The sequence below is a fragment of the Buttiauxella sp. 3AFRM03 genome, assembly GCF_003675305.1.
GTDB classification, from domain to species: Bacteria; Pseudomonadota; Gammaproteobacteria; order Enterobacterales; family Enterobacteriaceae; genus Buttiauxella; species Buttiauxella ferragutiae.
The window spans coordinates 1-112,257 of the sequence record NZ_CP033076.1; the positions used below are offsets into that span (position 1 = coordinate 1).

Here is a 112,257-nt window from a genome sequence, read left to right on the forward strand (position 1 = left end):
TAAATTAGCTCACAGCCTCATCGGTAGCCGGAGTGGAAATAGAATCATCTGGTCGGTATTTATTCTTTTCTATCTTTGATTTCGGCAGTGCAAGCAGGAAATAGAAAACAAGACTGACCATATAAAATAAAATAGTCGAAAAAATGATAAAGTGTAGGTATCTGTGTTGGCGTAAATATAAAAAACATTACGAGTGTTATAAACAATACAAGTATAAGTACCACGCAGAAATACAAAGTTGACCACCAACCACTCAGGCCAATATCATGCAATCGCCTGACAGTGAACGCTGAACTTGCCAAGAATGAATAAATAATGGTAGCAAAAAGAGCAGGAATAACTATATTCCTAACCTGAATTTCGCCATAAAGGTTCAGGGTAACGGTTTGAAAATAAAGTAAAATCAGTTCAAATAGTGTAAAAAAAAAAACGGAAAGCGCGCAAAAAAGAAGTAGGATTTACGATCGGCCACTCCCTTGTAACAAAAGGCTCTTTTGTAGCCGTCAATTCCATTAGTTATAAAAACATCAGACAAATTTCCTGTATATCAAAGTAGTACCAGTTGAGATTGGCTCTCAGTACTGCAAGTTAAATCGCAAACGTTCTACATCCGGCATTTAAAAGCCCGTCCGGAGTGGGCGGGAAGTGCCACAATCATTGCGGCCTGGCGCTTAGCTTCTCTTTCAGTTCATTTATGCAATCACGAGCAGCTTGTTTATAGGCTTCGGCTGCTTCACCGGAATATTTGCGATCAACCACATCTTCGAATTGTTCTATCGGTCCATAGAAACAATCCGCTGAGATATGGAGTATTTTATTTACCCTGACTGCGAAAATTGTCCGGTTGTTATCTCCGCAATGTTTACGGAAAGCTACCCGGAGAAATGTTCAGGATCAAGGTAAAGAGAACCGCAAATGAAATAGTCGGGCAGGGTGATGATTGGGGTACAGCATAGAAAAAGCTCGTCACCAACCACCAGGTTATCTGGCAACGTGGTAATTTGGGTTCCACTCAGGTCGAGTTCACCTCCACTATTAGGCCTTCTGGTAGCATGCTGATTTGGGTATCACACAAGATGAGCTTCCCCCCCCCCATCAGGCGTTCTGGCAGTTCAGTGATTTTTGTTCCACTCAGGTCTAGTCCGCCGCCAACCGCTAGGTTTTCTGGCAGTATGATCCTACCCACGTAATGTAGACACGGCCCTAAGCGAGATTCAGATTTTCAAATTGTTCCGGGCTGAGTCCGCCACAGGCACTGTGGCGACGCCACCGATTGTAATCACACTCGATATAATTAAACACCGTCGTCCGCATCATTTCCCGGCTGATAAAGCGTTCACCGTGGATACATTCGACTTTCAGTGAGTGGAAGAAGCTTTCTGCACAGGCATTATCGTAACAACAACCCTTTGCACTCATGCTACCGCGCAGGTTATGCCGCTTCAGTAGCGCCTGATAATCCGCTGAGCAGTACTGCCCACCACGGTCGGTGTGAACGATGACATTTTCCGGGTGCTTACGTCGCCACAACGCCATCTGTAGCGCATCGCAGGCCAGCTGTGCCGTCATCCGCGATGACATTGACCAGCCGATAACAGCACGTGACCACAGATCGATGACGACAGCCAGATATAGCCAGCCTTCATCAGTACGTAAGTAGGTGATGTCACCCGACCATTTCTGGTTTGGACCGCTGGCGTAAAAATCCTGCTTCAGCAGGTTCCCGACACCGGCAGGTCATGCTCGCGGTAACTGACCGGGCTGAACTTCCGTGACGCTTTCGCCGAAGCCCCTGACGACGCAGGCTGGCTGCCACGGTTTTCACGCTGAAGCGGTAACCCTGAGCATGCAGTTCATCGGTCAGGCGCGGTGCGCCGTAGCGCTGTTTTGCCCGGTGAAAAGCCTCGTGCACGGCGCTGTCACAACTCAGACGGAACTGCTGGCGTGAGTTTAGCCTCGCACGCCGCTGAGCCCACGCATACCAGCCGCTGCGGGCCACCCGGAGGACGCGACACATGGCTTTGATGCTGAACTCAGCCTGATGTTTTTTCAATAAAGACATACTTCATTTCAGGCGCTTCGCGAAGTATGTCGCGGCCTTTTGGAGAATGGCCAGCTCCTCGTCCCGTTCCGCCAGCTGGCGTTTGAGACGAGCATTTTCAGCAGCGAGTTCATTTTCACGCTCAGAGGATGAGAGCTGTTGCTGCTGTTTACTGCGCCAGTTATAAAGTTGCGATTCATACAGGCTGAGTTCACGGGCAGCGGCAGCAACACCGATGCGTTCAGCGAGTTTCAGGGCTTCACTGCGAAATTCAGGGGAATGCTGTTTACGGGGCTTTTTGCTGGTTGATACTGTTTTTGTCATGTGAGTCACCTCTGGTTGAGAGTTTACTCACTTAGTCTCGTGTCCACTATTCGCGGGTAGGATCAATCATCGTGGCCTGGTGTTTAGCTTCTCTATCAGTTCATCTATACAATCACGGCCAGCTTGCTTATAGGCTTCTGCTGCTTCGCCTGAGTATTTGAGGTCAACTGCATCTTCGAATTTCCATAAAGGCCCATAGAAAGAACCTGCTGCGATATAGCATACTGCACCGATAATATAGAATGTTTCACCTATCCAGACAGCGAAAATTGTACGGTTGTTATTTCCGCAATTTTTACGGAAAGTCACGTTGGAGACACGTTCTGGATCAAGGTAAAGGGAGCTGCAAATGAGGTTGTTGGGCAGGGCGGTGATTTGGGTACCTGTTAGATCGAGATATCCATCTACAGATAGTAGTAGATTCTTTGGCAGCGCGGTGACATCCTTGTTATCTGCCAAATCAAGACTACCTTGTATATCAATAGTGTAGTGGTCAACAAAAACTGGCCACGGCTTTAGAGTTTTTCCAGAACAATCGTTCTGATTCATTCGGCGTCAGACCTCCATTATATTGATGAGGTCTGAGCTGGCTGTAATATCCTATGATGTAATTCGTTATCGCTGTGCTGGCTTCGCTAAAATTAGCGTACCCATTATCCGAACCCACTCTGTTTTCAGGCTTCTGAAGAACCGTTCCATTGGACTATTATCCCAGCAATTTCCCCGGCGACTCAGGCTTTGCTTTATCTGATATCTCCACAGTAACTGTCTGAAATTCCTGCTGGTATAGTGACTTCCTTGATCCGAGTGATACAGTAAATTAGCCGGTTTTTCCCCGTGCTTCCCTGGCCATCGACAGGGCTTTACCTGTCAGTGCTGAATCAGGGAAAAATGACATCGCCCAGCCAACCGGTTTACGGGAAAACAAATCGAGTACAACAGCCAGATAAGCCCAGCGTTTTCCCGTCCAGATATAAGTCACATCACCGCACCAGGCCTGATTAGGCTCGGTAACAGCAAACTGGCGATCCAGATAATTAGGGATCTCAATGTGTTCCTTAGACGCCATCTTATAACGATGGCCAGGTTGCTGACAGCTGATAATATTGAGTGCTTTCATCAGCTTTGTTGCCCGCCAGCGGCTCAGCTTTATACCTTTGGTGGTGACCATCGCGGCAATGCTTCGCGCTCCTGCTGAGCCGTTACTTTCGCGATAAACTTCGCGCACAAGGCTCAGTAATGCCACTCTCGTGGCGTCAGGCTTCCTGGGCTGCCGCCAGTATTTATAACTGCTGCGATGAACCCCAAACACGTTGCACACAACGGTAACAGGAAACCGCGCCCTGAGTTTCTCAACTAATGAGAATTGTTCAGGGAGTCTGACATCAAGAGCGCGGTAGCCTTTTTTAATATATCCCTTTCCATTTCAACGCGTTGAAGTCTTTTCTTCAACTCACGTATCTCAATCTGCTCAGGTGTCATGGGTGAAGCTATGGGTGATTTTCCCGCTCGCTCTTCTTTCAGTTGTCGAACCCATTTGTCCATCGTGGATTTGCCGACATTCATCGCAGTGGCAGCGACGGCAACGGTGTAGTGCTGATCGAGTACAAGCTGGGCAGCTTCGAGGCGAAACTCGGGGCTAAAATTGCGTCTGTTACGTCCGGTAATAATGTCACTGTTTTGACTATGAGGTGATGATATCACCTCTATTCAGGTGGCCAAATTCAGTGTGCACTAAATAGCACCATTCTCTGAAACGGAATGCGGAATTGAATTCTCAGTTAAATACTTAATTAAATCGAATGCCATATATATTCCTGTATGAACGCCATATAAATATGAAGGCGGCGAGCAACACTCCGCCGCCCATACATTAGCTCACGGCTTCATCGGTAGCTGGAATGGAAATAGATCAGCTGGTCGGTATTTATTGTTTTCTATTTTTTGACTTCGGTAGTGCAAGTAATAGATGTGAACCAAGCCAGACCACACAAGCGACCACAATATTGACCACATCTATAAACCAATTCGGGTCCGCACTCTTATACCCATAATCCCATTGTGCTTGAATGCGACAAACGTCACACAAAAAATCAGGATTACCCACCAGCGCTCAGTCCTATGTCATGCATCGCCTGACGGACATTGCTAGCTTAACCAGAAGTGACCAGAACTGACAAGCACACCAATAACAAGAGAAAAAGCTACGGTAGTATGAACTCTTTCATTATCAAAGCTTAGTCTATGAGTGCAACCAGATTGAGTAGTACAAGAACAAGCAACTGAAAGAGCAACAAAAAAGAAGTAGGATTTACGATCTGCCACGCCTTTATAGCAAAAAATTTTTTCAAAGCCGTCAATCGCATTTGTTATAAAAAACATCAGACAAATTTTCCTGCATATGAAAGTTGTACCAGTAGAGGTTGATTTTACTAAGCACGTACAAAGACAATGGATTTTATTTCGTCTTAAATTAAATATGGCATTCAGCTATCCGCAGGGGGATGCATGCGAAAAATGGTGCACGTGAGCCGCAGCAGTGATGATCAGAATTGTGTGCCAGGGATGGCAATTGCTCGAAAATCCTTTCCCCAAACCATTTTCAACTTATTGAGTTTAAGGGAAAATTCAGCGTCAAATTGCAATGAATTTTTGCTATTTTAATGTCATTACCTAATGAAAAATAAGGATTACCACTTAGTGAAGAATAGCTGTAAACGATGTAGCAACCAGTCCAGTAGAATCGCTAAAACACAAATCAATACGCGCGGCGATCAACATGCGGATGTCGCTGCTGCCGATACGTTAAGCAATAACAAACCCAAGCGCAGCACCGATAACTGCGGCAATGGCCATGACGCCAATATTCATCACTACGGCAGTACGAATGCCGCGAAAATAACCGGTAATGCCATGGGGATTTCACCCAGCGCAGGCGTTGCAGAATGTCATGCCAATACCTCGACCCGCTTCACGCAAACCCGGCGGAGGCTGTCGAGTGCGGTATGCGTGTTACGGACAATCGGTAACAGGGAATAGAGGAATACCGCGGTGATGGCAGGCAATACGCCAATCCCTTGCCCGATCATCGAAAACAGCGGAATCATCAGACCAAACAGGGCAATGGAGGGAATGGTCAGCACAATGGTGGCGATACCCAGCACCGGCGTGGCAAGCCATTTGTGACGCACGATTAAAATGCCCAGCGGCACACCAATCACAATCGCCAGACCCACGGCCATTAACACCAACCATAAATGTTGCAGCGTCAGACTGCCGAGATAGCTCGCGTTATCAAGCATATAGTGCAACGTTTCCATGGTGCCTCCTTAGAGCAAGCCTTTCTGCTGCAGGAATTCACGAGCCACCTGCTGTGGGGTTTCATGGTCGATGTCCACTTTGGCATTCAGGGTGGAAATCACGTCGTTGTTCAGTAAACCGGAAAGCGTATTGAGTGCTTCTTCAAGGCCGGGGTTGGCGGCGAGTGTTTCTTTACGCACCACAGGCGTAACAGCGTAACTTGGGAAGAAGCCTTTATCGTCTTGCAGCACTTTTAAATCGAAGCCTTTTACTCGCCCGTCGGTGGTGTAAATCAGCCCAGCGTCAACGAAACCATCGCGCACTGCGTTATAGACCAGTCCGGGTCCATTTGGCGTATCTGCGGCCTGTCCAGCGGCATGCGGTAGGCTTGCTGCAATGGTTTCATGCATCGCTACGGCCAGAAAACTCCAGGTCCAGGCCGAGCATCCAGTTGTTATCAGGGTCGGTCTGGCGGATATGTTCAATTTTTGCCACCAGTTCTGACATGGTGTTGATGTTCTCTGCTTCCGCACGTTTGCGCTGCATGGCGAACGCGTAGGTGTTGTTCATATCCGCCGGTTTCAGCCAGACAATCCCAGTTTTGCATCGAGTTTTTTCACCGTGTCGTAGGATTCCTGCGGCGTCATTCGTTTGTTGATGTGATTAAAAATAATCAGCGACGTGCCGGTGTATTCCCAGGTCATATCCACTTGTTTGTTGACCATGGCATTACGCGAAATCACGGTAGCAATGTTGGTCTGTGGCGTGACCTGGAACCCTTTTTTTGCAGATACTGCGTGGTCATAGCTGAAAGGATGTGTTGTTCGGTGAAGCTTTTGGTTGCCAGAACCAGCGGCTCAGCTCGTGCTGCGCCCGCCAGTAATAGTGTGGCGGCTAATGCAGCAAACAACGGTTTAAACGGGATCATAGTTGTCTCCTTTTTATTATTGTTATTCCGCTGTGTGGGGGCTTAACACGCGCCTAAGCCCGCGAGTGCAATATCAAGCAGCAGGGCAACGAGTGCCGTGGCGGTTGCGCCCAAAATCAGCGTTGGGAATCGTTGAGATAAATGCCAGGGAAAATCAGCTCGCCATAACTGCTGGCACCAATTAAAAAAGCCAGCGGCGCCGTGCCGACGTTAATGGCTGTGGCAATGCGGATCCCTGAAAGCATGACCGGCCACGCGTTGGGCAACTCGACCTGGCGCAAACGTTGCCCTTGGTCATGCCAATCCCATTGGCCGCTTCGATAAGCGAAGCCGGGACGCCGCACAAACCTGAATAGGTGTTACGGACAATGGGCAGCAGCGAGGCGAGGAATAGAGCGATAATCGCCGGTTTATCGCCAATCCCGATGAAGACCATCGCCAGTGCCAGCACCGCCAATGGTGGCAAGGTATTCCCGACGTTAAATATCTGCATCGCATACTCAGCCCAACGCCGTGCGCAAGGACGGCTGAGTAGAATACCGCCAAGGATCCCACTAACAGGGCCAGCGCCATCGAGTTAAACACCAAAATTAAGTGTTGTTGCCCGAGATACAATAAGTCGACCTGGCGTGCTTTTATGACGTTGGGGCCGATGCCCAGATGAGTAAACCGAGCACAATTGTCAGTGCTACGACGCCTAAAAAGTGCGTTTTATGAACGATGAATGCTGCATTGCTGTGTGTCTCCCTGGGTGCACGTTATAGCGACGTGATGGGTCGCCTGTTGTTATGCCGTGTGTCGGCAGGGTGTTTTGACCTATAACAATGTGAGGGGAAGGAATCCAGCTAATGAGGGAAATAGCAGATTAATGATTTGCGAGGAAATTAATGCTTTGGCCTGCACCGCCTCGCTTGCGAGGGTGAGATAAGAATTGTCTTAAAATGCATTAGCTAAAGTTACGGCGTAACTTTTGGTTTGTGCGGTGGATAAGCGCAAGTGTCATCCACCGCTTCTAAAATTATTAGAAATACAGCTCTTTAGTGGCAACCGGAATCAGCATCTCTTTGCGCCACTCGGCCAGGGTGATTTGAGTCAATTCACCTAATGCTGGTAGAACGGATGTTCGGCATGAGCAATAAACAGCTCCAGGAAACGCCCACTCCACGGCAAAATGTGCCACGCCAGCAGTTCGTCGACTTTCTGCTGCAAACCTTCTTCAGCAAGCCACGCCGCCAGCATCAGCAATATCCCGATGTGGTCGTCCGGTTCGTTGCTCGCTTGTTCGTTGGCGATGTCGTTCTTGCGCATCCATTTGCGCAATTCAAGCATCGAATCACCAAACAGCACGTTTTCTTTATCGAGATACACAGAACCCCATGGTGAAGCCGGTAGTGCGTAAGGGCCTATAAACAGGCGTTGCCAGGCTTGGCTCAATGATTCTGGCTCATAACTGAAACCCTCTGCCATGCGTTGGGCGAGAGCATCCAACTGTTCATGCTGCACCGGCCATTGTTTCGCCCATTCAGGATCTTCAAGTGTGGCGTAAAGTGCGGCGACTTCCTGGCTGGTGGGAGCTTGATAATACAGCGCACCCAGTACTCTTCCGGTCAGGGCGATGGTCGCCAGTCTTTGTGTCGTTGTAGACATTTTTCTCTTCCTTGTTGCGCGGATTGCTCCGCGCATTTTGTATCAATTAACCTGCTACCGCCATGCCGACTGTCATATGCAGACCGTAAAAAATCCCACGGCCAATACATTCACCGACAACCACCAGTATGAATCCGAGCAGCAAACCGGATGTTTTGGCTGGTGTGCGGCGTATCAATGAGCAAATCCAGCAACCTAAACCCAGCGCTATTAACGCAATGCGCCACACTTGCAGCGAGGCGTAATCAGGCACCAACGCGCTGGCATGCTGCACAGAACTCTGGATTTCCGCCAGTTCGTTGCTTTGCAAAACGATCACCGCAATGGCGATGAATAACGCCAGAACGCTGACTGTTGCCAGTCTACGGCTGCGGTATTCGTAACCGATGCTTCGCAGCAACAGCACTGCCAGCAGTGGGCCAGTCAGTAAGACGGTGAGGAAGAAGCTCAGCGTGGTGTATCCGTTATGCCAGGTTGGCACGGTATCAATCTGGTAAACACGAGTCATCGCCGCGACAAAAAACACGCCCAACAACACGGTTATGACGAGCCAGATTTTGCCAATCGCCGCAGGCATTTTCTTCAGTATTGAAATCAGCCACCAGAAACCGCCAACGGCGAAGAACACCGAACCACTGGCAATTTCATTGCTCAAAGCCGATTCGTCAATACGATTGAGTGAGTTAAACGCCCGTAACGGGGAGCCGAGGTGCATCACCGAGGCAATAAACGCAATGCCCATCAACAGCCAGATAAAGAACATCGGACGTAACATTTTATGCTGCAACTCACTGTTATTACTGGCCTGATTCCAGGCATAACTCATGACAATGACAGCCCCAACCACGCACTGGCCCAGTACGGTAAACAACACCAACGGCCATTCATGCCATCCGCTTCCCATCTCAAACCTCCTTTGGATTCGCCAGGTAGCCGGTTTTATCCCCGCAAGGACGGCTGTTGGCATTGGGTTTAATCACAATATTTGGCTTCGTGAAATGTGCTGACGGCAGCGGAGCAATAGCGGCTTGCTCGCCGTATTTTTTACGTAGTTCGTCGATGGGAGCCAAATCCAGCGCACGCAATGGGCAAGATTCCACACAGATAGGTTTCTTGCCTTCCGCGACTCTGGAGTAACAGCCATCGCATTTGGTCATATGGCCTTTTTCGGCATTATATTGCGGCGCACCGTATGGGCAGGCCATATGGCAGTAGCGGCAGCCAATACAAATATCCTCGTTCACCACCACAAAACCATCTTCGCGTTTGTGCATCGCACCACTTGGACACACCTTAGTGCAGGCGGGATCTTCGCAATGGTTGCAGGCGATGGATAAGCAAACACATTTTGCTGCCAGACCCCATTGTCTTCCTGCCAGTCGCCACCGGCATATTCATAAATGCGGCGGAAGCTGACGTCCGGGGATAAATTTTTGTAGTCCTTACAGGCCAGCTCGCAAGTTTTGCAGCCGGTGCAACGACTGGAATCAATATAAAAACCATATTGGGTTGTCATCAGCTATTCCTTACGCCTTTTGGATTTCGACCAGGTTGGTATGTTGCGGGTTGCCTTTAGCCAACGGTGAAGGTCGATGAGTGGTCAGCGTGTTGATGCATGAACCGTGATCGACACGGTCGCCGCTCATATTGGCTTCGTGCCATGCGCCCTGGCCCATTGCGGTGACGCCCGGCATGATACGTGGCGTGACTTTCGCCGGAATACGCAATTCACCACGGCCATTAAACACCCGCACCATATCGCCACTGGCGATACCACGCGCCTGCGCATCTATCGGGTTAATCCACACTTCCTGACGACACGCGGCCTTCAACACATCAATGTTGCCGTAGCTTGAGTGGGTACGCGCTTTGTAATGGAAGCCGAACAGTTGCAGCGGATAAGTGCTGCGCTCGGCCGCATCCCAGCCGTCGAAGGTGGAGGCATACACCGGCAGTGGGCTGATGGTTTCGTCTTTTTCTAACTCCCAACTGGCGGCAATGTCTGCCAGTTTGCTGGAGTAGATTTCGATTTTACCAGAGGGGGTTTTTAATGGATTGGCATCCGGGTCGTTGCGGAAAGCCTTGTAGGCAACAAAATGGCCGTTCGGGTCTTTACGCTTATAAATTCCCATCTCGCGTAACGCCTCATACGAGGGTAATTGCGGGTCTTTTACCAGCATCTTCGCGTACAAAAATTGCAGCCACTGCTCCTGAGTACGCCCTTCGGTAAATTTCTGGTAGATATCCGGCCCGAGGCGACGAGCCACTTCGCTGGTTATCCAGTAAATTGGCTTACGTTCAAATTTCGGCTCGGTGGCAGGCTGGATGAAAATCAGATAGCCCATATTCCCGGCGTAATCGTTCGGGATAATGTCTTCTTGTTCGACCGTCATTAAGTCTGGCAGCAGGATGTCGGCGTATTTTGCCGACGAGGTCATGAAGTTCTCGATGACCACAATCATTTCGCACTTGCTGTCATCTTGCAGAATGTCGTGAGTTTTGTTGATGTCGGAATGCTGGTTGGTAATGGTGTTACCGGCGTAGTTCCAGATAAACTTAATCGGCACGTCGAGCTTATCTTTACCGCGCACGCCGTCGCGTTTGGCGGTCATTTCCGGGCCGCGAACAATGGCATCGGTCCAGCTAAAGCAGGAAATTTGCGTTTTCACCGGATTGGTCAACACCGGCATACGTTCAATAGTGATGGTGTAAGTCGATTCACGAGCGCCGCTGTTTCCACCGCTAATCCCGACGTTTCCGGTCAAAATCGGCAACATCGCGATAGCGCGTGAAGTCAGTTCACCGTTGGCCTGGCGTTGTGGCCCCCAACCCTGAGCGATATACGCCGGTTTGGTGCTGCCAATTTCACGCGCCAGCTTGATGATTTTGTCTACCGGAATACCGGTAATCACGGACGCCCACTGCGGAGATTTTGCAACGCCATCATCACCCTGACCGAGAATATAAGCTTTGTAATGTCCGTTGGCTGGCGCACCTTCTGGCAGCGTTTTCTCATCATAGCCGACGCAGTATTTGTCGAGGAACGGCTGGTCAACGAGGTTTTCGCTAATCAGTACGTGGGCGATACCGGCAACCAGTGCGGCGTCGGTGCCCGGACGAATCGGCAACCATTCATCTTCGCGCCCGGCGGCGGTATCGGTATAGCGCGGGTCGATAACTATCATGCGCGCATTGGAACGTTCACGCGCCTGCTCCAGATAATACGTAATCCCGCCGCCGCTCATGCGGGTTTCGGCAGGGTTGTTGCCGAACAACACCACCAGTTTGCTGTTTTCAATATCAGAGGTGCTGTTGCCGTCGTTGGTGCCGTAGGTGTAAGGCATCGCGCAGGCAATTTGCGCGGTACTGTAGGTGCCATAGTGGCTAAGAAAACCACCGTAGCTGTTCATCAGTCGGGCAACCAACGAGGCGGATGGGGAAGAGCGGGTGATGTTGCCGCCGACAATCCCCGAGGTGTAGTTAATGTAAACCGCCTCGTTACCGTATTTTTCCACCGTGCCTTTCAGGCTTTTGGTGATGGTATCCAGCGCTTCATCCCAGGAGATACGCTCGAATTTCCCTTCGCCGCGTTTGCCCACGCGTTTCATCGGGTAGTTCAGGCGTTCAGGGTGGTTGATTCGGCGGCGAATCGAGCGGCCACGCAGACAGGCGCGGACTTGATGATTGCCATAAATATCATCGCCGGTGTTATCGGTTTCCACCCAGGTGACTTCATTATCGCGCACGTGTAACCGCAGCGCGCAGCGGCTACCGCAGTTTACCGAGCATGCCCCCCACACGACTTTGTCTTCTGTCTCAGGGTTAACAGCCGCACCCACCGCAGTGGCAGCGGCTCGCAGGCCAAAGGGCAGGGATATTCCACTTACAGCCAGCGCCAGCCCGCTGATGGCGCTGGTTTTCATCAGGGTTCGACGGGAAATCCCATCATGGCAACATTGGTTCGACATAACTCACTCCGTGTTATCTCTGGTTGGGATGTCATGGATGTTTCTAATTTTTTTACGAACGGCGAGGACGCGAAATATTGCTTATCAGGCGAATATTATCGGCGGGGATGAGTTTTACTCATTTAGAGGTAGCAGTTGTTAACACGGGTCAAAGTAAGTGTGGAGTGTTGAATGAAAGCTGATTGAGCGGAGAAAATAAAGCGGGGCGATGCCGCCCCGGCAATCGATTACTGTGGTTCGGCTGGTGTGCCGTCTTGTGTAGCAGTGCTGCTGGCTTGAGAATTGCCACTGCTGGTACGCGTATAGAGAATTTTCTGCGTATCATTAGCACAGTGGCCAACGACTTGTGCGTCAGGTTGGTCGGCCTGGTCGTTCGGAACAATCGTCAAACTGAATCCAGATTCCGCAACACCATTGCCAATGATTTTTTGCTGAATGTCTGCCTTAACTTTGTCACATGACGTCTGCGCAGCCAGCACGGGAACAGTCGCTGCCAACAGGCTCACACCCAGCCAGATTGAACGTTGCATGGTCTCTTCCTTATGTTGAGGATGATGTATACCCGTCATCCTTCAAGCTGCAGGGGTGTTGGCTGCACTCACTTACCCTAATCACTTACTTAAGTAAGCTCTTCGGGATAAGCTCCCTGGCCGCCTGGCTGCAACTCGAATGCTAACGGGTATATAAGAATAGTCGCTGTAGTGTAAAGTGTTGTATTTGCTTATATCATGTATATAACAATTCCAGTCGGAGACCGGACTTACGTGAAGAAAATCATTATCCTCAGTGTGCTGGCAGTGTCTATTGCCGGCTGTGATAATCAGAATATTACGCTGACCTACACGCCAGAAATGGCCAGTTTTTCGAACGAATTTGATTTTGATCCATTGCGCGGGCCGGTTAAAGATTTCACCCAGACATTGATCAACGACAAGGGCGAGGTCATCAAACGCGTGGTTGGGCTGGTGTCGGAAGAAGGCTGTTTTAACGAGCTTGAATTCCATGATCTGGAAAACAACACCGGCGCCACTCTGGTGCTAAATGCCAATTATTATGTTGATGCAATAAGCCATGAAAGACGGGTCAAACTTCAGGGGAAATGCCAATTGGCGGAATTACCCCAGGCGGCACTCACTTATGAAACCGACGATAATGGCTTTGTCGTTGCCGCGCATGGTGAAAAGACATCGATAGTTTATCGTTATGATGCTGATGGCTATCCGTTAGGTAAAATAACTAAATCGCAGGACGACACACTCACCATCACCGCGAAAACCGGCAGTGACATCAAGAAAAAGCTCGATTACACCGCAGAAAGCATACTGAACGGTAAATCTATCGGCTTAGCCAAACAATCCTGTGATTACGACGGCCATTTCAACCCACTGGAGTGCGTGCTGAACATCACCAATGAAAGTGCAAAACCGCCTAAAGTTGAAACCTACACCATCAAAAACAACATCAATTATTATTGATAGCGAACAAAGGACGCCGGATGAAATGGTTGCAACGCCTGAAAATTGATACTTTTTTGCTGATCATGATCGCTGTGGTGATCCTGGCTTCACTATTTCCCTGCGAAGGCGCGGTAAAAACGGCATTTGAATACCTGACCACTGCGGCGATTGCGTTGTTGTTTTTCATGCATGGGGCAAAGCTTTCCCGTGAGGCGATAGTGGCAGGAATGGGGCACTGGAAACTACATCTTGTGGTATTCCTCAGCACCTTTGCTCTTTTCCCGTTATTGGGGCTGGCGATGGGCTTTCTTTCACCAGCCATCCTTAACCAACCCTTGTACATGGGCTTCCTGTACCTTTGCGCGCTGCCCGCAACTGTACAATCGGCTATCGCCTTCACCTCGGTTGCTGGTGGAAACGTTGCCGCCGCGGTGTGTAGTGCTTCGGCATCAAGCATATTGGGGATTTTCCTGTCACCGGTGTTAGTCGGGGCATTAATGAACACCCAGGAAGGCACCACCGACACACTGCACGCGATTGGCAAGATCATCCTGCAATTGATGGTGCCGTTCGTGGTGGGGCATTTGTCGCGCCCGCTGATTGGCCGTTGGGTAGATAAACATAAGAAACTGATTAGCATGACCGACAGATCATCCATTTTGCTGGTGGTGTACGTGGCATTCAGCGAAGCGGTGGTGGAAGGCATTTGGCATCAGGTTAATGGGGTGGCGTTGTTAGCTGTTCTGGGCTGCTCAATTGTGCTGCTGGCAATTGTGCTGGTGATTAACACCTGTGTGGCACGGTTGATGGGGTTCAACACTGCAGATGAAATTACCATTGTGTTCTGCGGCTCCAAGAAAAGCCTGGCAAACGGTGTGCCGATGGCGAACGTGCTGTTCCCGGCCAGTGCCGTGGGCATGATGGTCCTGCCGCTAATGATATTCCATCAGGTGCAATTGATGGTCTGTGCGGTGCTGGCGCAGCGTTATGCACGAAGAACGGCGAAGGAAAAAAGAGCGCTTGAGTCAGTTTCCTGACCCAAGCGTTTGACGAAGGGATTGGCTGATTAAGCGGCGCGAACTTTAGCGATCAGCGCCTGCTTTTCTGCTTCACTCAGGAAGGCAATTTTCAAACCATTCTCTTGCGCGGTGCGGATATGCGCAGCACTCAGACCCGCTTGCGGGGCGGCTACTGTATATTCATGAATAATATCGATACCCTGGACTGCGGGATCATCGGTATTAATGGTCGCCAGCACGCCTTTATCCAGGAAGGTGATTAACGGGTGCTTATCCAGCGAGGCGATAGTGCTGGTCTGGATATTGGACGTCAGGCACGATTCAATCCCGATACCGTGTTCCGCCAGGAAATCCATCAGCGCCGGATCTTCAACGGCTTTGACCCCGTGACCGATACGTTCAGCACCCAGTTCACGAATCGCCTGCCAGATACTTTCCGGGCCAGCCGCTTCACCAGCGTGAACGGTGATATGCCAGCCGGCATCACGCGCACGGTTGAAGTGATTCAGGAATAAGCTACCAGGGAAACCGAGTTCATCACCGGCAAGGTCAAGCGCGGTAATGTGGTCGCGATGAGTCAGCAGTGCATCCAACTCCGCTTCGCAAGCGGCTTCACCAAACGTACGGCTCATGATGCCAATCAAACGGGCTTCAACACCAAAATCGCGGCAGCCCTGACGGACACCTTCAATCACCGCTTCTACTACACCGGCGACTGGCAAATTATGCGTCATCGCCATGTAACCTGGTGAAAAGCGCAGCTCGACATAATGCAGGCCATTGCGCGCGGCATCTTCAATATTTTCCCATGCCACACGGCGGCAGGCATCAAGAGAGGCCAGGACTTTCACGCCCCAGTCGAGTTTTTGCAGGAAGCTGACCAAATCAGGCGCGGTTTCCACAACCTGTACATGCGGGCGAAGTGCTTCAAGAGAATCAGCCGGAAGCGGTAAATTAAACTGGCGGCCTAGATCGAGGATAGTTTGCGCACGAATATTACCATCGAGGTGGCGGTGCAAATCGGTTAACGGCAGGGTGGTATCAATCATGGTCGCACTCTTTTATTGATTAAAGTGCGATAGATTATAAATGCTACGCACTAATGATGTAAAAGCGTCATATTAAACTTATTAAACAATAAGTTAACTGCCAGATATTTTCAGCACATCTACTATATGGGACATTTCTGTGCCATTAGTTGAAAAAATCGAGTCAATTTTCTTCGAGTGTTCTGATAAGTGGTTGGGTGCCAGGTGTGCATACCTGCGCACCATTTCGATTGATTCCCAACCGCCCATTTCCTGCAAGACAGAAACCGGCACTCCGGCCTGAACCAACCAGCTGGCCCACGTGTGTCTCAGGTCGTGAAATCTGAAATCCTCAATACCCGAGTTTTTTAACGCGAGCTTCCATCTCGCACTAAAGCTTCCACTCATCTTGCGTACGGCTGGCATCTTCCTTCCTTGTGGGCTGGTGCATTCTTGCTGATGCACAAACACCCATCTATGATGGTTGCCGATTTGCCGTTTCAGCACGGCGCATGCAGTATCATTCAGCGCAACGCCAATAGCGCGGTTTGATTTGCTTTGCTCCGGGTGAATCCATGCAACCTTTCTTTGCATGTCGATCTGCTGCCATTCCAGGTTAAGAATATTTGAGCGCCGAAGTCCAGTGGAGAGGGCAAATTCAACAACGGACTTTAGTGGCTCGACACACGCATCAATCAGCCTAAGAGCCTCATGAGGCTCAAGCCATCGTATCCTTCTGTTCTTCGGAGTCTGCACCTTTATTACCGGCGCTCTCTCCAGAACCTTCCAGTCTCGCTCGGCAGCCCTTAGCAGTGATTTAATAAATGCCAGGGTTGCCGTCTTCGTCCCTTGCGCCGCTTCCTTTGGCTTCAATGCCGGTATTTCCTTACCTTTTCGCTTTGCAGCATCAACACTCATCTGCCACTTAATCTCGACAGATCGGTTTATCATCCCCTTAACGGCTGAATAAATCTTATCCTCGGTGATTTCGCTCAGGTTCATTCCGGCGAAATACTGCAGCCAGAACTTGATGCGACTCTTGTCAGCGTTGAGGGATTTCTTGTGTGCCTTCTCCTCAATCCATCGGACGCAAGCCGCCTCAAAGGAAATGTCAGCGACCTCACCAAGACGAGACACTCTCCACGCCTCGGCTTTTAATCTGTCGTGGAGTTCGCTTGCCTGACGCTTGTCCGTTGTCCCAAGAGACTGTCTAATACGGCTACCATCCGGCGCTGTGTAACTGGCGTACCAGACTTCGCCCCTGCGGAAGATTGACATGATTTCTTTTCTCCATGTTCATCAGCCGCGCTCACGGCGACAGTTTGGATCGGATTGTTCAGAGCGGCAAGGCATGCCGTCCTGGTGAAAAGGTAAGGGGAGTTCTTTCTGGTTGGGTTCTTTCTGGTATACGCGATGCGGCCAGCTTTGCACCACTGAGAAAGTGCATCCTCATCAATGCCGATGAAAGCCGCAGCTTCTCGCCTTGTCAGGCTGATTCTTTCCATTGGTTTCCTCCAAGCGTAAAAAAACCGCACGCGGCGGCAGGTTATATATGGTCTTTAATCGGTGAAATTACAGTTAATGGCTCACACATAATCCATGCTTGATGCAATGGTTCACATGCGAGCTTATTGGTGAGTGGTTTGGTTGTTATGGTTCATTTGTGACACTTTTCAGCATCACGGCGCGGCAAGCGCTTTCTTCTGCATCCAGCTCGGCAATAATTTCATCGTCCATTTTGCTAAGCGCCTTGCGAACATCCTCCGGCACCGTCACATCCTGGAGTGGCGGGGTTGAGAATAACTTGAATCCGTCAGTAAAATTATTCCAGTCCGCATGCGAATGTAGGCAGACAACTCGCGCATCAGGATGGCTACCAGTGTCGTCATATTCTCCCAAGCAAACCTCACCAATAGGCTCCTTACTCGCCTTCCGGTAAGTAAGCAACTCACGCGCCATAGCTGCGGCATCTCCACATTGAACGTGGTCGGTGTCCGTTATTACAGTCAGCTCTCCATCACTCAGCGTGCTCTGCTCTAATCCCATGCGATTGGTAGTCATTCGGCGCGCTCCCATTCAGTCATTTGATTAAGGCTGCGTTTTGCTGCTCTATTTTGAGAAGCGCTAGGATTTCGTGTGTTTGCCCATGTGGTTACATAGAGTAAACCCTTGCGTATTTGCATTATTTTTCTATTGCTTATTCTTATCTGCCCACCAAACGGGGCGGAAGATACCAGCACGCGGCGAATAGCTCTGTTGCTTGTGCGATTAGCCATGTCACTCACCACCTTCAGCAATGCCGCCAACAGTCATCAGCCAGTTTCGAATTACCTGCCATTCGTCGTTGCGATATGCGCTGTGGACGTAAATAAATGGCTTATTGAGGTTGTGCCCATTCTGCTGCAAATAGTCTTTGCAGCCATCTTCGGTAAAGCAGGCAGTAACAAACTGATCGATAGATTTCATGGCGTATCGATCATAGCCTCTGGTATCTCTTCCACCCTGGTATAGCGCCTCAAGTCTTCCAGCCTTGCACTCGTCAACTTCATGGCACTCAAACACCCAGGCTATGCGGTCACAGTCGTGTTCTTCACTGCCAACAATTTCTTGTTTATCGAACACGACGAACACAGGATGACCGGTGGTGCGGTTGCTTTGGGTTCTCAGGCTTTCACCAATGCGAGCAAATTCATCAGGAACCTCAGCACACTTCCGCTTCATCTCTGCCAGTTCATTAGATAGCTGCATCATGCCGTTGGGTGCGGAGTCGAGTTCTGCTTTGTATGCAGCGAGTTCCAAAGGGTGTTCTTTGTCCCATTGCTGCATGTATTCTTCGATTTCCCAAGCCGCTTCACCGCACTGAGCAAGACCATCTATCACCGCATTGCGCTTTTTTGAATGCTCGCACTGTTGCCATTTCTCCAGTTCCGCTATGCGCTTCTCTGCATCTACGCACTTGTCCCGCCAGCGGTTGCAGGCCATAAATGCCAACTTCCTCTGTGATTCAAGTTCTTCAATTCGTGCAGACTGCTCTTTGCTCTCCTGCTGCGCCTGCTCCAAAGCCGCTATCAGTGCAAGGACGTTTTCAGGTGATGATAATCGGAAAAACACCTCGTCAGCATCACCGTTATCACCAATGAAGCCGTACTCCATGTTTTTGTGGTCAGTGCGCAGAACCAGGGTTTTATCTAGACCAAGGCATTCATATTTAATGCTTCCACTACCATCTATTCTGTCACCAATCCTTCCGGGAGTGGCTTTCTCCGCTGCCGCCTTCATGTCCGCAATCAGTGCTTCTATTCCCTTATCCATTGCTGGCCCCCTTGCAGATGCTTCCACTTTCACATCCATTCCTCAAACTTTCCAATATGTCGTGAACGCTACTCCACGTCTGACCAATGAAGTCATAAAGTGAGTCATCTCCAACAAGCTCAGCCATCTCGATAAGTGTTTTTCGACATGACTCAAGGTTTTTTGCCCACTCCTCGCGCTTCTCCACATCACTGTTAGTTGCTTCGTATGCTGGGTTACTCATTGCCAGTCTCCTTGCGAAGTTGCGAGGCGAATTCACGGACGCTTGTTTCGCTAGCCATGACATTCAATCCTGAAAGGTGGTCAGCAAGCCTATCCACGCCCTGCGCCTGAATGTTTGCAATGGCGGCATCGGTGGCGAAGGTTGTATTAATGGCGTTCGACAGCTCATGAATGGTCTGCTCATCGACAATGTCACCATCTGGTAACTGAGTTTTGTTATAGCGACGATAAACATGACACGCCTCATCAATCAAGGCTTTACCAGTTTTCTTCAGCTCATCGCAATCAACCACTAACGCATCGTTAAGCACCTCCAGCGCATCACGCTCTTTCAGTAGCGCGGCGTAGTCTTCGTAGCTGACGTACGACCCGTCATCTACCTGAGTCATTTCTTCTTCGCCAGCATATGCGCAGCCAGCGTTGTAACGTTTAACTGTCATCTCTCATCCCTCAATGCTGAGCAAATTGCTCGCGTTCGTGTTTATTCGCATATCGCCATGTGAAGCCGCGATGTGACTTAGCGCGACCACTAATGGCTTCGTTAATGCCTGATCGATGAAAGCCAGGCGCGTAATAGGCTGACCGGAAATAAACGGTCTTCCCGGTTTCTTTGTTGGTGCCGATAACCGCCATTGGTTGTCTTGGCATCAGTGCTCCTTCAGGGTGCCATTGGCTATGCCCATCCAGTAAATAAGGTGAGTGCGGGTATAAAGTGGCGCTACTTTTCTGGCGTATTCGCCGAGGATGCGGAGATATATTGCTGACCGTTCATGTGCATTCCTTGCGCCTTCTTTCTGCCATGCTGATTCAATATCTCCCCAGCATTTACGCGCAGTGGCTCGTATTGCATTGCTCTCTGTTGCGTTCATGAGAGCTACTCACATAAGCCATATCCACCACTCAGGATCTTCGTTTTTGTTTCTGCTACAAGTCTGATGAAGTCAGCGCGACGACTGCGCAAAAGGTCAATTTCATCAATCACTTCATCTCGGTTTAACCGGTAGGCGATGAGCTGCCTTTCGGCAGGGAAGTCTGAGCAATAGCTAACAAAGTCCACCCATTCACGCCCTGAACAATCCAGGTGGCCGATAAGCTGCCATTTGTATGATGGGTCATAACTACCGCGATTTAGCGTTGCGAAGTGAGTTGCTGCTATTACAGACTTAATCTCAACAACCCCTTGTGCACCAATCAGGCCATCAGGACTGTCACCGTAGGTTGTATGGTCGAAGAACCCACCGTTATCCACATCGACAAAGTTCATCTCCTCGTAAAGCATCCGTGCTATCGGTTCCTGCTCGTGTCCGCGCTCCATGTGGTCGTTAGAGAAGCCGAACTCAGATTTACATCCCTTAATCTGCTCAAGTGCCAGTTGTAGGGCATAACGCTTTGCTGGGTCGCCAAATGCTTTGCCAGCATTCGCCATAATGACCCCGAAGTTTGAGGCGGTTACTTTCCCCAGGCGAAGCGCGTCCCACTCTTCACCGTTCTGCTCTACGTCGTGCCATATCATGATTGGCACTCCTTGATTAATTGCTGGCGGTGCTCCTCGGTGATATCCATCCTGGACATAACCGCCTCAAGGGTGCCATCACGCAGATATGCTGCCTTGGCGTTGTTCCATGCCTGAGTTTTATCAGGTGTCAGCGATGGCTTGGTGACGCGTGCCGGACTGATGCGCAACCCTTCCACTGACTCACGGCCAAACCTGACGTTCTTATCAACAAATACCGTCACTTTCACGCCCACCCAATCTTCCAGGAATGGCGATCCGGTAATGCCCTTGAGCATTTTGCTGTTGGTAGCATTGAGGATCATCGGCTTAAGCTTCTCGCCTGGTCGAAGCTCTTCCTCTTCGAAATAAGCGGTGTTGAAAACATCCTTTGTCTTCTTGGTGCGGTCAGTTTCGAGAGTAGCGCGGGAGATCGTGAGAACGGTTGGTTCGATGATATCGGCGCTGCTCAGGTAGGGGGAGTCGAACGCTTTGCGATAATGGGTTTTTAGTGGCTGATTTGAGTTGCTCACTGGAGGCTCCTGTTAATTTTCGCCTGATTAGTTGCGATTGTTTCCGCTGCATATCGCAGGAATTCCGCTGCTTTTTCCTGAAAATCGACATCATTCATAAATGCCTGTGAAACAGCCTTTTTGTCAGCGCTCAGGGCAGAGGAGAGCATTGCTTCAAGCTTGCTGAGTGGCAGCTCGTTATCGAACTGATCGGCGAGTTCTGCCTCTTCTTCCTCATCAAGCACCTTGAGCGCCTCAGCGTCTTCACGGCGATACTCTTCACGGTCATAAGCGCGATAAGCGTTCATGCTTCCTCCTTCTGCGGATCCGGTGCTTTGCCACCCAGCATTTCTTTCATTGCAGCCAGAAATTCATCTTCCGGTATCTGCATTGGTATTGGCTGACTCACAACATCACCTCGGGCTGATTTCGATGGTCCAGGACGATTTCAACCAGCAGGTCTTTCACTTGCTTTGCCTCCGATGGGCGATGGATGTGAAGTTTGCCGTTTTTGTTTACTGCCGCTCGCCACGGTTTGCCCTGGTGCATGATCAACATTCCGGGTGTTACGCACTGGCGGATTACTGTTTGTGTGTTGTACATAGCATCTCCAGGTGCTTACGGGCTGCTTTAATGATTTGCTTGAAGCGGCGGGATAGTTCGGATTCTGGCGGGTAATAAGCGGACATGATGCCGCCACCCGCGATGACGTACATCATGGGTTAACTCCTGTTAGGTTTGTGTTCATTCATCAGCGGATAGCGCTCAGGAATAAATACAGGGCGAAAAAAAGCCGCTGTTACGCGGCTGGGATTTCGATGATTTCCTTATCTCCGTTGCACCAACCTTCCTCGTAGTCGGTTTCACCTTTGCTAATGCAAATGGCTAAGTGCTCAACGTCGCTCCAGTTCATGTTGTTTGCTGCCCAATCTTCAATTTCGAAGTCGTCACATTCGAACAGCGGCACTGTGTCGTTGTTAAGGCTGTCTTCAATGGTCTTGCCGTCATTCTTGGCGTAGTAGACGGCGCGATTCATAGCGATAACGTGAACTGGAATAGCCCACTTACTGCCATCAGGCATTTCAATTTGAAGGTGCTTAGCCATGGTTACTCCTCACCGCCAATTTCCTCGTAAATCTCTTGGGCGTTGTCACCATTTTGTTCGCAAAAACTTTCCCACTTGCTCCAGTTTTCAGAAAGGAACTCAGCAACGCGTGATAATTCATATTCCATACTTTTCTCCAGTTAAAAAAATGCCGCCACAATGGACGGCAATCGGGACAATGAGGGTTCAGTATCTGTTCTCAGGGAAAGCTGAAAGCAGATACGGAAGCTGGTTAACGGATATCGATGTCAGGAATAATCACTGATGGTTTGAATGTGACGCGGTAGTGGTTGACACTCGCATTCGTGCCGCTCAGGTCTTCCATGAACCAGGTGACGTTATCAGACAGGCCGAGCATGTGCTTCTTGAAGGTGTTAGGTCCGGTCTTACAGATAACGCCAAGCGTATTTCCAGTGCTGGAATTATCCTTTGAGCAAAGCCCGGTAATTTCCAGCATGAACTCACCAGTTACGCCGTTATAGAAGACAAAGCGGCGCTGAGCTTCAAAGTTATCAGCAGCCTTGCTTACGTTGCGGCTGGCTACATCTGCGTCGTTAACATCACAACCTGCAAGCAATAGCAGGGCTAAAACTGGAATCAGTTTTTTCATGAAGTCTCTTTATTTAATTGGCAATTACAGGAGTGGTAAAAGCCACCTAAGTGGCTATTTCACACGCTTAATCAGTGGCAGGGCCAGGGTAACTACCCCGGCAACCAGCACGCCATCAGCTAACATCGACATAATCTTTCCGGTGAAATCGACTGCTATCACCAGGAACAGAAGGATGCCGATAAGAACCCAGCGTATTTTGTCCATTAGATGTATTGATCCAGTGACAATTGCAGAGCCTGGGCAATCTTCTTCAGCTGCTTCTCTTCTTCTTCGCCGATGCCATCGTTATCAGCGATGTCCAGACAGAGACACAGCACGCTCACGGCGTCTTGGGTACCAGCAACATCAGCCAGTTCAATCAATGCCTGAGCGTTAGCACTGCGCGGCGATGCTTCATAACGAGCGCGGATATTGCTGCTCATCTGCGCCACTTCCCCGGCGAACGGTGCGAAAGCTGGCAGGGCGCTAATAGTCTTTTCCAGAACTGAGATTTCTTTGGCGTCGCAGGTTCCATCTGCATAAGCGATGGCGTAAGCGCCCCACACAGTGGCTTCTACTGCGTCGCGGTTCTCCATCTTCTTCACTTCAACAACGGCTTTGCGGGTCTTTTTCTTTAAAAACCCAAACATGTGAAACTCCTTACTTTGGGTAATAAAAAACCGCCTCGGTGGGCGGCCTGGTTGAATTCGATTTGCTTAACGAGCTGTAATGTTCTCTGACTTACGATGCCCAGCGCTAAAGATCGCCACCTGTGGCAAACAAGCACCGCCTGACTCTTCTTTAGGCTCACGCCAGTTTGGAGCGCGAAGAGCTTGCTCAACTCGCTCAGAAATAGTGTCTACTTTTTCCAGGCTGCAAGATTCAGCCCGGCGCTTTGCCATCAACTCTCCGCGCTTTAAGTAGCGACGAGTAACGCTATTCTTTGCAACTAAAGTGATCATGTTCACCTCCGGTTATTAGCTTTGGTGGTGTGGTGTGCGCATTCCTGCGGCTACACGAATCGAACGTGTCACACGGTCAGCCTTTCGAGCCTGCCGTCACCCATATGCCGTAGTAGTCATTTCTGACTCACCACACCCCAAAGCCAATTACTCTTTGGTCTCCCACAAGGGCGGGAGAAATAAACCATCAATGTTAAAGAGCGAAATTCTTTTTACTTCGTCAGCGTGTTGCTGATGGAACTAAGATTACAAGAAACCTTGTATATCTGTAAACAATAAATCTTGTTTATTTTCATGTGAAATAATTATTTTCTTGTTGTTTAAGGGTTTTTATTTTTGTAAATGCCATCTCAGCGGCTATGTGGTAGGTTGTTATGGTCGAAATTTAATCGATGGAATGTCATGGATCTGGATGAAGAGCGCATAAACATGATGGTTAGTGCTATGGGCAGAGCAGTAATGGAATTGTCGTTAGCTAATCAGCCGGTAACTCAGCGGGCTATCATCGAAAAGCTGGAGCAGAGCCGTAAGGAAACAGGGAACGTAATAGGAAAGGGGGTTAACAGGGATGCGGCAGAGATAGTTCGGAAAGGGAGTGCGGCGATTAAGTAGTGGGCAATAAAAACCCGGCTCGGTGGCCGGGGTTAGATTAATCTTTCTGATTTTGAGAGGGAAGCTCAGGTGAGATGGGAGTATGCTTAAACCATTTACTTAAATAATTCATTAGCTTGGCATTCATGTTCATTTCACTACGAATAATTTCATCATATCTTGCCCGGGCTAATTTACGACTATCTTCCGAGGCATAAGTATCATCAATAGTAATTCTGAGCGTCTTCTTCTCTGGTTTAGCACAAAAAACGGAGAAAATGATTTGCGATACCGACATCGCGCCAACGTCTCTAATCACTCTTATGCAAAAGAGTACGCAAATTGACAGAAATGGAATGCTGCGGTATGCCCAATTTCTCAAATCCCCTTCAGGGAAAATTGCTGGGATGCTGTCGTTAGCGTAACCACAAATAACACTAGCAATTATAAACGGAAGTGTGCTTTTCCCTGCATTCTTTATTGACCCACTATTCATGGCGAGAACATCTCTCTTCTATCTTTTTCGAAGTAGCGAGCGTTGCCTCTAGATAACTGGCCCCATCTTTTATCTTTACCGCAGTGGCAACGCCACTTTTTTCATAACCACTTGAAAAAATTATAGAATCAGGTAATGAATATCTGGAAAGAGCAAATGCATAAGCGATCTTCACGAGCCAGTATACTACCGGTAAAAGAGAGATATAGAGCGGGACGTAGTACATGAATCTACCCCCTATAAACCAGATAATTAAACCTAAACATGCCACCAACATAGCAGCTAGAAGCAGCAATGTATTATAACCCGCAACAGTTGTTGATTTTCGTGATGAATTTATGAACGATACATCAAAAGGGATAAAGATGGAATCACCAAAATGATTTTCAACTGGTGGCGCAACAATCTCTTTATTCACGGAACAAGCTGTCAATTCAATTGAAAATGAGTCCATGCACATTATTGCCATAATTATACACCCTTAATCACAGCTGATACTTTATTTGCTGCGAATGTAACAATGTATCCGCATTCTTTGCATATGATCGGATATGCCCACATACCTCTCCCTGGGCTAAAAGGTATTGGCAGAGTCACAATGGCTAAATGCTCAGGACTATCTTCCCGAGATGGAAGCCCCCACACTGAGGATTGGCATAGTGGGCAAACAAGATCTCCATGCTTTTTTTCATATTTAGTGAAAAATTCAACAAAATCCTCCCTGGTCACCGACATTGACCTGGTGCTGTTTATATCGTCTACATCCTTGTCTTTATCACTTTCTTGATGTGGCATTTTTAACCCTTTGTTATCTTGATACCTTGAAGAAGGCTTTGCGCTTTATTAAACCAGTCGCAATTTAGTCTCAACGGCTACGCCAATGGTCTTACAGTTCCCGTTAACTGGAACCAAAGGCCACGCCGGGTTCAAACCTTTCAAATACATCTGTCCGCCATTCTTTACGGGATATGGCGATTAAGAGACTGATTTTACATTTACTCGAAGATATCCTCAGGCCACTGCTACGGGATGTGTTCCCACTTAATATCCACGACAACTCCGATTATCTTGCAGTTGCCATTGATGATAGTTGGAGGGTGATGTGGATTTAGAGCCTTAAGGTACGTGCGCCCTGCGTCAACCATGTATTGCTTGAATGTTGCCTCATTCTCACTCTCTAGCTTGGCGACAACTAATTTCCCGCTGACAGGCTCTTTTTCAGGATCTACAAGAATTATCATCCCTTCAGGAACTGTAAATCCTACAGGCGATGTCATTGAATCACCTTTCACTCTAAGCCAAAAAGCCCCATCACTTGCGTTAACTGTAGTCTCAGGCCAGACGTCAATATCCTCTTTCCTGTAAGGCTCGATAGCCTCAAGCCAGCCCCCTGCGTTTACCCAGCTTATTAGTGGGTAGTGGCCCTTGCTTTCCCGCGCGCCAATATAGGAAATGTTACTTGAGCCGTCACCATCCTTTAGGTATTCAGGACTGACATTTAAAGCCTTGGCTAACTCCAAAATATTTCGTGGTGACTTAGTTTTCCCTGTTTCAACATTAACGATTGATTGCTGTGTCGTTCCTGATCTAGCCGCTAACTCATCCTGAGATAAGCCAAGCTCTAGCCTTTTCAGTTTTACTCTTTCGCCAATATTCATAAATCACCTCATTAAACACCCTCCAATGTTCACAAGAAAAGCTGTAATTGACAAACAAGGTTTCTTGTCTGTAAAATACAAGATAGTTTGTCAAGGAGGCAATATGGAAACCATTTCAGAACGCCTCAAACAAAAGCGTTCAGAGCTAAATCTGACTCAAGCGGAACTGGCACAAAAAGCCGGAATTAAGCAGCAGTCTATTCAGCAGATTGAATCAGGTGCAACTAAACGACCGCGCTTCCTGTTTGAGATCGCAATCGCCCTAAAGTGTGACCCTTCTTGGTTGCTCTACGGGAAGTTAGGAAACAAAGCAGCATAAGCACCACCGCTCTTTAAAACGCTGAACTCGTCCCCGCCATTGTGGGGAAACCCAAAGTGACATGCTCACCGCTTTGTCACGTAACTACTTATTCAACAAAGGAAGTATCACAAATGGATATTACAACCACCCGCAATAAAGCCCGCGCAATTGAAAGCAAGTTATTGAGCAAGATAGCTATTCGTGGCGCAGGAAACATCGCTGAATCAATCGGCGTTGATAAGTCGCAAATCACCCGCTGGAAAGAGTCGTTACTGCCTCGCATGTCGATGCTGTTGGCTGCTCTGGAATGGGGGGTTGAAGACGATGAGTTGGCGGATCTGGCTAAGAAGGTTGCCCGAATGCTGACAAAAGAAAAAGCCCCGAACTGCGTCAACAGTTTCGAGGCCTAGTGCAATTCAATGCCCATCAAATTACAGGAGTAATTATGCCAGGAATAGCTGGATGTGTAAACAGTGGAGGTAGAAGCCATGGCTGAGCCTGCACTCGATAATGTTTCACCAATCAGGCCCGACTTGAGGGTCGTGGAGCGAAGAGTGGCAGATATCGATGATGGGTATACCCGTATCGCTAACGAGCTGCTGGAAGCTATCGCAAGTGCCGATTTAACAGCCAGGCAGTTGAAGGTCATGCTGGCATACGTCCGAAAAACATATGGCTTCAACAAGAAAACAGATCGCATTGCTGATGAGCAAATAGCTCACATTACCGGACTGTCACGGCAGAACGTAAATAAGGCAAAAAAAGAACTGCTTTCAATGAATTGCCTGTTAATGGACGGAAGCAGAATCGGTGTAAACAAGGAGGTTTCAGCATGGCAATTCAGCAAGTGTCTCCAAGTTAGTAATCTTGTCTCTAAACCAGAGACATTAAGTGTCTCTAACCTAGAGACAAGTGGAGTCTCTAAACCAGAGACACACAAAAGACATACTCTAAAGACAGATAAAGAAACTAATACCCCTATAGTCCCCAAATCGAAAAGCCATGGGTTTGATCCGATGGCTGTAGATATCCCTGAATGGCTAAACAAAGCGGCATGGCAGGAATGGGTTCAGTACCGGAAAGAATCTCGCAAGTCTATCAACTCGCAACTCACCGTAACCAAGGCGTTCAATAAACTTCAGGAATATCTGGCTGAAGGGAATGACCCTGTTTCCGTGATCAACCACAGCATCGCCAATAGCTATCAAGGCCTGTATCCACCGAAAGCCAATACAGGCAAACGGCAAGGCTTCCAGCAACCATCCAAGCCAATGAACTACATACCTGAGGGCTTTTCCTGATGAGCGCATTCGACGTACTGAAACGCCTTCGTGCAGTGATGCCGGAAGGTGTAACGCCAAAGTTTGAATCGGCGGCGGATTTGATGGCCTGGCACCAGGAGCAGGGGCGGCTAACAGCGGCGCGCATTGCTGAGCAGAATCGACTTACCAGACTGCAAAGCGTATTAGGCCGCTCGGGAATTCAGGAGCTTCACCGCACTTGCACATTCCAGAACTACAACGCAGAGCTGGCAGGGCAGCAGCATGCGCTGGCGAAATCCAAGGCGTGGGCTGCAAAGTTCGGCACCGGATTCGGCGGGTTCATCTTCAGCGGTGGCTGTGGTACCGGAAAGAATCACCTGGCGGCGGCAATCGGTAACGCACTGCTTGGCGATGGCAAGTCAGTGCTGGTTGTGACGGTTCCAGACCTGATGATGCGCTTTCGTGAAACGTATCAGACCGGTTCAAAGCTATCCGAGTCCGACCTGATGAACGACCTGTGCAACGTTGACCTGTTGGTACTGGACGACATCGGTGTGCAGCGTGGAAACACCAATGAGAACGTGGTGCTGTTCCAGATTGTCGATCGCCGACTGTCGAACAAGAAACCTGTTGGCATGCTGACGAACCTCGATTCTACAGCACTAACTGAGTTGCTTGGGCCACGCATCATGGATCGCATGACAATGGACGGCGGCATGTGGATTAACTTTGACTGGCCCAGCTATCGACGGAGCGTGAAATCATGACCACCGAAATCAAAGAACTATCCCGCGCATACCAGCTCTGGTTAATCATCAAAGATAACCCCGGCATCAAGATGCCTGATGTAGCCAAAGCAATGGGCAGCCACACGAAGAACATTTCTGATGCCATTACCAAGATGGTGAAAGCCGGGAATATCTGCACCCAGGGTAAGAAGGGGATCAGAACTTACACCGCTAACAAGTCCAGCCCGCCAGTGATGTACGGTCGCGGCTCATACAAGCTCGGCAAGGAGTCGACGAAGCCAGCTATTTTCATGGAGCCAACTCCGGGCAATTCAGTATTCGAAGAGTGCCGCGCCAACTGGCAGGGCTATCAGTTAAATCAGTATTTGCGAGAGGTGAGAGCGTGAGTGAAATTCAATATGCAATGGAAGATTGCGGATTTGGCATCGAAAACGCATATAACCTTCTGGGTTATGAGCTGGATGAGTGCCACGAACCGTGGGAAGTTGATTTTTTAGCCGAGAAGGCAGCAGATGATTACTTTGATAATCATGATGGTTGGGAATCGTCTTGGCCCATGGATGTAGAGATTTTTTCTGGCGGGAAAAGTCTTGGAATTTTCTCTGTAGATATGGAAACCGTGCCGCAATTCAGTGCTAGAAAGAAGTTGGAGGACGAATGACCACATCACCACTGAAGGTTGAAGACAGCCAGGCGCAGTTTGAAGCTTGGTGCAAAACAGTTATGTCTGATGACTCTGATTTCTGCATGGAATGGGGCGACTACATCAATCTCAATGTAAGGCTTCGATGGGAAGCATGGAAGGCCGCCCGCCGCGCAATCGTCGTAGATATCGCCAGTCACACCGAATTCGAAATTGAGCACATGATTTCACCTGAAAAAGACGGGTACTCCACTGGCTGGATTGATGGTCGAAACTATGCCGCAAGTCAAGTCCGCGCCGCTGGCATAACCGTTAAAGGAGATAGCGATGGCTAAGAAACCAAAGTTTTATCTCAGAACTGATACGCAGAAACAAAACGTACTCCAGATTATCCGCGACCTACCCACCGACTTACACCGACCTCTCGTTATCACCATCACCGAAATGACCAGAACGCTCGCTCAAAACGACAAAATGTGGGCAATGCTGACTGACATTTCAAAACAGGTTGAGTGGTACGCCAACTGGCTGACGCCTGAAGAGTGGAAGCACGTCATCACCGCAGCGCTCAAAGGCCAGAAGACAGTGCCAGGCATCAATGGCGGTTTTGTCGTTCTCGGGCTTTCAACCAGCAAAATGACAATCCGGGAAATGGTCGACGTTATCGAGTGTGCCTATGCATTTGGCGCGGAACGGGGCGTTAAGTGGAGTGAAGAGACAAAACTTGCCGAAGAGCTTGAGCAGCGATTTGGTGACAAACGCAGGAGAGCAGCATGAGTGATTTCACCGGCAGTAATACCCCGATCGACATCCGCAATTTATGGCAAACACCACCGGAAATAGCCGCCGCGCTAAACAAAGAATTTCACTTTGTTGGTGATGCAGCCGCCAGCGATACGAGCCACCTTTACCCGCTTTACCTGACCGAAGAGCAGAACGCTCTGGAAACTGAATGGGATATTTATTTCCCGCCTGGTTATATCTGGATTAACCCACCATACAGTGACATCACTCCATGGGTACGCAAAGCCTCGCAGATAGATAGCGACGAGCATGGCGCGGTGATGCTGGTTCCTGCTGATACATCGGTTGGCTGGTTCAATGAGGCTAAGCGCACATGCAGTGAAATCCGGTTTATCACTGGCGGCCGACTTTCGTTTGTCCGTGCTAATACCGGTAAACCAGTGAACGGGAATAACAAAGGTTCAATGCTGCTGATCTGGAATCCGCACATGCGGGGCGTCTGCAATGTCAGCTTTGTAGAGCGTGACCTGCTGATGGAATACGGTGCCGCAGTAGCAGGGAGAGAGGAATGCGCCAGCGAAAGAGCAGCATAGTCGCAGTAATGGATGCGTCCATATTCAAACCCACCAAACGTTCCCGCAACAAACCCAAACCAATCCCAACCGAAAGCCAGGTGCAGACATTTGATTATGTCTACAGCCTCTTGCGCGCTAAATGGGATCGCATGAGAAGGACTAGAGCATGACCGACTATTCAAAAATGAATAACCACGAGCTAGCCGACATTAAAAATGCCATCGAGCGAGAGCAGAAGAAGCGCGAAGAAGGGCCAAAGAAGCTCACTTATCGCGTGACATCCTGCATGACAGACACAAGGCGTTTTATCGACTTGAAATGCGCGTTGCTTTGCCTGAGAGAAACGGTCGATTTAGTAATCAATGAAACTCTCGAAGATGACGGGGAATACGTCAATCAGTGCACTGGCATAGTTGGCGTCGTCTTCCGGGTGGAAGAGGTATCAATGGCGCATTACGAAGCGCAGGCCGAAGCGAAGGATTACGATGACATTTGCTTTGCCGACCGCATTGGTGAGTTGAATGCTAAGTCCTGAATCAATCACCACCTACCAGCGCAACAGCAACGCAGCAGCAGGATATTGCGCAGCGTGTACAAGGCCGTTGAGCGGCGAGACTTATTTTTGCGACGAATGCGCTCATGAGGCGTATGTAGAAACAGACCCACACGGAGTAATGCACGATGGCGAATCTACGCAATGCAGCCCGAGGCCGTGAATGCCAGGTCAGAATTCCTGGAGTGTGTAACGGCAACGCAGAAACCTCAGTCTTAGCCCATATCCGGTTACCGGGCTTATGCGGCACCGGAATCAAACCTCCTGACCTTATCGCCACCGTTGCTTGCTCTGCATGCCACGATGAAATTGATCGCCGTACGCACGTTGTAGACGCCGAATACGCGAAAGAGTGCGCACTGGAAGGAATGGCGAGAACTCAGGTTATCTGGCTGAAAGAGGGATTGGTGAAATCATGAAAAGCTATCAACTGATATTACCCTGGCCGCCAAGCAATAACCGCTACTGGCGACACTCAAGAGGACGGCACTACATCAGCGAATGGGGGAAACGATACCGAAAAGAAGTTATCCAGATTATCCAGGCAGCAAAGTTAGACATCAGCATTACACCCCGCATCAAAGTAACCATCCATGCAGCACCTCCCGATAACCGCAAACGAGATTTGGACAATTTGCCCAAAGCCGTTTTTGACGCTCTCACCAGTGCTGGCTTCTGGCTGGATGACGGTCAGATTGACGACATGCGCATTAAGCGATGTCAGCGGGTTCTTGGCGGGCAATTGGTATTAGTCATCAGAGAAACGACTGGAGAGCTTCCCAGCATCAAAGACATATCGGAGGCAGCATGAGACTTGAAGCGATCGGGAAATGCTTCGCACCAAAATCACCACATATCACTGACGCACCCAGGGCAACGGCTTCTGACGCATTGAGCATTAGTGAAGTGATGGCCGCATTAGGTCTTGCAGGACTTAAAAGCGGCATCGGTCTTGATTTGTATCTGGCGAAGATTGGTATCAGCGCACCAGATAAAGCAGTAGAGGGACTCTATGAAATCGCACAGCGCCTTGCAGGGCAATGTCGGGCAATCTCAGAACTTGATGAAGATATTAAGCAAAGGGTTCTGCAAATACTCGCAACTTTTGCTTATCAGGATTATTCACGCAGCGCGGCTAGTGTTCGTCAATGCGAATGCTGCTCTGGGGAAGGATTCATAGAGGCCGAAGTTTTCACCATGAAAGTAACCCACCCATGGGGAAAGGCTCCTGAGTGGGCGAAAATGTCTCGCGCTGTTTGTGTTGGTGACTGGGAGCACAAAAGAGAAGTGCGCGATGTAGTGCGTGCTGTCTGTAAATCGTGCAAGGGTAGGAAGGTAGTCAGCAACTCATGCCGGTGCCACGGCAAGGGGAAGGTGGTGAACAAGGATAAGACTGAAGCACTCGGTGGCATTCCAGTCTGGGAAGATTGCGACAAGTGCTCCGGTCGTGGTTACCGCCGGCTTAAGTTTTCAACCGTTCTGGAGGCAATCCAAACGGCATGGGACGTGAAGAAAACATTTGCCTATGACCATGTGCAGCCATTCTTTGAGATGCTGGTTAGCGAATGCCACAAAGAAGAGGCTATTGCTGACTTGATGCTGTCAAAAGTCACAAACTGATAATTTATTTCTACTGAAATGGATTTTGGTAGAAATTAACCATTGTATGTCGCGGAAAAAAAGACTAATCTTCATCCTAACACTACAAATCCGTCTGATTGTTACGGTGGATTAAAAAGAGGCCTCGCTGATGCGGGGCTTTTTTGCGTTTCAGGGCCGAAAGCTCATCAGGTATGAGCAATCCCCTCATAAGGGAAAGGTAGGCAGGTTCGAATCCTCCACGGCCCACCAATTAAATCAAGGCCGCCATAGAGCGGCCTTTTCTCATATTTAGCGCCAACCATCCAGCAACCAATATCACTCATAGATAACGTGCCGTGGCATGGATGGCGCTTTTCCCGAACTCACACAGCTCCCGCCAACAACGCGAGGAGAGGAACTATGAAGATGGACGAAAGATACAGTAACGCCTCATACGGGAGTGCTGGTCTTGCGGCTTTCTTTGCCAGCCTGTCCCTACAGGATTGGGCCTTCATAATTGGCGTCGCCTTTAGCATCATCCTCGGCGTCCTCACATACCGGCTCAACAAGCGGGAGCAGATGAAGCGCACGAAGATACTGCAAGACATCCTGAGCAAGACAGACGTTAAAAACCCTTCAGCCACAGCCCAAGTTATCGCTGACCTGAGTCAGAAAGCGCCCCGGGAGATTTGAATGAATTCGTCTCTACGCAATAAGCTGATCGCGACTTCTGGTTCTGGCGCTCTTGCTATAGCCGCAGTGCTGATACCTGACCTTGAGGGTGTGCGATACGAACCTTATTACGATGTCGCTGGCGTGCTCACCGTCTGTTACGGACACACTGGCAAAGACATCATTATCGGCAAGAAGTACACCGAGAAAGAGTGCAAGGCCATTCTCGACAAAGACCTTCAGCCATTCGCCAAATCCGTTGAGCGTTCCGTAAAGGTACCAGCCAGTGAATACCAGAAAGCGGCTCTTATCAGTTTTAGTTTCAACGTTGGTGCATCGGCATTTGAACGCTCTTCCTTGCTGCGTAACCTCAACGCCGGTAATTACCAGGCGGCGTGTGACGGACTCAAGCAGTGGGTATATGCGGGCGGGAAGAAATGGAAAGGCCTGATGAATCGGCGCGACGTTGAATATGAGGTTTGCACCTGGGGCCAAAAATGAAAACCCGATATCAGGTACTCATCATTGCTTTTGTGCTCTCAGCACTCGGCGGCATAGGTTACGCACTCCATCACTACGGCTACCAGTCCGGCGAATTCGACACTAACCGCGAATGGAAACTTGAATGGGCCAAGCGTGATGCTAAAGACCTTCTCGAGCTCGCTGGACGACAAGAACAAGAGCGCACCGAAGAACAGCGACGCCAGAACGAAATTAACCAGGTGACAGCAGATGCACAAACTCAACTCGACAAAGCGCGGCTTGATGCTGCTAACGCTCAGTCTGCTGCTGACAGGTTGCAACTCACCATCGCAAACATCCGGCGTCAGCTCGCAGCAAGTGAAACCAGCAAGCTTTCCGCAATTGCCAACGCAAGCGCGACAAGGGCCAACTCCGGAGTATTGCTTGCCGACGTGCTCAGCAAATCTGTCGAACGAAATCAGCAACTGGCAGCAACTGCTGACGAAAGGCGAATAGCTGGCCTGGCATGCGAACGGTCATACGATGCCGTCGCTAACACAAAGTAATTCGTCACCCCAATTAACAGAGCCTGACTTCGGTCGGGCTTTTTTATACCCGCAGTAAACATCGCGCCTCGCAGCGCAAATCATCCCGAGTCTTTCAGAAAGCTGAGCCTGAGAATTGCCGTATATGGTGGCGACCATCTCGGGGCGGCTTTTCTGTGCGAGCAGGCTCATCTTTCTAAAAGGTAATCGCTATGCAATATCCAACCGTAGTAGTAAACGGCGTACCCGTTCGCGTCGATAACGAAGGTCGTTACTGCCTGAACGATTTACACGCCGCCGCTGTGTTAAATGGCGAGGCCACCGAGTCACAGAAGCCGAGCAAATTTATTCGGAGCGCTTCCGTTCGGCGATTTATTCAGGCGCTAGCAACTAGAGGACAAAAACGTCCCCATGAAAAAAATCAAGTTCTTTTGATTGTAGAGGGCGGTGCTAGCAAGGGGGTTTGGGGTGTCGAGATGGTTGCAGTGCGCTACGCCGCATGGATTAAACCTGAGTTCGAAATTGATGTGTACAACACATTCATTGAGAGTCGGACTAAGTCACTGGACATCCTCAATCAGCTTAATCGCCTCGATCACTTGATTGGTGGTGAAACCAAGGATATCAGTCAGTGCGCCAGTAAAATGGGCAAATGGGGTTCCGGAGGGAGAAAGGTACTGTTGAACGAAACCAGACAGAAACTTATCGACCAGCTTGATCCGGATATGGTTGCACTGATGGAAGGGAAGGTTGCCTAACCGGCTCAAAATTGAGCCTCCTAAAAATCAGTAGCTTAGAGAGCCACTTTCACAACGGCTCTCCCTTCCTAAAACTCGTCTATGTATGAATGAGCCTAAAATCTATCTTCGAACCAGTGTGTTATCCGAGATAAAGGGTGAGAAATCATTTCAATATCAAAAATTAACGCGCCCCACACCAAGGAAATCAGCAAAAGTGCTACAACGGAAATAACCTTAAACAACTTCCTTACCTCCCAGAGAAAAACTAATAGTAAGAAAAATCTCCTGAAGACTATAGAAGAATCATGGTGAAAAGCCTGCAAATTTGATGTGAGGCAACTTTTCGCATAACAAACTGCACGAGCGCTTCACACCTTTTCACGGTTTTATTGTCATCACAAAGGCCACTTGCGAGTGGCTTTTTTAATGGCTTTAACCACGATTAAACACCCGAGGAAATCAAGATGCCAAAACGTGTAATTGCTCAATCTGGCAAGACCGTAGAAGTAGCCACTATGGATGATGTGGATGGTGAAGCATATACATTGCCGCCTGCCGCACCTGCAACCCTTGGTGGCGTAAAGCAGGCTGCAACGGTAGCAAACTGCACTGTGGCCGCTGATGGCACAAGCGCAGGCACTCAGCTGAATGCACTGATAGCATCATTACGTGCTGCTGGTGTCATTGTTTAAAGATAAATATCTCGCTGGGTTAGAAATCCTCCGAGAGTGAAAAGTGGGATGTGCTGAAAATGGCCTTTGTGATCAGTTATTGGCAGGTTGATGTATACACCCAAGACGCAGTTTGTAACGGCGGGGATCCAATTCAAGGATATCAACGAGACCCTGAGCCAGAGTTTAATAATGGCTTTCTCATTCTCAGAGACAAGTCAGGCATTCAACTAAAAGCGCTAAATACCATTGGGGTGGCTGGATTTAACATCACTCCTATTTACGCAGACGAGAAATAACAATGGCAAAGCTCACCGACAAACAAGAGCTGTTTGCCCGTGAGTCAAGACCGCTTCCGGGTGAAGTTTTCATTGCAGAGTTTCATCCGTACAACAGACTGATCCCCGCCGATGGGGTTTACGACTGGGTGCATCAGAACATCATATCCAACACTGGAGCTATCCATAACCCAGATCACGCTCACCTCGATGGAGCAGACATTGCTTTCCTTTGGGCTCAGCACGGTTTCACCAAAAAAGGCCGGACGGTGCTAGGTCAGGCCGAAGAGGTTATGTTTCGCGCCGGTGGTTGGCAGAAGGCAAGAATGGAGCAACAGATGAATGACTGGTTTGGGCATCAACCAGCTTACATCATCACGCTAGCCGCTGACTTCTGCTCTCAATGCACTGATCTGGAATTCTGTGCCCTGATAGAGCATGAGCTTTACCACATAGCTCAAGAGTCCGATGAATTTGGTGCGCCTAAGTTCTACAAAGAAACCGGATTGCCAAAGCTTTGCATGCGCGGTCACGATGTCGAAGAGTTTGTTGGCGTGGTTCGCAGATACGGTGCCAGCGCTGATGTGCAGGAATTAGTCAACGCAGCAAGTAATCCCGCCGAAGTGGCGAAAATCAATATAGCCAGAGCATGTGGCACCTGCCTCATGAAAGTGGCTTAACTTTTATACTCGTTTATACGGATGGTGAAGCATGGCTGCATTAAAGCCAGAAGTGAAAGCCTTCATCGTCCAGCAGCTTGCGTGCTTTGACACTCCCTCTCAAATAGTCGAAGCCGTACAAAATGAATTCTCTATTCAGATAACCCGCCAGCATGTGGCGTCACACGATCCAACAAAAGCTGCTGGCGTGAGTTTGGCTAAGAAGTGGGTAGATCTATTCCACGCAACACGCGCCCGATTCCAGAGTGATATTTCAGGCATCCCCATAGCTAACAAGGCATACCGCCTGAGAGTCCTTGACAGGATGACGGTGAAAGCTGAGGGGATGAGAAACATGGCGCTTGCAGCCTCTCTCATGGAGCAGGCTGCCAAGGAGTGCGGAGATGCTTACACCAATAAGCTGAAGGTGGAAAACACTGGTGCTGATGGTGGGCCTATCAAGTATTCGGACATTACCGAAGAAGAATTAGAAGATCGCCTTAAGGAGTTGGGTCATGGCCGTCACAGATCGCAACTCGCTGAGAAACAGGCAGACTCTTGAGGCATTTAAGCGCCGAGCTATAGCAGAAGCCAGAGAATCCCTGATGGGGTTCACGCTCTACACCAACCCTCTGTACGAAACTGGCTGGTTTAATGAGTTGCTGTCTGCTGAGCTTGACCAGTTCCTGGCTGATGTCGAAGCCGGAAAGATGCCCCGACTGATGATATTCGCGCCACCACGCTCTGGTAAGAGTGAAAAGGCGTCCAGAAGATTCCCTGCTTATGTGTTGGGGAAGCATCCCGACTGGAATGTGATCGCCTGTTCGTACTCATCAGACCTGGCTAACCGCATGTCACGCGACACTCAGCGTATCGTTGGGTCGAAGAAATATGCAGATGTATTCCCTGGCACGTCACTACCCTCCGGAAGGAGTGGCGCAGGTGGAGCAATTCGCACCGCAGAACTATGGGAAGTGGTAAACGCCAGTGGTGAAATACATGGTGGGGCTTATCGTGCAGCAGGCGTAAATGGCGGCATCACCGGTCAGGGTATGAATATCGGTATTATTGATGACCCGGCCAAAGATTACAAAACCGCATCATCCCCAACGTATCAGGAAGCAGTTATTGACTGGTATGACACAACCTTCTTTACCCGTGCAGACCCAAAAGTTAACGGGATCATCATCATCCTTACCCGTTGGCACCAGAATGACCTTGCCGGTCAATTGCTGAAAAAAGCCGAGGAAGGCGGTGAGGAGTGGCGCGTGGTTAGCTTCCCGATGGAAGCGGAGAAAGAAGAAATTCATGAGCTGAACGGCAAGAAGTACATTCTGCGTAAGCCTGGTGAAATCCTCTTCCCCGAGCGCATGCCGCAAGAGTTCGTCGATAAAGCCAAGCAGCGTGGGTCACTGGTGTGGAACGCCCTGTACCAGCAGCGGCCAACAGCCAAAGGCGGCGGCCTGATTAAGTCGGACTGGTTTGGTGACTATCGCGAACTGCCTGTCATGAAGTGGCGAGCTGTGTACGGCGATACGGCGCAGAAAACCAAAGAGGTGAACGACTTCTCCGTGTTCGAACATTGGGGGCTCGGCGTTGACGGCTACATGTACCTTATCGACATGATCCGCGGCAAGTGGGAATCAGATGAGCTGAAGCGCAGAGCTATAGCATTCTGGAGCTCCTGCAAGCAGCTAAAGAACGGCCCTCTTCGTCACATGGCGATAGAAGACAAGGCATCCGGCACTGGCCTGATACAGAGCATCAGGAAAGACGCTCTATGCCCCGTAAAGGCCATTCAGCGCGACAAGGATAAGTACACCCGCCTGATGGATACGCAAGGATTCATTGAGTCCGGTTACATCAAGTTACCTGCTGACAAGCCATTCATTAATGATTTCCTCGTTGAGATGGAGGCCATTAACCCTGAATTTAATACACATGATGATCAGCTCGACCCGATGATGGACGCCATCACCGAGATGAAAGCTAAAGCTGGCATCCTGTTCCACATCCCTGACGAGATGCTTCAATGACAAGACGTAAAGCCGCGCAGGCACCTCGCCGGGAAGTGGCAAAGATAACGCAGATGCATATCGACAAGGCGTCTGCGGTAAATGACGAGAAACCGCGAGCTGAATTTAAACGGTATGAGCCATTGCCTGGTGTTATTCCTGAGGCAGGGCGAGAGTCAGCTTTAGCGATGGATGCAACTCCTTACGATGTGCTTAACAGCATGTCTATCGGTGATGAGTATTCAGGATTTCGCGGATACCCTCAGTTGGCAGCGATGTCGCAACAGGTTGAGTACGCAAACACTCACGCCATGATGGCTGATGAGATGACGCGCAACTGGATTGAAATTAAAAGCCGGAAGGAAGGTGATCCGGATGTCGATGCGATGGATGCTGCGCTGGCCAAGTTCGACATCAAGCGACTTATTCATGAAGCAGTGAAGCAGGACTCTCAATACGGCGTGGCCCACATCTTCATTGATGTAGGAGCCAGTGACGAGGAGAACGAAAAGCCGCTATTCATTGACCCGCGAAAGATTGAAAAAGACAGCCTGAAAGGGTTCAGATGTGTCGACCCGAACTGGGTTTACCCGGCAATGTACAATACCAACAAGCCATTGCGTGCTGACTTCTATAAACCACAAGCATGGTTTGTTATGGGCAATACAGTCCATGAGTCGCGCTTTATCGACATCGTCAGCCGCCCGGTACCAGACATCCTCAAGCCGTCGTATAACTTTGGTGGATTGTCCATGACCCAGTTGATGGAGGATTATGTTATTGACTGGCGCGAAGCCAAGAAAAACGTAATCAAGATCCTCAGAACGCTTCGTATGCGAGCGTTAAAAACGGATATGGATGCGCGACTTCAGGAGCCAGGTCAGTTCGATAAACGCATTAAGCTTTTCACGCAATATCAGGATAACTTCGGGATTTGGGCTCTGGATTCTGAAGAAGATCTGCTTCATCAACAGACCTCTCTCAGCGAGCTTTCCAATCTGCTCTCAAACTACCAGGAACAGCTCTGCATCCCGTCGCGCACGACTAACCTGAAGATGTTTGGTAACGCGCCAGCAGGGCTTAACGCCAGCGGTGACGCAGAGATAGAAACATGGCACGAAACGATATCCGGCTCTCAGGAACTGGACTACCGTCGGGCTATTGAGAACATTTTCAAAATCATCCAGCTGTCAGAATTTGGTGAGCTAAAGCCTGATATTTATTTCGAGTTCCGTCCGCTTGATGAACTGAGCGAGAAAGAGAAGGCCGAGATAAACGAAATTAAAGTTCGCACCGTAACTACTGCATCTGACTCTCAACTGGTCAGCTCAGAAGAGGGGCGCGATGCCCTGAAGTCTATTGAAGGCGCTGGCTTCGAAAATTTGGCAGGTGACTATGAGTCAGAAGAAGGCGAAGAGTAAGACGCTCAGACCAGTCAACTATAACGCCGGTAACATGATCTGGTATCAACATCAGATGATGGAGTTGGTCCGCCAGATGCAGGTTGATGTGAAGTCCAGCGTGCTGCCCATCATTGAAGATAATCCAATGGCAATGGATGCTAACCCGGTAAAACTGGTCAGGCATGCGCTTCAGAGGCTTGCTGAGAAATGGATCACTCGCTTTGTGGAAGAGTCTTTACCAATAGCTGCGAAGTTCACGGCAAAAACTACAGCGGCAGCAGACAGGTCACTTCTCGCGTCAGCGCGTAAAGACTCAATGACCATCAACATGCAATGGACCCCTGCGATGCTGGAAAAGCAGGAGGCAATCATTTCCGAGAATGTCGCACTAATACGCTCTATCCCCACCCAATACTTCACTGAAGTTGAATCAATGGTGTTTCGGTCAATGGCGAAAGGCGGTGATCGCAAAGCTCTATCTGATGAGATTGAGGCCAGTTTCGGGAAGAGATTCGGCATCACCCGTCGACGAGCTGAGTTCATTGCGAAAGACCAGACACGGAAAGCAACCAGTGCGTTATCTGCGGCAAGGCAGCAGGCAGCAGGGATCCGAGAAGGTGAGTGGGTACACAGTGGTGGAGGTAATCAGCCGCGGCACAGCCATGTGAAGGCTGGTAAAGAGAGAAAGCGCTTCGATCTTTCCAAAGGTTGCCTGATTGATGGCGAGTACATCATGCCCGGGCAACTACCTCATTGCGGGTGCACGTGGAAGCCTGTGTTACCATTCTGACTTCGTGAAAAGGGGGGAAGATGATTATTGAGCTAGAAAATCATGAGGTTGCCACGTTAAGAGTTGCACTCGCACACTTTAGTGGTTATCTGGAAGAGGAAGGCCTTGGAGATGATGAACACGGTAAAGAGATGGTTAGGCTTTATCAAATAAACACAAACTCCATACTAAAGAAAATAACTAACAACTAGGTCACTTCGGTGGCCTTTTTTATTACCTGAAGAAAGGTAAAAACATGAAAGATGTGAAGTTTGCCTTTGATAAGGCGAGCGTGCGCACCTATGACGCAGACGGGAAGCTTCACGTTGAGCTTACACCCATCAGTAAAGCCAACATCTGTGTCTACTACGGGAAAGAGATCCCTTGCTGGGAAGAGCTAGGCCTCATTCCGGATAAAGCATATCGACTCCTGCGTGACCCTGAAGAGTTGCGCAAGGCGGCAAGCTCATTCAATAACCAACCGCTGCTTAATACTCACATCGCTGTATCGGTTCTTGCCCCTCCGAAAGAGGCAATTATTGGCTCTACTGGTGAAAGTGCAGAGTTCGACGGCACCTACCTGAAAAACTCACTCGTCATCTGGGATGTGAATTCCATTATCGGTGTCGAGAACAAGCAGCAGCGTGAAATCTCATCTTCATACCGTTACCGGCTCGATATGACGCCTGGCGAGTACGAGGGCGAACCATACGATGGCGTTATGCGTGACATCGTTTGTAACCACGTGGCAATCGTGCCAAGTGGCCGGGCTGGCCCGGATGTATTTGTTTATGACTCATTACCTACAGGACTCAAGCTGATGTCAAAAATCCAAAAACTGATGGCGCTGTTTAAGCCTCACCTGGCTAACGATGCCGACCCTGAAGAGATGGAAAAAAAGGTCGGGGAAATCATCAAAGATGAAGACGATGACGGCAAGAAAAATAAAGTAGCCGAAGACGAACTCACCGAGGAAGAGAAGAAAAAACTCGCCGAGGATGAGGAGCAGGCCGAGAAAGATAAGTTGGCGAAGGATGAGGACGATAAGAACGAAAAAGAGAAGATGGCAAATGACAGTAAATTAGCCATGGACTCAGCTATTAAAGGCGTAGAACAGCGTTTTGCCGCACTTCGCCAGGCTGAGCGTGATGTTCGGCCGGTGGTTGGCGAGTTGGCTTGCGATACTGCTGAAGAGGTCTACCGCACCGCTCTCAAACAGATGGGATGTGCAGATCATGCATCGCTACCATCTGCCGCACTTCAGTCCGTTTTTAAAGCCTATTCCCGTCCGGCAATGGCTAACGACTCCACCTCCATCAACCACAGCTCACGCGAAGCCGTGAAAGCCTACTTCGAGGGGAAATAATATGTCTTTTCAAAAGAGCGTAAGCCTTTATTCAGGTGTGGGTCAGGCAGGCCAACCAGCATCGAATAGCCCAATCATCGCAGCAGCAGGTGGTCCCGGCGCATACCAGGCAGGGACGAGTGGTCTGATCATGGCTCGCTTTGCCTGGCGCAACTCGACCAATCCACTGAAATTGGACAATACCGGTACAGGCAATCCGGTCGGCTACGTGATGAACAATGCCAATGCAACGATTGGTTATCTCCAGAGCAACAGCATGACCATTCCTGCCGGGCGCGAAGCTTCTCCGGTTGTTGGCGGTGACTTCTGGGCTATCTCAACCACAGTGGCAACCGTTGGTCAGAAAGTGTTTGCGGTTCTGGCAACTGGATTGCTGGCAACCGGTGCTGCGGGCGCAACTATCTCCGGTGCCGTTGAAACCGACTGGTCTGTCGCAAGCCCAGCAGCTATCGGTGATTTACTGATTATCTCTACATGGAGCAAAGCATAATGCCTCAACTGACTCAGGCTGATTTCGCGGCCTTTAAAGCGGAAGCTGAATCGCGCGGCATTTCCCTGCCACCAACTGTAACCCGTTTTGCAATGGATGCTGACGCTCAACCTGGCATGGCTCCTAACGGTGGCATCCCTGCAATTGTATCCACCTTCATCGATCCTGAAATTGTGCGCACCATCTTCGCCAAACAGAAAGCAGTCGACATTCTGGGCGAGAAGAAAAAGGGTTCATGGGCTTTGGACACCATGATGATCCAGCGTATCGAGCAATCTGGTGATGTCGCTGGATATGACGATTACAGCGAGCAAGGTGGTAACCAGGTTACATCCCATTGGGAGAACCGTCAGGTATATCGCTATCAGACGATGGTCACCTATGGTGAGCTGGAGCAAGAGCGTTATGGTCTTGCGATGCTGCCATATGTTGCAGAAAAACAACGAGCGGCGGCGTGGACTCTCAACCAGGCACAGAATAAGTTCTACTTCTATGGTGTAGACGGGCTGCTTAATTTCGGCATCCTCAATGACCCAGACCTGCCAGCGCCAATCACCCCGATTACCGTAGATGGTGCAACGCTGTGGTCAGCAAAGCAGGTCGTCGATATTTACAACGATATTCTGGCGTTGTATCAGGATCTAATTACCCGCACTAACGGTGCAATTGGTGATGGTATCGATATGGCCTCTCCACTGGTTCTGGGTATGAGCCCTAACGCATCTGTCTGGTTCAAGCGTGCTAACGAAGTGTTCGGCAACACAGTCGAAAAGATGGTTAAAGACACTTTCCCGAATCTGCGAATCGAAATCGCTCCACAGTACGACACGGATGCAGGTGAACTGGTGCAGATGTTTGCTGAAAATGCCCAAGGTCAGGATGTGGGTTACTGCGCATATAGCGAGAAGCTTCGTGCGCATCCGGTTGTTACCATGACCTCAAGCTGGAAGCAAAAGCACTCCGGCACTACTTACGGCGCGGTGATTACCCAGCCTGGTCTCTTTGCGCAAATGCTGGGAGTGTAAGTGATGGCTAAATCCTCAACATACGTAATCGGCTGCAAACTTCCGAATGGTCTGTCATTCCGTCACGGTGATCAGAAGATCATCCTGGCGGGTGCCAACTCCTCTCTGCTGGTTAATGGGTTTGGTATGACCCGCGATGTGTCTGCTGAGGCGTGGGAGGCATTCGAGAAGAACCACAAAGACTCAAAGTTCATCAAAAATGGCATTGTGTTCGCCGTATCTGATGAAAAGTCTCTGCAAGATGCAACTCTTGAGCGGTCAAAACAGAAGACTGGTCTTGAGCAGGCAAGCAAAGAAACTGCCGGTGTGACGGAAGACAAAGAGGAATAAACCATGGCGATCGTGGTGCTTGATATAGCAAAGTTCCGCGCCATGTTCCCCGAATTTTCCAACGTATCAAATGAGCTTCTTCCATTCCTGTTTAACCAGGCCACCGATTACCTGAACAACTCCGATTTTTCACTGGTTGATGACGTCATTAAGCGTGAGCGATTGCTCTACTTGCTAATGGCTCATTTGGCATACGTGCGATATGGGGATGTCAATGGTAACGGTGGCTCGGGAATGGTTGGTCGCATATCTTCAGCCTCAGAAGGTAGCGTATCGGTTTCATCTGATATCGGGCCGGTGGAGTTTCGTTACGCCTGGTATACACAGAGTCCATATGGCATGGACTACTGGCAGGCTACGAAAGTCTATCGCATGGCTAACTACTATCCGGGGTGTTGACTATGGCTGACCTGATTATGGACTTCCTGAATAACGTTGCATCCGAGCTTGATTCCAAGCAGGTAAAAGTTGGGTTCATTGATGGGGCAACTTACCCTGATGGAACTTCTGTGGCGCAGGTGGCGGCATGGAATGAATACGGGCAGCCAGAAAATAACCAGCCCCCAAGACCATTTTTCCGCAATGCTGTCTCTGAACACGAGAGCGAGTGGTCTGATGCTGTGGCTAAAGGGATGCGAGCTGGAGTCCCAGTCGAGCATGTTCTTGAGTTTGTAGGGGCGACAATAGCCAATGACGTTTATAAGTCGATAAAAGCGATTGATACCCCAACACTTAGCGCAGCCACTATTGCAGCCAGAAGATCTCGCGGCAATAAGTCGATAAAACCATTGCAGGACACAAGGCTAATGATCGGCGACGTCAAGTATGAGGTGAGCGACATTGAATCTTCACAAGATAGCCAATAGCGCCATTCGCCGCGTTAACCCAAATATCTCTTCAGTTCTGAAGAAATACGCCGGTGAAGTCATTGGGCCTGGCCGAAATCCGCAACCCTCATACCTTCCCGATCAGGATGTCATCATCCAGTTGCAGCCCCTCAGCAAGGGGGAAATGCAGCATGTGGATGGGCTGAACGTTCAGGGGCTGGTCAAGTCGATTTATGTGAATGGTAACTACTTCAGTGTCCAGCGAGAAAAGGAACAGGGCGGCGATATCTTCCAGATCAATGGCGAGACGTGGCTTGTAGTTGAGCCTATCGAGCTGTGGCCGGACTGGTGCCGCCTGCTGGTTAATCTACAGGTAAGCACATGAACGACTTTACGATTGATAGCATCATTGATGTGCTGGCTGATTACATCGAACCAATTGGCGGGACTTGCCGGCAGGCGCAGGCCAACAGGGTGCCGATGCCAAAAGGACAGTTCTGCATCCTGACCCCCTTGCGATTCACCCGGTTATCCACGACGAGAGACATTAAGCAAGATACCGGCTCTCCGGCTACCAGTGCGATGGGCTACACCGAGGTTCGCCAGGCTGATATTCAGGTAGATATCTATGGTCAGGGGGCAGGGGATCGGGCTATAGCGCTTGAGACTGTTTTCACCTCCGGCCATGCCTACGACAAAATAAAAGCCATCGATTCAAGACTGGCTCCGCTTAACTCAACTGCTGCGATTCAGGCTCCGATGATAGATGCGGAAAGCCAGTGGCAGGAACGCTACACACTAACACTTTCTTTGCAGGCACATATTACCGTGTCGTTCCCGCAGGATTATTTCGACGACGCCGAAATTACCACTGAACAGGTAGATAAACGCCCATGAGCACAATCCCTTTATCCGTTGATTTTAATATCACGCCCAATGTCGTGACGCCTGCCGGTGATGCGGTGGACGCCAATGGCCTGATGCTGACCGACAATGAGCTAGTGCCGGTCGGCGCTGTTGTTAGTTATTTTTCCGCTGCTGATATCTCTGCATTGATGGGCAGTGATTCCAAGGAGTTCCTCGCCGGGCAGCAGTATTTTAACGGCTATGAAAACTCTTCCGTAATCCCTGGTGAATTGCTGATGTCGCGCATCGTGACTGAAGATGTTGCCGGGTATTTGCTGTCAGGAAATCTTAAAGGTGTGCCACTTGCCACGCTGAAAGCAATCCCGGCAGGAACCATCACACTAACCGTTGATGGCACATCAGTAACCAGTACCTCAATTGACCTGTCCACAGCGACGAGCTTCACGGACATTGCAAGCAAGCTTGAGGTCGGGATCGGCATCACTAAGGTTGAAGTAGAGTGGCTGTCGGTTGCTAATCGATTCATTATCCGCTCAATGACTACCGGTGATGACAGTGCGGTTTCATATGCTAACGCTGGTGCACTGGCTACCGGGTTGTTACTGACTGCGACCAGCGCGGCAACTGTTTCACTGGGCTCTGATGCTGTAACGCCGACTGAGACGATGAATAACATCATCAACACTAATCAGAACTGGATCTTATTCCAGGCGCTGATTGAGTTGACTGACACCGAGAGGACAGAGCTTTGCGCGTGGGCGAACGGCAGCAAGAACCGTTATGGTTACGTGGTTCACGACCCATCTGCAGCGCCTACCGTAGCGAACAACCCAGCATGCTTCGTGCAGTCAGTGGTTGTGGCTAATGGATATGAGAGTGTTTTCCCTGTGTACGGCTCTTATCTGTACGCGACGACGGCGCTGGCCTACGCGGCATCCATCAATTTTGCCCAAACAAATGGACGGATCTCGTTTAAATTCCGCGCCTTCCCGGGGCTGTCACCGAATGTGAGCGATCTGTCTACTGCCCAGGCGTTGAAATCCAATGGCTACAACTTCTACGGCTCGTACAGCCTGAATAAAACCATGAAGCAATACACATCGGATGGTGCCATTACCGGCAAGTTCGTGTGGCTCGACACCTTTATTGACCAGGTGTGGATCAACGCCAATCTGGTAAGCGCATATGCGGAACTGTTCACCAATAACCAGTCTTACCCGTTCAATCAAAATGGCTATGGTGCAGTTCAGGCGGCGACTATCGATGTTGCAAGCCAGGCGCTGACATTTGGTGCCATCCAGAAAGGAGTGGTGCTGGACAATGCGCAAATCCGCATCGTGAATAACACCGTTGGAAAGGACATTTCCGCAACGCTCTACTCGGAAGGCTGGTATCTATTCATCCCTACCCAGACCGGGGCCGCGCGACTTGAACGACAGTTGCAGGGCGCGATTTTTTACTGGGTTGACGGGGGGCTGATTCAGAGTATTGATATGAGTTCAACGGCTATTCTGTAATAAAAGGGCGGTTAAACCGCCCTGCCGTGATTTGGGTGGTATCCATATAAAATTTCTGCTTCGTGACGCGCCTTGGCTGCATCCTCAAGGGAATCAAAAAGGCCTAGTCTTTTTCGTTTTCCATCGATATTAATGCGGGCAGCCCACTTTCCTGCTTGCTTGTGAAAGCCAACACCGGGAATTCCGCTGCTGCTGTCTTTTCTAAGCTTGGAGTTTCTTTGGTTTTCACTTTTTGTCACTAGTCGCAAATTTTCAATGCGGTTGTCATCTCTTACGCCATTTATATGGTCGATTTCCATTTTATTTGGGATATCTCCATTAAACATAACCCATATGATTCTGTGGACGAAATACAAGCGTCCATAGGCCATGGTCTGAAGGTGTCCGCTGGTGTCTTTAGTTCCTGCAATATCACCAGGATTGACTCGTTGCCTTTTTACTTTCTGTATAAGATTACCATCACGGTAATCAAACATGCTGTTAAAAAACTCCATTGAATCATTCATATAGGCCTCTTTAATTAATTTGAAGAGAGCTGAATTATACCATAAAGAAGGAAGGGCTCATGCCTATCGACATAACTTCGGCTAACAGTAAGTTGCGCATCGTCGTGCCTTCTTACTACCCTGGCGGTTTTGATGTAGACGATTACTCAGCAGACAACATGTTTGAAACGGCTGCGCTGCAAAACAAAGAAGACATGATGTCTGCTGACGGGAAATACCACGCAGGCTTCATCTTCAACCCGACAGAGTTCACCATCAACCTGATGGCGACATCCAATGCCGGCAGTCTCCTTGATGACTGGCTGGCCGCTGAGCGAACGGCAATCTCTGCCTTTGCATGCAACGCCGTGTTGACCGTCCCAGCGCTGGGGGCGAAGTGGAACTTTGTGAATGGGGTTTTATATACGTGGACGCCTGCACCTCCGGGCCGACGAGTTTTACAGCCTCGCCCGGCAGTATTCCACTTTGAAACCGTTACACGGAGCGCTATCTGATGTCACGCAAAGAGATTCCATTCATCATCGAGGAAGACAATCGGGATAAGGGGAAGGAGTTCATCATCACCGAGATGTCGGCATGGGACGCTGACGAGCTGGCTCAGGACATTTTCCGGGCAATGGGTGAATCAAACTTTTCTGAAATCCCGGCCGATGTTATTGCGATGGGATGCGCAGGTCTTGCGACGGTTGGGTTGAGCGTGCTCTCTGCGTCATCCCCTGACGTAGCCCGGACTCTTCGCGATCGCCTTATGTCCACTGTGCAAATTGCCATAACGCATGAAGGGCAAAGGCAAGTCCGCAAAGTGAATGGCGGTATCGACTTTGAAGAGGTTTCAACCATTCGCCTCGTGATGGACAAAGTCTTTAAGGCCAACTTCGATTTTTTAACAATCGCCGAAGGGTAAAGTACCCGTTTCTTGAAGAGGAAACCCTTCCGGCGAAATTAGTTTCTCCCGTCAATATTTCCCAAACTATCAACGCCATCATCTGCGCTGGAAAAGCAACGTATATCGAATTGCAGGAGAAACTGTCCGTAAAGGATATGTACAACCTGCTGGAGATTATCTCTATTGAGAACTTTAACCAGCGTGTGTGGCATAAGCATCAGGAGCAGCGATGATCATCCAGGAACTGGCGTATAAGGTAACCATCAAGGCCGATGAGTTCCTGAATGGTAAAAAGAAAGTAGCGGATGGTGCCAGGGAGCTCGGTGATACAGTCACCAAAGAATGGGAGGCGATTGGCGACACAGCAAAGACCACAGGTGGGGAAATCGTCAAAACTGGCGATGAAATCCAGCGGTCGAATAAAAAAACAGGGCAGTCATTATCTGACGCTGGCTTTGACGCTAAGAAGTTCGGCACTGCGGCGGTATCGTCATTCCGTGGCGTTACTGCGGCGGCTGCCGGATTCCTTGGGGTTGGTGCTGGGTTATACGGTGTTAAGCAGTTATTCACCTCTACGGCAAACGAGATAGTCAGAGCCAGCCAGCAGGCTAAGTTCTTTGGCTCCGACGTAAACAAGATGTTCGGGGTGCAGCGCGGGTTTAAACAGGCCGGGCTGAATGGGGATGCGTTTATCTCTGCATCAGGCAATGCCCGCATGGCCCTGGCTAACATTGCAGACCCAACAGTGTTCGGTGGTCTTACCGGTGCAGCTCAAAACCTTATGGTGCTAGGCGCTCGCACCAGCCTGAACATTAATAACCTTGGTGACCCCAACAAGGCGCTTGGAGAGTTCACCAGCTACGGGAAGAAACACTCACAAGAGAACCTAATGCAGGTGATGTCTGCCGCCGGATTCGACCCCACTGATGCAGCCAAAATTAAATCTGGTGAGCTGAAGTCGCTTGTCGATTCCGAAACGAAGAAGTCGAACATCACCGCCGCACAAGTGAAGAAGCAGGAAGATCTGGTGGCAACGCTTGGCCAGCTTGATTCCCAATTCACACGACTGAAAACTGATTTAGCGACTGCCTTTGCACCTGATGTTGTTAACGGAATGAAAGCGTTTGGCTCATGGATTGAGAATAATCACGGCAACATTATCGCATTCTTTGATGCCGCTGGTAGTACCGCCAAGAGATTTACGGAGGCGGTAGGCGGCGCTGAAAATGCTCTCAAGCTTCTGGCAGCAGCCTATGTAGGTAGCAAGGTTACTGGTGGTGCGGTGCCTCCTTGGCTGGCTGGGCTTATCGCGTATGGCACCTACCTTCATAATGATCAGGAAAATATCAAAGACAGCGCCGAATCATCGCTGAGCTATACAAAGCGCAACATTGGCGACGCAATGCGTTCTATTGGTATTGATACCGAATATGGCCGCCCAGAAGGAACGGTATTGGGTGATAACATCCAATGGGACATTCCCGGCTCTACTGACACACTCCTCGATGCCATCAGGAAGGTAGAATCTAGTGATGGAAAAAATCTTTATAGTCCGAAGGGGGCTGTTGGCGAGTATCAAATTATGGCTGATACAGGCAGAGAGCTTGGATTGCGTATTGACTCGCAGGTAGACGAACGGCTTGACCCTGAAAAATCCAGAGCAGCATCCTCAAGTTATATCAGCAAGATGCTGAAGAAATACGATGGAAATCTTAATGATTCCCTCATGGCCTACAACTGGGGGCCTGGTAATGTTGATCAGTGGATAAAACAGGGAAGAGGTGATGGCTTTACTGACAAGGATGGAAACTGGAGGTCATTGCCAAAAGAGACCAGGGAGTACACCGGGAAGATTCGCAGTGCACTGGGCGGTGGTGGTGATGGATCTAGTGGTGCGCCTGATAATGTCGCTTACTACACAAAACAGCGTAGCTTGACCGAAAGCAGGCCATATCAACTGTCTTCAAGTGGTGGCAGCCCCAAGGTAACAAACAGCACCCACATCGGTACTGTTAACGTTACTAGCAACCCGCAAACTGTAGACGCTCTGACAAAGAGTGTAAATCAACAAGCACAAAGAAGTTCAACGAATGCCGCAGTTTCTAGCTCTGTCAGTGGGTGACATTTTTGTTTTTTGTTCCATTCAAAGCACGGAAATATTTTGTGGAGATCGATTGTGATGAACTTACTGGGGTATACAGCTCATCAGCGATGCTGCCCGAGAGTTTCTGCCTAAGCACCAACCAATACATATCGAGTTCATCCTCATTTTTAGCCTCTCTTGCGGCAGGTAAGCCTCCCAAACACAAGGAGTCAACAAACTGACGCAATTGAGTTTCGGTAATTCCTCTTGCTTCACCCCAGGCACCAAGATCATTTATTGTCGCATTAGACAACTCAGTGCATGACTCTACGGCCTCGCTGTGCGCACGGGTACTCTCTTTGCTATCAGCAGCATGTGCTTGAGATATGATTGCAATGCCCATCAGAGACAACGAAAGGAAAGAGAGCGCCGCCTTAGTTTTCATATTGATATCCTTATTTGGTTTCCCTGATTCTAACCATTAACCGCTGCAAATTCATGCAACATCGCTTACTGAGGTTGGCTTTTTGTTCACGTAAGTTCACGCAAGTTCACGCAAGTTCACGGAGGCTCACTCCGGTTCACCTTGCTCAAATATGAGTAATAGTATTAAACTGCTATTAACAACATCATGTTGTACCTAACCAAGAATCACAATCTTTGGTTTTGTGTCATAGGTGCTCCTGCATCACTAGGAGAACGTTATGCATACTATTCAAGTAGATAAAAATAAAATGCCATTTTTCGATACCTTCAAAACAGCTACGGTAGTTGGCTTGCTTATGCAGCAAGTATCGTCCGTGCCTTGTCATGAAGGAAATCAGATCCCTAGCAACCCGTATAGCTATCATCTGAGCAATGAGACAACTAGCCAGATACGGGGGCTTATGATGGGTGAGTCTGTGGGATTCATCAAAGAACTGACTGCGACCCTAAATCAGGCGTACTCCGTGTTGCTGAGCTCTAATGAATCAAACCAGGAATCTTTCATCAAGAAACTGGACCCAGTTCAAACCGACCTTATCGAGCTTCAGCTTCGTGGTCTTGAAGGGGCTATTAAGAACGTTTATACGAAGTGCTCTGGCGAACAAAGCGAATTGGTCAAACCGGCTTTGATTGCAACGGCTCAAGCCAGGGCGGCTGCCGCTAAGTTAAATTATCTGATTAGTCAGATGATCACTCATGTCGATACTTTTGAAAGTAACATCGACATGGAAGGCCTCAGGGCTCTTGCAAAACACGGAACGAACGTCTTCGCATCCGGTAAATTTCACTGAGGTAAAAATTGCACATCACTGTGGATTATAATCGCGATAGTTATGATTACTATCTATCTCCAGTCTTCGTGCAGTTTCCTTCGCTGGAAAAGACGCTTCTGGAAGATTTTAAGTTGTATAAGGCGACAGGTAAGCTACCCGACTACTTTGGTCGAGATACTGCTTATGACAGACCTGATGACATACAAGACTCAGGGTTGTGGCATATTCACCTGTCTTTGGGGAATGACAAATTCGAGGTTAATCCCAAGTCCGGAACTGCAACTGACCAGAAGACAATGCAGTGGAACCGAACATCTGATACTGCTCTTGTGTACGCAAAGGGGTTGCTTGATGAAAACAGCTATTCGTTGATTGCTGTCTTTACGCCACCTGCGCATGCCAAGGCGAATAACGACGACAGAATGAGAATACTGGCCGGTTACGCCCGAAGTTTTTCATCATCAATCTAAACCCGCTTCGGCGGGTTTTTGCTTTCTGGCCCACTACGGTGGGCTTTTTTAACCTAATGCGGAATCTTGAAGTCGTTCTGCTGATGGAAGTTGCACTTCATACGAAATCGCAGGTATTAGCATGGGAGTGTTCCCTTCTTCATCTTCATAGCTAGTGAGGTTTTCAGGAGGGTATCTGTTATCTATTGGCTGAAGAATTGTCCCTGAATACCCAGCAAATAGCTGTCTGAACATCGTTTTTCCGTCGAGCGTTAACACTAGAACAAAATCCTGATCCTCAGCATCCATGCAAGGATCGAAGAAAACTAAGCATTTTCTAGGGAATCCATAGCCAAATTGATCTGATGAAGCCATTGCAGGGTCATCAATAACCAAGGCGAAACCAAGGTTACTTAGCGGTAATGAGGTTGTATGAAGTTTTTCGATGAGATTCTTTTTCTCGCCGGTGTCGTAAAGCCATGCACTTACATTTTCAGAAGAGATAATTGGTATTTGTCTGGCAGGGGCAGAAGATGGGCTTCTTCGTATGTCCGGCTCTTGGCCATCACCAGCAGCTAGCCACTCTTCACTAACATTCAATGCCTCAGCTAATTTGATGAGAACCTTCATTCTTGGTTTTGATTCGCCAATTTCATACGCGGCAACCATCCTTTGAACGACCCCGATTTTTGATGCTAATTCTGATTGCGTCAAGCCTAAACGCGCACGGCAAGATGCAACTCTATGTGGGAAGTTATCGTCAAACTGCATGTGAACATCCGTAAAACTCTAAAAAACTCTCAAAGCATATTGCAAATGAATCATGATGCAGTATTATGCAGTTGAGGTTTAATTAATAGGTGCTTATATGATGAATAAAGAAGTTAAAACTATCAACCCAATTCAATTGCGACTCCCTGCTGAGGATAAGTCTTGGATTTCCAATTCTGCTGAGAAAACACTTCGCACCATACACAGTGAAATTTTGTATCGCCTGAAACTGCTACGCGAACTAGAGGAGAAGGGCGTTGTTACCATTCAGTAAATACGACGAAGCCCCAACTGCGAGAACAGTTGAGGCCTCTAATTTGCCGGTTAACCTTTGCGAGAAAACCAACATGAATAGTGTACAGAACAACGCATTAACTTTCCACAATGTAACGTTTAACCCAATAGTGGCTGATCAGCAGGTTTGGCTGACTTCTGCCGAGTTAGCGAAGGCATTGAAATACTCCAGCACCAAGTCAATTAGCACACTCTTTTCTCGTAATGCTGACGAGTTTACACCGGCAATGACTCAGGTCATCGAAATGATGACCTCAGGGAATTACCGGAAAAAAGTCCGAGTGTTTAGCATTCGCGGTGCTCACTTAGTGGCGATGTTTTCAACAACTCCTGTTGCAAAAGAATTTCGGCGCTGGGCATTGGATGTGATGGATAAAGAGGTGGGTACCTCTCCCATCAAGCGTCGCGCTAACTTCAACTTTCCGATTGAAACGGCTGACCCACATGATCGCAAGTTTGGTAATGCATGGATGACACCTCGCGTGATTCTCGACGAAAAGAATCGCGCTCCAGAACTGGAGTTACTTGCTCAGCTGGAGAAGGAAGGATACGACGTCACTGGCGCGAGAATCCGCATCCACGCTATGTACGGTATAACCAAGCAGCTTGTTGAAATGCAAAAGGAGTTATCACTGGCGAAGAGGTTAATGAGCAGCCTGAATGACGTGATCACCAATCAGACTCATGAGCGTGGAGCGAACATTAGCTTCACAGGAAATAATAAGGGCATTGCTTACGGAGGGTTACCAAAACGAAAACTCAACTGAATTTTGCAAAGATGCAAAAAGAAAAACCGCCAGTGGACGCTGGCGGCTTACGTTAACTGATGACTGGAGATTCGAATGCAACAATCAACATCAACTGTTGTAAATGTAGCAAATGCAATGCCGATTGTCGATCCTGATACTTTCCCAGTAATTGAATGGAAAGGTGTTCGCGTCGTTACTACCGAGTCGCTGGCAAAAGGTTATGGTTGTGAAGAAAAAAGTATTCGCATGAATCTTTCAAGAAACCTTGAACGCTTTGAAGATGGAAAACATTACTTTTTGATCACAGGCGAAGAGCTAAAGAACTTTAAGAACAGAGTAACTATCAGTGGCTCTGTTGGTAAAAACGCACGTTCACTTACGCTATGGACAGAGAAGGGCGCGGCCCGAATGTCGAAGATTGTCGATACTGACGAGGCTTGGGGATTCTTCGAACGCCTGGAAGATTCATATTTTCACCCACGCGCATCTTCTCTTCCTCAAACCTATGAGCAGGCTCTAGAAGATTTGCTGACTAAGGTGAAAGAGAATCGCTTGATCGCAGAGCAGCGTGATCATGCGGTACGCACGAAAGCGTGGATTGGTGAAAAGCGCGAAGCTACTGCGATGGCGACAGCCTCTGCTGAGAAGCGAAAGGCTAATGCTTTGGCTGAAAAATTGGGTGAGTGCAGTAAGTTCGCAACCATCAAAGCGGTTGAGCGTGAGACTGGAATTAAGCATAGCCCTTACCCAATGCGCAGATGGTGCAAAGAGCATGGTTTTGCTGGTAAGGATGTTCCAGATGAAAACTACGGAACTGTGAAGGCTTGGCCTGCTGAGGCATGGAAAGCCGTGAATAATGTGGTATTGCGCAAGCTGTTTTAATTAGATCAATCGTGAGTGCATCCAGATTTGGATATACCCCCGAGACATTATACAACCCGCTTCGGCGGGTTTTTCATGGGTGAAACATGAGCATTATCGACCTCAACACGGCAGACATATTCAACGCCATTGGTGGCGGCTCTCCGCTATCAATCATTAACAGCGTACTCAGTCCATCCTATGTAATCCGCTATAACGGTACAGGCTATGTTGCACTGGAGTTTAGTGGAATGGCGTCTATCCAGCCGAGTGGCCGGGCGCAAATAACCAATGCTCCAATTGAGAATGGGCAGTATCAGTCAATAAACAAAGTGAAAGATCCATCCCGAGTGCGATGCTCAATCATTATCAGTGGGCTCACTGGATTTTCTGGCAACCTACCAAATATTTTTGACCTTACACTTACCAGTCAGTCTGAGGCATTACGAACTATTCAAGTAATGCTAAAGACAACCGGATTGTATGACATTGAGACCCCAAAAGAGACGCTTGTTAGCTATGACCTTGTAGATCACGCCTATGAAGTAAATCATCAAAAGGGTGTCACATTGCTGGTTGTTTACCTGGAATTTCAAGAGGTCATGCAGCAAGTTGATGTGATTCTTTCCGGGGCGCAATCAGAAAATAAACCAACGAACGATCAGGTAAGTCAGGGGGTAACCGGTACAGGAGCTACCTTGCAAAATGGCGGAGCATCGCCATCCACCATAGACGATCTTGGAAAATCATGTGCATCACTCAAAACAGCAGTGAGCGATGTTTCTGGAACGACACCAGGCGCTATCACCACTGGTTTTCAAAGCGCCATGGATACTGTTAAAAAGCCCGTTCTTGAAGTTACCGATAGCGTGACACAAAAATCTGCGGAACGTGTTCAAGAAATTAACGAGAACATCACCGGCCCAAGGAAGACATAGAAAATGTTAACTATCTCAATTGAGCCGAAAAAATCTCAGTCCATATCTGTGAGTCTTGCTGGTCAGCAGTGCGTAATACGCATGATTCAGCGTGAAAGTTTTATTTATATGGACTTGACGGTAAATGGTAACCCAATCATGCAGGGTGTCCCATGCCTCTATGGGAATAAAATGGTTGGTTATTCATATCTTGGGGTTAAAGGTGATCTTGTTTTCATTGATAGCGACGGCCAGCAAGACCCGCATTGGGATGGTCTTGGTAAACGTCATATTTTATATTACATAGAGGATAGTGAACTTGTATAAACAACATACACTCAGATTTGTATTCACAAATGAAACATCATCGTTTGATAAATCTGGAAATAATAAAATCTCCATTAGTAATATCAAATCCACCGTGTCACTAGGTTCTGTAGTCGGGAGAACTGGATCTACAGCAGATATTTGCCTTTATGGCCTTAGCCTCGAACGTATGGCTGATTTATCTGGTCGTGCTGATGGAGTGATTACAGGGGGGCAAAAACTAAGTGTTGAAATATTTGCAGATGAATCATTAGTTTTTTCTGGTGGAATGACTTCATCTTTTGCCAATATGAACGCTGCGCCTGAAAGCAGTCTGATGATATCAGCAACCGCCAATGCAGAATTGCAAAATATGCCAGTGAGTCCTTTTACGGCTCGAGGGGCTCAAAAACTCACTGACGTTATCAACTCCATCTGTTCCTCTGCTGGATATAAAGCTGTATTTAAAGGCATGGAAGGAATGACGACATCAGGAAGCCCTCACTTTGAAGGCAGCGTATTCGACCAGTTACACCAAGTGTGTTCAGGATATAGCCTTGCGATGTCTGTAACACCACCAAATAAGGTGGAGTTCTGGCCTTCATCAAAACAGCGTGATGATGTAATACCTTTTATATCCAAGGATTATGGTCTTATTGGTTATCCAGTGTTTTCTCAAGGAGGGTTAATGTTCCAGACGCAATATTCATCACTCCTGATTATTGGTCGATATATTGACATAAAAACAGAAATGCCATGGGCGAGCGGAAGATACAAATTATCAACAGTAAGTCATGAATTATCATCATGGATGCCAGATGGTTTATGGCATTCCATATGCACCGCCAGCAGAACCAGTGATGAAAGAGCAGAGGCTCAGAAAACAAATGGATGATAATTTATTTACCCCAACGAGTGCCCAGGTAAGTGAATCCGAGTCTCTGGAATATATTTTTGAAATGCTGATGTCTGGGCGCTTCTTTATTGAAATAGCAAAGGTTCAGGCGGTTAGAGGAGAAGCGCCAAACTTAGTGGTTGATGCTATTCCTCTGCTCTCAAGAACAGACCGCACCGGCGCGATGATTGCCAATTCGACACTGTACGATCTGCCTGTGTTCAGGCTGCAACGAGGTAACAGCGCAATAGTCATGAACCCTGTGGTTGGTGATATTGGGCTTATTGGTGTGTGCGATCGTGATACGTCTTTAATTCGAGCCAATCTGAAAGAGTCGGTGCCTGGCAGTAAAAGAAAGAACAGTAAATCAGATGCTATTTATTTTGGCGGCATACTCAATCAAATCCCGACTCAGTTCATCGAATTTGCAGACGGCGCGATAAACATCACCAGCCCCAACCCGGTAAACATCACCTGCACCAAGGCCAACGTTACCGCTCCTGACGGCGTGGAGATGACGACACCATTATTGAAAGTAAGCGGGAGCATTCAGGCTGGCGGGAACATCACGGACAATAGCGGGACGCAATCTGCTTCGCTTAAAACTCTTCGCGATAACTACGATGCGCACAAGCACCCTGTTACGGGTGTTCAGACTGGCGGCTCTACAGTCACATCCAACGCAACGGACAAACCGGTATGACCTACAGAACCATGCAATTAGATACATCAACATGGGATCTAACGCTGGATGGTAACGGGAGTATTGCCATCGCTGATGAGTCCTATTCCGTAGCACAGGACGTGGCGAGCGCCTGCCTGGTCTTCTTTGGTGAGTGCTATTACGACAACACTCTTGGCATTCCATGGAAAACAGATGTTTTAGGTAAGCGGCCAACGCCAAGCTATGTGGCGCAGAAGCTGCAAACAGAAGCCAAAAAACTTCCCATTGTTGACCAGGCTATCGCGAACGTCTTTTTCGATAAAAACACTCGGCGCATGCGCGGGACTATCCGCGTCACTGACGTAAACGGGAATGTAGCGCAGGCAAATTTATGACGACACTAACGACCGCTGTTCCGGATGTCACAATCACGGAGAATGGCCTTCTTATCCCCGATGTTTCCGACATCCTTTCTGGCCGACTCACTGACATGAGCACTGCGCTGGGTGGTGGTGCCAGTCAGTCATTAAGTTCACCACAGGGCCAAATCGCGCAGTCAGACACTGAAATTATTGCCCAGGTAAATGACAAACTGCTCTGCCTGTTCAACCAGATGAACCCTGATTTCTCAACAGGAAGGTTTCAGGACGGAATAGGGCGCATCTACTTTCAGGAGCGGATCTCCGCGCAAGGTACGGTGGTCACAGCAACATGCATTGGCAAGGTTGGAACCACTATTCCGGCTGGTAGCACCGCGGTAGACGAGAATGGGTACATCTATCAAACCATTGATAATGCCGTTATACCCGCGACGGGCTCCATTGATGTGCAGTTCGTCAACACCACGACTGGCCCAATCGCCTGCGGTGCCGGAGCACTTAACCAAATTTATCGCTCTGTACCGGGATGGGATGCGGTTACAAACACAAGCCCCGGTGTTGTTGGCGTCGATGTTGAGTCGAGAATTGCATTTGAAACCCGGCGCAAACAATCTGTGGCCCGAAACAGTCGAAATCAGGACGCCTCAACGCTGGCTGCCATTCTTGCTACGGATGGGGTGCTGGATGCGTATGTATGGTCTAACCGGACGGCGGTCACCGTCAATAAAGGAGCGACTAATTACCCTGTACTCGGCCATTCATTATTCATCTGCGTGTATGGCGGGGCTGATGCTGATGTCGCTGAGTCAATTTTCCAGACTTACAACCCTGGCGCAAACATGAATGGGACAACGCATTACACCATTTATGACAACATTAACTACATGGCCCCGTATCCTGAATATGATATGCAATGGTTAAAGGCCACTCCGACACGGGTCTACTTTAAAGTTGAATTAGATAGCTCCCTAAATCCACCGAGCGACATTACAGCTCAGGTTAAAAATATGATTGTAACCGTATTTAATGGCGGGTATGAGGGGATCGGGAAGGCGAGAATAGGAGCAACAATTAACGCTGGTAAATATTATGCGCCTGTTATTTCTATTTCGCCAGATTCAGTAGGAATACTTTCCCTTGAAGTTTCACTGGATGGTTCAACTTTTGGTCCAGCGGTGACAATGGGAATAGACCAGGTTCCCACAATTCAGGAATCAGATATTAATGTAACATTAACGTAAGGGGTGAGGCATGTGGCAAGACACCGTTCTTACCCAGTACTCTGCCAGTCAAAAACTTCTATCCATAATTAGCACCTTTGATCAGGCTACCAGTCTTGATGATTTTACGGATGAGTTTATCACCAGAGTGTGGGATTTAACGACTTGTGAGACTTACGGTCTTGATGTGTGGGGAAAGATAGTAAATATTAGCCGGTATATCATTGCGCCTATTGAAAGTACTTCTTTTGGTTTTGGTGAGGCTGATGATGCAAATCCTGATTACCCGACGCCATTCAATGAATCTCCATTCTTTGGCGGCGTTCAAGAGACAACAAACGTAAGACTTGGCGATGATGCATATCGAACGTTAATATTATGTAAGGCATTTACAAACATTAGCATTGCCACTATCCCGGAACTTAATAAGTTTCTAAAGATACTCTTCTATGAAAGAGGGCGGGCTTATTGCGTAAATTATCGAGATATGACGATGGGGATAACATTCGAGTTTGAACTGGCTCCATATGAAGAGTCAATCATGACTAACTATGATGTTGTTCCCATCCCCAGTGGTGTGCTTATTAATATCAATCAGATCGTGAGTCCGTATTTTGGATTCGCTTCAGATGCATATCCATTTAATGATGGAACATTTTACAGAGAATAAATATGAATCGTACTGATGCACCTGTAAAGCAATCAACTCCGTTCGCTGTTAATGGTCAGCGTGAGCCAATTTTGCCAACCACTCCAGCTGGAGATAATACAGCATCCTATGCTGATGGCTTCCCGCCAATTACCATGATCCTGAAATCTGCCGGTGGGTTACCTCCGAAAGGTCAGGATATGAATCAGATTTTATTTGAGCTTTCAGCGCTTGCGCGATGGGCCAGTTCAGGCGCAACAAATGCCTGGGATGCTGCATTTTCAACTGCTATTGGCGGCTATCCGATGGGCGCAGTAGTGCTCGGAACCGATGGCACTACGCAATATAAGAACACTGTAGATTCAAACACCACAAATCCAAACACCAGTGGTGCCGGGTGGTTCAATGTAACAACCGGTTATCTCAAGACCGCAAGCAACCTCAGCGAAATTGCAGCAGCCGGATCTGCTGCTGTGGCGGAAGCTCTTGCAAACCTTGGACTGAAAACAGCAGCACAGCGCGACGTAGGTACCGGCACTAACCAGATACCTGATATGTCTGCGTTTCCGTTTTCCGTGAATATTAAAAACGGATGGACCAAGCTTCCAAATGGGCTAATCATCCAGTTCTATGCGTGGAATTTGAACAGCGGGTCTAACACATTAACTTTTCCAACAGCATTTCCGGCAGAGATGCTCGTTGATGTATCAATGGCTGGTACGCCTGGAGTAACGATTACAGGAGCCTCCGCTACCAGAACATCCCGCATCTATGATGCGACCGGAGCTACAGTCGGTTCATTTATCGCAATAGGACGATGATATGTTTTATTTTTCCGCATTTACGCTCGGTTTTTACCACGCGTCCTTAAAAGAAGATTACGAGCTTGCTGGTACATTCCCTGAAGATGTTGTGCAAGTATCAGATAAAATTGTAGATGGATTTATGCAGGCTCCGCCAGAAGGTAAGATGCTGGGCGCTGATAGCCAGGGTAATCCGGCATGGGTTGATGTTCCCCCACTAACGCCTGGAGAACTCGCTGCTATCGCCTCACGAAAAAAAATTGTTTTGCTGGATGAGGCATCGGAAATGATTGCGCCTCTGCGTGATGCAAGTGATGGAGGCTACATAGATGAGGCTGACAAACCAAAACTGGCGGCGTGGAAGAAATACCGTTACGAGCTGACGAAAGTAGATACTGCTAACCCGGTCTGGCCTGCGAAACCAGAATAGGAACGTTTAGTGTAAACCTCCTTGATCTACCTTCTGGTTAAAATATACTGTGATTATATACAGTATAAATCAGAGGGTATTATCATGGGATTCCCATCTCCAGCGCTCGACTTTGCAGAAAAACGCGTCAGTCTAGATGATCATTGCATCACCGTCCCGCATGCTACGTATCTTGTACGGGCTGCGGGTACGCACTGGCGCGCAGGAATCATGAGCGGTGCGTTACTGGTCGTCGACAGCAGCAAGACGCCATGTGATGGCTCGATAGTTGTTGGAACACTGCAGGGGGATTTCAGGGTATTGAGGTTCAGGAAGGTGCCGATCCCTCACCTGGAGGAAATCGACCATCCTGAAAAGAAATTCGCTCTTCTGGATGATCTTGAGGATGACGGGGTGTTCGGCGTGGTGACGTGGATACTAAACGATGCCAGGAGTGGTGAGTTCGACGATGTGCCGGTGATGTGATTGAGTTGCGCGGTGAAAATGGTGTGACATTTTTGTGCCAGGCGACGCGTGGCAAGGCAGGTATGACTCGAGGTGACTTTAGGCAGCATGTGACGTGTGAGCGCGGTCTGCTGCTGTAAGTTACTGTATTAAAGGTGGGTGTGTGAAATTATAAAAACAAATGTGTCCAAAAAGCTACGTTGCGCAAATAAAAAGGGGAGTTGCCTCCCCAGACGTTTATTGCAGCGACTTGATTGCCGCAATCAGGCGCTTCACACCTTCTTCAAGCTTAACTCGTGGGCAACCGGCATTCAGGCGCACAAAACCTTTGCCTTCTTCGCCGTAGGTATATCCCGGCATGATGGCGACTTTTTGCTGTTCGATCAGCACTTTTTGCAGCGCGTTGTCATCAATACCCAGCGGGCGAAAATCAATCCACGCCAGATAGGTTGATTCCGGTGGCTGCCAGTTCAGTTGCGCAAACTCACTGTTTAGCGCATCTGCCACATAGCGAAGATTGCTTTGCAGGTAAGCGCGCAGTTCATCCAGCCATGCAGCACCTTCCAGATAAGCCGCAATGTGGGCGATAACCGCCAGAATGGCAGGGGATGACAGTCCATCCTGGCCTTTCAGCACATTCAAATACTGCTGGCGTTCATGAGCATCGTTAATCAGGCCGTAGGCTCCGGTTAACGCAGGAATGTTGAAGCTCTTGGAACCGGAGGTGAACAGCGCCCACTGGCCTTTGCCTACTTCACACCATGGCGTGTGCAGGTTTCCTTCCCACACCATATCCATATGAATTTCATCACTGATAACCCGGACGCCGTGGCGTTCGCACAGCAAGGCCATGGTTTCCAGTTCGCTGTGTGTCCAGACTTTGCCGGTTGGGTTTTGCGGGCTGCACAGCAACATGATTTTGCATTCAGGTTTGGCCAGTTGCGCCTCGAGTGCTGTCATATCGCACATCCAGCCGCCATCGGTTTTATGCAACGGTGCGCTAAAGACCTCGCGCTGGTTGCCTTCGATGGCTTTGTAAAACGCATCATAAGCCGGAGTATGGATCAGTACCGCGTCACCTGGTGCTGACCACTGGCGAATCAGCTGTGAAACCATGTAGATAACAGAAGGGCCGTAAACCACCGCTTCTTTATCTATCACGCTGTTAAAACGAGCTTGATACCAGTGGGCAATCGCGCCAAGAAACTCGTCATTCTTCCAGCGGCTATAACCCAATACACCGTGAGATAAACGCTTTTGTAATGCGTCCAGAATGACCGGAGCGGTAGGGAAATCCATATCGGAGATGGTAAAGGGCAGGAGGTCTGCGGCACCAAAACGGTCTGCGACATAATCCCACTGGGTACACCAGGTTCCGTGACGGTCAACGGGGGTGGAAAAATCGAACATATCACCTCGCAACAAATGGGCGCCGAAGCGCCCATCGTGATTTACGCCTGAGCAGTTTGCATCAGATGCGCCATTTCATCTTTCACTGACTGGACCTGCGGCCCAATCACCACTTGCAGATTATGCTGGTTAAGCTGAACCACACCAATGGCGCGCAGATTCTTCAGTGCGGCTGAGTCGACTAAAGACATATCTTTTACGGACATACGCAGACGAGTGATGCAGTTATCGAGAGACACGATATTTTCCGCACCGCCAAGTGCGGCTAGCATCGCTGGAACATTGTATCCAGACTTGCCAACCTGACCGGCAATCGCTTTTTCAGCGCTGCTGGTAGTGTCAACATCGCGACCCGGTGTTTTGATATTGAAGCGAGTAATCGCGAAGCGGAAGATGGCATAATACGCGCCGAACCAGATAGCTGCGACGACTGGCACCATGTACCATTTAGTCGCCAGGCCATGCAGGATCCCGAACACTACGAAGTCGATGATGTTGCCATCGGTATTGCCGATAGTCACGCCCAACACCGCCATAATGGTAAAGCCAAGGCCAGTCAGCAATGCGTGGATGACGTACAGCACTGGAGCAACAAACAGGAACAGGAATTCCAGTGGTTCTGTGGTGCCACCAACGACGCAAGCAATCACGCCAGAGATCAGCAGCCCTTTAATTTTATGGCGGTTTTCTGGGCGAGCACAGTGGTACATCGCCAATGCAGCACCAGGTAAACCACCAAGGAAGGCTGGCATTTTACCCTGTGACAGGAAGCGGGTGGCGCTTTCAGAGAAGCCGTGAACGCTTGGGCAACTCAGTTGAGCCTGGAAGATGGTCAATGCGCCGCTGACGCTGTGACCACAAACATCCATGGTGCCGCCAGCATCAGTAAAGCGAATCAGCGCAACCAGAATGTGGTGCAAACCGAACGGCAGTAATAAACGCTCGCCGGTACCGAAGATCATCGGCCCAAACATACCTGCGCTGTTAATCATATTGCCCAGCGCGTTAATGCCTGCGGCAAAAATTGGCCAAATTAACGGGATAACCAACCCAACCAGCCCCATCACCACCGTGGTGATGATGGGCACAAAGCGTGTACCGCCAAAGAACGCCAGCGCATCAGGCAGACGCACATTGTGGAAACGTTCATGAAGCAGGAAAACAATCACCCCGACAATCACTGCACCTAAAATACCGGTGTCAATTGACTGGATCCCAAGGATGCTTTGAATGTTGTTTGCCTTCAGAATCGCGGCATCGGTGGTAGGCAAAATGCCTTTTGCGGTAAGCCAGAAGTTGACTGCCAGGTTCATTACCGCATAACCGACGAAACCTGCAAATGCGGCAACACCTTTATTTTCACGCGCCAGCCCAAGAGGGATAGCGATACAGAACATGATTGGCAGGAAGCTGAATGCAAACGAACCTACTTTGCTCATCCAGACGAAAATGAGCTGTAAAACTGGGTTACCTAATGCGGGAAGCAAAGTGACCACGTCGTGGCTACTCAGTGAGCTTCCGATCCCGAGCATGATGCCGCAAAACGACAGCAGTGCCACGGGCAACATAAAGGTTTTGCCAAGGTTTTGAAAAAACTCCCAAAGCGTAATTTTTTGTGTTGTATTAGCCGCCATAACGACTCCTTGAACCTTGGTTAATAAATGAGTAGCAGTACAAAACGAAGCGGATGATAAAACGTTTTACTAAGCTTTATTGCGTGCTGTATCACAGATTCAAAGCTCGGCAGAGTGCCTAATACACCTGCTAAGATTAAACGTTTTATCACTACTGGAGGGTTCGTCTCGCCGATGACGACTCAGGAAAAGAAAATCACGATTAACGAAGTGGCCGAAGCTGCTGGTGTTTCTGTCACGACGGTCTCTTTGGTGCTCAGTGGCAAAGGGCGTATTTCCCCAGCAACGGGGTTACGCGTGAGCGAAGCCATCGAAAAATTAGGATTTGTGCGCAACCGCCAGGCGGTTTCACTGCGTGGTGGCCAAAGTGGCGTTATTGGCCTCATCGTGCGTGACCTCTGTAACCCGTTCTATGCTGAACTGACCGCTGGCCTGACCGATGAGCTGGAAAAACAGGGGAAGTTGCTGTTCCTGACGCAAAGTGGTGCACAAGGTCAGCATATGCAGCGTTGTTTCGACATGCTGGTCGCTCAAGGCGTTGACGGTATTATCGTGGCGGGTGCTGCAGAGCAGGGCGCGGATATGCGTGTCATTGCGGAACAAAAAAATCTGCCGCTAGTTTTTGCCTCCCGCGCCAGTTATCTCGACGAGGCCGATATCATCAGGCCTGATAATATGCAGGCTGCGCAACTCGTGACTGAGCACCTTATCAAACGCGGACATCAGCGAATCGCCTGGCTGGGTGGTGACGGTTCTTCATTAACACGGGCCGAACGCGTCGGCGGCTACTGCGCGACATTGCTGAAATACGGTTTGCCTTTCCATAGTGAGTGGATCATCGAATGCGAGCCGAGCCAGAAAAAGGCGGCTGATGCGATTACCACACTGCTGCAACACAATCCAACGATTACCGCTGTGCTTTGTCACAACAGTACCGTGGCGATGGGAGCATGGTTCGGATTATTGCGAGCCGGGCGGCAAAGTGGAGAAGGCAGTATCGACAGCTACTATGACCGGCATGTAGCGTTGGCAGCCTTTGCTGAAGTGATGGATGATGAACTGGATGATTTACCGCTGACCTGGGTTTCTACACCCGCTCGAGAAATTGGGCGCACTGCGGGGCAAAGGATCCTTAAACGCGTACAAAACGACAACGAAGAAGTTCGTAGTCAGATCATGCCTGCAAGATTAGTCATTCGGAAAAATTAAAACGCCCACAATTGCCGGTAGGTTACGGCTGGCAGCTTGTTGATACTCTTCGTGATATATACTTAAAAAAACCTGATTTGATCGGGGATTCATGGAATGGTTGTATGAATGTGTTTGCGACTAGCCTTACATCATATCTGAGTCGGGTGTTATCAAACCTGGGTGAAAAGCGCTGGGTACTGGTTTTAGTGATGCTCATTCAGGCCGGTGGTTTAGTCATTTACTTGTACTTGTCGCACAACTGGATTGAATCTGGTGTGGTGCAGTCATTGAGAAATGTGTCGTCGATGCACTTGCGGGGTTTTGAACAACTCGAAAGGACGATTAGCTACCAACTTGCTTCGGTGGGGGAAGCGGTGGCGGACGATGCACAGTTCAGATATGCGAAAGAATATATCCGTGGTGAAGTGGAACAAACCGGGCTGGATTCCATCATAGTTTTGGATAGGACTGGCAAGATTATTGCGTCTGAGTCTGTTGTCCCGTTGGAATTGATCCTGCCTCCCAGTGTCTTCGCGACACAGTCCTTCAGGGATTTACCGCAATTTAAAACTTTTCAGCGTGGCGGAACGAATTCTACCTTTTTTGTATCCCGGCAGTATGTTCCCGAAATGGGGGGCAACGGCATGATTATGTACCACATGATGACATCTCCTGAAGGACGGCCGCTGGGCAGCGTAATTGGTTATACCAGCCTGCGTAGTTTGTCTATGCTGCTTTACGCGGATACCGCTCGGGGATTCGATCTGGGCAAAAACGGTGTGTTATCTATTTTTGATAACCACACCCGGCAGGTCCTGTATCGCTATGCTTATTCACGTGTTCCCGTTGAGGAACATAGTTTGGCGCTGCCAGCCATCAGAGACAGATATTTTCAAAACACACGTTATGGGCCGGACGTGAAGTATTACCAGTCTCCAGTTGACGGTGTGGAAAGGCTGGTGGTGTTAACTCCACTGCATCTTGGTCAATGGATGCAGCTGGTGGGTGAAAGCCCGAATGAATACCTGTTTGAGTGGCGAATACAGGTGGCGATTTCGGTATTTGTTTTTATTTGCGTCAGTTTCTTGCAAGTGCTGTTGATGGATATTTTTCGCCAGAATAAGGCCCAGCGTACCCTGCTGGATTTGGTTCTCAACTCCGTGGATGCCTGTGTTTACTTAAAGACCAGCGATCGACGTTTCAGCTATGTTAATTCGAAAACTGCCGAGCTGTTTGGGCTTCCTGTGGAACAGATAATCGGTCGCCGGGATAAGGATATTCTTCCGCAAAAGTTAGTCGATGATTTCTGGGCGACGGACAAACAGGTGCTAGAGACTGGCAATAGGCAACTCTGTACTGAGATGATGATTAACCCGCAAGGGGAACGCCGCTACTTTTCGACGATAAAAGAGCTGGTGAGAATACCGGATCAACTTCCTGCGGTGATTGGCTTGTCCACGGATGTCACCGAACTGCATGAACAAACAGAGGCAAGAAAGGCCGCTGAGGATGCCATTCGAAAAATGGCATTTTTCGACCAACTGACTGGGTTGCCTAACCGCCGTATGTTAGAAGAACGCCTTGGCAAAACGCTTGCTCAGGCGAAATTGAAACAGCAGAAGTTATCGCTGCTTTTCATTGATCTCGACAAATTCAAGGCAGTAAATGATTTGCATGGGCACAAGACCGGTGACTGGCTGCTTACTCAGGCTGCATCTCGCATGAGTAGCGTACTACGCGCGTCCGATATCGTCTCACGCATTGGTGGTGATGAGTTTGTCGTTCTGTTGCCTGATGCCCAGAGTCTGGACGAAGCGGTGAGGGTAGCGGAAAGGATCCGTGCTTTATTGGAACAACCTTTTGTGATGGATAATGGCGTAGCGCTGGATATCTCATCAAGCATTGGTGTGGTGATTTACCCAGACCTGGCCGATAACGTGCATGATTTACTGCACTTTGCCGATGAGGCCATGTATCGCGCCAAGAAAGGTGGCAAGAACGCGGTCGAGGTCTTTACCGGCTAGTTTGCGGCGTTAGATTACCGGATAAAACAGCTTCTCGTAGGCGGCTTTGTCAAACTGAACCGGTCGTACTTCCAGTGTTTGAGCATCCTCGACATGCAGCCGAGTACCCACATTTCACTGTTAAAATAGCTGACAGCTGCATTGTGATTATTAAAGACAGCGAAGAAGTTGACGCGCTGAAGCATGAGCAGGAAGCCCTGCGTCAGCAACTACGGGATATTAAGCTGGCTAATCTGAATATTAAATCGGTACTACAGGGCATAGCGAGTTAAATGAAAAAGCAGGAAAGGTCGGGATGATCTTTCCTGTCAGTTTTGCTATAGATAAGGTGACTTAAATTTCTCGATATTTAATATGTTAGTAAACCCTGTCTTTTTGAAGAAATTAGAAAATTCCATATTGGAAACTAAATACATATAAAAATCATACCCAAAGTGAAACTCAATATCTGTGGATGTCAATTTACACCATACTTCTTCCTTCAAGATGCTTCGTGCTAATGCACATGCATTTTCAATTGTCAAAAACTGGCCATTAAAACTAGAGTGGTCACCATTAATGCATTCTAAATCAATGACTTTTAATTTACTAACGTGAAGATGTTCACATGCAGAAGTGATTACATCCAGGTAAGCATTTTCAACTTTGAGATATTCTTCAAGCGACACATTCTCACCTACGTCAGAAAAACTAGTCCATTCATCTTCGTTAGAAATTAAGTTTCCATTTGTATTTGATTCAAAGTATTTCGTTATTCTATATGAATAAAGCATTCACTAATCACCTATTCTATTAAGATCTATATCGAAAGTCCCTGCTCGCGTTTTTCTAGAGCCTAGATTCTTAACGTTGTCTGCTGCTTTCCAGAAATCGCCATTATGCCCATCGACATCAGGAGTTATATACCTCATGTTTTTTGGCGCTTTACTGTTATAAAAAATAGACTGCCCATGAGAACGTTCATTTATTTTTGCATAGCCAAGCTCTTCCGCTTTGACCTTCGGCGGACAACAAGCCAGCCCCAGCGGGTCTATCCACCCCAGCGGATTATGCACATATCCGTAAGGATTCACTCCCCCCGCCAGCCCTATCGGGTCTGCCGAAATATACTGCCCCGTCTCACTATCATAGTAACGGGAGCGGTTGTAGTGCAAGCCGGATTCTGTGTCTTCGTATTGCCCCGGAAAGCGTAACCTGCAACTCAGGTTGTCATCGTTAGCACTTTCTTCCCGACCCCAGAGCTGTTGCTTGCCGCGCCAGACGATGGTGCCGTCTTCGGTCAGTAATTCCTGAATACGACCGACAGTGTCTGTGACGGCATAGTGCAACTGTCCTTTCTCATAACGCGCCAGTGGTGTGAAACTGCCTGGCTCGTAAATCCAGCGAATACTGTCGTCATACGCCGGAGTGCCACCGGCATACACCGGGATTTCTTCGGTCAGCTGGTCGCCATTCCAGTGGAAGTCGTAACCGGTTTTCTGGCGGTTAGTGCAACGTTTGCTGATGCGCCTGCCAGACGGGTCGTAGCGGTATTCCCAGCGTTCGCCGTCCGGGGTTTCCAGCGCGGTGAGCTGGCTTCGGGCATCCCAGCGGTAGCGCCACTGGAGAGGGTGATAGCCGCCTTTATCCACCAGTTTTTCCACCAGACGCCCGTTAACATCATATTTCCAGGTGATGTTGTGTTCGTTCACCACCCGGACAAAATTTCCGTCTTCCGGTTTCCCGCTGTCGGGGTTGATGCGTGAGGTGGTGTGCCGCCAGGCTTTGTGCTCCCGCGATGCGACCCGGCTATGCTGCTGTTGCTGGTAGGCTTCGCTTTCCATTACGTCATTCACCCAGGTCTGGCGGCGGGTGATATTGAGGTTCTGGTCATAGGTGAAGCGTTCTTCGCGCATTGGCACACTGCTGCTGCCGGTCCAGGTGGAGTGGCTTATCTGGTCGTTCGCGGTCAGGGTGTGAACTGCGGTACCGCGCAGTGAGTCGGCAATCATTGTCAGGTTGTAAGCCTTGTCGTACAGCCACTGACGTTGCAGGTCTTTATTGCGGGCGTCTGGTTCAGTGTTACTGCCGGCGCGCTGCTGCGTCAGCATCCCGGTTGGTGTGTAACCCAGTTGCTGACGGAAGCCGGTGTCACTCTGTCGGGTGATTTCGTGGCCGCGCAGGTCGTGGGTGAAGGTCAGTGGCGCTTGGTCTGCTATCTGCCACTGTGTCAGCTCTCCCATTAATCCACGGGTGAAGTATTCGGTAATACCCGCAGAGGTGCGCTTCGTGACATAATCCTGTTGTGCATCGAACCGGTACTCAACAGCGCCGCTGACCACAGGCAACTAAGAAGGTAGTTAATTATGGCTGAGCACGATTGTATTTAAGAATCAGGGATTTCCAAAGCGCAGCGCCGTTATATTGTTGGCTATGTGCCGAACCGGGGCGATACCGGTACACCGAATATTCATTTAAAGGGTAAATGGCTGAAAGAGGCGGGGTTTGAGACGGGCGCACATCTTACAGTGAAAATAGCTGATGGCTGTATTGTGCTTATTAAAGACAGCGAGGAAGTGGACGACCTGAAACATGAGCAGGAAGCGCTGCACCAGCAACTGCGGGATATTAAACAGGCTAACCGGGATATGAAGAGCAACGCTAAAGCGGCGCTCCGAGGGATAGGTATCTAGCGTTAGATAATAAAATAGTCGGGAACATTTTTATCGCACCCGACTATTTTAATTTCCAGCTACAAATCACTTAAAAAAATAAAATGACTCATCATTAACTGATACAACATAACTTGGATATTCATCAAAAATAGGGGATATTAAAAAACTCCTCAAGTCATTAACTTCAATTGATTTTTTCAAAAAGTCCATTAGGTTTTTTCTAGTTACAACCATTATCTCACCTTGAAAAGTAACCTTTCCTCCTTTACGAAAAACAATGTTGTGCGCCAAATAATAATGGTCATCAGATAATTTATCCTGCAACGAACTAAACGTTTCTATTGGTTGAATTAAACTGGCATTTTTAGTTAATTCCAACATTGAAGTAAATAATTCATTCTTATTTGAACCAGAATAAACGTCCTTTTCCTCAAGGAGTTTAAATGTATATTTATTTTTCATTATCAATTCGGTATGTCATAAAAAATATGACCATCCGTTCCATTGTTATACCACTTAATATGTGGTGAATCTCCAAGCCCACCTTCTGGCCCCATATGTTGTTCATATCCTTTAGGGTATTTTGGTACACCATCAGGTCGAGCACTTTGTGTATGGGCTTTATAACGATTCATATTTCCTTGTGCTTCATGCAAAAGTGCTTTGGCATCAGAGCTTGACTGTACTTTTACTTGGAATTTGTCGCCTCTGGCTACAGCAGACTGCATATCTTTAATAGCCTGATTCCATTCTTTGGAACCACGAGTTAATGCTCTCATTTCTGATGCTTTAGCAGAAAGTTTTCCACTGTAAGCCGGACAAACACAAGCCAATCCTAACGGATCAACCCACCTCAGCGGATTCGCCACATACCCGTAAGGATTCAGCCCACCCGCCAAGCCGATAGGGTCTGCTGAAATGTACTGCCCCGCCTCACTATCATAGTAACGGAAGCGGTTGTAGTGCAACCCGGATTCTGTGTCTTCGTATTGCCCCGGAAAGCGCAGTCTGCAACTCAGGTTGTCATCGTTAGCACTTTCTTCCCGACCCCAGAGCTGTTGCTTGCCGCGCCAGACGATGGTGCCGTGTTCGGTCAGTAACTCCTGAATACGACCGACCGTATCGGTTACCGCATAGTGCAACTGTCCTTTCTCATAACGCGCCAGTGGTGTGAAACTGCCTGGCTCGTAAATCCAGCGGATACTGTCGTCATATGCCGGGGTGCCACCGGCATACACCGGGATTTCTTCGGTCAGCTGGTCGCCATTCCAGTGGAAGTCGTAACCGGTTTTCTCGCGGTTGGTGCAGCGTTTGCTGATGCGCCTGCCAGACGGGTCATAGCGGTATTCCCAGCGTTCGCCGTCCGGGGTTTCCAGCGCGGTGAGCTGGCTTCGGGCATCCCAGCGGTAGCGCCACTGGAGAGGGCGATAGCCGCCTTTATCCACCAGTTTTTCCACCAGACGCCCGTTAACATCGTATTTCCAGGTGATGTTGTGTTCGTTCACCACCCGGACAAATTTTCCGTCTTCCGGTTTCCCGCTGTCGGGGTTGATGCGTGAGGTGGTGTGCCGCCAGGCTTTGTGCTCCCGCGATGCGACCCGGCTATGCTGCTGTTGCTGGTAGGCTTCGCTTTCCAGTACGTCATTCACCCAGGTCTGGCGGCGGGTGATATTGAGGTTCTGGTCATAAGTGAAGCGCTCTTCGCGCATTGGCACACTGCTGCTGCCGGTCCAGGTGGCGTGGCTTATCTGGTCGTTCGCGGTCAGGGTGTGAACTGCGGTACCGCGCAGTGAGTCGGCAATCATCGTCAGGTTGTAAGCCTTGTCGTACAGCCACTGGCGTTGCAGGGTTTTGTTGCGCCGGTCGTGCGGATTCAGCTCTGCCGGATTGCCGACCTGTTGCTGCGTCAGCATCCCAGTTGGTGTGTAATCCAGTTGCTGGCGGAAGCCGGTGTCATTCTGTCGGGTGATTTCGTGGCCGCGCAGGTCGTGGGTGAAGGTCAGTGGCGCTTGGTCTGCTATCTGCCACTGTGTCAGCTCTCCCATTAATCCACGGGTGAAGTGTTCGGTAATACCCGCAGTGGTGCGCTGCGTGACATAATCCTGTTGTGCATCGAACCGGTACTCGGTACGTCTGCCGTTAATGGTTTCGGCACAGAGGCGACCGGCCTCGTCATATTCATAGATGACAGTGGCATCATCGTTCTTTGCTTCGACCAGACGGCAGAGGGTGTCATAGCGGAAGAGGGTGGTGCTGAGTACGCGGGTGCTGTCGCCCTGAGTGACGTCTTCGCGTACGACCTGGTCGGTGACGTTATATACCCGGTTAAGGTGGGCGCCATCCGGGAAAGAAGTGCAGATACAGCGGCCTGCGGCGTCGTAGCGGTAATTCAGCGTTCTGCCGGTAAAGTCGGTTTCCGCAATAAGTTGCCCGGCTTTGTCGTAGGTCAGACGGTAGTGCTCACCGGCGGCGTTGATGATTTCAGTCAGGCGGGTGAGTTTATCGTAACGGCATTCCAGCCGTTCGCCATCCGGGCGTATCACCGCCGTCAGCAGGTCGAATGCACCGTATTCATAACGGGTGGTTTTTCCTTCCCCGTCAGTGAAGCTTTCGGGCAGTTTTTCACTGTTCTGACGCATCAGTTCGCGCACACCGTCGGGGCGGTTAATTTCCTCGATGCTACCCTGTGGCCCGGCATGTTTTTTGCTGTGGCGGAACTGCGTGGTGAAGCCCAGCGGGTCTTTGACGCTCAGCAGACGGCCCAGCATATCCTGTTCTGTGTGTGTGATACCGCCATTCGGGGCAGTGGTTTCGCGCACCTGGTGCAGGGCATCATGGCTCCAGCGCCAGGTCGCGCCGCCGGGAAGAATATGAGCCTGTAAATCGCCCTGTTCGCTGTAGCTGAACTGCTGGCTCCGGCCCTGCGGGTCAGTGAGGCTGACCACGCTGCCGAGCTCGTCGTAAGCCCACAGCCATTGCTGGTCGCCCGGTGTGGTCAGGCGGGTGAGCTGTCCGGCGTCGTTGTACTCGTACCAGAGACTGTGGCCGCCGGGGAGGGCGACATGGCGGATATCGCCTTCATCGTTATAGTGATATTCAGTGGTGCGCCCAAGGGCATCGGTGCGTGACTGAAGCTGGGTGTTCTCCCACACCGTGATTTCTTCCCGTCCCAGCGGGTCGGTGCTGCGGGTAACCAGGCGATCTTCGTTGTACCAGTAACGGGTTTCTCCGCCCTCCGCATCCTGGTAGGTGGTACATTTTTCTTCATCGTTATAGATAAAGTGGTCACTGTAATAGCCTTCGGTTGACTGTGTGCTGATGACCCAGCCCTGCATGTCATAGCTGATATCGACACAGGTTTTATCCGTATCCCGCCAGCGGGTCATAAACCCTTCAGGAGAGTATTCGTGCCACAGATGGGTGAACTGGAAGGTGTCGCATTCAGCGAGAAAACCGTTGCTGTCATAGTGGCAGGTGACAAGGCGCTGGCGTTGAGGGGTGACCAGGTCAATGCTCATCAGTTGCCGGTTCTGCCAGTCAAGGGCGAGCGTGTAACCGTCGCTGTGGCGGATTTCAGTCAGCAGATCATCTGTGCGGATAAAGTCAATGCGGTTGCCGTAACGGTCATAAATAGTGGAGAGTAAATAAGTTCCGCAGCCTGCCGGGGAAAACACCTGGGTCTGTTGCGAACGACGGTCAAAAACGGACAGTTTATCGCGAATATCCCCCATCAAACGGTAATGCGTCTGACGAGAGTTAACAGCTTCGTGGAAAATACCGTCCTGAGGAATGGGGTAATAGAGCACCACGCCTTCGTGGTCGGTGAAGTGTAAATCACCGTCGTGTACCGTCAGAGATGTAGACCATTCATCGGTCCATTTCGGGCCGAACAGACCACCAGTTCTGGCTTGCGAACGGTAGGTGCGCGAGAGGGGTAGAGGCAAGGTGCCTGGCAGGGCCAGGACACTCAGTTGCTGAAGAAAATCGCCAGTTACCACATCAACAGGCTCACCCGCTTTGGTGCAAAAAGATAATGAAAAGTTTTCCCCTTCTCCTGCCTGACCCTTTGTTTTTCCTTTGACCCTGGCACCATCCATGTCTATGCCCCCCGCAGATCGCAGAGAATATGCCATCATCATTCCCTGAACTGCCTGCATTAGCGCCCGGTTCTGCGGTGTGTCTATAGTATTAAAGTTTTCAAGCGCCTCTCCGCCTATCTGCTCGGCAATGTTCCGCGCCGTTTCAGCAGACATATTGTAATAACTCCCAGCACTCAGCATTGCACCTATTGCCTGGCTATTCATAACATCGTCAGGCGTATGGTCGGTGAAAAAATCTGTGGTCGCGTTCTGAACAGAGTTTGCCGTGTCGGCTATTGCCCGAGCCTTTTGAAGCTGATACTCGACATATGATGTTAACAGGGATTGAAAGAACCCCTTTTCCTCTGCAGTTTCAGTCTGAATGGCAGGGTCAGCATTGTGGGCAGATACAATCGCTGCCGGAGGCTGGCCAACAATAATGCCCGTGGTATTACGGGCATTCATCCAGAATATATCGTCATGACGCAAAACGGGTTTCCCCCCAGCCCGCACGGTCTGACTGTGTGCCAGCGGTTCGCAGATATCACCGACGGTGCCACTCGACACTCCCTTCGCGATACCAGCTTCATCTCCTTTTGTCCGGGGCATGAAGCTCTGATCAAGTACCAGCAGCGGGCCGCCATTCGCCCTCACATTAGGGATCACATTCATGGCATCGGCCATGCTAGCCGTTACTGGATAGGGGACCGGGGGAATTGCTGGACCCATGGGTGTCTTACAGACATCGGGTTTGGTACTGATCACCAGCCACTGGATGTCCTGGCGTGCAATATAATTAATCGCCATATTCATTTCCCTTCGGTGCGATAGCGGGCTTCCATTACCCGGATATCATTGCGGACGGGTAGCCGGTAGCGCCAGGTCAGTGCGACAGTGAACGTGTCGGTATTTATTGCCAGGGTATCTATCCATAACAGTTGTGGTATCAGCCCACCGATGTTCATTCGGAGTAACACCATTGCCTGATGCGCTGGAAGGATAAAACGGATATCCCCATCCGGGTGAAAGCCTGTCAGCACAAATTCTGGTCCCGGTTCGGGATACCGAATCTGCTGGGTATGCGGTGCTCCATTCCAGTAGCCAAAATCAAAATCATCCGGCAGGTCGGGGTGCTGCGTTTCCAGCCATTGCTGGTCGTAGGTTCCTGCCAGCGGCAGGCGTGGCAACCAGGCGCGACCGATACAACCAAAGCCGGCAGGCTGATATTCGGAAGCAAACCAGTCGGCTTTCCCGTCAAGGCAGGCAACGAATTGTTTGAGGGTAAAGGGGGCGTCCAGCGCGATGATACAGGGAGCTTCAACCTGCTGAACCTCGCAGGCGTGCAGATACCATGGCTGCATGTAACCCAGCCCCAAAGGGTTCACCGGGCAGGCCATATGCGCCAGCGGTGGGTTGTTCTGGTCGGGATGTTCGCGGCGTTGCACATCTGTCAGGAGGTATTCTTCGGGAATGCGCTCAGCGTGATGACTATCAGCCTCTATGCGACACTCGCCGCCAAAGGCGTAACGGTAATCCAGCGGCAGGGAAGTAAATGGCTCCGGCTCTGTTTCATACCACTCCCCGGTTAGCGCCTGGCGCTGGTAAAAGCGTCTGCCGGTTACCTGCAGTTTCTTGTCCACCAGTACTTCGCCTGAAGGTGAGTACATCTGTATACCTGCCGTCATTTCCTGCGCGGCAGCCCCGCCAGGTGTATAAGCGGTACCGTTGACGATGATATCGCAGAGAGGTTTCAGCGGGGCGAGGTCACTTTCACGCAGCACCGGGGAAAGGTTCATTTCACCGGCATATTCATCTTCCACACATAACGGTAGCACCGGGTTTTCCATCAGTAGTGCCTGCCACAGTCCCTCAGCATCCTGTACCAGCCGGAAGCCGGTTTTCATGGCAACCACCCGATGACGTTCGTTATGCTTATCATCCATTGCGTATTCCATCACTGAAAATGGAGTCCGATTACGGAATTCCATATATATTCCTTTCCTTTTTCTGAAATAAAAGAATGCGTATCTATTTATGTATTAGTGGGATTCATTTTTATGATGAATGAAATAACGTTTTTTTCTAAAAAATAATATCAATAATTAGAAGGTATTTTGAATGTGAAGTTTATGAGGATTGTCAATTTAATGAATTGTTTTTTAATTGATATGTGAGTAATGATTAATATTTTGGTATTTCTGGTGAAGTGCTAAGGTAAAGTGTTGAATTATATTTTGGAGAGCTTTGCCAACTCGTTTTTTATTTTAAGTATCACTAACTTCATTCTTAACTAAATGGCTAGGAGATAAAAAAGCCTCCCGCAGGAGGCTCTATCAAACTAAACCAATACTTACTGTTGTGGAACCGCGGGAACCGCAGGCAGTGCTGGAACCGGTGGCACTTCCAGTTCAGGTGCTGGCTCGGCGCCGGTATCTGGCAAACCAAACATGCCAAACAGTTCGCTCAGTGGCATTTTCTGGCCGTTCAACGTGACCTGACTATTGGAATATTGCAGGCTGGAAACCACGTTATTTCCCTCCATTGTGGTCACACGGAACATTTGCCCCATTGCGGCCATGCCTTTAATTTGTTGCTCGGCAAGTTTAGCGGCCTCGGCTGGCTGATACCCTTCAAGCTGTGCAATCTGAGTCATTAACTCTGTCGCCATATCCACTGGAATCACCAGCTTGCTATCGAGGGATTTCACCACGCGATTAATCTGTTCTTCCTGAGAGGTTGGCTCGCCAGTAGCGGTTGATGGGTCTTTCAGGAACAGTGAGAGGTTAAAGGTACTTTCGCCTTTGGCATTCTTCCAGCTCAACGGTGCAATGGTAATGACCGGATCGCCTTTCAACAACAGTGGCAGGTTAGCGGCAAACAGCTCAACAATTCGCTGCTGATAAATATCTGGATCTTTCGCCGTTGCCGGGTCTGCCAGCAGTTTTTGCGACTCAGCATTGTACAACTTGCTGAACTCTTGCACGGCTGCACCATCAAGGTTGCCAATTTTTACCGTCAATTTGCCGCTACCAAGATCTTTGCTCTGTACTTTGAGCGACTTCAGGGTGTAATCGATTTGACCAGAAAGATGTTTTTTATCTTCCTGCAATTCGGATTTGGCATCGATACCTAAACCTTCCACCACGGCCATCTCTTTGCCTTCGATGGAAACCGCGAGTTTGTCGATAGAACCTTTTTGGCTACCAATACGTTCGATAAATTCGCTACGGCTGCTATTGCCTTCGGTTTTGATGCCATTGAATGTCATCAGTACTTTTTGGCCATATTCGTTGGTGGTATTCACCAGGCCGCTTTGTGCTTCTCCGCTGATAGCAATTTTGTCACCGTTACCATCGACATCCGCTTTGAATTGGCCGCCGCTGAAGGCCACTTTTTCATCGCCTTTAACGTAGTCCAGTGGCAGCAAATTGATATCTGAAGAGGTATCACCGCTATAGCCGATACGCGTTTGTGCATCAATAAATGACTGCCCTTTAGCGATATCAAATAAAGGTTTAGTGGTCGGGTTATTGACCAGCGTGGTGTGAACGGATGCCATGGCCGGCAGCAGATTGAATTTTTTCAGTTGTGTGAAGGGGAATGGGCCGTGATCAATAGTTTCATTGAAGACGATACTTTGCTCAGGCCTGAGAATGGCACTGGTCACTCCTGCTTTCGGTTTGATAACTAACTGCATTGAGCTGTGGAACAGACCACGCTGATAGTCCTGGTAGCTTAGCGTTAAACCAGCTTCCGGTGAGGCTTTGTTCAATTCGGCGTTAGCGTTAGCCACCATCTCCGCCATGCGGCCTTCAAGCTGTTTACCGGTGTACCAGGCAGTACCTGTCCACACCACACCCAGAGCCACAATGACACCTACAGCAACCAGTGATTTTTTCATTCAGTCGTCGTCCATATAAAGTGCGTCTGCTGGTAGTCCTCCAGCAGACGATTGAAATGCCAACCGGCATTTAAGAAATCTATCCTGTGAAGCTTAGCAATCCTGAATTAAAAGATCAGTAAGTTACTTCAAACTCAGATTTTGGAATAGACGCGAGCCACACGGCCAACGCCGCTAATAGCAACCGGTGATTCTTCGGCAGAGATAAACGCCGACTCACCAGGTTTGAGTACCAGTTGCTGTTGGTCCTTGCTCAAGACTGCTTCGCCTTCGGTACAGAAAACGATGGCCGCACTGGTTTGCGCAAGCTCGGTCTTTTGCGCGCTGAGATCGTGCAAAGAGAACGCGAAGTCATCAACCGGAATAGGGAAGTCCAGCTCGTTTGCCAGTTTCACTGGCTGAGTTAACAACTCTGCCGCCGGTTTAGGTTCAAACTTCACGTTTGCGACCAGTTCAGGAATATCGATGTATTTTGGCGTCAGACCGGCACGCAGCACGTTATCGGAGTTCGCCATCACTTCCAGCGCCACACCCTTCAGGTAGGCATGCGGGGTTTCGGCAAACAGGAACATCGCTTCGCCTGGCTGCAATTTCACGACATTTAATAGCAATGGTGAGAACAAACCACTGTCATCCGGGTAGAACTCAGAAATCACCCGAATGGTTTCCCATGGCTCACCCTGTTGATTATTAAGAGCGGCTTTCAATACGCCCAACGCAAGGGGCTTTTCATCACCTTTCATATTCAGCAAGCTGGCGAAAAGCTGTGACAAACATTCAGCATCAGGCTGTTGTAAGAAGTGAGCGATGGCAGGATGTGCACCGGAAACTGGCTGCAAAAGCGAAACAATATCAGCAAATTCGCGGAAGGCGTTCATGGCGAGGAACGGCGTTAAGGCAAACACCAGTTCAGGTTTATGGTTTGGATCTTTGTAGTTACGCTCAGCAGCATCTAACGGGATGCCTGCCGCGTTCTCTTTGGCAAAACCTAACTCAGATGCTTTCTTGTTAGGATGCACCTGGATGGAAAGCGGTTGATCGGCACACAGCACTTTAAAGAGGAAAGGTAACTCACCAAAACGCTCTGCAACGGCCTTGCCCAGCAGTGCGGGTTTGTTCGCATCAATCACATCACGCAGTGAACGCGCCTGACCATTATCAAGAATTTTTGAGCTGCTTTTCGGGTGTGCACCCATCCACAGTTCTGCCATTGGCAGGTTTTGCGGATTTTGCACACTATAAAGTTCCGTTAACGCAGTTTTACTTCCCCATGCGTAGTTTTGCACTGAGTTGATCAGTTTTTGCATTATCAAGCCCTGTAGTAATGTAGATAAAGTTCCGGCTATTAAACCAATTATCTGTGATGAAGTAACCTGGGGAGTAAAAAGTCGTATTAGTCTCAGTTTTTGTTAAAAAACTGTGTAGCATATTGTGATTCATTTTTAACACGGTGCAGGTTTGCTGTACCCGAAGCCATAAATAGTTAACGTAGCTAATGTCGTAAGTGAGAGAACAATGCCGAACAAAGCCTTTCATTATCAAGAGCCGTTCCCGTTAAAAAAAGATGAAACTGAATACTACTTGCTAAGCAGTGATTATGTTTCAGTGTCGGAGTTCGAAGGGCAGGAAGTCCTGAAAGTTGACCCCAAAGCCCTCACGTTACTGACCCAACACGCCTTCCACGATGCCTCGTTTATGTTGCGCCCGGCCCATCAGCAGCAAGTGGCCGATATCCTCAATGATCCTGAAGCCAGCGAAAACGATAAGTACGTCGCGCTGCAATTCCTGCGTAACTCTGAAATCGCCGCCAAAGGTATCTTGCCGACCTGCCAGGATACCGGTACGGCGATAATCATGGGTAAAAAAGGCCAACGTGTCTGGACAGGTGGTGGCGATGAAGAAGCGCTGTCTCGCGGCGTCTACAACACCTTTATTGAAGATAACCTGCGCTACTCGCAAAACGCGGCGCTGGATATGTACCAGGAGGTGAACACCGGCACCAACCTGCCAGCACAAATCGATCTTTATACTGTCGATGGTGACGAATACAAATTCCTCTGTGTCGCCAAAGGTGGCGGTTCAGCTAACAAAACCTATCTGTATCAGGAAACTAAGGCGCTGCTGAGTCCTGGCCGTCTGAAAGATTACCTGGTCGATAAAATGTGCAGCCTCGGTACTGCCGCGTGTCCGCCATACCATGTCGCGTTTGTGATTGGTGGCACTTCAGCTGAAGCCACGCTGAAAACAGTCAAACTAGCATCAACCAAGTACTATGACGGACTGCCGACCGAAGGTAACGAACACGGCCAGGCCTTCCGCGATGTTCAGCTTGAAGAAGAGTTGCTTAAAGAAGCGCAGAATCTGGGGTTAGGTGCGCAGTTCGGTGGCAAATATTTCGCGCATGACATCCGCGTTGTGCGTTTGCCGCGCCACGGGGCATCATGCCCGGTAGGGATGGGCGTTTCTTGCTCCGCCGACCGCAACATTAAAGCCAAGATCAACCGTGACGGTATCTGGATCGAGAAACTCGAGCACAATCCTGGCAAGTTCATTCCACAAGAGCTGCGCCAGGCGGGGGAGGGCGAGGCGATTAAAGTCGACCTGAATCGCCCAATGAGCGAGATCCTCAAGCAGCTATCGCAATACCCGGTTTCTACCCGTCTTTCTTTAAGCGGCACGATAATTGTGGCGCGTGACATCGCCCACGCTAAACTCAAAGAGCGTATCGACAACGGCGAAGGGTTGCCGCAATACATTAAAGATCATCCGGTGTATTACGCGGGGCCTGCCAAAACGCCAGAAGGTTATGCGTCGGGTTCCCTCGGGCCGACAACCGCCGGGCGCATGGACTCTTATGTCGATCTATTGCAAGCCAACGGCGGCAGCATGGTGATGCTGGCGAAAGGTAACCGTAGCCAACAAGTGACGGATGCCTGCCATAAACACGGTGGTTTCTATCTTGGCAGTATCGGCGGCCCGGCAGCGGTTCTGGCGCAGCAAAGCATCAAGAGCCTCGACTGCGTTGAGTATGCTGAGCTGGGGATGGAAGCTATCTGGAAAATCGAAGTCGAAGACTTCCCAGCCTTTATTCTGGTCGATGACAAGGGCAATGACTTCTTCCAGAAAATACACGCTTCGCAATGTACGCGATGCGTGAAGTAGACCACTCAAGCCGCCCATAAGGGCGGTTTTTTTTGCTCAAAGGAGAATGAAATGGTAGCCGTTCGTAGTGAAAAAGACTCAATGGGCCCAATTGACGTCCCGGCAGATAAACTGTGGGGCGCACAAACTCAGCGCTCTCTTGAGCACTTCCGCATTTCCACTGAAAAAATGCCAACTGCACTGATCCAGGCGCTGGCATTAACCAAACGGGCAGCCGCGAAGGTGAATATGGATTTGGGCCTGTTGGTGGCTGAGCGCGGCAACGCCATCATCAACGCGGCTGATGAAGTGCTGGCAGGTAAACACCCGGATGAATTCCCGTTAGCCATCTGGCAAACCGGCTCTGGTACCCAGAGCAACATGAATATGAACGAAGTACTGGCAAACCGCGCGAGTGAAATTCTCGGTGGTGTGCGCGGCATGGAGCGTAAAGTTCACCCCAACGACGACGTGAATAAAAGCCAAAGTTCGAACGACGTTTTCCCAACGGCTATGCACGTTGCGGCGGTGATTGCGCTGCGCGAACAACTTATCCCGCAATTGAACGTGCTGAAAGCAACGTTGCACAGCAAAGCCGAAGCCTTCCGCGACATCGTCAAAATTGGCCGTACCCATTTACAAGATGCCACACCGTTAACCCTCGGCCAGGAGATTTCCGGCTGGGTAGCGATGCTTGAGCACAATCTTAAGCATGTCGAGAACAGCTTGCCGCATGTTGCGGAGCTGGCGCTGGGTGGGACAGCAGTGGGAACCGGGCTGAATACGCACCCTGAATATGCCGTTCGCGTAGCCAAAGAACTGGCTGAAATTACCGGGCAACCGTTTATCACCGCGCCGAATAAATTCGAAGCGCTGGCAACCTGCGATGCGCTGGTGCATGCCCATGGCGCATTAAAAGGGCTGGCGGCGTCACTGATGAAAATTGCCAACGACGTGCGTTGGTTGTCCTCTGGGCCACGCTGCGGGATTGGTGAAATCGCGATTCCTGAGAACGAACCGGGCAGTTCAATTATGCCAGGCAAAGTTAACCCAACGCAGTGCGAAGCGATGACGATGCTGTGTTGCCAGGTGATGGGCAACGATGTGGCTGTGAATATCGGCGGCGCATCGGGCAATTTTGAGCTTAACGTCTACCGCCCGATGGTGATTCACAACTTCTTGCAATCGGTGCGTTTGTTGGCCGATGGCATGGAAAGTTTTAACGAGCATTGCGCGGTAGGCATCGAGCCGAACCGTGACCGAATCGCCCAACTGCTGAATGAATCGCTGATGCTGGTGACGGCGCTCAATACACACATCGGCTACGACAAAGCGGCGGAAATTGCCAAGAAAGCCCATAAAGAAGGGCTGACACTGAAGGCATCAGCGTTAAAGCTCGGTTATCTCAGCGAAGACGAATTTGACGCCTGGGTGCGTCCGGAAGAGATGGTCGGCAGTATGAAACAGTAAGCTTTACTGCGCCTGCCTCACTCTTCGCAATACAGATGCAGGCGCGGGATCACCAGCCGTAACGGTTGCGCATCCGGCTTATAACGATGGCGGATATTCTGCGCATCATAATTGAGTAATTCCCCGATTTCAGGCGGCATTTCGCCATTGTCAGAATTGCACAATACAATCAGCGGCGAAGGGCAGGCATGTTGCACCTGTTTTTTGCGTGCCTGATACCATGCGCGAGCCACAGGCTGCACCTTGACGGGACGTTTAATTTTCAGGCGCACGTTATCCGACAGGCGACTGATGTCATTGAGCTCGCGGGTAATTTGCTCGGCCCATTGTTCGCGGGTATACGGCGGCACAGCGCGATTTGCTTTAAGGCTCTTCTCCAGTATCTCGATCACCTCACGCCGGGAATAGTTTTTGATGATTTGCTTATTCGCCCAGCCAAAATTGAGCGTGTCCGGGTTTTCCAACAGCGTGATGGTGCGATAGGCGTTGAGCGTAATCAGCCCAGGTAGTTGGCGGTGTACCCACTCAAAACGCTGCACGCTGGCTAAACCTGATTCCACACTGACAATATTTTCAAACTCTTGTTTGTGCTGATTAATTCGCTGAATCAGTTCCCGTGTTTGCTCGCGTTCCTGCTCGTTTACCTGATAACAAACCGCACCCGGTAGGCGTACAGCGGCCTTACTGCTGGTTTTTTCCGACTGCTGCTGGATAAACAGGCGAGTAAAGTGGGAAAGGGTGGCCTGGTGCGCGGTTTTACCGAGTAGTTGCGTGACCTCAATTTTAGTCACCGCATCGTGCTCTTTCCCTTTATCTACCGTAGGAAGCGGGAAAACACGGCCAACCAATAATCGATAACTCTCGAGATGTTCACGTAATTGATGCAGGTCGCGCTCGATCTCACGAAAGGTACTGTTCAGGCGTTCAATCAAATCATATTTAGCCATTTCGCTATCCATTAGTTACAACATACTAATTGATTTATAACATAGGGAGATGAACCTGACCATCGGCGTGGTAATGGTCAGGCAGGTGACAATGGATTTTTAGCAGGGTGGCGTCATTGAAGCTAATGGCTGGGGGGACTGAGACTGATGACAAACCTTTTTCACAGGTCGGATAAGCGCAGCGCCATCCGACACTTTTATCTGTAACAACAGGCGAAAATGGTGGATGACGCTATCGCTTATCCACCCTACGAAACCTGTTTAGTGACCTTTTTCAGCAGTCTGATTCGGTTTTTATCGGCCAGCTAAAGCGGAAGCGAGCACCACCCAGAGCACCGCTATCCACCACCACCGATCCTTCCATCGCAGTGGCAACGGAGTGCACGATTGCCAGCCCTAATCCACATCCGCCCGTGGCGCGGTCGCGGCTAGGGTCGAGGCGCACGAATGGTTCAAATACTCGCTCGCGTTCTTCGGCTGGAATGCCGGGGCCATCGTCTTCGACTTGCAAAATTGCGGTTTTGTTATCGAGCCACAGGCTGATGCGCAGTTTCTCTTTGCTGTAACGCAGCGCGTTGTTGACCAGATTATCGGTCACGCGCTCCATCAGGCGCAGGTCTATCAGGCCAAAATCACCGGCGGCTGGCGTATCCAGCAAAATAGTGAGCTGCGGATGAATGATTCTGACATCGGCAATATGTTCATCAAGCCAGCGGGGGACATCCACGCTTGCCAGTTGCAGCTCCGTTTGCGGGCGGTCGAGGCGTGCGTAAGTGAGAAGTTCTTCGATCAGTGCTTCGAGTTGGCCAATATCACGGTTCAGCGCCAGTGACTCTGCTTGCGTCAGGTTATCACTCATCTCAAGGCGATAACGCAAACGCACCAGCGGCGTGCGCAGCTCATGGGCAATCCCGTCAATCAACATTTTCTTACTGGCAATTTGGGCGTTGATACTGTCAGCCATTTGGTTAAATGCGACACCTAATCTCTCGAAACTGGAAGCGCTGTCGAAATGAATACGCTCATCAAGATACCCGGCACCTAACCGTTGCGCGGCGGTTTCCAGTTTGAGCATGTCCTTCCAGTGCGGACGCATCCAGATAAACACCGGGAAGGCGAGGGAAATGGCAATAAACGCCATGAGCGCGACGTCCAGCAGACGCATCTGGTGCAAGAAAAAGAGATAAGGAATAGGGCCGACGGCCAGAACGTAATGGCTGCGAGGAATACGCTGAATAAAAGTGTATTCATCGTCGAGAGCAACGATTTCACCGGCACGCAGGTGGCGCATCGTCATGTCATCAAGCTTGAATTTTTCAATCGGCTCGATGTGCAGCTTAAAGGACAAGTTGAGGTCGAGATCTTTAATGGTTTTGTTCCAGTCACGCGGCGGGATTTCACGTAACTCGCTACGCATCAAGTACAGCGAGCTTTTCATTAAATCATCAAGCGACTGGCGGCCGGCCCGCTCGGCAGTGAATTTGTACACCAGGCCAACCAGCATGGTCATCACCAGGAAGCAGACGAACAGTAAGAGATAGAACTGAATAAATAGTTTTTTCAACGAAAATCACCGGTTTATCAGATTATGAGAGCTGCTTCCTGTCAGGCAGGAGTGCGACGAGGACAAGCGGGACGGCGTGTTCTTGCCCCATCTGGCTGGCTATGTAAGCAGGGTTTGCCCCTGCTGACAATATCCGGCATCTAATCTGGCATGTAAACTCAGGGGAAATGTCTGAATTACACCGTGGCGGCAACCGATTGGTGGGTGGGGCTCATCGGTTTGTGCTGTTCTGCCAGCAACTGGCAAACGGCATTGCCTGGTAAAGGGCGGTGGAATAAAAACCCCTGACACAGTTCGATTCCTGCTTCTTGCACTTGCTCCAACTCTTGCGCTGTTTCAACGCCTTCAATCAGGATTTCACACTGAATAACTGTGCATAATTTCACGACTTGTTGCAGGAAGCAAAATCCATCTGGCTTGGCTAAACCCAGCACCATGGAGCGATCCAGCTTAATTTTATCCAGCGGATAGCGGGTCAGATAATGCAGCGTGGAATATCCTGAGCCAAAGTCATCGAGGGCAATTTTGATTCCCAGTCTGCGCATTTTATCCAGTACTTCGGCAACGCGTACCGGTTCCTGCACCTTTTGCGACTCGGTAATTTCGAATTCCAGTTGCCATCCAGTGGGTAGCGGTTTAGCCATCACTTTACGGACGATATTGAGCAGCCGGTAGTCGATCAGCGTCTGCGGTGAAATATTGACCGAGAGCGTCATGTTTTCGGCATCAGACATATGTTCGCGAACGTAATCCAGCGCGTGCTCCATGACCCAGAAATCAATCTCCGGCATCATGCCGGTGCGCTCATAGTATTTCAGGAAAACGGGAGGGGTAATCTTGCCGTCATCGCTCTGGTGGCGGAGCAACACTTCAAGGGCGACGATTTTCCGGTCTGTAAGACGAACCTGTGGCTGGAAATAGAGGATGAACTGACCGCTGGTTTGCAATTTCTCAATTTTCCGCTGGGCTTCGATATAGCTATTTTGCTCAACCACATGGCTGTAATTGGGCACCATTTCAAAATCAGTCGGTTGGTTGATTTTCATCTCGCCAGTCAGTAAATCGAGATCGGTATTATCAGCAGTGGATTGTTTTAATGAGCTTTTGACGAAAGGGCGATAAATGATCACGCCAAGAGCAAGCAACAGCAGATAAAGCAGCACCGCAACCGGCGAGTGGCCGCTGGCTAGCCACACTTTTAGCGGCCCAGGTGTTGACCAACTGACGATTTCTGAAATCCGTGGAATGAGTTCCATATACGTCGCGCCATAGGCCACCAGATAGGCGGATAACGGTGTCAGGACGAACGGAATGATCATCACTGGGTTGAGGACAATCGGGAAGCCAAAAATCAGCGGTTCATTGATGTTAAACAATGCCATCGGAGCGGCAACACTCAGCAAGCGACGGTGCTGGCTTTTTTTCTGCATCAAAATGCAGATAATCAGGCTTAGCGTATTTCCGGTGCCACCAGAATTACACCACATATCATAAAACACCGGGCTGAGAATATTGAGTGCGCTATGTCCGGCATGCCATTCACTGATATTGACTTTAGCCGCGGCAGTAAATGCGACATCAATGTCCATAAATAGATAATAACCATGCAGGCCAAAGAACCATGGCACACTGCGTAACAGTACATACAAAATACCGTGTAGAAAATCTGTCGGATAAAAATACAGCGACAAACTGCTGAAGAAATTCATCGTATTCATGACATAGATTTCAGCACCTAATTTTATTACGCTGCTGAACAGGGCGATAATTCCCAATGTGACAAAAAATGAGATAATCGTAATATTATTGTTATCTTTCCATTGCCGAATTTTTAGCAGGTTTTTGCTGACGACTTCTTGTAATACATTACCGATAATTCCGGATGCCAGAGCCATGGGAATACTGATGTCGAGGAAAAACTGGGCATTGTCATCAAGTATACGGCGGAAGATCATCAGGGTGCTGATACTGAGCGCGATACAATAAATTTGTGAAAGCCGGTTTCTCACTGCCCAGTGCACCGCGATATAGATGTTCATCACCAGCGGTGCCAGAGACAGGAAACCGATCTGCAACTGCATGAACCACACCGCGGCGTTGTTGAAGCCTGCAGTGTCACAAATTACGGAAGCGGTAATCACCAGCCCGCGAACAATCGAAAGAGGAACTATCGCCATCGTGCTGGCGATAATGGCATTGGCATAGCGATTATTTAATAACTTAATTTGGCTATTATTTAAACGGCACAGCAGGTTGTTGTGAAGCCACTCTTTTATCACAAAATCACCTAAAGCAATGATGGCTATTAATAGTTTTTTTACATGGATGATCGAGGGCGCTGAATCAGAGTTTTTATGTTTATGCCATCGAAAAATATAGTCATATTTCTACAATTAATGGTGCTGGTTATATCCAAAAATAAACACATGCGCTAAAGTTATTCTCGCTAATTTATTTTAAAAAAACGTGTTTTGTCTTGAATAAAACAAATTCAGAGGGAATCTATCATAACTGAGGTTATTATTTCTATGCGAGCGAGTATTAAATTTGGCCACCTGAATTTAATTCATCATCAAATCAGGTGGCTCGCACTATAACGGGTATAAAACTGTCAGGCTTCGCTTTCCCACGCATGCGGGGCAAATAAATAACCTTTATTGCGTACGGTTTTTATTCTGAAGGGTTCCGTGGCGCTATCGTAGAGTTTCTTTCTCAAGCGGGAAATGGCGACATCAACGCTGCGATCTAAGCCGTCATAAGTCACGCCACGCAGGTTTTTCAGCAAGGCATCGCGGTCCATGATTTGTCCCGCGTGGGTAGCCAGTTCCCATAGCAAATCGAAATCAGCCGTTGAGAGCGTGATATTTTCGCTACCCAGCGTCACCTGGCGGTTTACCGGGTCAATACACAACGTGCCAAAGCGCATCGCTTTGTGAGGTTTAAGCGCATTAGAGCTACTTTCGACGGTTTGCTGTGCTGAAACGCGCTGGCGCAGATGAAGGCGCAGACGCGCTAACAGAACGGCTGGCGGAGTAGTTTTAAGAATATAATCGTTGGCACCCATTTCGAGCGACAATATATGGTTCATATCGCTGTCGAGTGAGGTGAGCAACACAATCGGGCCATCCCATTGCGGGCGTAAATCACGGCATAACGTCATGCCGTCTTTGCCTGGTAGCATCACATCCAGCAGGACAAGGTCCGGGCACTGCTGCGCAATCGTCGCTTCGGCGCGATCGCCACGGCTTTCGACAATAACGTCAATGTCATGTTTGCCGAGGTAAGCGGCAATTAACGCTCCTACTTCTGGATCGTCTTCTACGTATACGATTTTATTCATGGCCAGCGCATCAAATCAAAAGGAAAACATACCCTGGTTCTGGGGGCAAAACCATATATGACGGGTAAACGGATTTATCGAAGCGGGCGGCCGCCATCAACGGCATGTGTCCGGCCAGTGACGTATTGGCTGCTGAACAGATAATCGACCAAAGCAATTATTTCCTGCTCGCCAGGGGCGATTTTCATCAGTGATTTGTTGAGCGCTTCTTGACGATACTGCGCATCGTCATGCTCGTTGAACATAATCATCGCTGGCGCAATGGCATTCACTTTCACTTCAGGGGCCAGCTTACGGGCAAAAGAACGCGTCAGATTATCCAGCGCGGCTTTACTGGCGGCATAGGCGATATGCTTGTCGCTCCCGCGTTCGACGACATAATCGGTGAAATGAATAATGTCGGCACTGGCATGACCATGCCCGCGCAGTAAAGGTTCAAGAAGATGATTGAGTAAATAGGGCGTATTGACGTGAATTTGCAGCATCGCTGCCAGAGTCGCGGCAGGAGATAAGTCGGGCGACTCGGCAAGCCAGGCACTGGCGTTATGCACAATGGCGCGCAAGCCAGCGCAATGCTGCTTCACGGCATCAGCAAACTGCGTAATGCCGTCATTGCTCGAAAAGTCCCCGTACAAACAAACCGCTCCAGCTTGTTCAAGCTCATCTACCGCAGCATAACGCGTGCGGTAGCTGATGATTACGGGTTGTTGCTGAGCCAAAAAGTGTCGTGCTAATGCCAGGCCAATTCGTTTACCGGCACCGGTAATCAAAACAGGACGAGCAGATGATGTAATCCCCATCGACGACTCCTTGTTAGTTACTTCACCAGTACCCATGTCGCCGGAAACGCCGCTACCAGCATCAAGATAATTACCGATTTTTCTTTGAGATTCAGCCCAATATCATGCGTATGGGTGCTGCGAGTGTACATAAAGACTAATAAACCCGGCGCATACAATACCACTGAAAGCAGCAGGTGCATCGGGCCTGACGCATAAAGTAACCATAAGCCATAAATACAGGCTCCCAGGCCAATCGCCTTATGCAGCGGTCGGGTTGAGATTTTCAGCAAAAAGGCGCCAACCAGGAAATAGGGTACCAGAATCATTTCTGAAGCGATGGTTAAAAGGGTGTTGTAATCCGACCCGGTCAACCAAATCAACACCAGGCAAATTTGCACGCTGATGTTGGTCAGCCACAGGGATGCGGATGGCGCGTTATTTTTGTTCTGACGGGCAAAAATTTTCGGGAATGCTTTGTGCGTTGCAGCGAGGAACGGGACTTCAGCCGCCATTATCGTCCAGCTAAGATAAGCGCCGCATACCGAAACAATCAGCCCTGCGGCGATAATAATTTCACCCCATGGCCCCATCATTTCGACCATCAAGCCTGCCATCGACGGGTTGCGCATGCCAGCAAGTTCCGGACGTGCAATCACACCCAGAGAAAGCAACGTTACCAGCAGGTAAACGCATAATGCGGCAACTACCGCTAACAATGTGGCGCGACCAACGTCATTTTTATTACGCGCTCGAGCGGAAACCACCACGGCACCTTCCACACCAATAAATACCCACAAGGTAATAAGCATGGTGTTTTTGACCTGTTCCCAAACCGGAACACCCAGCGCAATCCCGCTGAAATCAAGGCTAAAAGTGGAGAGTTTAAAGGCTATCGCCGCCAGCACCACAAACAAACCCAGCGGTATCAATTTTGCCAATGTGGCGACCAGATTGATGCTGGCTGCGGTTTGTACGCCACGCAAAACCAGGAAATGCACCATCCACAGCAAGACAGATGCACCAACAATCGATTGCCACGTATTACCATCACCAAACAGGCGTAATTCTGGCGTATCGGTGAAGAAACTTAACGCCGAGAAAACGATAACCAAATATGAAACGTTGGCGATGACGGCACAAAGCCAGTAACCCCAGGCAGAAAAGAAACCAATCAGCTCGCCAAAGCCTTCACGTGCATAAGTAAAAATCCCGCCATCGAGATCCGGACGCAAACGGGTCAACACCAGCATTGCCAGTGCCAGCAGTAAAATACCAGCACCCGTGATGGCCCAACCGATCAGCAAAGCTGCCGGGCTAGCCACACTCGCCATATTTTGCGGCAGGCTAAAAACACCAGCACCGAGCATTGAACTCAAAACTAATGCCGTTAATGCAGCGAGGCCAAGCTTCTTTTCCATTGCAGTCCTGTAATTTTCCAATTAGAGCCAGAATAATTATTATGCTTTTGTGCATAAAAATGGTGGGTAACGCTAAGGCGCGGGATTTTACGGAGAGTACGAGCTGCTTGCAATGGCATGAGCCACAAAATCATCGGGGAAATAAAAAAAGGGCACTCACGGCCCTTTTTAGAATTTTTAGCGGGGGATATCTTACTTGTACAAATCCGCGCTGATAGTCAAGTTACCACCACGTTCTTCCCATTGACGGGTGATGTGGTAGTACTTAGCACCTTTCTTCGCAGCGCGTTTCGCAACCTGATAAGAAACTTCAGTGCTGCTGCTGTAGTGGCCGGTGAACTTCACGCTATCAAATGGAACCATTTGTGCGGCGGTGACTTTGTTCACTTCCTGGATTTTTGTACCGTCAGGGAGCGTTACGGTGTAACGGCCACCTTGTGTGGTTTGCGTTTCAAAGAAACGGCCAACATCAGCACTTGGGGTACTGGAACTGGCGACACCTGGGATCTCAACAGCGGCGGCGGCGGCACCACCGGCTGCCAGGGCGGCTTTACCTGCTTCGGAATCAGCAGGGATCACATCAGAACTTTGCACCACACGTTTCTTGGCATCTTTTTTATAGATATAAGCGGTAATACGCTGGTTGCCACCGGAGTTTGCGTCGATTTGACGAACGATGTAGAACGAATCCGCACCTTTTTGTTTAGCCACTTTGGTGATCGCATCGTTAACTTCAGGCTGACTGCGATAAAAACCCTGGATGGTCACGGTATCGAATGGCTCAAGAAGATAGGCTTGATCTTTCGGTAATTCCGTCACGCCATTAATCACGCGATTAGTCGTTTTCTCAGCTTCAGGGGCATCTGCATGATACACATCTGCGACTACACGCCAGTTACCGCTGCTGCCAGTATCGTTAGTGTCCAACACGTAGAAAGATGCCGCACCCATATTATCCGCACGACGAGAAACAGATTTCACTGCTTCGCCAATAGAGTTAAAGCGGCCAGTGATGGTAATGCGATCAAAAGGTTTAAGAGCAGCAGCTTGATCGGGTGTCAGCTCTTTTGCTGCCTGAGCGGACAGCGTAGTAAGAGATATCAGTGCTGACGCCAGAAGAGTGGTCTTGAGCTTCATAAAAATAATCCTTCGCCTTGCGCAAAATGAATACAAATACCGCATTCTCTGAGGGTTACCTGCTAACCGCCGATTATGGCATTGAAACACTGCAACTGTCTGCGGCATTTTTCACTCTTCAAACGCGGATTACAGATATTTTCCATAACGAATATTTATATGTTAATAAAAGAGTCCTTTGACCAGTAAAAGCGGTAAAGCTTACAACTTAATTAGTTAATGTAATGTTAAATGTGCAATTTGCGATGGCTCAGAATCGTGAATTGAGGCTAAGTTTAAGCGGATTATCAGGTCTCACAGGTTAAAGTCAGTCAAAAAGAGCTGTCTGAAAGGCTCAACGCTAATCTTTTACGATAATGATACAAATACTGAGATCCTGATCTAGATCACAGGCGTTATTTTCAGTAGGTTATAAAAAGTTTGTTACAGATGTATTTTTATTGAATCGGTAACGGAAATGACGATTGCCTTGTGTTCTAAACAGGCAACGTGTCTGGATTGCCAAGGCAATGTCTGACAAACCATCAACAAAAAATCAGATGGAAGGGAATACTATGCGTATTGGGGTACCAAGAGAGCGGTGGGCGGGAGAATCCCGAGTGGCAGCCACGCCAAAAACAGTGGAGCAATTGCTGAAGCTGGGTTTCACCGTCACCGTTGAGAGTGGCGCAGGTAAGCTGGCAAGCTTCGATGACGAAGCGTTTGTAAAGGCTGGCGCGACCATTTCAGATACCGCTGATGTCTGGCAGTCTGACGTTATTCTGAAGGTGAATGCACCACAGGACAGCGAAATCGAACTACTGCGTGCAGGTTCTACGCTGGTGAGTTTTATCTGGCCTGCACAAAATCCTGAATTACTCGAAAAACTGGCCGCAAAAAACGTCACCGTGATGGCGATGGATTCCGTGCCGCGTATTTCTCGTGCGCAATCCCTTGATGCCCTGAGCTCCATGGCAAACATCGCGGGTTATCGTGCCATCGTCGAAGCTGCTCATGAATTTGGCCGTTTCTTTACCGGGCAAATTACTGCTGCGGGCAAAGTTCCACCGGCTAAAGTGATGGTTATCGGTGCCGGTGTGGCAGGTCTTGCGGCGATTGGCGCGGCAAACAGCCTGGGTGCTATTGTCCGTGCATTCGACACCCGCCCGGAAGTCAAAGAACAAGTGCAAAGTATGGGCGCTGAGTTCCTTGAACTGGACTTTAAAGAAGAAGCAGGCAGCGGTGACGGCTACGCCAAAGTCATGTCCGAAGCCTTCATTAAAGCCGAAATGGCGCTGTTCGCCGCGCAAGCTAAAGAAGTCGACATTATTGTCACCACCGCGCTGATCCCTGGCAAACCGGCTCCAAAACTCATCACTCGTGAAATGGTTGATTCCATGCAGCCGGGTAGCGTGATTGTCGATTTGGCAGCACAAAACGGCGGTAACTGCGAATACACCGTGGCGGACAAAGTCACCGTCACACCAAACGGTGTAAAAGTGATTGGCTATACCGATTTACCAGGACGTCTGCCAACACAATCCTCACAGCTTTACGGGACTAACCTGGTTAACTTGCTCAAACTGCTCTGTAAAGAGAAAGATGGCAATACCGTGGTTGATTTCGAAGATGTGGTCGTTCGTGGTGTGACAGTGATTCGCGATGGCGAAGTCACCTGGCCGGCACCGCCAATTCAGGTTTCTGCACAGCCGCAGGCTGCCGCAAAACCTGCTGCACCGGTTGAAGAGAAGAAGCCTGCATCACCGTGGCGCAAATATGCGTTTATGGCACTGGCGATCATTTTGTTCGGCTGGCTTGCGGACGTCGCACCGAAAGAGTTCCTCAGTCACTTCACCGTATTCGCGTTGTCGTGCGTGGTCGGTTATTACGTGGTGTGGAACGTTTCGCACGCACTGCACACACCTTTGATGTCGGTAACGAATGCCATTTCAGGGATTATCGTGGTCGGCGCTGTGCTGCAAATTGGTCATGGTGGCTGGGTTAGCTTCCTGAGCTTTATTGCGGTGCTGATTGCCAGTATCAATATTTTTGGTGGATTCACCGTCACTCAGCGCATGCTGAAAATGTTCCGGAAGAACTAAGGGGTAACACATGTCTGGTGGATTAGTTACAGCAGCATACATTGTTGCCGCGATTCTGTTTATTTTCAGCCTGGCGGGGCTGTCAAAACACGAAACTTCAAAACAAGGCAACTTGTTCGGTATGGCAGGTATGGCCATTGCGCTGGTCGCAACCATCTTTGGGCCTGAAACCGGCAACGTCGTGTGGATTATCGTGGCTATGGTGATTGGTGGTGCCATTGGTATTCACCTTGCCAAAAAAGTAGAAATGACCGAAATGCCGGAGCTGGTGGCGATTCTGCACAGCTTCGTAGGTCTGGCTGCGGTTCTGGTTGGCTTCAATAGCTACCTTGATCACGCGCCAGGTCTTGAGCCAGTGATGGAAAACATCCATTTAACGGAAGTGTTCCTCGGTATCTTCATTGGTGCGGTGACCTTCACAGGTTCCATCGTGGCGTTTGGTAAACTGCGCGGCAAAATCTCCTCTAAACCGCTGATGCTGCCAAACCGTCATAAACTGAACCTGGCTGCGCTGGTCGTTTCCTTCGCGATGTTGATTATCTTCGTGCGTACCGAAAGCGTTGGCCTGCAAGTGCTGGCGCTGTTGGTCATGACTATCATTGCGCTGGTTATTGGCTGGCACCTGGTGGCGTCCATTGGTGGCGCAGATATGCCAGTTGTGGTTTCCATGCTGAACTCCTACTCCGGTTGGGCGGCGGCGGCGGCAGGCTTTATGCTCAGCAACGATCTGCTGATCGTGACGGGCGCGCTGGTGGGTTCTTCGGGTGCGATTCTGTCTTACATCATGTGTAAGGCGATGAACCGTTCCTTTATCAGCGTAATCGCTGGCGGCTTCGGTACTGACGGTTCCTCCACCGGTGAAGGCGAAGAAGTGGGCGAACACCGTGAAATCACGGCAGAAGACACGGCTGACATGTTGAAAAACTCAACGTCAGTGATCATCACCCCAGGCTATGGTATGGCGGTGGCTCAGGCGCAATACCCGGTGGCTGAAATCACTGAAAAACTGCGCGCTCGTGGCATCAAAGTTCGCTTTGGTATTCACCCGGTTGCTGGGCGTTTGCCAGGCCACATGAACGTTCTGCTGGCTGAAGCCCGCGTACCGTATGATGTGGTTCTGGAAATGGACGAAATCAACGATGATTTCACCGACACCGACACCGTTTTGGTTATCGGCGCGAACGACACGGTGAACCCGGCAGCACTTGAAGATCCACGCAGCCCAATCGCGGGCATGCCAGTGCTGGAAGTGTGGAAGGCGCAGAACGTTATCGTCTTCAAACGCTCGATGAACACCGGTTACGCAGGGGTGCAAAACCCACTGTTCTTTAAAGATAATACCCACATGCTGTTCGGTGACGCGAAAGCCACCGTTGAAGCAATTTTGAAAGCACTCTAGTTTTTAAGTAATTGAGATGCTCAGCAAAACCGCCTTTCGGGGCGGTTTTTAGATTGCTGACAAAGGTCACTAAACAGGTGTTGTAGGGGGGATAAGCGATAGCGTCATCCACCATTTGCGCCTGTTGTTGCAGATAAAAGTGTCGGATGACGCTGCGCTTATCCGACCTGGGAAGAGGTTTGTCATCAGTCTGAAAACCGCCTTTCGGGGCGGTTTTTTTATGGTTCGCCCAGAGCAATAAGCTCTTGTAGCAGCGCCGTCAGCTGTTGCATTTTCTCCGGCGTAAACTGAATTTCAATCTGCTTATAGGCCTCTTCAACTTGCGCCTGCGCGCGGGCATACAGCGCATTTCCCTCTTTGGTCAGTGAGATGTACAACTTACGCTGGTCGTTAACCGGTTTTAACCGCAGCACCAGACCATCGCGTTCCATACGCGTCAAAATACCCGTCAGGCTGGGGCGAAGGATACAAGTACTGAACGCCAGATCATGAAAATCCATGGAAGGGTTGTCAGCCAGCACACGAATAATCCGCCACTGCTGCTCCGTTAAATTGTGCTGCTTAATAATCGGGCGAAAGTAGCCCATTGCCACTTCTCGCGCCTGCATCAAGGCGATGGTTAAAGAAACCTGCATCATGCCTCCTGGTGTCTGAACTCATTAATATGTGAATAATATAATAATGTTGCTTTTATCGACAGCTTATTTTCCTGTGAAATAACGGTAAGTTTTATAAAAAATAAATAATTATCTGATAAATAACAAATTAATTTAAGTAATGTAAATTTATTGTTAATCAAATCACAAAAAATTAACTCGCGCTTGCTAAATGCATAATGGGGGAATAAAACATATTGTTAATATATTAATGAAATGTTTGCTGTCTCTGAGGAGCTATCAATGAAAGGTACTGTTTTCGCCGTAGCGCTCAACCACCGCAGCCAGCTTGATGCCTGGCATGAGATGTTTGAGAAAGCCCCCTATAAAACACCCCCTAAAACGGCGGTCTGGTTTATCAAACCGCGCAATACCGTCATTCGTGGCGGTGAGCCGATTTCGTATCCGCAGGGGGAAACGGTGCAGAGCGGTGCCACCGTGGCGCTCATTGTTGGAAAAGCAGCACGCAAAGTGAGCGTTGAAAACGCGCATCAATATATTGCCGGTTATGCACTGGCCAACGACGTCAGCCTGCCGGAAGAGAGCTTCTACCGTCCGGCAATCAAGGCGAAATGCCGTGATGGTTTTTGCCCGCTAGGGGAAATCTCTACCGTTGATGACGTCAACAATCTCACCATCGTGACTGAAATTAACGGTCGCGAAGCCGACCACTGGAGCACCACAGACTTGCAACGCAATGCCGCCGAACTGCTAAGCGCGCTGAGCGAATTTGCAACCTTAAACCCCGGTGACGCTATTTTGCTTGGCACACCGCAGTCCCGTATCACGCTGCGTCCAGGTGACCGCGTGCGTATTCAGGCCACAGGGTTCCCGGCGCTTGAAAACCCAGTAGTTGCCGAAGGAGAACTCACATGAAAAAGGCTCGTATTCGTTATCAGGGGCAGGATATTGACGTTGGCATTGATGGGCAAAATCAGGTGCTGCTGGCAGGCGGCCATAAGCTCGAAAACGGCACTTTTAGCTGGCTGCCACCCGCCGACGGCACGCTGTTCGCGTTGGGATTGAACTATGCCGATCACGCCAGCGAACTGGATTTTAAGCCGCCGGAAGAACCGCTGGTATTTATCAAATCAGCCAATAGTTTTATCGGCCATGAGCATGAGTCAGTTCGTCCGGACAACGTCGAGTACATGCACTACGAAGCAGAATTGGTGGTGGTTATCGGCAAAACGGCGCGCAAAGTCAGTGAGGCCGATGCCATGGATTACGTTGCCGGTTATACCGTCTGCAACGATTACGCCATCCGCGACTACCTGGAAAACTACTACCGCCCAAATCTACGGGTAAAAAGCCGCGATACCCTGACCCCAATTGGCCCGTGGATTGTCGATAAAGCCGATATTCCGGACCCGCACAACCTGGCTTTGCGCACCTGGGTTAACGGTGAATTTCGCCAGCAGGGCACCACCGCCGACTTAATTTTCAACATCCCATATCTGATTGCTTATCTCAGCGATTTTATGACCCTGCAACCAGGCGACATGATCGCCACCGGCACGCCGAAAGGGCTGTCTGACGTGGTACCAGGGGACGAAGTGGTGGTCGAAGTTGAAGGCGTGGGCCGTCTGGTCAACCGCATCATCAGCCAGCAGGCGTATGAGGAGCAGCTGTAATGAAAAAGATTAATCATTGGATCAACGGCAAAAACGTCGCGAGCAAAGACTACTTCCAGACCACCAATCCGGCGACGGGCGAGGTACTGGCGGATGTAGCTTCTGGTGGCGAAGCTGAAATCAACAGCGCGGTTGCCGCTGCCAAAGAGGCCTTCCCGAAATGGGCTAACTTGCCGATGAAAGAGCGAGCGCGCCTGATGCGCCGCCTGGGTGACTTGATTGACCAGAACGTGCCGGAAATTGCGGCGATGGAGACTGCCGACACCGGTTTGCCTATCCATCAGACCCAAAACGTGTTGATCCCACGCGCTTCCCATAACTTCGAATTCTTTGCTGAAGTGTGCCAGCAGATGAACGGCAAGACCTATCCGGTCGATGACAAGATGCTCAACTATACCCTCGTCCAGCCAGTGGGGGTTTGTGCGCTGGTGTCGCCGTGGAACGTGCCGTTTATGACGGCCACCTGGAAAGTTGCACCATGCCTGGCGTTGGGTAACACCGCGGTACTGAAAATGTCTGAACTGTCGCCGTTAACGGCCGACCGTCTGGGTGAACTGGCGCTGGAAGCAGGGATTCCGGCGGGTGTGCTGAACGTGGTGCAGGGCTATGGTGCGAACGCGGGCGATGCCCTGGTGCGTCATAACGATGTCCGCGCTATCTCGTTTACCGGCGGTACCGCTACCGGACGGCGCATTATGCAGAATGCGGGTCTGAAAAAGTATTCCATGGAACTGGGCGGTAAATCGCCGGTGCTGATTTTTGAAGATGCCGATATTGAACGCGCACTGGATGCCGCACTGTTTACCATCTTCTCGATCAATGGCGAGCGCTGTACTGCGGGCTCACGCATCTTTATTCAGCAAAGCATCTATCCAGAATTCATCAAACGTTTTGCTGAACGTGCAAACCGCCTGCGTGTCGGCGACCCGACAGACCCGAACACCCAGGTTGGCGCATTGATCAGCCAGCAACACTGGGAAAAAGTGTCCGGCTATATTCGCCTCGGCATTGAAGAAGGCGCGACACTGCTGGCGGGTGGCCCTGATAAACCGTCCGATTTGCCTGCACATTTGCGCGGCGGCCACTTCCTGCGACCAACGGTGCTGGCGGATGTCGACAACCGTATGCGCGTGGCACAAGAAGAAATTTTTGGCCCGGTTGCTTGCTTGCTGCCATTTAAAGACGAAGCGGAAGGCTTGCGTCTGGCTAACGACGTTGAATACGGACTGGCTTCGTATATCTGGACCCAGGATGTCAGCAAAGTGCTGCGCCTGGCGCGGAGTATCGAAGCGGGAATGGTGTTCGTGAACACCCAAAACGTACGCGACCTGCGTCAACCATTCGGCGGCGTGAAAGCCTCTGGTACCGGACGTGAAGGTGGTGAGTACAGTTTTGACGTGTTCGCCGAAATGAAAAACATCTGCATTTCCATGGGCGACCATCCGATCCCGAAATGGGGCATTTAAGGAGAATATCATGGGCAAATTAGCGTTAGCCGCCAAAATCACCCACGTACCGTCAATGTATCTCTCTGAACTGCCGGGGAAAAACTACGGTTGCCGCCAGGCCGCCATTGACGGGCACAAAGAGATCAGCAAGCGTTGCCGTGAACTGGGTGTTGATACCATCATCGTGTTTGACACCCACTGGCTGGTCAACAGCGCCTATCACATCAACTGCGCCGACCATTTTTCCGGGGTCTACACCAGTAACGAACTGCCGCACTTTATTCGCGACATGACCTACGACTACGACGGTAACCCGGAACTGGGGCAATTGATCGCCGACGAAGCGGTGGCGCTGGGCGTGCGTGCCAAAGCGCACAACATCCCAAGCCTGAAGCTGGAATACGGCACGCTGGTGCCGATGCGTTATATGAACAGCGACAAACATTTCAAAGTGGTGTCCATCTCTGCCTTTTGTACCGTTCACGATTTTGCCGACAGCCGTAAGCTCGGTGAAGCCATTGTCAAAGCGATTGAAAAGTATGACGGTACCGTCGCGGTGTTCGCCAGCGGCTCGCTGTCGCATCGCTTCATTGACGACCAGCGTGCGGAAGAGGGAATGAACAGCTATACCCGTGAATTTGACCATCAAATGGATGAGCAAGTGGTCAAGCTGTGGCGCGAGGGCAATTTCAAAGCGTTCTGCACCATGCTGCCGGAGTATGCCGATTACTGCTACGGCGAAGGCAATATGCACGACACAGTGATGCTATTGGGGATGCTGGGTTGGGACAAATATGACGGCAAGGTGGAGTTTATCACCGAGCTGTTCGCCAGCTCCGGTACCGGCCAGGTGAACGCTGTTTTCCCGCTACCCGCCTAAGGACAAACCATGCCGCATTTTATTGCTGAATGTACCGACAACATCCGTGAACAGGCCGATTTACCCGCGCTGTTTGCCCAGGTTAACGAGGCGCTAGCCGCTACCGGCATCTTCCCGATTGGCGGCATCCGTAGCCGGGCAATCTGGCTGGATACCTGGCAGATGGCCGATGGGAAGCACGATTATGCTTTCGTACACATGACGTTGAAAATCGGTACCGGGCGCAGCCTGGAGAGCCGTCAGGAAGTCGGGGGTATGCTGTTTGAGATGATAAAAAACCACTTTGCCGCCCTGATGGACAGCCGTTATCTGGCCTTGTCGTTCGAGATTGAAGAACTGCACCCTACGCTGAATTACAAGCAGAACAACGTGCATGCGTTGTTCCGTTGAGGTCACTAAAATGCTAGATAAATCAATTCATAGCCTGATTGCCCAGCGGTTGAATCAGGCTGAAAAGCAGCGTGAGCAGATTCGCCAGATCTCGCTTGATTACCCAACGATCACTATTGAAGACGCCTACGCCATTCAGCGCCTGTGGGTCGAAATGAAGATTGCTGAAGGCCGCGTGCTAAAAGGCCACAAAATCGGTCTGACCTCAAAAGCGATGCAGGCAAGCTCACAGATCAGTGAGCCGGACTTCGGCGCGTTGCTTGACGACATGTTCTTCCACGACGGCGGCGACATCCCAACCGATCGCTTTATCGTTCCGCGCATCGAAGTGGAGCTGGCGTTTGTGCTGGCAAAACCGCTGCGTGGCCCAAATTGCACGTTGTTCGACGTCTACAACGCTACCGACTACGTGATTCCGGCACTGGAGTTAATCGACGCCCGTTGCCATAACGTCGATCCGGAAAGCCAACGTCCGCGCAAAGTGTTCGACACCATCTCCGATAACGCCGCCAATGCCGGAGTCATTCTCGGTGGTCGCCCGATCAAACCCGACGAACTCGACCTGCGATGGATTTCGGCACTGCTGTATCGCAACGGTGTGATCGAGGAAACCGGCGTTGCTGCTGGTGTGTTGAATCATCCGGCGAACGGCGTGGCATGGCTGGCGAATAAGCTCGCCGCTTACGACGTCCAGCTGGAAGCAGGGCAGATCATTCTTGGCGGTTCGTTCACCCGTCCGGTTGCCGCGAGCAAAGGCGACACCTTCCATGTCGACTACGGCAACATGGGTTCGATCAGTTGCCGCTTTGTGTAAGGGGAAACAAGATGATGAAAAATAGCTTTAAAGAGGCGCTGAAGGCGGGGCGTCCGCAAATTGGATTATGGCTGGGATTGTCCAGCAGCTATAGCGCCGAGCTGTTAGCGGGAGCGGGTTTCGACTGGTTGCTGATTGACGGCGAACATGCGCCGAACAACGTGCAGACGGTGCTCACTCAGTTGCAGGCGATTGCGCCATATCCCAGCCAAGCGGTGGTTCGTCCGTCGTGGAATGATGCGGTGCAGATCAAACAACTGCTGGATGTCGGCACGCAAAACCTGCTGGTGCCGATGGTGCAGAACGCCGAAGAAGCTCGCGCGGCGGTTCGTGCCACACATTATCCACCGCAGGGTATTCGTGGCGTGGGCAGTGCACTGGCGCGCGCTTCGCGCTGGAACCGCATCCCGGATTACATTCATCAGGCCAATGACGCAATGTGCGTACTGGTGCAGATTGAAACCCGCGAAGCGCTAAATAATCTTCCACAGATTCTGGACGTTGAAGGCGTCGATGGCGTGTTTATCGGCCCGGCCGATCTCAGTGCCGACATGGGGTTTGCTGGTAACCCGCAGCATCCGGAAGTCCAGGCCGTCATTGAACGTGTCATCGTGCAAATTCGCCAGGCGGGCAAAGCTCCCGGCATTTTGATGGCTAACGAGCAACTGGCAAAACGCTATCTGGAACTGGGGGCGCTGTTCGTTGCCGTCGGTGTCGATACCACGCTGCTGGCACGTGGAGCCGAGGCACTAGCCGCGCGCTTTTGCGAGCAGAAAATCTCGTCAGATTCGTCCGGTGTTTACTAGCACTATCAATCACAACATTCATTGCTAATTGCCATCTGGTGTCATCGCGCCAGGTGGTGTGGTACCCACGCTGTCTCACTACAAAAATGCCCATCAGAGGAAAGGACAATGAGCGACGCATCACCTGCAATCCCGGAACAACTTAACCCTGCTGACCAGCATAAACAGCTGACTGCCAGACAGCAGTCAGTCATCAACAAGCTGTTTCGCCGTTTGGTTCTGTTTTTGTTTGTGTTGTTTATCTTCTCATTTTTAGACCGCATCAATATTGGTTTTGCCGGGCTGACCATGGGGCAGGATTTGGGGCTTAACGCCACCATGTTCGGGCTAGCCACCACGCTGTTTTACGCCACCTACGTAATTTGCGGTATTCCCAGCAACGTGATGCTTAGCATCGTCGGTGCGCGCCGCTGGATAGCCGCCCTGATGGTGTTGTGGGGCATTGCCTCCACCGCAACCATGTTCGCCGTCGGGCCGAAAAGCTTGTATGTGCTAAGGATGCTGGTGGGCATCACCGAAGCGGGCTTCCTTCCGGGCATTTTGCTCTACCTGACTTACTGGTTCCCGGCGTTTTTCCGCGCTCGTGCCAACGCGCTATTTATGATTGCGATGCCCGTGACCACCGCCCTGGGTTCGATAGTCTCAGGCTATATTCTCTCGATGGATGGTCTGTTGAATTTACACGGCTGGCAGTGGCTGTTCTTGCTCGAAGGTTTCCCATCGGTGCTGCTCGGTATTTTGGTTTGGTTCTGGCTGGATGATTCCCCGGCTAAGGCGAAATGGCTGACCGAAGATGACAAAAAATGCCTGCAAGAGATGATGGATAACGACCGCCTGACCCTGGTTCAGCCGGAAGGGGCTATCAGTCATCATGCCATGCAGCAGCGCAGTCTGTGGCGTGAAGTCTTTACGCCCATTGTCCTGATGTACACCTTTGCCTACTTCTGCCTGACTAACACGCTCAGTGCTATCAGCATCTGGACGCCGCAAATTCTGAAAAGCTTCAACGAGGGCAGCAGCAATATCACCATCGGCCTGCTGGCCGCTATTCCGCAGATTTTTACTATCCTCGGGATGATTTACTGGAGCCGCCATTCGGATAAACATCAGGAGCGAAAACACCATACCGCCTTACCGTTCCTGTTTGCTGCTGCGGGCTGGTTATTGGCGTCGGCGACCGACCATAATCTGATCCAGCTATTGGGGATAATCATGGCTTCCAGTGGTTCGTTTAGCGCGATGGCGATTTTCTGGACCACACCGGATCAGTCAATCAGTTTACGCGCCAGAGCAATCGGCATCGCAGTGATCAACGCTATGGGGAATATTGGGTCGGCGCTAAGTCCGTTTATGATTGGCTGGCTGAAAGATATTACCGGCAGTTTCAACAGCGGATTATGGTTTGTCGCCGCGTTGTTGGTCATTGGGGCGATTGTTATTTGGCTTATCCCGATGAAATCCTCGCGCCCACGTGCCACGCCGTAAGGAACCACTATGTGCCAGCGTGCGATCGCCAATATCGACATCAGCAAAGAGTACGAGGGAAGCCTGGGCACAAAAGATGTGCATTACCAGTCGTTTGCCCGCATGGCTGAATTTTTTGGCCGTGATATGCAGGCACATCGTCATGACCAGTATTTTCAGATGCACTTTCTTGATACCGGGCAGATTGAACTGCAACTCGACGATCACCGCTACTCGGTGCAAGCCCCGCTGTTTGTGCTGACACCACCGTCGGTTCCGCACGCTTTTATCACCGAGTCAGACAGCGACGGCCACGTGCTCACGGTACGCGAAGATCTCATCTGGCCGCTGCTGGAAGTGTTGTATCCCGGCACGCGGGAAGCGTTTGGTTTGCCGGGAATATGTTTATCGCTGGCGGATAAATCGGAGGAGCTGGAAGCATTGGCGCACTATTGGCGGCTAATTGAACGTGAATCATCTTCGCAGTTGCCAGGGCGCGAGCACACGCTGGTATTATTGGCGCAGGCGGTTTTTACGCTGCTGCTGCGTAATGCGCCACTGGACGATCTGGCCGCCAGCGGGGTGCGTGGCGAACTTAAACTGTTCCAGCGTTTTAACCAGATGGTCGATAAAAACTACCATTTACACTGGAATATGCCGGACTATGCGGCGGAGCTGCATTTGACGGAGTCACGTCTGACGGACATCTGCCGCCGTTTCGCCAACCGCTCGCCAAAGCGGCTTATTTTTGACAGACAACTGCGTGAAGCTAAGCGGCTACTGCTGTTTTCTGACAGCACCGTCAGCGAAATCGGCTGGCAGCTTGGTTTTAAAGATCCTGCCTATTTTTCCCGCTTTTTTAACCGCTTAGTCGGTTGCTCGCCGAGCGAGTTTCGTGCTCAGCAGGTTCGTGTGTCGTAAGTTTTTCGCGCTCTGATATTTTGCGTGAGGGATAACAGTTAGCCTCGCAGGTTTTCCATTCACCCGTGCGTTCAGTTATCTCTTTAATTTCCGATAACGGTGAACGGAACCTTCTCCGTACTGGCACTTTATCTTCCTGCAATACCACAAATGCCCGTAACCTCCTGCGGGTTCATTTCCGAACATCTCCGAATGTGACCTCGCTCACTGATCAATCCTCTGATTAAGCCTACCTTTCTTTTTAATTATCATATTGATTTTATTATATTTGTTTGAATTATGTGTGACATTGAATCATACATTTAGGCTAATAACTCCATCTAAATTAAAGGAATAACATGATGGCATCTGATGCGTTTCATGGATCCGTTTTCTCTACATCAGGGAGAGTGCTGTGTCATTAAAAGGACTGCGTTTCACTCTGGAGGTGGAAGGGCTGGAGCCGGACACCTTTGCGGTGGTGAGCTTTCGCCTGCTGCAGCATAACTCCGCTGCATTTGTCCTCGATGCTGACGTCGCCAGTAAGTCTTTCCGCCAAACGGCTGACCAGTTGCTGGAGAAAAACGTCACCCTGACGCTCTGGCAGGGGCAGAAAGTCCTGCGCCATGTCAGCGGCATTATTGCCACCTTCGGCATGAGCGAGCACAACGGCTGGCAGATGCAGTACACCCTGCGTATTCATCCTCCCCTGTGGCGCTGCGGTCTGCGCCAGAACTTCCGCATCTTCCAGCAGCAGGATATTCAGACCATCACCGCCACGTTGCTGGCAGAAAACGGCGTCACCAACTGGACGTCGGTGTTTTATGAATCCCATCCGGCCCGCGAGTTCTGCGCCCAGTACGGGGAAAGTGACTTCGCTTTTTTATCCAGACTGTGGGCCGAAGAAGGCATTTTCTTCTTTGACGACGTCTCCCCGGACGGGGGGCAGCGGCTGATGCTGACTGATGATGTGACCGGCCTGCGCAGGCGGCAGGATGCCTTTCCCTTTAATCCGAATGTATCGACTGGAACCACCACGGAGCACATCAGTGTGTTTCGTCACGAAGCGGGTATCGCCCCCTCCACTGTCACCAGCCTGGATTACACCTTTAAGATGCCGGACTGGCCGGGGGGCTATCGCCAGAAAGCACAGAGCCTGAATGGCCAGCGCTCGCAGTATGAAGTGCTGGATTATCCGGGGCGTTTTAAGGATGAACAGCACGGCGAAGATTTCACCCGCTATAAACTGGACGCCTGGCGTAACCAGGCCGAAACCGCCACCGGCACCAGCAATTCTCCGGCGCTGTCGCCTGGCGTGCGTTTCCCCCTTTCCGGCCACCCGATAAAAAGCCACAACCGGAAATGGCAGGTCATCAGCAGTGCGATGACCGGGGAACAGCCACAGGCCCTGCACGGCAGTCGCGGCGAGGGGACCACCCTCACCAACCGGTTTGTGGCCATACCGGGAGACCGCACCTGGCGCCCGAATCGCCCGCAGAAACCGAAGGTCGACGGCCCGCAGAGTGCGGTGGTCACCGGCCCGCCGGGGGAGGAGATTTTCTGCGACGAACACGGGCGGGTGCGGGTGAAATTCCGCTGGGACCGTTATCACGGCGAAACAGAAGACAGCTCGTGCTGGATACGGGTGTCGCAGGCGTGGGCCGGTGCCGGGTTCGGTCACCTGGCGATACCGCGTGTCGGCCAGGAAGTGATAGTCGATTTCCTCAACGGCGACCCGGACCAGCCCATCGTGATGGGGCGTACGTATCATGAAGATAACCGCTCGCCGGGCAGTCAGCCTGGCACAAAGACGCAGATGACCCTGCGCTCAAAAACCTATAAGGGTAGCGGGTTTAACGAACTCATGTTTGAGGATAAGACAGATCAGGAACTGCTATTGATACATGCTCAAAAAGACATGCAGGTTAAAGTTCTTAACAGTAAAGATGTGCGTGTAAATTACGACAGAACCGTCAGCATCGGGCACGATGAGTTGTTGGTAGTAGCCAATGACAGAAAAGTGACCGTTGAAGGTCAGCAGGATCATAAGACCACTAAAGATTATTTAAGCTTGATTGAAGGTGAACACCATATTGAAATCAAAGGGGATCTGGCTCAGAAAGTTGCAGGCGCAATGGGAATTAAAGTTGAGGGCGATATTGTTTTACACAGTGACAGTAAAATTAGTTTCCGTGTTGGTGGTTCATTTATTTCCATCCATGCAGGTGGTGTCGATATTAAAGGGCCAAAAATCAATCTGAATGGTGGGGGCAGTCCCGGCGAGGTTATTTTACCGATGAGCCCCGCGATTCTGAAGGCCGCAGCGGGTGACGGAACAATGTTTGTCGCTCATTGCCCAATGGAGGATGAGTAATCATGGACTCTGTACGTTATGCCATCGTTGATGGTGCTGTCGTTGAAGATCTCCTGGATTTTCTGTCTGAGTATAATCCTCCACATTCTTGCCTGTACTCTGAGCCACTACAGCCAGAATTAGTAAAACTGGCTCCATATTTACTTGAAGTTACAGCGGATGTAGAGAACTGGTTAAATTCTTGTACAAGGCCGTGGGGAATATATCTGACAACAAAAGTCACGATGCGGATACTGCGCCAGCATTTAAGAAAATTTCTGCAGGTACTTCTTCCCGATGAAACAAAACCTGTAATATTTCGCTTTTATGATCCACGAAATATTTGGGATTTTATAAATGTCTTATCAGACTGGGAAAAACATCTTTTTCTTAAAAATATTCTAAAAATAGAAACAACTTACCGACATGGTCAGGAGTTGTTATTAGATGAGTTGCATGGAATCTATCCACCAGACTCCAGAAAAAAGCAGTCGTCTAAATTAATGGTGATCACTAAAGCACAATACTTACAACTAGAGAAAGTATTTGAACGAAGATACATTGAAGATCTGGCAGGAATTATGAACTCGGATGCTGGAGCAGTAGAACGTTTTTCCATAGACTGGGCAGGGAAATTATTCAGTTACTTAAGAGAGTTAGGAATAACAGACCGCCGAAGTATAGATGAGATCGCAAAATTATTTTCGCGTGATAATATCCACCATTTGAGTGAGATCCCAACAAGATACAAGGCTATTTTAGAAGGAACAATGAGCCCCGGACATTATCGCACGGATCTTTTACTGCTAGATGTTTATGGTGAAATACCTGTCTGGAAAAGGAGTGGGTTATCATGGGGATAAGTTTGACAGCAGGTTCACCTAAATGCTCCTGTAAAAATCCAGACACCTGTACACATGCATTAGAAATTAAAACAAGCACTCCCGACGCAACCTATGAATATAAGCAAGGTGAATCATTGCCTGTCATTTACCTTCATGACAAAGATGCAGAAGGGGTTAAAGTAACGACAACTCTTGCAGGTAAAACATGTGTTAGTAATAGTCCTGACTGCCCGTCAGGTGTTATATACAATGATTACTACCTTAGTCAATTAACAAAGGGTATAAATAACGATACGTTAAAGTATCTTAGCTACGATGAAAAACTGAAGCTGACAATGGGGGGAATGGGTACGAAGGGCGGCGAATTAACTGCATCAAAATATGTTTATGGGGCTCTGGAATATTTAGATATAGTCACCTTTTTAAGTGATGTTGTTTTCGATGGTCTTAACAAAATTGATAAAACAGAATATGAGTTACAGGCAGGAGAATGCCTGGGACAACCAGTAAAAGAATTGATCTTCCCACTTAAAACAACAGCGAATGATAAAGCTAAATATCCGATCTATACGACTGTCGATACCAGAATAATAGTATTCCCGAAGTTTTCTTGGTCTGTGGGGGTAAATATTACAGGTGGAAAGAACAATGGCACCAAAGAACTCACTGATGATGAACGCTATGATATTTTGCAAGGCAGAAATAATAATGAGTCAATGAGTGTAGGTAAATATGCGATTACCCGAGGTGTGAGTATAGATGGCACGGCGTCAATAAGCGTCGGAAGTAGTAGTAAAGATTATCAAAAGACGATGCAGGCGGAATTTACACGTTACAAAGATAAATTAAGTCTACTGAAAAAAGCAGAGGAAACGATTGATACTGTTACCAGCCTTTTTAAAGCGGATGATAGTAAGATACAGGTATTAAAAGTTGATGTTAAATACCCTTTAATTGATGTTAAAGGGAGTGGTGAGTTATTTCTTGGTAAAAATAATAAACCCTATATTCACTGTGCTGTAGATGTAAAGTTATCGCCGCTGATTAATTTTACTATCACTCTCGATTTGATTCAGGCTTTTGCAGCTTATTTTCATCAGGAGAGAAACATTGCAAAGATAAGAGAAAAAGCGCAATCACAAGAGGATGATGTTAATAAAGGCGGAAATGGTATTTATGCCAAAGCCGTTTTAAACCTTATTGTTACCGGCGATATCAATCTTTCTTATCGCTATTTATCGGATGAAAAGTATGATTTTCATTCTGAGCTAGGTGATAAGAATGAAGGGACGCTTGGTTTAGCACTGGAATCTAAAGTCGAGGCTGGGCTTAAAGTTGTGATCGTGGAGGCATTCTTTAGTGCTGAAGCAAAAATCACTGCTGAATGTTGTTTTGCATTGGAGAAAAAAAAGGATAAAGATCTTGAACTGATCTTTTTCCATAACGGCATTGTTATGTATGCGAAATATAAAATTAAAGTTGAGATCGGTAATGATGATGATGATGAAAAAAGCCCTACTGGGAGGAGCGAGTCTCAAGATGAAAGTTGGGAAGAAGGAAAGGGGGAATGGACCATTTGTGATGCACTAGGAAAAGAACAATCATCCTTTAGGATAAAATTTTGAGGCGTGTTCATAATGTATAAGTTATTAATCGCGAGTGCTTTATTATTTTCTAATTATATATTTGCTGGAGCCAATATGGATAATGTAAGATATTCTGCATATTTTAAAACACTCAGTAGTACTTGTATACTTTCAGTGAATGGGCTTGATTATCTTAGTACACTAAAAGGATCAAGGAATATTAGTACAGGTAGTGATATAACTGATGCGTTAGAGAACGGTGTGAATAATAGTATAGGGTTGATATTTTTTCCTTCTGAGTCAAAAATAAAAACTGAAACATATTCTTGTGAAGTGAAAATTGTGAAGTCAGTGCCAGATCGGCATGATGAAATAGTCACTAACTTCAAAGTTTTTTTCGATGGTAAAAATAATCGGCCATTTAATGACTTGGAAGGCTATTCTATACAAGATATAAGTGATGGGACTAAGCAACCTATTATCAAAGGTATTTCAAATCGAATTATATTTTCTGGCGAAGAAAAACCAGAAGATTGGCTTACAGCTTATCGTAATTTTACTGTTTCAGAAATTCCTGTATGGCGATGGACAAAAGCTACGCCACAAAAAGATGATTTGGCTTTACGTAGTCAATTGATAGCAGCCTATAATGAGCTAATCAATGATTTGAAAAAAAGAGATCTTACTACCATTAAGAAAAAATACTCAATTGCTTTGGGTGAATATGCGAAAGCAGGTTTGACGGATGATACTGAATTCTTTTTCAATTCTATTGGTTTAGTTAGCGCACTCCAAAAAGGTGAAGTAATTTTAAATCCTGACTGGAAAAAATACAAAGTGTTAATGTATCAAAATAATAGAATGTTTTGTCTTGGTATCGGTGGGGCAAGTAGAAACTCTCCAATTCAATTCTTCAATGCTGAAGGGAAAAAAATATTCTCCTGGAACCCCTTCTTCGCCATGATCGACGGTAAAATGGTATTAGTTCGTTAAATAAAAACTAATATCTTCACTGACTGTAATAAGGATATTTATGCCGTTAGCCGCAAAACTGAATGATCAAGGAACTGAACACGATGGTTTTCATTCCACGCCGATAATTGCTGGTTCACCAACAGTATTTATTGATGGTTTACCTGCAGCCCGGTTGGGGGATCCGTTATTTGAGCACAGCAAACCGCCAGATAACCCACCTCATCCTCGCGCTATCTCAAGTGGCTCTGGGACAGTTTTTATCGATGGGATTCCGGCAGCCAGAACAGGGGACAGTATTAGCTGTGGCGGTGTTGTGATTGGGAGTGGGACTGTCAATATTGGTTAAATAGAACCATCCTTACCCTAACTATCTCAAGACTATCTCTTATATAAAAATCACCCTGGCAATCTTGTCAGGGTGAGATCTGTAAACCTGCGTGATTTTCCGTTTACCCGTGTGTTCAGTTATCTGTTTGATTCCCGCAGACGTTCACCGGTTCCGTGGGGACCCCGATCACAGAACACCATCCCGCCTGAAAAGTACCAGCCATTGACCTAAAAGTCTCTTCACCGAATCGGGTTTAAGAGCTTCAATTAAGAAACAAAAACAAAACATAAATTTAACAAAATCCGATTAATACTGAAGAGGTCACGATGAAACCTGAAGATTTCCGCGCAGACACAAAACGCCCGTTCACCGGTGAAGAGTACCTGAAAAGCCTGCAGGATGGCCGTGAGATTTATATTTACGGTGAGCGTGTTAAAGACGTCACCACCCATCCAGCATTCCGCAACGCGGCGGCATCTGTCGGCCAGTTATATGACGCGCTGCACAAACCTGAGCTGCAAGACTCCCTGTGCTGGAACACCGATACCGGCAGCGGTGGTTACACTCACAAGTTCTTCCGTGTCGCCAAAAGTGCTGATGACTTGCGTCAACAGCGTGATGCTATCGCCGAATGGTCGCGTCTGAGCTACGGCTGGATGGGGCGGACCCCGGATTACAAAGCTGCCTTCGGTTGTGCGCTGGGGGCTAACCCGGCGTTCTATGGGCAATTCGAGCAGAACGC

129 protein-coding genes, 1 tRNA gene and 7 pseudogenes (1 of these 137 only partly in view) are annotated in these 112,257 nt (G+C 49.4%); 82 read left to right on the plus strand and 55 right to left on the minus strand.

The features are described from left to right. Window positions 1–59: 59 nt before the first annotated feature. The 13 genes and pseudogenes from D8682_RS27390 to D8682_RS01180 all read right to left on the minus strand — a co-directional run bounded on the left by D8682_RS27390 (window position 60) and on the right by D8682_RS01180 (window position 12,738). Window positions 60–458 carry a DUF805 domain-containing protein gene (locus D8682_RS27390; RefSeq protein ID WP_121813246.1) on the minus strand — a complete coding sequence of 133 codons (399 nt, stop codon included), beginning with the start codon at window positions 456–458 and terminating at the stop codon, window positions 60–62. Between the two features lie 745 nt (window positions 459–1,203). Further along, window positions 1,204–2,365 (minus strand): annotated as a pseudogene (locus D8682_RS01130) (IS3 family transposase). 66 nt (window positions 2,366–2,431) lie between these two features. Continuing rightward, complete coding sequence (locus tag D8682_RS01135; RefSeq protein ID WP_162302965.1) at window positions 2,432–2,914, minus strand: hypothetical protein; 483 nt, start codon at window positions 2,912–2,914, stop codon at window positions 2,432–2,434. Then, window positions 2,859–4,033 (minus strand): annotated as a pseudogene (locus D8682_RS01140) (IS3 family transposase). Before D8682_RS01140 ends, D8682_RS01135 begins: the two are co-directional and overlap by 56 nt. A 480-nt stretch (window positions 4,034–4,513) precedes the next feature. After that, window positions 4,514–4,747: a hypothetical protein gene (locus tag D8682_RS26605; RefSeq protein WP_162302966.1), complete on the minus strand. Its 234-nt coding sequence runs from the start codon at window positions 4,745–4,747 to the stop codon at window positions 4,514–4,516. Between the two features lie 308 nt (window positions 4,748–5,055). Then, window positions 5,056–5,685, minus strand: a pseudogene (gene osmW / locus D8682_RS01145) (osmoprotectant ABC transporter permease OsmW). Between the two features lie 9 nt (window positions 5,686–5,694). Then, window positions 5,695–6,593 (minus strand): annotated as a pseudogene (osmX, locus tag D8682_RS01150) (osmoprotectant ABC transporter substrate-binding protein OsmX). Between the two features lie 22 nt (window positions 6,594–6,615). Next, a pseudogene (gene osmY / locus D8682_RS01155) lies at window positions 6,616–7,315 on the minus strand (osmoprotectant ABC transporter permease OsmY). A 299-nt stretch (window positions 7,316–7,614) separates the two neighbouring features. After that, a pseudogene (dmsD, locus tag D8682_RS01160) lies at window positions 7,615–8,240 on the minus strand (Tat proofreading chaperone DmsD). A 46-nt stretch (window positions 8,241–8,286) separates the two neighbouring features. Next, on the minus strand, window positions 8,287–9,144 hold the full coding sequence (locus D8682_RS01165) for a dimethyl sulfoxide reductase anchor subunit family protein (RefSeq protein WP_121813248.1): 858 nt from the start codon (window positions 9,142–9,144) through the stop codon (window positions 8,287–8,289). A gap of 1 nt (window position 9,145) precedes the next feature. Then, window positions 9,146–9,756 (minus strand): annotated as a pseudogene (locus D8682_RS01170) (DMSO/selenate family reductase complex B subunit). A gap of 10 nt (window positions 9,757–9,766) precedes the next feature. After that, window positions 9,767–12,208 carry a selenate/tellurate reductase subunit YnfE gene (gene ynfE, locus D8682_RS01175; protein WP_121813249.1) on the minus strand — a complete coding sequence of 814 codons (2,442 nt, stop codon included), beginning with the start codon at window positions 12,206–12,208 and terminating at the stop codon, window positions 9,767–9,769. Between the two features lie 227 nt (window positions 12,209–12,435). After that, window positions 12,436–12,738, minus strand: a complete 303-nt coding sequence (locus tag D8682_RS01180) for a DUF1161 domain-containing protein (protein ID WP_121813250.1) — start codon at window positions 12,736–12,738, stop codon at window positions 12,436–12,438. A 234-nt stretch (window positions 12,739–12,972) separates the two neighbouring features. On the opposite strand from D8682_RS01180, the gene D8682_RS01185 reads away from it, so the two are divergent. Then, window positions 12,973–13,683, plus strand: a complete 711-nt coding sequence (locus tag D8682_RS01185; protein ID WP_237931875.1) for a YnfC family lipoprotein — start codon at window positions 12,973–12,975, stop codon at window positions 13,681–13,683. A gap of 20 nt (window positions 13,684–13,703) precedes the next feature. After that, on the plus strand, window positions 13,704–14,702 hold the full coding sequence (locus tag D8682_RS01190; RefSeq protein WP_064547240.1) for a bile acid:sodium symporter family protein: 999 nt from the start codon (window positions 13,704–13,706) through the stop codon (window positions 14,700–14,702). 29 nt (window positions 14,703–14,731) lie between these two features. Here the strand turns inward: D8682_RS01190 and add are convergent, their stop codons facing one another. Continuing rightward, entirely contained in the window at window positions 14,732–15,733 is a 1,002-nt protein-coding gene (gene add, locus D8682_RS01195) for an adenosine deaminase (protein ID WP_121813251.1), read from the minus strand. A gap of 93 nt (window positions 15,734–15,826) precedes the next feature. Further along, on the minus strand, window positions 15,827–16,990 hold the full coding sequence (locus tag D8682_RS01200; RefSeq protein ID WP_121813252.1) for a site-specific integrase: 1,164 nt from the start codon (window positions 16,988–16,990) through the stop codon (window positions 15,827–15,829). Between the two features lie 14 nt (window positions 16,991–17,004). Here D8682_RS01200 and D8682_RS26610 point away from each other — a divergent pair, with 14 nt between their 5' ends. Further along, complete coding sequence (locus D8682_RS26610) at window positions 17,005–17,319, plus strand: hypothetical protein (RefSeq protein ID WP_162302967.1); 315 nt, start codon at window positions 17,005–17,007, stop codon at window positions 17,317–17,319. A 43-nt stretch (window positions 17,320–17,362) separates the two neighbouring features. Here D8682_RS26610 and D8682_RS01210 read toward each other — a convergent pair whose 3' ends face one another. From D8682_RS01210 to D8682_RS01290, 16 genes are all read right to left on the minus strand, one after another. Beyond that, entirely contained in the window at window positions 17,363–17,773 is a 411-nt protein-coding gene (locus tag D8682_RS01210; RefSeq protein WP_121813253.1) for a hypothetical protein, read from the minus strand. A gap of 216 nt (window positions 17,774–17,989) precedes the next feature. Continuing rightward, window positions 17,990–19,024 (minus strand): hypothetical protein, encoded by a 1,035-nt coding sequence (locus tag D8682_RS01220; protein ID WP_121813255.1) that lies wholly within the window; start codon window positions 19,022–19,024, stop codon window positions 17,990–17,992. Continuing rightward, entirely contained in the window at window positions 19,017–19,247 is a 231-nt protein-coding gene (locus tag D8682_RS01225; RefSeq protein WP_121813256.1) for a hypothetical protein, read from the minus strand. The genes D8682_RS01220 and D8682_RS01225 overlap by 8 nt, the downstream gene beginning before the upstream one ends. Next, window positions 19,240–19,686 carry a hypothetical protein gene (locus tag D8682_RS01230; protein WP_121813257.1) on the minus strand — a complete coding sequence of 149 codons (447 nt, stop codon included), beginning with the start codon at window positions 19,684–19,686 and terminating at the stop codon, window positions 19,240–19,242. The genes D8682_RS01225 and D8682_RS01230 overlap by 8 nt, the downstream gene beginning before the upstream one ends. 10 nt (window positions 19,687–19,696) lie before the next feature. Beyond that, a complete protein-coding gene (locus D8682_RS01235; protein ID WP_121813258.1) occupies window positions 19,697–19,894 on the minus strand; it encodes a hypothetical protein in 198 nt (65 codons plus the stop codon). 226 nt (window positions 19,895–20,120) lie between these two features. Then, window positions 20,121–20,759 carry a lambda exonuclease family protein gene (locus tag D8682_RS01245; RefSeq protein WP_121813260.1) on the minus strand — a complete coding sequence of 213 codons (639 nt, stop codon included), beginning with the start codon at window positions 20,757–20,759 and terminating at the stop codon, window positions 20,121–20,123. Then, window positions 20,756–21,271 carry a hypothetical protein gene (locus tag D8682_RS01250; RefSeq protein WP_121813261.1) on the minus strand — a complete coding sequence of 172 codons (516 nt, stop codon included), beginning with the start codon at window positions 21,269–21,271 and terminating at the stop codon, window positions 20,756–20,758. Before D8682_RS01250 ends, D8682_RS01245 begins: the two co-directional genes overlap by 4 nt. Further along, complete coding sequence (locus D8682_RS01255) at window positions 21,268–21,558, minus strand: host-nuclease inhibitor Gam family protein (protein ID WP_121813262.1); 291 nt, start codon at window positions 21,556–21,558, stop codon at window positions 21,268–21,270. The genes D8682_RS01250 and D8682_RS01255 overlap by 4 nt, the downstream gene beginning before the upstream one ends. 97 nt (window positions 21,559–21,655) lie before the next feature. After that, complete coding sequence (locus tag D8682_RS01260; protein ID WP_121813263.1) at window positions 21,656–21,853, minus strand: hypothetical protein; 198 nt, start codon at window positions 21,851–21,853, stop codon at window positions 21,656–21,658. Further along, entirely contained in the window at window positions 21,832–21,969 is a 138-nt protein-coding gene (locus D8682_RS01265) for a hypothetical protein (RefSeq protein ID WP_121813264.1), read from the minus strand. The genes D8682_RS01260 and D8682_RS01265 overlap by 22 nt, the downstream gene beginning before the upstream one ends. Window positions 21,970–22,049: 80 nt before the next feature. Then, complete coding sequence (locus tag D8682_RS01270; protein ID WP_238392800.1) at window positions 22,050–22,355, minus strand: hypothetical protein; 306 nt, start codon at window positions 22,353–22,355, stop codon at window positions 22,050–22,052. A 2-nt stretch (window positions 22,356–22,357) separates the two neighbouring features. Beyond that, the gene (locus D8682_RS27310) at window positions 22,358–22,483 is read right to left on the minus strand and encodes a hypothetical protein (RefSeq protein ID WP_255424157.1); all 126 of its coding nucleotides are present in this window, start codon (window positions 22,481–22,483) and stop codon (window positions 22,358–22,360) included. A gap of 104 nt (window positions 22,484–22,587) precedes the next feature. After that, window positions 22,588–22,965: a hypothetical protein gene (locus D8682_RS01275; protein ID WP_121813265.1), complete on the minus strand. Its 378-nt coding sequence runs from the start codon at window positions 22,963–22,965 to the stop codon at window positions 22,588–22,590. Window positions 22,966–23,019: 54 nt separating this feature from the next. Beyond that, the gene (locus tag D8682_RS01280) at window positions 23,020–23,172 is read right to left on the minus strand and encodes a DUF3927 family protein (protein ID WP_121813266.1); all 153 of its coding nucleotides are present in this window, start codon (window positions 23,170–23,172) and stop codon (window positions 23,020–23,022) included. Beyond that, entirely contained in the window at window positions 23,172–23,597 is a 426-nt protein-coding gene (locus D8682_RS01285; RefSeq protein WP_121813267.1) for a tellurite resistance TerB family protein, read from the minus strand. The genes D8682_RS01280 and D8682_RS01285 overlap by 1 nt, the downstream gene beginning before the upstream one ends. A 66-nt stretch (window positions 23,598–23,663) precedes the next feature. Beyond that, window positions 23,664–23,909 carry a hypothetical protein gene (locus D8682_RS01290; protein WP_121813268.1) on the minus strand — a complete coding sequence of 82 codons (246 nt, stop codon included), beginning with the start codon at window positions 23,907–23,909 and terminating at the stop codon, window positions 23,664–23,666. Window positions 23,910–24,311: 402 nt separating this feature from the next. On the opposite strand from D8682_RS01290, the gene D8682_RS01295 reads away from it, so the two are divergent. Then, window positions 24,312–24,521, plus strand: coding sequence for a hypothetical protein (locus tag D8682_RS01295; RefSeq protein ID WP_121813269.1), 210 nt, complete (start codon window positions 24,312–24,314; stop codon window positions 24,519–24,521). A gap of 37 nt (window positions 24,522–24,558) precedes the next feature. On the opposite strand, the gene D8682_RS01300 is transcribed toward D8682_RS01295, so the two are convergent. From D8682_RS01300 to D8682_RS01315, 4 genes are all read right to left on the minus strand, one after another. Continuing rightward, entirely contained in the window at window positions 24,559–24,996 is a 438-nt protein-coding gene (locus tag D8682_RS01300; protein ID WP_121813270.1) for a hypothetical protein, read from the minus strand. Continuing rightward, window positions 24,989–25,465 (minus strand): hypothetical protein, encoded by a 477-nt coding sequence (locus D8682_RS01305; RefSeq protein WP_121813271.1) that lies wholly within the window; start codon window positions 25,463–25,465, stop codon window positions 24,989–24,991. Before D8682_RS01305 ends, D8682_RS01300 begins: the two co-directional genes overlap by 8 nt. Window positions 25,466–25,467: 2 nt before the next feature. After that, window positions 25,468–25,791 carry a hypothetical protein gene (locus D8682_RS01310; protein ID WP_121813272.1) on the minus strand — a complete coding sequence of 108 codons (324 nt, stop codon included), beginning with the start codon at window positions 25,789–25,791 and terminating at the stop codon, window positions 25,468–25,470. 227 nt (window positions 25,792–26,018) lie between these two features. After that, window positions 26,019–26,654, minus strand: coding sequence for a LexA family transcriptional regulator (locus tag D8682_RS01315; protein WP_121813273.1), 636 nt, complete (start codon window positions 26,652–26,654; stop codon window positions 26,019–26,021). Between the two features lie 103 nt (window positions 26,655–26,757). Between D8682_RS01315 and D8682_RS01320 the strand changes: the two genes are divergently transcribed. The 37 genes from D8682_RS01320 (at window position 26,758) to D8682_RS01495 (ending at window position 47,698) form a co-directional block, all read left to right on the plus strand. Further along, on the plus strand, window positions 26,758–26,973 hold the full coding sequence (locus D8682_RS01320) for a helix-turn-helix domain-containing protein (protein ID WP_121813274.1): 216 nt from the start codon (window positions 26,758–26,760) through the stop codon (window positions 26,971–26,973). Window positions 26,974–27,086: 113 nt separating this feature from the next. After that, window positions 27,087–27,365, plus strand: coding sequence for a CII family transcriptional regulator (locus D8682_RS01325; RefSeq protein ID WP_121813275.1), 279 nt, complete (start codon window positions 27,087–27,089; stop codon window positions 27,363–27,365). Between the two features lie 78 nt (window positions 27,366–27,443). Continuing rightward, entirely contained in the window at window positions 27,444–28,256 is an 813-nt protein-coding gene (locus tag D8682_RS01330; RefSeq protein ID WP_121815605.1) for a replication protein, read from the plus strand. Continuing rightward, the gene (locus D8682_RS01335) at window positions 28,256–28,984 is read left to right on the plus strand and encodes an ATP-binding protein (RefSeq protein WP_121813276.1); all 729 of its coding nucleotides are present in this window, start codon (window positions 28,256–28,258) and stop codon (window positions 28,982–28,984) included. Before D8682_RS01330 ends, D8682_RS01335 begins: the two co-directional genes overlap by 1 nt. Next, the gene (locus D8682_RS01340) at window positions 28,981–29,352 is read left to right on the plus strand and encodes a hypothetical protein (protein WP_121813277.1); all 372 of its coding nucleotides are present in this window, start codon (window positions 28,981–28,983) and stop codon (window positions 29,350–29,352) included. Before D8682_RS01335 ends, D8682_RS01340 begins: the two co-directional genes overlap by 4 nt. Beyond that, a complete protein-coding gene (locus D8682_RS01345) occupies window positions 29,349–29,627 on the plus strand; it encodes a hypothetical protein (RefSeq protein ID WP_121813278.1) in 279 nt (92 codons plus the stop codon). Before D8682_RS01340 ends, D8682_RS01345 begins: the two co-directional genes overlap by 4 nt. Further along, window positions 29,624–29,944 (plus strand): hypothetical protein, encoded by a 321-nt coding sequence (locus D8682_RS01350; RefSeq protein ID WP_121813279.1) that lies wholly within the window; start codon window positions 29,624–29,626, stop codon window positions 29,942–29,944. The genes D8682_RS01345 and D8682_RS01350 overlap by 4 nt, the downstream gene beginning before the upstream one ends. Next, complete coding sequence (locus tag D8682_RS01355) at window positions 29,937–30,386, plus strand: recombination protein NinB (RefSeq protein ID WP_121813280.1); 450 nt, start codon at window positions 29,937–29,939, stop codon at window positions 30,384–30,386. Before D8682_RS01350 ends, D8682_RS01355 begins: the two co-directional genes overlap by 8 nt. Beyond that, complete coding sequence (locus tag D8682_RS01360) at window positions 30,383–30,946, plus strand: phage N-6-adenine-methyltransferase (RefSeq protein WP_121813281.1); 564 nt, start codon at window positions 30,383–30,385, stop codon at window positions 30,944–30,946. Before D8682_RS01355 ends, D8682_RS01360 begins: the two co-directional genes overlap by 4 nt. Beyond that, the gene (locus D8682_RS01365; RefSeq protein ID WP_121813282.1) at window positions 30,922–31,098 is read left to right on the plus strand and encodes a NinE family protein; all 177 of its coding nucleotides are present in this window, start codon (window positions 30,922–30,924) and stop codon (window positions 31,096–31,098) included. The genes D8682_RS01360 and D8682_RS01365 overlap by 25 nt, the downstream gene beginning before the upstream one ends. Further along, window positions 31,095–31,463, plus strand: coding sequence for a DUF5448 family protein (locus D8682_RS01370; protein WP_121813283.1), 369 nt, complete (start codon window positions 31,095–31,097; stop codon window positions 31,461–31,463). The genes D8682_RS01365 and D8682_RS01370 overlap by 4 nt, the downstream gene beginning before the upstream one ends. Next, complete coding sequence (locus tag D8682_RS27395) at window positions 31,450–31,644, plus strand: protein NinF (RefSeq protein ID WP_121813284.1); 195 nt, start codon at window positions 31,450–31,452, stop codon at window positions 31,642–31,644. The genes D8682_RS01370 and D8682_RS27395 overlap by 14 nt, the downstream gene beginning before the upstream one ends. Further along, window positions 31,610–31,900, plus strand: coding sequence for a DUF1364 domain-containing protein (locus D8682_RS01380; protein ID WP_121813285.1), 291 nt, complete (start codon window positions 31,610–31,612; stop codon window positions 31,898–31,900). The genes D8682_RS27395 and D8682_RS01380 overlap by 35 nt, the downstream gene beginning before the upstream one ends. Then, window positions 31,897–32,292: a crossover junction endodeoxyribonuclease RusA gene (rusA, locus tag D8682_RS01385; RefSeq protein WP_121813286.1), complete on the plus strand. Its 396-nt coding sequence runs from the start codon at window positions 31,897–31,899 to the stop codon at window positions 32,290–32,292. The genes D8682_RS01380 and rusA overlap by 4 nt, the downstream gene beginning before the upstream one ends. Continuing rightward, complete coding sequence (locus D8682_RS01390; RefSeq protein WP_121813287.1) at window positions 32,289–33,101, plus strand: antitermination protein; 813 nt, start codon at window positions 32,289–32,291, stop codon at window positions 33,099–33,101. The genes rusA and D8682_RS01390 overlap by 4 nt, the downstream gene beginning before the upstream one ends. A 153-nt stretch (window positions 33,102–33,254) precedes the next feature. Next, window positions 33,255–33,332, plus strand: a tRNA-Met gene (locus D8682_RS01395). Window positions 33,333–33,482: 150 nt separating this feature from the next. Continuing rightward, the gene (locus D8682_RS01400) at window positions 33,483–33,755 is read left to right on the plus strand and encodes an HP1 family phage holin (RefSeq protein WP_121813288.1); all 273 of its coding nucleotides are present in this window, start codon (window positions 33,483–33,485) and stop codon (window positions 33,753–33,755) included. Next, window positions 33,756–34,235, plus strand: a complete 480-nt coding sequence (locus D8682_RS01405; protein WP_121813289.1) for a lysozyme — start codon at window positions 33,756–33,758, stop codon at window positions 34,233–34,235. Continuing rightward, on the plus strand, window positions 34,232–34,762 hold the full coding sequence (locus D8682_RS01410) for a DUF2514 domain-containing protein (protein ID WP_121813290.1): 531 nt from the start codon (window positions 34,232–34,234) through the stop codon (window positions 34,760–34,762). Before D8682_RS01405 ends, D8682_RS01410 begins: the two co-directional genes overlap by 4 nt. A 191-nt stretch (window positions 34,763–34,953) precedes the next feature. Then, the gene (locus D8682_RS01415; protein WP_121815606.1) at window positions 34,954–35,499 is read left to right on the plus strand and encodes a KilA-N domain-containing protein; all 546 of its coding nucleotides are present in this window, start codon (window positions 34,954–34,956) and stop codon (window positions 35,497–35,499) included. Window positions 35,500–35,945: 446 nt separating this feature from the next. Then, entirely contained in the window at window positions 35,946–36,173 is a 228-nt protein-coding gene (locus tag D8682_RS01420; RefSeq protein ID WP_121813291.1) for a head fiber protein, read from the plus strand. A gap of 59 nt (window positions 36,174–36,232) precedes the next feature. Beyond that, window positions 36,233–36,451 carry a hypothetical protein gene (locus D8682_RS01425; RefSeq protein WP_121813292.1) on the plus strand — a complete coding sequence of 73 codons (219 nt, stop codon included), beginning with the start codon at window positions 36,233–36,235 and terminating at the stop codon, window positions 36,449–36,451. A gap of 2 nt (window positions 36,452–36,453) precedes the next feature. Further along, complete coding sequence (locus tag D8682_RS01430; protein ID WP_121813293.1) at window positions 36,454–37,110, plus strand: putative metallopeptidase; 657 nt, start codon at window positions 36,454–36,456, stop codon at window positions 37,108–37,110. 31 nt (window positions 37,111–37,141) lie between these two features. Then, window positions 37,142–37,651, plus strand: coding sequence for a DUF2280 domain-containing protein (locus D8682_RS01435; RefSeq protein WP_121813294.1), 510 nt, complete (start codon window positions 37,142–37,144; stop codon window positions 37,649–37,651). Continuing rightward, a complete protein-coding gene (gene terL / locus D8682_RS01440) occupies window positions 37,605–39,125 on the plus strand; it encodes a phage terminase large subunit (RefSeq protein WP_121813295.1) in 1,521 nt (506 codons plus the stop codon). The genes D8682_RS01435 and terL overlap by 47 nt, the downstream gene beginning before the upstream one ends. Beyond that, window positions 39,122–40,525 (plus strand): DUF1073 domain-containing protein, encoded by a 1,404-nt coding sequence (locus D8682_RS01445; RefSeq protein ID WP_121813296.1) that lies wholly within the window; start codon window positions 39,122–39,124, stop codon window positions 40,523–40,525. The genes terL and D8682_RS01445 overlap by 4 nt, the downstream gene beginning before the upstream one ends. Next, complete coding sequence (locus tag D8682_RS01450) at window positions 40,500–41,297, plus strand: phage minor head protein (RefSeq protein ID WP_238392801.1); 798 nt, start codon at window positions 40,500–40,502, stop codon at window positions 41,295–41,297. The genes D8682_RS01445 and D8682_RS01450 overlap by 26 nt, the downstream gene beginning before the upstream one ends. 20 nt (window positions 41,298–41,317) lie before the next feature. Then, window positions 41,318–41,488, plus strand: a complete 171-nt coding sequence (locus D8682_RS26615; protein ID WP_162302968.1) for a hypothetical protein — start codon at window positions 41,318–41,320, stop codon at window positions 41,486–41,488. Between the two features lie 44 nt (window positions 41,489–41,532). Next, window positions 41,533–42,642 (plus strand): DUF2213 domain-containing protein, encoded by a 1,110-nt coding sequence (locus tag D8682_RS01455; RefSeq protein WP_121813297.1) that lies wholly within the window; start codon window positions 41,533–41,535, stop codon window positions 42,640–42,642. Between the two features lies 1 nt (window position 42,643). Continuing rightward, the gene (locus D8682_RS01460) at window positions 42,644–43,132 is read left to right on the plus strand and encodes a hypothetical protein (protein ID WP_121813298.1); all 489 of its coding nucleotides are present in this window, start codon (window positions 42,644–42,646) and stop codon (window positions 43,130–43,132) included. Beyond that, window positions 43,132–44,157, plus strand: a complete 1,026-nt coding sequence (locus D8682_RS01465; RefSeq protein ID WP_121813299.1) for a hypothetical protein — start codon at window positions 43,132–43,134, stop codon at window positions 44,155–44,157. Before D8682_RS01460 ends, D8682_RS01465 begins: the two co-directional genes overlap by 1 nt. 3 nt (window positions 44,158–44,160) lie before the next feature. Then, window positions 44,161–44,487, plus strand: coding sequence for a hypothetical protein (locus D8682_RS27015; RefSeq protein WP_238392802.1), 327 nt, complete (start codon window positions 44,161–44,163; stop codon window positions 44,485–44,487). 3 nt (window positions 44,488–44,490) lie between these two features. Further along, window positions 44,491–44,886 carry a DUF4054 domain-containing protein gene (locus tag D8682_RS01475; protein ID WP_121813300.1) on the plus strand — a complete coding sequence of 132 codons (396 nt, stop codon included), beginning with the start codon at window positions 44,491–44,493 and terminating at the stop codon, window positions 44,884–44,886. 2 nt (window positions 44,887–44,888) lie between these two features. Next, entirely contained in the window at window positions 44,889–45,353 is a 465-nt protein-coding gene (locus D8682_RS01480; protein WP_121813301.1) for a hypothetical protein, read from the plus strand. After that, on the plus strand, window positions 45,328–45,699 hold the full coding sequence (locus tag D8682_RS01485; RefSeq protein ID WP_121813302.1) for a hypothetical protein: 372 nt from the start codon (window positions 45,328–45,330) through the stop codon (window positions 45,697–45,699). The genes D8682_RS01480 and D8682_RS01485 overlap by 26 nt, the downstream gene beginning before the upstream one ends. Further along, window positions 45,696–46,211, plus strand: a complete 516-nt coding sequence (locus tag D8682_RS27020) for a hypothetical protein (RefSeq protein WP_238392803.1) — start codon at window positions 45,696–45,698, stop codon at window positions 46,209–46,211. The genes D8682_RS01485 and D8682_RS27020 overlap by 4 nt, the downstream gene beginning before the upstream one ends. Then, window positions 46,208–47,698, plus strand: a complete 1,491-nt coding sequence (locus D8682_RS01495; protein ID WP_121813303.1) for a DUF3383 domain-containing protein — start codon at window positions 46,208–46,210, stop codon at window positions 47,696–47,698. Before D8682_RS27020 ends, D8682_RS01495 begins: the two co-directional genes overlap by 4 nt. Window positions 47,699–47,709: 11 nt before the next feature. On the opposite strand, the gene D8682_RS01500 is transcribed toward D8682_RS01495, so the two are convergent. Further along, window positions 47,710–48,204, minus strand: coding sequence for an HNH endonuclease (locus D8682_RS01500; protein WP_121813304.1), 495 nt, complete (start codon window positions 48,202–48,204; stop codon window positions 47,710–47,712). Window positions 48,205–48,263: 59 nt separating this feature from the next. Here D8682_RS01500 and D8682_RS01505 point away from each other — a divergent pair, with 59 nt between their 5' ends. The 3 genes from D8682_RS01505 to D8682_RS01515 all read left to right on the plus strand — a co-directional run bounded on the left by D8682_RS01505 (window position 48,264) and on the right by D8682_RS01515 (window position 51,212). Next, the gene (locus D8682_RS01505) at window positions 48,264–48,698 is read left to right on the plus strand and encodes a hypothetical protein (protein ID WP_121813305.1); all 435 of its coding nucleotides are present in this window, start codon (window positions 48,264–48,266) and stop codon (window positions 48,696–48,698) included. Further along, window positions 48,698–49,108, plus strand: coding sequence for a hypothetical protein (locus D8682_RS01510; protein WP_121813306.1), 411 nt, complete (start codon window positions 48,698–48,700; stop codon window positions 49,106–49,108). Before D8682_RS01505 ends, D8682_RS01510 begins: the two co-directional genes overlap by 1 nt. Before the next feature lie 211 nt (window positions 49,109–49,319). Further along, window positions 49,320–51,212, plus strand: coding sequence for a lytic transglycosylase domain-containing protein (locus tag D8682_RS01515; RefSeq protein WP_121813307.1), 1,893 nt, complete (start codon window positions 49,320–49,322; stop codon window positions 51,210–51,212). On the opposite strand, the gene D8682_RS01520 is transcribed toward D8682_RS01515, so the two are convergent. Next, window positions 51,202–51,618: a hypothetical protein gene (locus D8682_RS01520; RefSeq protein WP_121813308.1), complete on the minus strand. Its 417-nt coding sequence runs from the start codon at window positions 51,616–51,618 to the stop codon at window positions 51,202–51,204. The two genes, D8682_RS01515 and D8682_RS01520, sit on opposite strands and share 11 nt — an antisense overlap. A gap of 259 nt (window positions 51,619–51,877) precedes the next feature. Between D8682_RS01520 and D8682_RS01525 the strand changes: the two genes are divergently transcribed. Together D8682_RS01525 and D8682_RS01530 are read left to right on the plus strand one after the other, a co-directional pair. Then, window positions 51,878–52,450, plus strand: a complete 573-nt coding sequence (locus tag D8682_RS01525) for a hypothetical protein (RefSeq protein WP_121813309.1) — start codon at window positions 51,878–51,880, stop codon at window positions 52,448–52,450. Window positions 52,451–52,458: 8 nt separating this feature from the next. Further along, window positions 52,459–52,902: a type II toxin-antitoxin system YafO family toxin gene (locus D8682_RS01530; protein WP_121813310.1), complete on the plus strand. Its 444-nt coding sequence runs from the start codon at window positions 52,459–52,461 to the stop codon at window positions 52,900–52,902. Window positions 52,903–52,950: 48 nt separating this feature from the next. Here the strand turns inward: D8682_RS01530 and D8682_RS01535 are convergent, their stop codons facing one another. Then, a complete protein-coding gene (locus tag D8682_RS01535; RefSeq protein ID WP_121813311.1) occupies window positions 52,951–53,652 on the minus strand; it encodes an XRE family transcriptional regulator in 702 nt (233 codons plus the stop codon). A gap of 97 nt (window positions 53,653–53,749) precedes the next feature. Between D8682_RS01535 and D8682_RS26620 the strand changes: the two genes are divergently transcribed. The 13 genes from D8682_RS26620 to D8682_RS01595 all read left to right on the plus strand — a co-directional run bounded on the left by D8682_RS26620 (window position 53,750) and on the right by D8682_RS01595 (window position 62,285). After that, the gene (locus tag D8682_RS26620) at window positions 53,750–53,926 is read left to right on the plus strand and encodes a hypothetical protein (RefSeq protein ID WP_162302969.1); all 177 of its coding nucleotides are present in this window, start codon (window positions 53,750–53,752) and stop codon (window positions 53,924–53,926) included. 73 nt (window positions 53,927–53,999) lie between these two features. Then, on the plus strand, window positions 54,000–54,713 hold the full coding sequence (locus tag D8682_RS27025; protein ID WP_238392804.1) for a BRO family protein: 714 nt from the start codon (window positions 54,000–54,002) through the stop codon (window positions 54,711–54,713). 75 nt (window positions 54,714–54,788) lie between these two features. Then, window positions 54,789–55,577 carry an ORF6N domain-containing protein gene (locus D8682_RS01550; protein WP_121813312.1) on the plus strand — a complete coding sequence of 263 codons (789 nt, stop codon included), beginning with the start codon at window positions 54,789–54,791 and terminating at the stop codon, window positions 55,575–55,577. 86 nt (window positions 55,578–55,663) lie between these two features. Next, complete coding sequence (locus tag D8682_RS01555; RefSeq protein WP_121813313.1) at window positions 55,664–56,494, plus strand: hypothetical protein; 831 nt, start codon at window positions 55,664–55,666, stop codon at window positions 56,492–56,494. Between the two features lie 3 nt (window positions 56,495–56,497). Next, window positions 56,498–56,800, plus strand: a complete 303-nt coding sequence (locus D8682_RS26625; protein WP_162302959.1) for a hypothetical protein — start codon at window positions 56,498–56,500, stop codon at window positions 56,798–56,800. Further along, on the plus strand, window positions 56,787–57,674 hold the full coding sequence (locus D8682_RS01560; protein ID WP_238392805.1) for a hypothetical protein: 888 nt from the start codon (window positions 56,787–56,789) through the stop codon (window positions 57,672–57,674). Before D8682_RS26625 ends, D8682_RS01560 begins: the two co-directional genes overlap by 14 nt. Beyond that, window positions 57,667–58,377, plus strand: coding sequence for a phage baseplate protein (locus tag D8682_RS01565; RefSeq protein WP_121813314.1), 711 nt, complete (start codon window positions 57,667–57,669; stop codon window positions 58,375–58,377). Before D8682_RS01560 ends, D8682_RS01565 begins: the two co-directional genes overlap by 8 nt. Beyond that, entirely contained in the window at window positions 58,374–58,733 is a 360-nt protein-coding gene (locus tag D8682_RS01570; RefSeq protein ID WP_121813315.1) for a hypothetical protein, read from the plus strand. The genes D8682_RS01565 and D8682_RS01570 overlap by 4 nt, the downstream gene beginning before the upstream one ends. Next, a complete protein-coding gene (locus D8682_RS01575) occupies window positions 58,730–59,959 on the plus strand; it encodes a baseplate J/gp47 family protein (protein WP_121813316.1) in 1,230 nt (409 codons plus the stop codon). Before D8682_RS01570 ends, D8682_RS01575 begins: the two co-directional genes overlap by 4 nt. 10 nt (window positions 59,960–59,969) lie before the next feature. After that, on the plus strand, window positions 59,970–60,608 hold the full coding sequence (locus D8682_RS01580; protein ID WP_121813317.1) for a DUF2612 domain-containing protein: 639 nt from the start codon (window positions 59,970–59,972) through the stop codon (window positions 60,606–60,608). A 2-nt stretch (window positions 60,609–60,610) separates the two neighbouring features. Next, the gene (locus D8682_RS01585) at window positions 60,611–61,408 is read left to right on the plus strand and encodes a hypothetical protein (RefSeq protein ID WP_121813318.1); all 798 of its coding nucleotides are present in this window, start codon (window positions 60,611–60,613) and stop codon (window positions 61,406–61,408) included. A 1-nt stretch (window position 61,409) separates the two neighbouring features. Further along, complete coding sequence (locus D8682_RS01590) at window positions 61,410–61,820, plus strand: tail fiber assembly protein (RefSeq protein WP_121813319.1); 411 nt, start codon at window positions 61,410–61,412, stop codon at window positions 61,818–61,820. Window positions 61,821–61,904: 84 nt separating this feature from the next. Beyond that, a complete protein-coding gene (locus tag D8682_RS01595; RefSeq protein ID WP_121813320.1) occupies window positions 61,905–62,285 on the plus strand; it encodes a S24 family peptidase in 381 nt (126 codons plus the stop codon). 216 nt (window positions 62,286–62,501) lie between these two features. On the opposite strand, the gene D8682_RS01600 is transcribed toward D8682_RS01595, so the two are convergent. Then, complete coding sequence (locus tag D8682_RS01600; RefSeq protein ID WP_121813321.1) at window positions 62,502–63,674, minus strand: MalY/PatB family protein; 1,173 nt, start codon at window positions 63,672–63,674, stop codon at window positions 62,502–62,504. A 41-nt stretch (window positions 63,675–63,715) separates the two neighbouring features. Next, entirely contained in the window at window positions 63,716–65,308 is a 1,593-nt protein-coding gene (malX, locus tag D8682_RS01605) for a maltose/glucose-specific PTS transporter subunit IIBC (protein WP_064547236.1), read from the minus strand. Between the two features lie 174 nt (window positions 65,309–65,482). On the opposite strand from malX, the gene D8682_RS01610 reads away from it, so the two are divergent. The 3 genes from D8682_RS01610 (at window position 65,483) to D8682_RS27315 (ending at window position 68,795) form a co-directional block, all read left to right on the plus strand. Further along, complete coding sequence (locus D8682_RS01610) at window positions 65,483–66,517, plus strand: Mal regulon transcriptional regulator MalI (protein WP_064547234.1); 1,035 nt, start codon at window positions 65,483–65,485, stop codon at window positions 66,515–66,517. 104 nt (window positions 66,518–66,621) lie between these two features. Continuing rightward, a complete protein-coding gene (locus D8682_RS01615; protein WP_121813322.1) occupies window positions 66,622–68,523 on the plus strand; it encodes a diguanylate cyclase in 1,902 nt (633 codons plus the stop codon). Between the two features lie 143 nt (window positions 68,524–68,666). Further along, window positions 68,667–68,795: a hypothetical protein gene (locus D8682_RS27315; RefSeq protein ID WP_255424159.1), complete on the plus strand. Its 129-nt coding sequence runs from the start codon at window positions 68,667–68,669 to the stop codon at window positions 68,793–68,795. Between the two features lie 45 nt (window positions 68,796–68,840). Here D8682_RS27315 and D8682_RS01625 read toward each other — a convergent pair whose 3' ends face one another. Together D8682_RS01625 and D8682_RS01630 are read right to left on the minus strand one after the other, a co-directional pair. After that, window positions 68,841–69,296: a hypothetical protein gene (locus D8682_RS01625; protein ID WP_121813324.1), complete on the minus strand. Its 456-nt coding sequence runs from the start codon at window positions 69,294–69,296 to the stop codon at window positions 68,841–68,843. A 3-nt stretch (window positions 69,297–69,299) separates the two neighbouring features. Further along, complete coding sequence (locus tag D8682_RS01630) at window positions 69,300–70,844, minus strand: toxin C-terminal domain-containing protein (protein WP_238392806.1); 1,545 nt, start codon at window positions 70,842–70,844, stop codon at window positions 69,300–69,302. An 81-nt stretch (window positions 70,845–70,925) separates the two neighbouring features. Here D8682_RS01630 and D8682_RS01635 point away from each other — a divergent pair, with 81 nt between their 5' ends. After that, on the plus strand, window positions 70,926–71,195 hold the full coding sequence (locus tag D8682_RS01635) for a SymE family type I addiction module toxin (RefSeq protein ID WP_255424173.1): 270 nt from the start codon (window positions 70,926–70,928) through the stop codon (window positions 71,193–71,195). A 66-nt stretch (window positions 71,196–71,261) separates the two neighbouring features. Here the strand turns inward: D8682_RS01635 and D8682_RS01640 are convergent, their stop codons facing one another. The 5 genes from D8682_RS01640 to manA all read right to left on the minus strand — a co-directional run bounded on the left by D8682_RS01640 (window position 71,262) and on the right by manA (window position 80,464). After that, the gene (locus D8682_RS01640) at window positions 71,262–71,639 is read right to left on the minus strand and encodes a hypothetical protein (protein ID WP_121813327.1); all 378 of its coding nucleotides are present in this window, start codon (window positions 71,637–71,639) and stop codon (window positions 71,262–71,264) included. Between the two features lie 2 nt (window positions 71,640–71,641). Next, complete coding sequence (locus D8682_RS01645) at window positions 71,642–76,063, minus strand: PAAR-like domain-containing protein (RefSeq protein ID WP_121813328.1); 4,422 nt, start codon at window positions 76,061–76,063, stop codon at window positions 71,642–71,644. 2 nt (window positions 76,064–76,065) lie between these two features. Then, window positions 76,066–77,244 (minus strand): DUF2169 domain-containing protein, encoded by a 1,179-nt coding sequence (locus D8682_RS01650; protein WP_121813329.1) that lies wholly within the window; start codon window positions 77,242–77,244, stop codon window positions 76,066–76,068. A 362-nt stretch (window positions 77,245–77,606) separates the two neighbouring features. Beyond that, a complete protein-coding gene (locus D8682_RS01655) occupies window positions 77,607–79,157 on the minus strand; it encodes a YdgA family protein (protein WP_121813330.1) in 1,551 nt (516 codons plus the stop codon). A 134-nt stretch (window positions 79,158–79,291) separates the two neighbouring features. Continuing rightward, on the minus strand, window positions 79,292–80,464 hold the full coding sequence (manA, locus tag D8682_RS01660) for a mannose-6-phosphate isomerase (protein WP_121813331.1): 1,173 nt from the start codon (window positions 80,462–80,464) through the stop codon (window positions 79,292–79,294). 208 nt (window positions 80,465–80,672) lie between these two features. Between manA and fumA the strand changes: the two genes are divergently transcribed. Together fumA and fumC are read left to right on the plus strand one after the other, a co-directional pair. Next, a complete protein-coding gene (fumA, locus tag D8682_RS01665; protein ID WP_121813332.1) occupies window positions 80,673–82,319 on the plus strand; it encodes a class I fumarate hydratase FumA in 1,647 nt (548 codons plus the stop codon). A 51-nt stretch (window positions 82,320–82,370) separates the two neighbouring features. Then, on the plus strand, window positions 82,371–83,768 hold the full coding sequence (gene fumC, locus D8682_RS01670) for a class II fumarate hydratase (RefSeq protein ID WP_121813333.1): 1,398 nt from the start codon (window positions 82,371–82,373) through the stop codon (window positions 83,766–83,768). Window positions 83,769–83,785: 17 nt separating this feature from the next. On the opposite strand, the gene tus is transcribed toward fumC, so the two are convergent. The 7 genes from tus to ydgH form a co-directional block, all read right to left on the minus strand. Next, entirely contained in the window at window positions 83,786–84,715 is a 930-nt protein-coding gene (gene tus / locus D8682_RS01675) for a DNA replication terminus site-binding protein (RefSeq protein WP_064547227.1), read from the minus strand. A 274-nt stretch (window positions 84,716–84,989) separates the two neighbouring features. Next, window positions 84,990–86,279: a two-component system sensor histidine kinase RstB gene (rstB, locus tag D8682_RS01680; protein WP_121813334.1), complete on the minus strand. Its 1,290-nt coding sequence runs from the start codon at window positions 86,277–86,279 to the stop codon at window positions 84,990–84,992. Between the two features lie 176 nt (window positions 86,280–86,455). Then, window positions 86,456–88,558 carry an EAL domain-containing protein gene (locus D8682_RS01685; RefSeq protein ID WP_121813335.1) on the minus strand — a complete coding sequence of 701 codons (2,103 nt, stop codon included), beginning with the start codon at window positions 88,556–88,558 and terminating at the stop codon, window positions 86,456–86,458. Between the two features lie 332 nt (window positions 88,559–88,890). After that, window positions 88,891–89,619 (minus strand): two-component system response regulator RstA, encoded by a 729-nt coding sequence (rstA, locus tag D8682_RS01690; protein ID WP_064547223.1) that lies wholly within the window; start codon window positions 89,617–89,619, stop codon window positions 88,891–88,893. 74 nt (window positions 89,620–89,693) lie between these two features. Next, window positions 89,694–90,419, minus strand: coding sequence for a dihydromonapterin reductase (gene folM / locus D8682_RS01695; protein ID WP_121813336.1), 726 nt, complete (start codon window positions 90,417–90,419; stop codon window positions 89,694–89,696). 17 nt (window positions 90,420–90,436) lie between these two features. Next, the gene (locus D8682_RS01700) at window positions 90,437–91,819 is read right to left on the minus strand and encodes an amino acid permease (RefSeq protein WP_121813337.1); all 1,383 of its coding nucleotides are present in this window, start codon (window positions 91,817–91,819) and stop codon (window positions 90,437–90,439) included. A gap of 192 nt (window positions 91,820–92,011) precedes the next feature. Next, window positions 92,012–92,956, minus strand: a complete 945-nt coding sequence (ydgH, locus tag D8682_RS01705; RefSeq protein WP_064547216.1) for a DUF1471 family protein YdgH — start codon at window positions 92,954–92,956, stop codon at window positions 92,012–92,014. Window positions 92,957–93,510: 554 nt separating this feature from the next. On the opposite strand from ydgH, the gene pntA reads away from it, so the two are divergent. After that, window positions 93,511–95,037 carry a Re/Si-specific NAD(P)(+) transhydrogenase subunit alpha gene (pntA, locus tag D8682_RS01710; protein ID WP_064547215.1) on the plus strand — a complete coding sequence of 509 codons (1,527 nt, stop codon included), beginning with the start codon at window positions 93,511–93,513 and terminating at the stop codon, window positions 95,035–95,037. 10 nt (window positions 95,038–95,047) lie between these two features. Then, window positions 95,048–96,436, plus strand: a complete 1,389-nt coding sequence (pntB, locus tag D8682_RS01715; protein ID WP_064547214.1) for a Re/Si-specific NAD(P)(+) transhydrogenase subunit beta — start codon at window positions 95,048–95,050, stop codon at window positions 96,434–96,436. 218 nt (window positions 96,437–96,654) lie between these two features. On the opposite strand, the gene hpaR is transcribed toward pntB, so the two are convergent. Further along, the gene (gene hpaR, locus D8682_RS01720; protein WP_064547212.1) at window positions 96,655–97,071 is read right to left on the minus strand and encodes a homoprotocatechuate degradation operon regulator HpaR; all 417 of its coding nucleotides are present in this window, start codon (window positions 97,069–97,071) and stop codon (window positions 96,655–96,657) included. A gap of 264 nt (window positions 97,072–97,335) precedes the next feature. Here hpaR and D8682_RS01725 point away from each other — a divergent pair, with 264 nt between their 5' ends. The 15 genes from D8682_RS01725 to hpaB all read left to right on the plus strand — a co-directional run. Beyond that, window positions 97,336–97,968, plus strand: coding sequence for a fumarylacetoacetate hydrolase family protein (locus D8682_RS01725; protein ID WP_121813338.1), 633 nt, complete (start codon window positions 97,336–97,338; stop codon window positions 97,966–97,968). Next, the gene (locus D8682_RS01730) at window positions 97,965–98,726 is read left to right on the plus strand and encodes a fumarylacetoacetate hydrolase family protein (RefSeq protein WP_121813339.1); all 762 of its coding nucleotides are present in this window, start codon (window positions 97,965–97,967) and stop codon (window positions 98,724–98,726) included. Before D8682_RS01725 ends, D8682_RS01730 begins: the two co-directional genes overlap by 4 nt. Beyond that, complete coding sequence (gene hpaE, locus D8682_RS01735; RefSeq protein WP_064547208.1) at window positions 98,726–100,192, plus strand: 5-carboxymethyl-2-hydroxymuconate semialdehyde dehydrogenase; 1,467 nt, start codon at window positions 98,726–98,728, stop codon at window positions 100,190–100,192. Before D8682_RS01730 ends, hpaE begins: the two co-directional genes overlap by 1 nt. Window positions 100,193–100,202: 10 nt before the next feature. Beyond that, the gene (hpaD, locus tag D8682_RS01740) at window positions 100,203–101,054 is read left to right on the plus strand and encodes a 3,4-dihydroxyphenylacetate 2,3-dioxygenase (RefSeq protein WP_064547204.1); all 852 of its coding nucleotides are present in this window, start codon (window positions 100,203–100,205) and stop codon (window positions 101,052–101,054) included. Window positions 101,055–101,063: 9 nt separating this feature from the next. Beyond that, window positions 101,064–101,444 (plus strand): 5-carboxymethyl-2-hydroxymuconate Delta-isomerase, encoded by a 381-nt coding sequence (locus tag D8682_RS01745; RefSeq protein ID WP_121813340.1) that lies wholly within the window; start codon window positions 101,064–101,066, stop codon window positions 101,442–101,444. Between the two features lie 10 nt (window positions 101,445–101,454). Next, a complete protein-coding gene (hpaH, locus tag D8682_RS01750) occupies window positions 101,455–102,258 on the plus strand; it encodes a 2-oxo-hept-4-ene-1,7-dioate hydratase (RefSeq protein WP_064547382.1) in 804 nt (267 codons plus the stop codon). Between the two features lie 14 nt (window positions 102,259–102,272). Then, window positions 102,273–103,064 carry a 4-hydroxy-2-oxoheptanedioate aldolase gene (hpaI, locus tag D8682_RS01755; protein ID WP_121815610.1) on the plus strand — a complete coding sequence of 264 codons (792 nt, stop codon included), beginning with the start codon at window positions 102,273–102,275 and terminating at the stop codon, window positions 103,062–103,064. Between the two features lie 108 nt (window positions 103,065–103,172). Next, window positions 103,173–104,549 (plus strand): 4-hydroxyphenylacetate permease, encoded by a 1,377-nt coding sequence (gene hpaX, locus D8682_RS01760; RefSeq protein ID WP_064547202.1) that lies wholly within the window; start codon window positions 103,173–103,175, stop codon window positions 104,547–104,549. Window positions 104,550–104,558: 9 nt separating this feature from the next. After that, the gene (gene hpaA / locus D8682_RS01765) at window positions 104,559–105,449 is read left to right on the plus strand and encodes a 4-hydroxyphenylacetate catabolism regulatory protein HpaA (RefSeq protein ID WP_064547201.1); all 891 of its coding nucleotides are present in this window, start codon (window positions 104,559–104,561) and stop codon (window positions 105,447–105,449) included. A 394-nt stretch (window positions 105,450–105,843) separates the two neighbouring features. Then, complete coding sequence (locus D8682_RS01770) at window positions 105,844–107,802, plus strand: type VI secretion system Vgr family protein (RefSeq protein WP_121813341.1); 1,959 nt, start codon at window positions 105,844–105,846, stop codon at window positions 107,800–107,802. Between the two features lie 2 nt (window positions 107,803–107,804). Beyond that, on the plus strand, window positions 107,805–108,644 hold the full coding sequence (locus tag D8682_RS01775) for a DUF4123 domain-containing protein (protein ID WP_121813342.1): 840 nt from the start codon (window positions 107,805–107,807) through the stop codon (window positions 108,642–108,644). Next, window positions 108,635–110,251 carry a hypothetical protein gene (locus tag D8682_RS01780; RefSeq protein ID WP_121813343.1) on the plus strand — a complete coding sequence of 539 codons (1,617 nt, stop codon included), beginning with the start codon at window positions 108,635–108,637 and terminating at the stop codon, window positions 110,249–110,251. Before D8682_RS01775 ends, D8682_RS01780 begins: the two co-directional genes overlap by 10 nt. A gap of 12 nt (window positions 110,252–110,263) precedes the next feature. Next, entirely contained in the window at window positions 110,264–111,205 is a 942-nt protein-coding gene (locus tag D8682_RS01785) for a hypothetical protein (protein WP_238392808.1), read from the plus strand. Window positions 111,206–111,245: 40 nt separating this feature from the next. Beyond that, window positions 111,246–111,533 (plus strand): type VI secretion system PAAR protein, encoded by a 288-nt coding sequence (locus D8682_RS01790; RefSeq protein ID WP_121813344.1) that lies wholly within the window; start codon window positions 111,246–111,248, stop codon window positions 111,531–111,533. Window positions 111,534–111,841: 308 nt separating this feature from the next. After that, window positions 111,842–112,257, plus strand: partial view of a 4-hydroxyphenylacetate 3-monooxygenase, oxygenase component gene (hpaB, locus tag D8682_RS01795; protein ID WP_121813345.1) — the start only. It continues 1,147 nt past the right edge of the window; only the first 416 of its 1,563 coding nucleotides appear in the window; the start codon lies at window positions 111,842–111,844; its stop codon lies beyond the right edge, outside the window.

Bases quoted from the DNA above. Each gene is read 5' to 3' on its own strand.
- D8682_RS26625 (WP_162302959.1), top strand. From the start codon at position 56,498: ATGTTAACTATCTCAATTGAGCCGAAAAAATCTCAGTCCATATCTGTG.
- D8682_RS01575 (WP_121813316.1), top strand. From the start codon at position 58,730: ATGACGACACTAACGACCGCTGTTCCGGATGTCACAATCACGGAGAAT.
- hpaI (WP_121815610.1), top strand. From the start codon at position 102,273: ATGAAAAATAGCTTTAAAGAGGCGCTGAAGGCGGGGCGTCCGCAAATT.
- D8682_RS01645 (WP_121813328.1), bottom strand. From the start codon at position 76,063: ATGGCGATTAATTATATTGCACGCCAGGACATCCAGTGGCTGGTGATC.
- D8682_RS01790 (WP_121813344.1), top strand. From the start codon at position 111,246: ATGCCGTTAGCCGCAAAACTGAATGATCAAGGAACTGAACACGATGGT.
- hpaR (WP_064547212.1), bottom strand. From the start codon at position 97,071: ATGCAGGTTTCTTTAACCATCGCCTTGATGCAGGCGCGAGAAGTGGCA.
- D8682_RS01430 (WP_121813293.1), top strand. From the start codon at position 36,454: ATGGCAAAGCTCACCGACAAACAAGAGCTGTTTGCCCGTGAGTCAAGA.
- D8682_RS01180 (WP_121813250.1), bottom strand. From the start codon at position 12,738: ATGCAACGTTCAATCTGGCTGGGTGTGAGCCTGTTGGCAGCGACTGTT.
- add (WP_121813251.1), bottom strand. From the start codon at position 15,733: ATGATTGATACCACCCTGCCGTTAACCGATTTGCACCGCCACCTCGAT.
- D8682_RS01745 (WP_121813340.1), top strand. From the start codon at position 101,064: ATGCCGCATTTTATTGCTGAATGTACCGACAACATCCGTGAACAGGCC.
- D8682_RS01315 (WP_121813273.1), bottom strand. From the start codon at position 26,654: ATGAATATTGGCGAAAGAGTAAAACTGAAAAGGCTAGAGCTTGGCTTA.
- D8682_RS26605 (WP_162302966.1), bottom strand. From the start codon at position 4,747: ATGTTTTTTATAACAAATGCGATTGACGGCTTTGAAAAAATTTTTTGC.
- D8682_RS01420 (WP_121813291.1), top strand. From the start codon at position 35,946: ATGCCAAAACGTGTAATTGCTCAATCTGGCAAGACCGTAGAAGTAGCC.
- D8682_RS01255 (WP_121813262.1), bottom strand. From the start codon at position 21,558: ATGAACGCTTATCGCGCTTATGACCGTGAAGAGTATCGCCGTGAAGAC.
- D8682_RS01235 (WP_121813258.1), bottom strand. From the start codon at position 19,894: ATGCCAAGACAACCAATGGCGGTTATCGGCACCAACAAAGAAACCGGG.
- D8682_RS01730 (WP_121813339.1), top strand. From the start codon at position 97,965: ATGAAAAAGGCTCGTATTCGTTATCAGGGGCAGGATATTGACGTTGGC.
- D8682_RS27025 (WP_238392804.1), top strand. From the start codon at position 54,000: ATGAATAGTGTACAGAACAACGCATTAACTTTCCACAATGTAACGTTT.
- D8682_RS01700 (WP_121813337.1), bottom strand. From the start codon at position 91,819: ATGGAAAAGAAGCTTGGCCTCGCTGCATTAACGGCATTAGTTTTGAGT.
- D8682_RS01450 (WP_238392801.1), top strand. From the start codon at position 40,500: ATGAGTCAGAAGAAGGCGAAGAGTAAGACGCTCAGACCAGTCAACTAT.
- hpaA (WP_064547201.1), top strand. From the start codon at position 104,559: ATGTGCCAGCGTGCGATCGCCAATATCGACATCAGCAAAGAGTACGAG.
- D8682_RS27395 (WP_121813284.1), top strand. From the start codon at position 31,450: ATGCTAAGTCCTGAATCAATCACCACCTACCAGCGCAACAGCAACGCA.
- D8682_RS01515 (WP_121813307.1), top strand. From the start codon at position 49,320: ATGATCATCCAGGAACTGGCGTATAAGGTAACCATCAAGGCCGATGAG.
- D8682_RS27310 (WP_255424157.1), bottom strand. From the start codon at position 22,483: ATGGAATATGAATTATCACGCGTTGCTGAGTTCCTTTCTGAAAACTGG.
- D8682_RS01535 (WP_121813311.1), bottom strand. From the start codon at position 53,652: ATGCAGTTTGACGATAACTTCCCACATAGAGTTGCATCTTGCCGTGCG.
- ydgH (WP_064547216.1), bottom strand. From the start codon at position 92,956: ATGAAGCTCAAGACCACTCTTCTGGCGTCAGCACTGATATCTCTTACT.
- D8682_RS01785 (WP_238392808.1), top strand. From the start codon at position 110,264: ATGTATAAGTTATTAATCGCGAGTGCTTTATTATTTTCTAATTATATA.
- D8682_RS01480 (WP_121813301.1), top strand. From the start codon at position 44,889: ATGGCTGACCTGATTATGGACTTCCTGAATAACGTTGCATCCGAGCTT.
- D8682_RS01405 (WP_121813289.1), top strand. From the start codon at position 33,756: ATGAATTCGTCTCTACGCAATAAGCTGATCGCGACTTCTGGTTCTGGC.
- D8682_RS01210 (WP_121813253.1), bottom strand. From the start codon at position 17,773: ATGACTACCAATCGCATGGGATTAGAGCAGAGCACGCTGAGTGATGGA.
- D8682_RS01460 (WP_121813298.1), top strand. From the start codon at position 42,644: ATGTCTTTTCAAAAGAGCGTAAGCCTTTATTCAGGTGTGGGTCAGGCA.
- D8682_RS01190 (WP_064547240.1), top strand. From the start codon at position 13,704: ATGAAATGGTTGCAACGCCTGAAAATTGATACTTTTTTGCTGATCATG.
- D8682_RS01585 (WP_121813318.1), top strand. From the start codon at position 60,611: ATGAATCGTACTGATGCACCTGTAAAGCAATCAACTCCGTTCGCTGTT.
- D8682_RS01410 (WP_121813290.1), top strand. From the start codon at position 34,232: ATGAAAACCCGATATCAGGTACTCATCATTGCTTTTGTGCTCTCAGCA.
- fumC (WP_121813333.1), top strand. From the start codon at position 82,371: ATGGTAGCCGTTCGTAGTGAAAAAGACTCAATGGGCCCAATTGACGTC.
- D8682_RS01525 (WP_121813309.1), top strand. From the start codon at position 51,878: ATGCATACTATTCAAGTAGATAAAAATAAAATGCCATTTTTCGATACC.
- D8682_RS01465 (WP_121813299.1), top strand. From the start codon at position 43,132: ATGCCTCAACTGACTCAGGCTGATTTCGCGGCCTTTAAAGCGGAAGCT.
- D8682_RS01220 (WP_121813255.1), bottom strand. From the start codon at position 19,024: ATGGATAAGGGAATAGAAGCACTGATTGCGGACATGAAGGCGGCAGCG.
- D8682_RS01340 (WP_121813277.1), top strand. From the start codon at position 28,981: ATGACCACCGAAATCAAAGAACTATCCCGCGCATACCAGCTCTGGTTA.
- D8682_RS01495 (WP_121813303.1), top strand. From the start codon at position 46,208: ATGAGCACAATCCCTTTATCCGTTGATTTTAATATCACGCCCAATGTC.
- D8682_RS01725 (WP_121813338.1), top strand. From the start codon at position 97,336: ATGAAAGGTACTGTTTTCGCCGTAGCGCTCAACCACCGCAGCCAGCTT.
- tus (WP_064547227.1), bottom strand. From the start codon at position 84,715: ATGGCTAAATATGATTTGATTGAACGCCTGAACAGTACCTTTCGTGAG.
- fumA (WP_121813332.1), top strand. From the start codon at position 80,673: ATGCCGAACAAAGCCTTTCATTATCAAGAGCCGTTCCCGTTAAAAAAA.
- D8682_RS01520 (WP_121813308.1), bottom strand. From the start codon at position 51,618: ATGAAAACTAAGGCGGCGCTCTCTTTCCTTTCGTTGTCTCTGATGGGC.
- D8682_RS01330 (WP_121815605.1), top strand. From the start codon at position 27,444: ATGGCTGAGCCTGCACTCGATAATGTTTCACCAATCAGGCCCGACTTG.
- hpaD (WP_064547204.1), top strand. From the start codon at position 100,203: ATGGGCAAATTAGCGTTAGCCGCCAAAATCACCCACGTACCGTCAATG.
- D8682_RS01775 (WP_121813342.1), top strand. From the start codon at position 107,805: ATGGACTCTGTACGTTATGCCATCGTTGATGGTGCTGTCGTTGAAGAT.
- D8682_RS01655 (WP_121813330.1), bottom strand. From the start codon at position 79,157: ATGAAAAAATCACTGGTTGCTGTAGGTGTCATTGTGGCTCTGGGTGTG.
- D8682_RS01780 (WP_121813343.1), top strand. From the start codon at position 108,635: ATGGGGATAAGTTTGACAGCAGGTTCACCTAAATGCTCCTGTAAAAAT.
- D8682_RS01320 (WP_121813274.1), top strand. From the start codon at position 26,758: ATGGAAACCATTTCAGAACGCCTCAAACAAAAGCGTTCAGAGCTAAAT.
- D8682_RS01565 (WP_121813314.1), top strand. From the start codon at position 57,667: ATGGATGATAATTTATTTACCCCAACGAGTGCCCAGGTAAGTGAATCC.
- malX (WP_064547236.1), bottom strand. From the start codon at position 65,308: ATGGCGGCTAATACAACACAAAAAATTACGCTTTGGGAGTTTTTTCAA.
- D8682_RS01425 (WP_121813292.1), top strand. From the start codon at position 36,233: ATGGCCTTTGTGATCAGTTATTGGCAGGTTGATGTATACACCCAAGAC.
- D8682_RS01550 (WP_121813312.1), top strand. From the start codon at position 54,789: ATGCAACAATCAACATCAACTGTTGTAAATGTAGCAAATGCAATGCCG.
- D8682_RS01300 (WP_121813270.1), bottom strand. From the start codon at position 24,996: ATGAATAGTGGGTCAATAAAGAATGCAGGGAAAAGCACACTTCCGTTT.
- D8682_RS01570 (WP_121813315.1), top strand. From the start codon at position 58,374: ATGACCTACAGAACCATGCAATTAGATACATCAACATGGGATCTAACG.
- D8682_RS01230 (WP_121813257.1), bottom strand. From the start codon at position 19,686: ATGACAGTTAAACGTTACAACGCTGGCTGCGCATATGCTGGCGAAGAA.
- D8682_RS01610 (WP_064547234.1), top strand. From the start codon at position 65,483: ATGACGACTCAGGAAAAGAAAATCACGATTAACGAAGTGGCCGAAGCT.
- D8682_RS01555 (WP_121813313.1), top strand. From the start codon at position 55,664: ATGAGCATTATCGACCTCAACACGGCAGACATATTCAACGCCATTGGT.
- D8682_RS27020 (WP_238392803.1), top strand. From the start codon at position 45,696: ATGAACGACTTTACGATTGATAGCATCATTGATGTGCTGGCTGATTAC.
- D8682_RS01390 (WP_121813287.1), top strand. From the start codon at position 32,289: ATGAGACTTGAAGCGATCGGGAAATGCTTCGCACCAAAATCACCACAT.
- D8682_RS01245 (WP_121813260.1), bottom strand. From the start codon at position 20,759: ATGATATGGCACGACGTAGAGCAGAACGGTGAAGAGTGGGACGCGCTT.
- D8682_RS01595 (WP_121813320.1), top strand. From the start codon at position 61,905: ATGGGATTCCCATCTCCAGCGCTCGACTTTGCAGAAAAACGCGTCAGT.
- D8682_RS01200 (WP_121813252.1), bottom strand. From the start codon at position 16,990: ATGTCAATCTTCCGCAGGGGCGAAGTCTGGTACGCCAGTTACACAGCG.
- D8682_RS01360 (WP_121813281.1), top strand. From the start codon at position 30,383: ATGAGTGATTTCACCGGCAGTAATACCCCGATCGACATCCGCAATTTA.
- D8682_RS26610 (WP_162302967.1), top strand. From the start codon at position 17,005: ATGTTCATCAGCCGCGCTCACGGCGACAGTTTGGATCGGATTGTTCAG.
- D8682_RS26620 (WP_162302969.1), top strand. From the start codon at position 53,750: ATGATGAATAAAGAAGTTAAAACTATCAACCCAATTCAATTGCGACTC.
- D8682_RS01415 (WP_121815606.1), top strand. From the start codon at position 34,954: ATGCAATATCCAACCGTAGTAGTAAACGGCGTACCCGTTCGCGTCGAT.
- D8682_RS27015 (WP_238392802.1), top strand. From the start codon at position 44,161: ATGGCTAAATCCTCAACATACGTAATCGGCTGCAAACTTCCGAATGGT.
- rusA (WP_121813286.1), top strand. From the start codon at position 31,897: ATGAAAAGCTATCAACTGATATTACCCTGGCCGCCAAGCAATAACCGC.
- D8682_RS01505 (WP_121813305.1), top strand. From the start codon at position 48,264: ATGCCTATCGACATAACTTCGGCTAACAGTAAGTTGCGCATCGTCGTG.
- rstA (WP_064547223.1), bottom strand. From the start codon at position 89,619: ATGAATAAAATCGTATACGTAGAAGACGATCCAGAAGTAGGAGCGTTA.
- D8682_RS01265 (WP_121813264.1), bottom strand. From the start codon at position 21,969: ATGATGTACGTCATCGCGGGTGGCGGCATCATGTCCGCTTATTACCCG.
- D8682_RS01435 (WP_121813294.1), top strand. From the start codon at position 37,142: ATGGCTGCATTAAAGCCAGAAGTGAAAGCCTTCATCGTCCAGCAGCTT.
- D8682_RS01165 (WP_121813248.1), bottom strand. From the start codon at position 9,144: ATGGGAAGCGGATGGCATGAATGGCCGTTGGTGTTGTTTACCGTACTG.
- ynfE (WP_121813249.1), bottom strand. From the start codon at position 12,208: ATGTCGAACCAATGTTGCCATGATGGGATTTCCCGTCGAACCCTGATG.
- hpaH (WP_064547382.1), top strand. From the start codon at position 101,455: ATGCTAGATAAATCAATTCATAGCCTGATTGCCCAGCGGTTGAATCAG.
- D8682_RS01455 (WP_121813297.1), top strand. From the start codon at position 41,533: ATGAAAGATGTGAAGTTTGCCTTTGATAAGGCGAGCGTGCGCACCTAT.
- D8682_RS01285 (WP_121813267.1), bottom strand. From the start codon at position 23,597: ATGTTTGGGTTTTTAAAGAAAAAGACCCGCAAAGCCGTTGTTGAAGTG.
- D8682_RS01135 (WP_162302965.1), bottom strand. From the start codon at position 2,914: ATGAATCAGAACGATTGTTCTGGAAAAACTCTAAAGCCGTGGCCAGTT.
- D8682_RS01615 (WP_121813322.1), top strand. From the start codon at position 66,622: ATGAATGTGTTTGCGACTAGCCTTACATCATATCTGAGTCGGGTGTTA.
- D8682_RS01270 (WP_238392800.1), bottom strand. From the start codon at position 22,355: ATGGCTAAGCACCTTCAAATTGAAATGCCTGATGGCAGTAAGTGGGCT.
- D8682_RS01275 (WP_121813265.1), bottom strand. From the start codon at position 22,965: ATGAAAAAACTGATTCCAGTTTTAGCCCTGCTATTGCTTGCAGGTTGT.
- D8682_RS01500 (WP_121813304.1), bottom strand. From the start codon at position 48,204: ATGAATGATTCAATGGAGTTTTTTAACAGCATGTTTGATTACCGTGAT.
- D8682_RS26615 (WP_162302968.1), top strand. From the start codon at position 41,318: ATGATTATTGAGCTAGAAAATCATGAGGTTGCCACGTTAAGAGTTGCA.
- terL (WP_121813295.1), top strand. From the start codon at position 37,605: ATGGCCGTCACAGATCGCAACTCGCTGAGAAACAGGCAGACTCTTGAG.
- manA (WP_121813331.1), bottom strand. From the start codon at position 80,464: ATGCAAAAACTGATCAACTCAGTGCAAAACTACGCATGGGGAAGTAAA.
- D8682_RS01260 (WP_121813263.1), bottom strand. From the start codon at position 21,853: ATGTACAACACACAAACAGTAATCCGCCAGTGCGTAACACCCGGAATG.
- hpaX (WP_064547202.1), top strand. From the start codon at position 103,173: ATGAGCGACGCATCACCTGCAATCCCGGAACAACTTAACCCTGCTGAC.
- D8682_RS01335 (WP_121813276.1), top strand. From the start codon at position 28,256: ATGAGCGCATTCGACGTACTGAAACGCCTTCGTGCAGTGATGCCGGAA.
- D8682_RS01295 (WP_121813269.1), top strand. From the start codon at position 24,312: ATGGATCTGGATGAAGAGCGCATAAACATGATGGTTAGTGCTATGGGC.
- folM (WP_121813336.1), bottom strand. From the start codon at position 90,419: ATGGGGATTACATCATCTGCTCGTCCTGTTTTGATTACCGGTGCCGGT.
- D8682_RS01370 (WP_121813283.1), top strand. From the start codon at position 31,095: ATGACCGACTATTCAAAAATGAATAACCACGAGCTAGCCGACATTAAA.
- D8682_RS01580 (WP_121813317.1), top strand. From the start codon at position 59,970: ATGTGGCAAGACACCGTTCTTACCCAGTACTCTGCCAGTCAAAAACTT.
- D8682_RS01600 (WP_121813321.1), bottom strand. From the start codon at position 63,674: ATGTTCGATTTTTCCACCCCCGTTGACCGTCACGGAACCTGGTGTACC.
- D8682_RS01625 (WP_121813324.1), bottom strand. From the start codon at position 69,296: ATGCTTTATTCATATAGAATAACGAAATACTTTGAATCAAATACAAAT.
- D8682_RS01365 (WP_121813282.1), top strand. From the start codon at position 30,922: ATGCGCCAGCGAAAGAGCAGCATAGTCGCAGTAATGGATGCGTCCATA.
- D8682_RS01400 (WP_121813288.1), top strand. From the start codon at position 33,483: ATGAAGATGGACGAAAGATACAGTAACGCCTCATACGGGAGTGCTGGT.
- D8682_RS01640 (WP_121813327.1), bottom strand. From the start codon at position 71,639: ATGAAAAATAAATATACATTTAAACTCCTTGAGGAAAAGGACGTTTAT.
- pntA (WP_064547215.1), top strand. From the start codon at position 93,511: ATGCGTATTGGGGTACCAAGAGAGCGGTGGGCGGGAGAATCCCGAGTG.
- D8682_RS01325 (WP_121813275.1), top strand. From the start codon at position 27,087: ATGGATATTACAACCACCCGCAATAAAGCCCGCGCAATTGAAAGCAAG.
- D8682_RS01380 (WP_121813285.1), top strand. From the start codon at position 31,610: ATGGCGAATCTACGCAATGCAGCCCGAGGCCGTGAATGCCAGGTCAGA.
- D8682_RS01475 (WP_121813300.1), top strand. From the start codon at position 44,491: ATGGCGATCGTGGTGCTTGATATAGCAAAGTTCCGCGCCATGTTCCCC.
- D8682_RS01225 (WP_121813256.1), bottom strand. From the start codon at position 19,247: ATGAGTAACCCAGCATACGAAGCAACTAACAGTGATGTGGAGAAGCGC.
- pntB (WP_064547214.1), top strand. From the start codon at position 95,048: ATGTCTGGTGGATTAGTTACAGCAGCATACATTGTTGCCGCGATTCTG.
- D8682_RS01355 (WP_121813280.1), top strand. From the start codon at position 29,937: ATGGCTAAGAAACCAAAGTTTTATCTCAGAACTGATACGCAGAAACAA.
- D8682_RS01280 (WP_121813266.1), bottom strand. From the start codon at position 23,172: ATGGACAAAATACGCTGGGTTCTTATCGGCATCCTTCTGTTCCTGGTG.
- D8682_RS01510 (WP_121813306.1), top strand. From the start codon at position 48,698: ATGTCACGCAAAGAGATTCCATTCATCATCGAGGAAGACAATCGGGAT.
- D8682_RS01305 (WP_121813271.1), bottom strand. From the start codon at position 25,465: ATGGCAATAATGTGCATGGACTCATTTTCAATTGAATTGACAGCTTGT.
- D8682_RS01310 (WP_121813272.1), bottom strand. From the start codon at position 25,791: ATGCCACATCAAGAAAGTGATAAAGACAAGGATGTAGACGATATAAAC.
- D8682_RS01650 (WP_121813329.1), bottom strand. From the start codon at position 77,244: ATGGAATTCCGTAATCGGACTCCATTTTCAGTGATGGAATACGCAATG.
- D8682_RS01590 (WP_121813319.1), top strand. From the start codon at position 61,410: ATGTTTTATTTTTCCGCATTTACGCTCGGTTTTTACCACGCGTCCTTA.
- D8682_RS01350 (WP_121813279.1), top strand. From the start codon at position 29,624: ATGACCACATCACCACTGAAGGTTGAAGACAGCCAGGCGCAGTTTGAA.
- D8682_RS01290 (WP_121813268.1), bottom strand. From the start codon at position 23,909: ATGATCACTTTAGTTGCAAAGAATAGCGTTACTCGTCGCTACTTAAAG.
- hpaE (WP_064547208.1), top strand. From the start codon at position 98,726: ATGAAAAAGATTAATCATTGGATCAACGGCAAAAACGTCGCGAGCAAA.
- D8682_RS01445 (WP_121813296.1), top strand. From the start codon at position 39,122: ATGACAAGACGTAAAGCCGCGCAGGCACCTCGCCGGGAAGTGGCAAAG.